The sequence below is a fragment of the Sulfolobus acidocaldarius SUSAZ genome (assembly GCA_000508305.1).
In the GTDB taxonomy this organism is placed as follows: domain Archaea; phylum Thermoproteota; class Thermoprotei_A; order Sulfolobales; family Sulfolobaceae; genus Sulfolobus; species Sulfolobus acidocaldarius_A.
In genome coordinates this window covers 860,502-975,844 of sequence record CP006977.1, presented here as the reverse complement: position 1 = coordinate 975,844, position 115,343 = coordinate 860,502, and the positions used below count along the sequence as shown (strand labels likewise).

The following is a 115,343-nucleotide window of genomic DNA, read 5'->3' as shown; positions in this document are numbered from 1 at the left end:
AGACACTTCATTATTGACTGTGACACTGCAGAGGATGATATAATGAGTTTATTCATGCTTTTAAAACACAGAATAAGTGTGGAAGGGGTAACGATTGTCGAGGGAAACATTTCTTACCAACAGGAGGTTAACAATGCGTTATGGGCTTTGGAGTATATAGGAGAGGAAAATGTGAGAGTTTATCCTGGCAGTGACAAGCCTTTAGTCAAGGACTTTAGGAGTGTAGAAGAAGTTCATGGTAAAGGAGGAATAGGGGATAAAATTGTAAAGCCACAAAAACTCAAACCTGAGAACAAAAAGGCATTAGACGCTATTGTTGATATTGCTGACAGATACCCTGGGGAACTGGAAATTTTGGCTATATCCCCACTCACAAATTTAGCGTTGGCATATTTGAAAGATAAGACGTTAACCGAAAAGATAAGTAAAGTTTGGGTAATGGGTGGAACAGCTTGGGGTAGAGGCAATATAACTCCAGTTGCTGAATACAATATTTGGGTTGATCCCGATGCTGCTAAGATAGTATTTAATGCAGGATTTGATATAACAATGGTGCCTTGGGACGTTATAGTGAACTATCCCGTGGAAAATAGGGAGTGGGAGGAGATTAGGAACATGAATACTAAAATGTCTAAGTTCTATATAGATATTTACACTCATTATAGAGAGTATTCAATGAAAAATGAAAAAATCGGAGGTACGCCTCATCCTGATTTAATTACTACAGCAGTAGCTTTAGACTACGAGAGTGTAGTTAAAAGATCAGACAAGCACTTTGTAGATGTAGAGAATTGTGATTGTTTGACAAGAGGTATGGTGGTCATAGATTATCTCTCTATCTGGAAGAAAGATCCTAACACAGAGGTAATTTATGAAATAAATAAGGGGGAATTTTTAAAGCTCTTATACGATTTACTCAAGTGGTTCTAACAGTCAAATTTAGTGCATAAGCTGTATTCCATTTCTTTAACCAAATCTCTCAATACAATATAATTCTTATATAATTCTTTTACACCCTCCTCAGTAATACCAATTATCATATCTCCATTTCCTATGAGAGCTTTAGTGAATATCAACCCCTTCTTCTCTAACTCTTTAAGTGATTTTGATAACCTGATATTCCTTACTCCTAGATAATTTCCAATTTCCCTTATACTTAGTTCCTCTTGGTCTGACAGCAATGTAAGTATAGCTAATTCTAAGATGTCCACATTACTATTATTTATCTAGGAATATTTTAAAGTTCCGCGTTTTCCAGGCTATGAATGCAAGAACTAAGGACGAGATAGCTGATATTAGTAGGGAGAATTTTACAGATAACGCAAGAAGGGAGGCAAAATATCCTATAAGCCAGAAGGTCTGTTGAATAGAGATCATTCTTGAATAAGCACTGACACTATTTCCATTTACTTCCTCTATAGCTAATGGGATGAGAACTTCCCATAGACCAAATGCTAGGGAAAATAGGGGGTTAAAAAACACTAGGTAAACAAGTGAAAACAATATAAGATAAATCGGAAGCAACTTATTCTTGCCCGCAGAAAAGAACACCACTATCATGCCTATGACTTCACTCATTGTAGCTAACACTCCTAATGTTATATAAGACAAATTGTACATGTCCTTAGTGACAAGGAATACGAAAGGAGATGCCAATGAGATAGGGATAATTACGAGACCAGGCAAAGGATTCAGTTTTTTAGTACTCTGGTAAAAAACAACACTCTGTTCTTCATATTTTAAGCCTAGAACAGGTAACCCTGAAAGAGTCATGAATAACCCTGCAGTTAAGAAAACATACCTAATTCCCAGTAACTGGGCAATGGTCCCTCCTATTACAGGCGTAAAGACTGCAGGTAAAATGGATATAGCCCACACTTTTGAAATGACACCTTTTCCCAAATTATTCATGTAATAGTAATAGTTAGGTAAGGCGATTAATAGGGAAGAGGAGGATATTGTAAACCCTAGAATTAATACTGGTAGAGTTGTGGCTATGGCAACAATCACAAGACCTATTCCAGATAGAGCCATGAATATTAAGATAGATCTTTTCATCCCTAGAAATCTAGATACTTTAGCGCTCAATAACGCTGAGGGAATCCCTATTAGTGTATATGCTATGTAGATTAATGGTATTAATCTCTCTCTAATGAATTCTGAAGCGTATATAGAAGTATAAGGATAATATAAGTAGTAAGCAATTCCCCATATGAACCAGCTTGCAGATAGTAGTGCTACTCTATTCATAGAGTTTACTGAATTTGCATCCTAATTTACTTTCTTGATTCCTGTTAAAATATAACGATAGAGTAAAAATTTTTTAATATAGTTTAAATTATTTATACTGAGTAGTATGACAGAGAAACCAACTGATGAACTTCAGCAATTGGAGGAGAAAGCTGATTATAATTTACGGGTATATAAGAATATTTATAAGCAAAGCATAGAAGAGCCAAGTAAGTTTTGGGATAGAATAGCAGAGAATCTAATATATTGGTTCGAACCCTGGAAAAAAACCTTTATTCAAGAGGAAGGCTTGCTCACAAAGTGGTTTGTTGACGGAAAGCTAAATGCCTCGTATAATGCTGTAGATAGACATGCTTTTTCTAATAGGAAATTTAAAGCTGCCATAATTTGGGAAAGCGGAAGGTATGAAAGGAAAGTTTTGACTTATCAAGACTTGTACTATGAAGTAAATAGATGGGCTAATGCACTAAGGGAAATAGGAGTACGAAAAGGCGACCGAGTAACGATATATATGCCATTAACTCCGGAAGGGGTGATCTCTATGCTGGCTGTAGCCAGATTAGGCGCAATTCACAACGTTGTATTCGCAGGTTTCGGAGTTCAAGCCCTTGCAGATAGGATAGCTGATGCAGGTTCCAAGGTCATTATTACTGCAGATGCGTATTATAGGAGGGGAAAGTTAGTAGAATTAAAAAAAGCTGTAGACGAGTCCATAAGGTTACTTGGTAAAAACAGCCCAGTAGAGAAAGTTATCATTTATAAGAGGACTGGTTCTGAAATTCCTTTTGACGACAAAAGGGATTTGTATTTTGAAGAAATATCTAAATATAAACCTATCGAGCCTGAGCCTGTCGAATCAACGCATCCTCTTTATATACTTTACACATCCGGAACTACAGGAAAACCAAAGGGTATAGTTCATAGTACTGCTGGATACTTAGTTGGAACTTCGATTATGCTACTTTGGTCCTATGGTATGAGTGAAGAGAATGACACATTGTTTAATACTTCTGATATAGGTTGGGTAGTGGGACATTCCTATATAACGTATGCACCTCTAGTGATGGGTAGGTCAGTTGTTATATATGAGGATGCGCCAGACTATCCTTATGTAGATAAGTGGGCGGAAATTATAGAGAAAAATAGAGTCACTGTTTTTGGCACTTCAGCGACTGCACTTAGATCTTTCATGAAATATGGAGACGAGGTAGTTAAAAGACACGACCTTTCCTCTCTCAGAGTAATAGTTACCGCGGGCGAACCATTAAATTATGCACCTTGGAAATGGGGTCTCGAGGTAATAGGTAATGGTAGAATTTACATGTCTCATCAATGGTGGCAGACCGAGACAGGATCTCCAAATTTAGGCTATATGCCTGGTCTAATTTACTTGCCAATGAAATCAGGTCCTACATGCGGATTTCCCTTACCAGGTAACAAAATACAAATACTTGATGAAAATGGCAACACCACTAAGCCTAGGGATAGGGGTTATTTAGTAATGTTACCACCATATCCCCCATCAATGATGATAGGAATGTGGAATGATCCTGGAAATGAGAGACTAAAAAAGTCATATTTCAGTAAATTCCCTGGGATATATTACAGTGGAGACTATGCCATGATTGACGAGGAGGGATATATCTGGGTAATGGGAAGAGCAGACGAAACTATTAAAGTTGCTGCGCACAGAATTGGAGCTGGAGAAGTTGAATCAATAACTACCTCACACCATGTCGTTGCTGAAGCCGCTGCTATAGGGTTACCTGACCCAGTAAAGGGCGAGAATATACATATTTTCATTGTATTAAAGACAGGATATAATCCTTCACCAGAACTAGCAACGGAAATACAAGGATATGTGAGAGGTCATATGGGCGTCATAGTTACTCCTGAAATACACTTCGTAGAGAAGTTACCCAAGACGAGGTCAGGTAAAGTTATGAGGAGAGTAATAAAAGCGGTAATGTTAGGTCAATCTACAGGAGATATTTCTACGATAGAAGATGAGACATCTATGGAGGAAATAAAGAGAGCAATTGAGGAGTTTAAACAATCCTTAAAAAAATGAAAATCTGATAGAAGTCCAGTTAACTCTGCATTAAAATCAGTGAGAGAAGCATGATATCTAATACTCCTTCTTGAGGTAGGAAGGAGATTTTTCAATAGTTTAAAAGCACTAAACATGGATTATTATAATAAAACTAAAAAGAATATAAAACATTGATTATTTTGAAAAAGGCTCACTTTTTCCTTCTAAATCTTGCTAAGACAACCACTATTATTATTACGATGATAATTATAGCTATTATGACGTAGATTAGCGGAGAGCTAAATAGTTGCGAGATGAACGGCTGGGATATTGTCACATAGAATGTGTCAGATTGCTCAAATGGAAATATAGCTCCTGTTTGGTTCCATGTTGCTGCAATTGCTAATGGATAAACACCTGGAGAAGCTCCTCCACTTATGTCAACAACAAATGTCACATTTACAGTCTGTTGTGGATTAATGTCCCCTACAAATACCTCTGATGCGGTAAGCGCTTGTAGTGGGTTAGAGGAACTAACATGAGGATATATTACATCTGACGTCCCTAGTCTGGCTATTACATTTTTGGCTGTTGCATTACCTGCGTTCTTTAATGTAATGGTTATGGGCACATTACTATCTCCTGGGTTTATTGTGGAGTACTTGACATTGGTGATTATGATATTAGCTTTGGGATATACATTTAATGCGTACTGGTAATTTGCCTTACCTCCGTCAAATGTTACGGTAAAGTTTACTGTATAAGTCTTTGGAATAGTGCTATTTGGAATGTTAATTAAGAAAGTAACATTTACAGGTGATCCTATAGGTAGTGCTCCAATCTTAATCTCAGGTGATGAGATCACTTGGAATGGCGATGACATACTTATACTGGCGTTTTCAGCTATTCCATTTCCGTAGTTCGTCAATATTGTTAGCAATCTCACATCATAATAACCTGGGAATACCTGTGGAGGAAGGGTAACTACATTTATGGAAACGTTTGGACTGTAAATGTCCACTGGCACCGTTATTTCGGTCTTATAATTATAATAGTTTAGTGTAGCTGGTATGTAATATACTCCAGGAGTTGCGTTTGGGTAAACACTGACTGTTACAGTAGCGTAGTTCTCTTGCCCTGCTGGTATAATGCCTACTTGTGCATTAGTTTGAGAGAATTTTAATGGGTACTCGTTGCTAGAGAAGGTTAATGTCGCATTAAGTACGTTTACATCTCCTGTGTTCTTAAGGAGAATAGTCAATGGCACCTGTGTCTCTCCAGGACTTACTGTTATGGGTGAATTTACACTACCCCATAAAGACTGAGCTTGTATTGACACGTAACCTAGTATTTCAACAGGAAGCATCACAGTCTCTTTGTACCCATTGTACATGTTTACTGTAACTGGTATGTAGTAAACTCCAGAGGACGCATTGGGATATATATCGGCTATTACTGTTGCGTAGTTGTATTGTCCTGCTGGTACGAAGCCTATTGTTGCGTTGTTTTGTAGGAATTGTATTGGGTAGTGTGATTTTAGTGTTAGTGTTACGTTTGATAGTAGGTTTTCTCCCAAATTCTCCACATAGATTGTGAGGGGTAAAAGTGAGGAACCAGGCGCAGCCAGTTGAGGATTTGATGGTGTTCCCCATACAGCTGTTAACGATACATTATTATTTCCGCCTATATCGATAGGGACCGTGACATACTGAACACTATTCTGGTAATAATTCACCTTAAGTTTTATGTAATATACTCCTTCTGTAGCGTTAGGATATACAGTTGCAAAGACTGTTGCCTCCCCATAATATCCCGGCTCTATGGCTGAAATTGTTGCGTTGTTTTGTAGGAATTTAACGGGGAACTGGGAGCTAAACTCTAAAGTAACGTTAGTAACTAATGCGTTTCCAAGATTTTGTAGTATTATTGTTAGTGGTGTGTTTGTTTGTCCTGGTCCTACTACTGTTGGGTTTGATGGTGTTCCCCATACTGATGATGCTGTGAAGTTAACATAACCCAAAACTGGAACTCCTACTGATACTTGAGTATATATGCTCTGGTTATTGGCTATTGCCTGGATATTTAATAACTCTTCATAAATTCCGTCCTTAACTCCATTTGCCACATTGAAGATATATGTGACATTTATCATTTGTCCTGGAGTCCATTCTGGTATAGTGACTGTTGGGTTAACATTATAGTAGTTGAATAAGTAGAAAGGATATGTATCTGTCGGTGAAATTTGTACATTATATAGGGCATAGGGGTTTGAATTTATCAGGTGAAATGTTATAGGTATCTCTTGTTCTCCTGGTGTTATAAGCTCAGGGGAAGACGAGTATCCTTGAATGTTTGGTGTAGCAGTCGATATAACGTAACTAAAGAAAGTAGAGATAAAAATTACTGATAGTATCAATAATATTAGGGAAACCCTTTTCTTCATACATATCTATACTATACCGATATATCGGGATATTTAAAATATTCGTATATAAGCAATAACCTAATTGAAGAGAACCCAATATGTGGTTCATAAGTAAGACCATTTTCAATTCTTAATTAGATATTAAAAAATAATAAAGCCCCTTCTAGGAAATTATCGATATCGATAATCTAATTTATATCTTATAATTCTTGCTTATTCACAATTTTCATGATAAAAGGTAAAACTTGATCTTTAGCCACGCAAAAATGTTAAAAGTTTTTAATAAAATAACTTAAGCAAACCACATATTAGTAAATTGGGTGACTTATAATAGTATATTCTATCGATACTATATATACCCTAATTGAATAATATTCAGTACTACAGATATATCGAAAACTTTATTTATACGAAAATTTTTAATAGTATCCATGGATCATAAGGGAGCAACAACCACTCTAGTTACCCTTTCTCTCATGTTAGTGCTGGTGAATTATGTAGAGACTATGGTTATACCGGCACTTCCAAAAATAGAGGACCAGTTTTCCACTTCAGCTACTACCGTTGCATGGATCACTTCAGCATATCTAATTGTCGGGGCGGTTGCGTCACCAGTTTTCGGAAAATTAGGAGATAAGTACGGTAAAAAGAAAATATATCTTTTAGCTATAGCCTTCTATTCCTTGGCGGTGTTAATTGCAGGATTTTCAACGAATATCTATATGCTTATATTTGCTAGAGCTATTCAGGGTCTAGGCTTTGCAGTTTTTCCAATTGCGATCGCAATAATCACTGATTTATTTCCAAGGGAAAGAGTAGCATGGGCTCAAAGTATACTAAGTGCAACCTTGGCATTAGGTCCAGCCCTAGGTCTATTAATTGGTGCATACATAGTTCAAGACTTAGGTTGGCAGTATGCCTTTCATACTGCATTCATACTCTCGCTAATCCTTATGTTTATATCCATAAGGTTTATCCAAGAGATACCATCAAAAACCAAGGAGAAGATTGACTATTTAGGGGCTGTATTCTTAATGTTGGCTGTAATATCACTATTAGTTTACTTAACAGAGGGACCATCTATCGGTTGGTTGTCAGCAACTCAATTCTCACTTCTTCTAACTTCAATTATAGGTTTTGGTGCGTTTATCTTTGTGGAGAGAAGAGTAGCAGAACCTCTCATGAAATTAGACCTGTTTAGAATAAGGAATATTATGGTAGCTAATATATCTGGTTTAATAGCAGGTACTGCGATGTTCCTCATGTTTATTGGCTTGACTTATTATGCCCAGTTACCCAAGCCTTACGGTCTTGGCTTAAGTATAATTGACTCTGGGTTACTAATGGCTCCTGTAGCACTCACAATGATGGTAGTAGGTCCCATTGTAGGAAGGCTAATCAATAGTACCGGTCCTAAGCCTTTGCTTATATTTGGCTCAATGGTGGGGATTCTAGGCTTTTTATTGTTAAATGCTTTCAACTCAACTAATATTCAAGTCCTACTAGATACTGTAGTAGCATCAGTTGGCATAATATCCCTGATGATACCGTTAGTGAATATGGTAGCAGTATCCTTACCAGAAGATCAAAGAGGAGTTGGGATTGGGATGAATACTTTAATAAGGTCAATAGGAAGTTCAGTAGGACCAGTTATATCTACCGTATTTATGGATACTTATACAGCATGGATAGGTTATTTATTTAATAATCAATATTTGCCTATAGCGTCAGTTCCGTCGTCTGAAGCATTCCATTATATATATGTTGTAGGAATTTGCTTAATGTTTGTTAACTTACTGGTTGCACTACTTACCAGGAATTATGTTTTAAAACAAAAGATTAGAACAACAGCTGAGAGTGCGGTTTGAAAACAAAACTTTTTCTCGTTTATGTCCTTTTCTACTCATTTATAGACCAATCAGTGATACTAACCTCCAATAGATTATACAAAGAAGTAAAAACGTCTAGGAAGATGAAAAGGTGGAAATAAATATATAAGTATTGAAACTAAATCCGTGAATAAGCTTGATGATTAATATAACCGTATAATATTGTTCTAGAGATTTTCACAAAAAACGTTGTTTGAAAAAATGATGTTTTAAGGTTAAATATCTCGTCACACTCAGGAAAATCTAAACTCTACTCTTAACATATACTAGGGGAAATATTGAAACGAGTTGTAAGAGAACTACTAGCGTCACTGCTATAAATAAGTCTTTATATATTAATAGGAAAATTAACCCAGCGAATCCATAACCTGAATCCCTCAACAACCTATAAATTCCTAATGACTTCCCTCTATTCATATTGCTACAGTGGTCATTTACATAAGCTATAAGAATAGGGTATACCATTGCCATTCCCAATCCAGATATAAAGGCGGAAATAATGTAATACTGAAAAGTGAAGATAGAAATTCCAATCCCCATGACAATGAATCCTAACACTAATAGTGAGAGTCTGCCCTTTAAGTCACTTATATATCCAAAAGGGATTTGTAATGATGCCCATGTTAATGTATATATCGTTACTATGATAGAAATCTCTAACGGACCTTTAACCGATAAATATAGTGGGACTAGAACCCAGAAGAACGCGTCTACGAACTTCTCCAACAGTCCAGCGATACCTATAAGTAAAGAGGATATGATACCTCCTTTACCTATACCTGTGGTAGGTTTAGTTTCTGATGATATATTTGAGAATCCTAAAGCAAATAGCCCTATCAGTAACATTAAGTAATAAGGTGAGAAGAAGAAGGAAGAAATTACTAAACCAGAGAGAAAACTCCCTATTGAGACACCTAGATATCCAAAAGTTTCATTTACCCCAGCTGCTAATCCTGCCCTTCTTTTGCCAGATATATCGATCTGAGAAGTCACTGTAGTGGTCCAGGTTAAAGCTTGATTTACTCCTAACCACAATGTAAATAATGTAACTAATATAGGAGATTTGATTATGATTGCTATTAATGGTAAGGGAATCGAGACTAACCAGCCCAATATTAACACTTTTTTCCTACCTATTACGTCAGATAAGTGCCCAGAGATATAATTCATTAAAGCTTTAGTAAAACCAAAAATAATAATCGAGTACAGTACGAAATTATACTCATTTATTTCTAATACGGGAAAGGCTAACCCTAAATATTCCTAAGTAAATTCCCGTGAAGAAGACTAACAAGGTGAAGAGATGAAAGTTTTTGTTTCCACTCATATCTATAAAGTCTTATTAACAATAAATTAGTATTATTCACTATGAGTGGTGAATTGGAGGAGAAATTAATTAAGATAGGTTTTTCAAGTTATGAGAGCAAAGTCTACTCCTCATTAACTAGGCTATGTAACGCCAAAATGAGGGAATTAGCAGAACTCTCTGGCGTTCCATATCAAAAGGTATATGATGTAGTTTCGAGACTTGAGAAGAAAGAGGTTTTGTTAAAGTAGTAAATGGGAGACCAAAGAGGGTTAAACTTGTTGATCCTCACATAAGTTTTGAAAATTATAAGCAAAGCATTGTAGAGCAGATAGATGAAATAATAACTGAAGTAAACACGATTACTAAGGATAAGAGTAAGGAAAGGTCTGCTGTGATTGAGGGAAAGAGAGAAGTGATGAACTTTATGAAAAATATGATCAGTGAGGCTAAGATCCTTAGGGTAGTTTACCCTAGAATACCAAGTTGGATGACAAAGTTATTAAGGGAATTCAACGGCGAATTATACTTAGTAGTAAGAAGTGAAGATATGGAAAAGGTTAAAGATTTGAAAGGAAAGATTAAATACAGCGATAAAGTCAATGCTAGGTTTATAATTTTTAATGACGAGGTAACTGCTATTTTTACCGATGAATCTTATATTACTGTGGAGTCTTGCCTAGGTTGCATGGTTCATTCAATGGAACACTTTAAGTTAATATTGGAAAGTGATAACTAATGATTTCTGTAGAAGAAATGTTAAAAAATAAAGGAATTAATTACCATTTTGTCAAAGTTAAAGACGCTAAGACAGTGAAAGATGCTTCTAACTCTTTAGGAGTTGATGGAAGGAGAATAGCGAAGACCTCAATTATTGTTGCAGATAATAAGCCAATAGCGGTGCTTATAAGAGGTGATAAAAAAGTAAAATTTAGATAAAGTTAAAGGAGTTTTAAGAGCTAGCGAGGTCAGGATAGAAAAGGTTAAGGAGGTAAGGGAATTGAGAGATTATCAGATTTACTGAGTTCCTTACCATTATAGAAGGAGTGAAAACTGTTGTAAGTTTGGATTTAGTTAGTGAAAGTGATTACGTCTATTGTGGTGGAAGAGATGATAAGACATTACTACGCATTTCACCTAAGGAGCTTGTTGAAAAATTTAATTTAAAGGGTTTAGACGTGGGCTAATGAATATTTAACTGGAAATAGTGAATAATTCTTATTTAGTATCTCAATAATATTAACATATGTTATTTAGGCAATTGATCTCAAGAAGTGGAGGGTGTTTAACTTATGTCATTGGATGTACTCAAGCTGGAGAACTAATAATTATTGACCCAAAAATAGATTTGATAGAAGAATTAATGAACTTATCAGAGTTATACGACATGAAGATATCTTATATTATAGACACTCATACTCACGCTGATCATTTATCTGGAGCTAAGAAGTTAAGTGAAATGACTAGAGCTAACGTTTATATGCATGAGAGCACGAAGGTTAAATTTGCGCAAAAAGTTAAGGATAATGAAGAAATTAAAGTGGGTAACGTTAAAATAAAGTTTCTTTATACCCCGGGGCATACTCCGGACAGCGTTTCTATAATTATAACTGACTTAAGGAGAGGAGAAGAACCTTGGGCGGTATTAACTGGAGACACGTTATTTGTAGGTGGAATTGGTAGAATAGATATAGTAGGTGAGAACTCCGCTGAACAACTCTTTTATAGTTTACAAAAAATTAAGGTATTACCGGATTACGTTGAAGTTTTCCCAGCTCACACTTCTGGTTCTGCTTGTGGATTTGGGATAAGTGGAAAACCTTCGTCCACAATAGGTTTTGAGAAAAAGTACAACAAGTTATTTAATATAAACAATAAAGAGGAATTTATCAATTCGCTAAATTCAATAAAACTTCCTAGACCTAAGGAGTTCGATGAGATAATCATGAAGAACATTGAAGGTGATTTCTAATAGTTCAAGTTTTAGGTTTCTTATAGTGCCCTATCTTAACTTAAACTTTGTTCAAATTACAAAATCAGGAAAACTTCACCCTTTAGGGCAGGAAGAAAGTCAGTTTATGGAGCGGTAGACAAGGTCTAGAAAAAGTAGTAGAAATCCTCCTCTTCTGACCATCACTATTTTCTCTCAACTTCCCATCAATCTACTCTCCTATTGCATATCTCCTCTGATATGCTGACTCAATAGTGTTAGTTAATGCCGGCTTAACGCCCTCACTCTCCATTACCATCAAACCTCTAATTATAGTAGCTGCAGGAGTAATAACCTGATCCCTGAGCATCATGGGAGTGATTCAAATTATTTTTCAGTATCTTTATAGTCCCTTCAATCATGTCAAGTATGGCATAATAAGTCACACCCCTAGGCATTCCACAAGCAACTGCACCTAAGGCAAAGGCATCAATAATTTCTGAGATAAAAGCGGGGGCCGCTTCCCACTAAAGCGGTCCAAGAGTCTAACATATCCTCTGTAACTCAATAAACACTACCTAGTGCCTTAAAAATGTTTTTAACATATTCCTTAGGTAGAAATTATTTGGGTAAGGATGAGGAAATCAAACTTGTTCACATTCTCGCCATCATAAAATAAACTCACCCTAAAAATACTTTTCCACATAAAGAAAATTCAATTTAAATCAAAATGACAAAATTGTTGTCCACACATGCTTATTCAGTAGGTGTTAGAAAACAGACTTAGAGAGTTGAGTGATGAAATAATTAAGGAGAGATTTAAGGGAGTAAAGGCAGAGAATGGAGGGAAAAGAAGGTGATAAGTGAGAAAGCTGAGAGGTACCTTGATGAAGTTTTAGTATCTACTGGCAGAATTCAAGAAACCAGTGGTATAGCGGGTTATAGTACCTTAAGGTAAGAAACGTGAGATAGAGGTTGATTATAGTATGGCTTCTAAGCTAGATAACATTTATGCCCCAGGAGACGCGAACGGTAGGCATACATTGTTCCACATTGCATCGCTAGAGGGTTGGATAACTGCACAAAAACATTGTAGAAGGTGGAAGACCAGATGCTGAAATCAGCTGTAGTTTCTAATATAAAACAGACTTCTCGATTGAAGGAGAAAAATTAAGATTTAATTTTTTACTAGTAAAACGTATCATCATAGAAATGTCAAATGAAACCTTACTACCTTTCTAATATGTTTACTATGTCGTAGCTGGTCAGTCTCCTCCTTGGATCTACCACTAATGTTCCTTGCAATATGTTAGCCAACTCCGGCAGGGTATTAGGAGGCAGTTTAGGTCTAAAATTCACCATACTCATTTTAGCCATATTTACATACTTCATCGCGATCTTAGGATCCCCGTCAATATATTCATCGAAAGCTTTATCCAAATAACTAACGTAATCTAGGTTCTTCATGGTAAGTAACCTATATAGTGTAGCACCCAATGCGTAATTGTCCATGGAGGGTTGTGCTCCTTTTCCTGTTATTACTGCCTCTATTTGCTCTGGGGGTGAATAGGCTGGTGTTGCTTGTGAGATCTTCTCTCCTACCCTCACTGAACTACCTAGGTCTCCCAACTTAATCATTCCCGACGAGGAGAAGAGGATTTTATAAACCACTTCTGGCTCACCGTTGATCTTCTGTTTAAGAAATATATTTTGTGGCTTTACGTCCAGATGAACATACCCTCTTTTATGCAAAAACATCAGTGCTGTGCCTATTTCTTTTATGATGAGTTTGACTATGTACTGCCAATATTTAGACTGTACAATATCAACTCTACTAATTAAATCCAATAATGTGCCACCATCCATAAACTCCATCACAATTGCTGGTGGGTACTTATAGTAGCTTGTATAATCCCCAGCTAACGCTGATTGAATGTTGTTTTTGTCTATGAATGATCCATATATACTAACGAACCTTGGATCCTTCGATAGTTTTTCCAAATTTTCAGATTCCTTTAGCAGATTATCAAGGTACTCTAGCGAATTGGTGAACTTATTTACTGAGAGAACTTTCATAGCGTATAATGAACCGTTCTTTTCCACTTTCATAACATATCCATTTCCACCTAATCCTATCACTTCAATTACCCTGTAACCATAAACCTCTTGACCCACCCAAATTCCGGGGTCCCAATTTTCTATAGACGGTATTTTAGCTGTTTTATATCTAATCACTTTCCTCCTGAAGTTTATTTTAACTGTCCCACCTCTAAAAGTTAAACCCTCTTTTATGTCAGGTTCATAAATTTCTTCTTCATCGTCTCTGGATATCCTTATCTCATTTACCTTCCAATATAAAGGCTCCAATGATAGTTTGGCAAACCTTCTATCCTTGACCTTCAATGACGTACCATTAATTTCAATTACAAAGCTGGTATCTGGAGGTAGTCCTTCAACCTCAAAAACCGTAAAGCAGTTTCTGAATTTCTCATATGGTATACCATCAACTGGAGAGTAATTAATCCTTATAACCTCTCCCTCAAAGGCTAAACCTGTCACTTTGTTAGGCACGTAATATTCATTGTCTACCAATACTGGGCAAAGTTCATATTTCGCTTCTGGTGTATTGTTTAATATGAGCTTTTCGTTTGACTTAATGAACTTCACCTCAGAATTAACAACAATATTCCAGCTAGCCTGTTTAGGAAGACCGTGTTGGGAGAAAATTATGGAATCTAACTTCACAATATCAGCATGTTTATTCAAATACATTTCATAACCTTTTATGCCTAAATTTAACAATGCTAGTGAGAAAAGGCTAGATATTATTGTGGTTGTTGGCGTCTTTAGTAGTTGATTTAACAGGTTTATTTCTCCTATAATAGGTACTATATTTATTAGGGACTGAACGAGTGAAAATCCCATGTTAAAATAAGCTGTTACACCTATTAAGTAGGTCGAAGATATATAAGATACTTTCGGAGAGAATAACGAGAGTAAAACTAAAACTACTCCCAAAACTATTAGGGCTATCTGTATATAGTTAAAAAAGGATGTGAGAATTATTGCCGATGATATCAATAATATAAACGACATTAACATAGCTTTTACTACTAGTAATGAAAAAATTCTCCTGTGAAGAGTCCTAATTTCCACTAGTTAACACCTCGTACCATTTTAATTTCATCTGGTGTAATTTATGCAAGTAATTATATGAAATTACTAGCTTTTAAACTATTCTATCTTTTATATTAGGTTAACATGTGTGGACAACAATTTTGTTATTTTGATTTAAATTGAATTTTCTCTATGTGGAAAAGTATTTTTAAGGCAAGTTCATTGGAATGAGATTGAATTTTACTAAGGTGAGTGAAATTGTCTTCCACAAAATGAGATTATTAAAAGGAGTCATCTGTTAAGGATCTGGGAAAATATACTTAGAAGTGCTAAGAATATTACTATACATAACCAAGGCAGTTCAAATAGATCTAACTCATTCCTAAAGTACATAAGTAATGGTACTGAGATTACTATAAATCCCATAACCTTAAGGTTAGCTGCTTCAAGAGTGTAGCTATTTGTTAGTCTTAAAATGATTTTAAGTGGAAGATTGGTTTTCATCTTCATAAATTCAGGTAGCTTAAATAATATTCTCCTTCCTTCACTCATCAACATACACTTATAGATAGTCTTCTTAAAGTAATTCTTTTTGCTTATAACTTTCAGTAGCTTCTTCTCCTCAAAAAGTTCAAGATAATACTTAAGTGTTTGCCTCGAAACTCCTAGTTCTTGAGCTACTTTATCTAGGTTTAACCCATCATGATTAGTTATAATCATCTTGAATAATGTAATTAGGTAGAAATACTGAGAGAAGTTCTCTGAAACTAAACTATTATCATTCATATTTTGACCATCATGAGTGTTATTATTCTTTATTTCTAGACCTAATATCGAATCGACTTTGTTTAGAAGTTCCTTGCCCTTATCCGTTAGCTCATAAATATCATGTTTTACTCTTGCCACTAGTTCTTTGTCAATTAGTTTTCTTATTGCGTCTATTATGGATTTTCTGCTTGTGTTTATTGTTTGTGAGATTTCTGTTGTTGATGAGGGTCCTTTGGTTGCTAATATAATTAATATATCCCACTGTAGTTTTGCCCTGGAGAAGTCAACGACAGAGTCTAATTCTCTTAGTATGTCAAAGACTCTCTTGTTCATGGAAGACATTCTTAATGATAAAACAGAGGTTTTTAAATACGTGAAAATAATAGTCTTTTTTAAACTAAATTGATATAAAAATACACTAACTATACAGGATGTTGACTGATAGCTACGTCTCCTGTGTTATTTCCTTCCTGCTATTTATACTGTAGAATAGTTTTAACGTTTGAAAAGCGTACAAAATCTTCTTCCCGTAATTTTACAAAACGCTAAATCTTCACCAATACTTATATAATAGTACACAATTGCAAGAAACTAGAAAATTTCCAACTATAAAAATCATTTTTACTTTAATTTTTAGAATATATAGATAAAAACTATTTGCTCTTGTCAGTCCCATTCCTTCCAGGAGTATTTTTTAAAAGTTTAAGTATAGAGTTTTTCAATTTGCATGTATTTAAATATTATTACATGAAAATAGTTGGTAGAAAATTGAGGCTTTTAATAGTCAACCCCTAATCTATTAGTAATCCAGGTCTACTTACCTACTCTATTATAATATTATATAATTTGTTACAATTAATTAAAAAACTGCTAAGACCTGAACCTACTAGACTATCATTTTGTAGTTTTTTCAACATCTAGATCTCCTTAAACCGGCGGTTTTAGTACAATTTTCAATCAATGAATATTTTTGAATTGCTATCCACTACTCTTATGTATATAAAAGCTTATACCCAGAATATTTTAATAGTTCAGTGTCGATAAATTAATAAATATGGTAAATGAGAGGAGTGTAAGATCAAAAGATTAAAATTTTTATCGAGATGTAGTTATAGTCTATTAAGGAATCTATTTATAAATATCGCATTTGTAATAATCCTTTCATTGAATTCTTATTGAAGCCTTATCTGGGAAGTTTTTCATAAATTTCTTCACTTTAGGGTCAATAACTAATTTGCAGTAAGGATAATTCCTGTGCTTGTCGTAAAAGTCATGATGATAATCCTCAGCCTCATAAAATGCTTCAAAAGGTACTAACTCAGTAACGATCTTTTTGCCTAACTTTTTCTCATAGATCCTTATCATCTCTTCAGCAGTCTTCTTCTGCTCTTCACTATGATAGAGTATTATTGATCTGTACTGAGAGCCTACATCATTACCTTGTCTATTGGGCGTAGTTGGATCATGAATTTCAAAAAATATCTCAAGTAATTCCCTATATGTGATAATTGAGGGATCGAAGGTTATCTGGATTACCTCAGCGTGTCCAGTCTCATCTGTGCATACTTCCTCATAAGTTGGATTTGGAACTTTTCCACCGGAATAACCTGGTTTTACACTTATCACTCCCTTGACTCTCTTAAAGACCGCTTCGGTACACCAGAAACAGCCTCCACCTAAAGTTGCTACTTCCATACTATGTGATATGTGTTTGAGGTAATAAAAAGACATGTTTAATTTTCTCTAATCACCAGAAAAATTGAGAGGCGGTCGGCAAAATTTTTGTACAACCTTGCTTTAGTATAAGTTAACTTTTTATTATATTTAGTTAAAAAGAAATATATGAACACCAACAAAGTGTATGATACAATAATAATTGGCGGTGGTATAGCTGGTTTAAGTGCAGCTTTATACTCAGCTAGACAAAAATTATCTACCTTAGTGTTGTCTAAAGATCTAGGAGGTCAACTCACCCTAACAGACCTTATTGAAAATTATCCTGGAATCGAAAGTATAAGTGGTTTAGGTTTATCTCAGAAGATATATACGCAAGCCAGGAGATTTAACACTGAGTTTGTCTTAGGAGAGGAGGTTAAAAAGATAAGTCAAGAAGGTGAAATTTTCATAGTCAATGGGATTCATGATGTTTATCAGTCTAAGACCATAATCTTAGCATTTGGTAAGACTCCGAGGGAGTTAAATGTCCCAGGAGAACAAGAGTTCAAAGGTAAGGGAGTCTCCTACTGTGCTATTTGCGACGCTGCTTTTTTTAAGGGAAAACCTGCTATGGTAATCGGTGAAGGAGAGCCAGGATTAGAGGCGATTGAGATACTTTCCAAACATGCTATTCCGGCATATTACGTTACCTCTTCAGGACAATTATCAGGAGACGGGGAATTGATAAAGAAAATTATATCTAACTCAAACATCAAGATCTTCACATCATCTAAAGTTCTTCAGATAAACGGTAACGGAAAAGTGGAAGAAGTGGTTATCAATAAAGGGGGAGAAACAACAAAGCTGAGGGTAGAAGGAGTTATAATTGAAATGGGGTATGTTTTAAATACTGATTTTCTGAAAGGATTTCTAGAATTAAATGATAAGGGAGAGGTGATTGTAGACGAATTTGGCAGGACAAGTAGGGAAGGAGTTTTTGCGGCTGGAGATGTCACACAAACTCCTTACAAGCAGGCAGTTATAGCAGCTGCTGAGGGTGTTAAGGCTGCATTGTCAGCTTATAACTATTTAAGAAGTAAACGTGGTTTAGGACCTATAACAGTTGACTGGAAGGCTGAGAAGAAAAAGATTAGCCTAAAGCTAAGTTAGGTCTGAAAGGTTTTGTTGTCCATAATAGTATTCATGAAAACTTATTATCATTAAATTTACTAATAGATTCTGTGATAGAGGTAAGGACGCACACTGCCCTTCATGTCCTTAAAGGAGCTGTAGTCAAGGTTCTAGGAGCAAAGTGGACAGCTAGTGTTTACACCCAAGATGATCACGGTAGGCTAACTGTTAAGTTTGAGAGAAAACCTTCCGATGAGGAGATCACTGAAATATTCAACTTGGCTAATAAGAAAGTCCAGGAAAATGTATTAATAAGGACTGAAGTTCTTGATAGGGTTCAGGCAGAAAGGAAATATGGTGACCAGATATATGATCTCTTTCCTGTACCTTCTGAGGTTTCACAATTAAACATTGTCATTATAGATGATTGGAACATAAATGCATGTAATAAATCTCACACAAACACTACTGGAGAAGTAGGTCAGATAATACGAGATTATTGGCGTTATAGGAATTCCAAGCAATTATTAGAGATTGTGTTTAACGTTAAATAACATTTGCTCGTTATGATTTTAAAATTTTCTAATTTAGTATGCATAATATATAGGAAGTTAACATGTAAACCAGGCGTTACACGAGGAACTGTTTAAGGGGAATGTAAAATTATAATTATGGTTATTTTATTATGTTTCAACATATTTTTAAAAAGTTAAAATGTAGTTTAAGGTATCTTTATTCAGAGATTACTTATTTATATTTTTAAATGATTTAAGCAAGTATATACTTATGCTATCAGAATTAAAAACGTATATAAGTAAGCCCGTCCTTGTGGTAAGAGAAAATGATAGTCTTTTGAGGGCAACTAGAGAAATGAGAAACCATAATATAGGAGCATTAGTAGTGGTAAATGCCAATGAGGAAGTAGTTGGAATAATAACAGAAAGAGATGTAGTTAAAGCATTTGCAGATGGTAATTTTGATGCAACAGTAGGAGATTATATGAGCAGAGAGGTCAAAGGAGTAAAAATAGGCACTGATATTTATACTGCTTTGAAAACAATGGTGGACAACGGATTTAGACACCTACCGGTAGTTGAGGGCGATAAGGTTCACGGTATTGTTTCAATAAGGGATTTAGTGAAAGCGTTAGTGGATTTGGATAATCTCTCGAACATGAGGATAGAAGCAAGTGATTTAAACTCATGTCCTGTATGTGGTCTGGAGATTGACGAGTTTGGGTACTGTGGTTGTGGAACAGGATCTGACTAAGGAATCAATTTTAGTAAATAAGTTAGCCTTTTTTAAACATTTTTTGATTTCTCTTCTTAAATGTCGTCGTATATTATGCATTAGGTACAGTTTCGTCCGATTCATCATGATGAATTACAAGAAGACTTAATAACTGAGAATAATTTGCTTTAGCTAAGAAATTAATAGATCTTATGACAATCTAAGTCTTATTCACATTTAACGTAATATTTACTGTTTAGCAGTAAAATTTGCTTTGAATAAGTGCAAAACAATTTTATGGAAGGTTAAAGGTTATTTTTTTACTAAGCATTTTTAGTTTAATACCTTACCATGGCTAATCATCACAAGATTCACTATGTTATTAACTCCCCTGTACTTTCATCGAAAAATAGAGCTTTATTCCCTGAAATGGCTAACTGTATAGTGTCGCCTTTAACGTAAGAGCTTGATGAATTTGTGACTACCCTTATTTCATCCTCACGTATTTTTACATGTATCACAGAGAAAAGACCTAGAGGCTCAGTTAATTCCACGCTTCCTTTAATTTTCCCTCCTATATCTATATCTTCTGGTCTTATACCCATGATAACTTCACTTCTACCCTTCAGTTTCTCCGAAATTTCCGAGGGAACTTCAATCTTATACTCATCTAATAAGACTGCACCTTCATCAACCTTTACTTTAAGTAAATTCATAGGTGGATTGCCTAGAAATGATGCTACCCATATATTATTAGGTCTCTTAAACAACTTCATGGGTTTATCATATGCCTGAAGTACACCCTTTCTAAGTAATGCTACTCTGTCGGCTAGGGCAAGGGCTTCAGTCTGATCGTGTGTCACATATACTACAGTGAATCCTAATTTTCTCTGAAGTTCTTTTAATTCCTCTCTTGCTATCATCCTTATCTGTGCATCAAGATTAGCTAAAGGTTCATCCATCAATAGTAGTTGCGCACCTTTGACTAGCGCACGTGCAATAGCTACTCTTTGCTTTTGTCCACCCGACAACTGGTAAGGTTTTCTATCAAGGAGCTTTTCTATCTGCAATAATTCGGCTACCTCCCTGACCTTTTTTGTTATCTCTTGCTTGGGTAGTTTTTTGAGTTTTAGAGGAAAGGCTATATTATCAAAGACTGACATAAATGGGTATATGGCGTAGTTTTGGAATACCATAGCTACGTTTCTGTCTTTAGGTGGAATATTATCGACCCTTTCTCCGTCAATGTAAACCTCACCTTTATCCTGTACCTCAAGCCCTGATATTATTCTGAGAAGTGTGGTTTTGCCTTCTCCTGACGGACCTAATATTACCACAAATTCCCCTTTATTCACATCTAAGGAGACCCCTTTGAGAACTTCAATAACCTGTTTTTTGATTCTAAATGATTTCCATATATCTGATAGTTGGAGAAATGCCGATGATTGCACGCTTATCTTTTTTACCCTACTCATTGTGGTTTAAAAATTTTACTGGAAACTAGAAATAAATTTAAGTAAATTAAATAAAGGCTAATTAATAATACTAATATCATTTCGTAATCTACATCTTATAATACTTAAGTTGACATGTTCAACGGAGGCGTCCTTAAGTTTAGACCCTAAATATTTTATATATATATTAAGTTTATAAATAATTACGTGTTTAAGTTAATCCGATGAACAAAAATTACAAGAGAAGGAAAAAAGGAGGAGTATCTAATACCCAAATAATAATAGTTGTTGTAGTGGTTTTAATAATCGTAATAGGAGTCGGCGTATATCTGCTGATGGGTAGATCATCATCCAGTAGTATTTCTTCAACTTCTAGCGCATCATCCAGTAGTATTTCTTCAACTTCTAGCGCATCCTCAAGTTCTTCGAGTAGTAGTGTATCTTCCACTTCGTCGCAAACGCCAGTAACTATAACTGTGTGGGATACATATAGCCCATCAGAGGATGGAGCATTCAATCAGACTTTAGCTGCTTTTGAGCAACAGTATCCGTGGATTCACGTTCAAGTCACTTATGGTGTAGGAATCGCCACCTCTAACTTCGCCTCCGCAGCAAAAGCAGGTCAAGCCCCAATAGTATATAGGGATTCCAGTGATGATGCTGGTAAATTATTTGCTGCCGGATTGTTACTAAATCTCTCTCAGTATCTCAATTCCAGCGTATTCAGTGAATATCTACCTATAGCGATCAATAACTTCAACCTAAGTGGCAAAATCTATGGGCTTCCTGACAACGTCAACTATATTGTCATGTTCTACAACAAGAAATATGTACCATATCCTCCAAATACAACTGCACAGTTAATGAATATTGCGTTAAACGTGAATAAGACTTACAACGTGTGGGGGATAGCCTATGGTATGGGTCAAGAATATGGTTATAGATTTGCTGCATGGTTTGCTGGTTTTGGCGGTCAGATATTTAATAGTCAAGGCATTCCTGAATTGAACTCCACTGCGATGGTTAATGCTCTACAGTTCTGGTACAACTTAACTTATGTGATGGGAGTTAATCCGCAAGGCATTTCAACGACATTAGAACAACAGTTATTTACCAGCGGTAAGGCTGCCATAATATTTGATGGACCATGGGATCTACAGAAGTACGTTAGTGCACTAGGCTCTAATTTAGGAGCAGCACCATTACCAATTGTAAGCCAAACAGGGTTAAGAGCAGCACCATTTATAGGATCTACGGGTTGGGTCATATCTAGTCCACAAGCTAGCGGTGCCACTCCACAGCAAATACAAGCTGCACTTCTGTTCATCCAGTTCGTCACTGGCTATAAGGCAGAAATGAACTTATGGAACATAGCAGGGGATATACCTGCATATCTCGCTAGTTATAATCAAGCTCTTGCTCAATTGAAAGCAGGAAACATAACACCCTCTTATCTCGGCAGTATAATGGCAGGGATATTTGAACAGGCTAACTATGGACAGAAGTTCCCCAATATTCCACAAATGAGTTTCTATTGGAACACCTTCCATGAATACGTCACTGAGTACTATGCAGGTCAAATAACGGCTCAGCAGGCTGCACAAGAAATGGAATCAACCATGATACAGCAGATGCAGACTAATGGATACTACCCAGACTTTATTTTAGCTATACCAGATGTCTTGTACTAGGTGATAATAAGTGGGTAAAAGACAAGGAATTTTTAACTATTTTTACCTTCTTCCCATAATCGCAATAGTTCTGTTCCTATTCTTGTATCCAGTTGCTTACGCTGTATATATTTCGTTCACGAATTTCAGCCTATTTCATTTCTTCCAGTATTCCTATATTGGTTTTAAAAATTATATTAATATCTTAACTAATCCTAACTTTTATTTTGTTGAACTACTCAAAAATACGGCAATTTGGACCATAGGGAGCCTAATACCAATGATGATATTAGGTTTCTTCCTAGCATTAATACTAAATCAAAGTGACCTGAAATTTAAGAATGTTTTCTTCTCGACTTTTCTAATACCATGGGCATTTCCAGCATATATATCCTTGCTTATTTGGTCAGGGATGTGGGACTACTCTTACGGTATAATAAATAAGATAATAGGTTTAATAGGAATAGCTCCAGTAAATTGGCTTAACAATACCACATATGCTTGGGTGGCACTCATTCTGACTAATGTATGGTTATCTTTTCCTTATTATACCTCTATTTTTCTGTCAGCATTGCAGAGCATCCCCAGAGAGCTGTATGAAATAGCTGAGGTTGACGGAGCAGGTATGTTGACAAGGTTCGGTAAAATAACATTACCAATGATGAAGAGTACATTAGTATTTGTTGGGGTAAGTGGTTTCATATTCACCTGGAATAACTTTTATCCCGTATTTATACTCACAGGAGGAGGTCCTGGAACGTCTACGGATATACTGATCGTTTATTCTTACCAGGAGGCGTTTGACTATAACCAGTACGCGCTTGCTTCAGCATACTCCATAATAAGTACGATCATACTTGCAATTATGGCCGTTATTATGTTCAGGTATTCGAGAATATTGGAGGGGAGGGGATAGTGCAGAGGGTCGGTAACAAGAGGACATTAGGTAAGATAATTAGATTGGCAATATCGTATTTAGTTTTAACTGTAATGGCAATAATTTCAATATTTCCAATTTACTATATAGTAATCACTTCATTAAACGATATCCCCTCATTGGCTTCTGTAAGTCTAGGCTCTCTCCTGCCTAGCAAAATAAGTTTGAATGCTTATTATGGTATTTTGTTCCAGGAGCCCTTCTTTGTCTGGTTAAGAAATAGTCTCATCATGGCTTTAGGTACAATAATTATATCTGTATTAGTAGCCTTTTTGACTGGGGCTGCTTTATCTAGATTGAACGTTCCAGGAAAGAAGGCTCTAATCGTTTTCCTCTACATACTAACTTTCTTACCGTCTGTGGCTACTGTGATACCGTTATATGTAATGTTTGCTTCTTTGCATTTGATAAACACGTATTATGGTCTGATCCTTGCTTATTCATCTGGTACATCTATTTTCGGTGCTTATCTAGTTAAAATATTCATAGATACTATACCTCCTGAGTATGAGGAGGCTGCAATGGTTGACGGTCTTTCAAGATTTAGAGCATATATAAGAGTACTTTTACCAATGACAAAACCAATAGTTGCCTTCATAATGTTACTTGCCTTTTTAGGTGCCTACACTGATTATGCACTGGCAAATGCTTTCATAACCTCAGGGAATATGTGGACCTTAACATTAGGGATGTACTATTTGGCAATAACAAATCACTCAACCTTGTACAATGTTTTTGCGGCGTTCTCTGTAATTATGGGTGTACCAATTATGGCTATATTCATAGCCTTTCAAAAGTACATTAGGAACGTATATTCCCTGTCAGGAGGTAAGTAAGGCTTTATTTTTGTTTTGTAATATTTTTTATATGATTAAAATAATTACGCCGAAAAATTTATAAACTTGAATATCTATTTTTATTTATGAAAGTAGTCCTAGTGCTAAGTATATTCGTAATATCCATCTTGTCTGTACTAGCTCTAGCGCAAACTGGAAATGTCAGTGTTAACTTTAATGTCACATCAAATGGATATGTCACAATATATCTATCTGGACTACCCAGCAGTGACGATGTTATATTACACTGGGGAATACAACCTGGACCCCAGTCATCGTGGACTCAAGTGTATGATACACCAATGACTTGGAACGGGAATAACTTCTCTGCAACAATAGGTCCTTTTCAGAATGGGACTTGGATTGGATGGGTTTTCCACGATAACACTACAAATACATGGATAAACTATGATAATCATCCGTTCTGGAACTGGAATTTAGAGGTAAATCCACCAGTGGTGGGGATTACTTATGCTACTGTTCTTGGTAATGGTTCAATATTAATTACGACTATAGGAAGAGCACCAGATAATATTGTGGTTCACTATGGAATTGCATCAGGACCACAAACAGGGTTGCCTTGGAGCAATATTACTGATGTTAGTATGGTATATAATCCTCTGTGGGGCAATTATACTGCAGTCATAGGCCCATTCCCTAACGGGACATGGGTTCAGTGGGTGTATCATGATCTCACTGAGAACAAATACTATAGTAATAATGGGCAGAACTTTGCTATTCAGGTTATTTATACCTTTTTAACGATTACTGGTGGGAACTACGATAAGTATGTATATACGGTTAACCAGAATGGTAAAATATTCTTGACTGTAGACAACAAGCTTAACAGTCCTGTAAATGTAAATATTGTAGTGAATATTCAGAACGATCAACTATCGTATAACGGAATAACCCTGAATCCGGGACAGAATAACATAACTCTTCCATTTACCGCCTCTTTCAGTCAAGGTGTCTATAATCCTGTTGTTAATCTATACTATTCCAACTCACTACAGGGAACTTTCAATTTGCCACAACTAATTGTTCTTAACACTACTGGTAAAAGACCCATTAGTCTAGTAATAGTATGGAACATGCATCAGCCGTTATATCTGTCCCCTCAAGGAGTCTGGGAACAGCCCTGGGTATGGATTCACACTGGTCAAGACTTTTATTGGAATTCCAGCCTAGTAGGAGCTTATGAATTACAAGCGTTATTAATTAATAAGTATAATGTAAGCGTCACAATAGATTTTACTCCAGTCCTGTTATATCAATGGTTGACTATTCTATCCCAGAGCAATCCAAAATTCGCAAGTGGAATTAATGTAAATGTTACACATGATATACAGGCTGTAAACTATACTCTAAATCTTTACAGGAGTTTAGCACATGAGGGTAAAGTAGAAGTGTTAACTGTACCCTTCTATCACCCATTACAGCCAATAATACTTGATAATGGTTGGTGGAGTGATGATTTGGCTCAAATACTTATGGGTATCCAAATGACTAAACAAGTATTTAATGTGAGCCCCTCAGGAACATGGACACCTGAACAGGCTTTCAACATGGGCTTAATAACGTTATATAATCAGACTGGTATTAAATATACCATACTGGATCAAGATGCTTATCTTCCTTATGTTACAGTAGTAAGTGGAAATACAAGTCCATATCAACCATTTGAAGTATTGAATAGCTTAGGACAAAGTGCAATAGTTCTATTTAGGGACACTGCATTGTCTAATCAGTTTAGTTTTCAGTTCTTTAGTCAGCCTCCTCAGCTTACTGCACAACAACTAATCCAAGAATTAGCCATGATATACATGAATAACCCAGGAGGTGTGGTTACTGTGGCTTTTGATGGCGAGAACCCACTCATATTTAATCCATCTACAGGACCTCAGGATTTGAATGCAATCTATCAAGCACTCTCTCAGTATCAGGGAAGTTGGTTAATTACACAAACAGCAAGTCAAGCTATAGCGACCCATAAGCCATACAGTGTAATAACTAATTTGCCCGAAACCTCATGGAATCTGAATCTGAACTATTGGAATAACGGAAATCTAGGTAAAATAGAGATCTGGAAGAGTGTCGCAACTGCAAGAGAATATCTAGTTGCGTTAACTAAAGCAATAGGCTTGAATTTGTCTCCAGTAGTTAATCTACCACCATCAATATCTCCAAACTCTACAAATCCAATAGCAACCTTATGGAACTACCTGTATGTAGCTGAAGGTAGTGATTGGACATGGCAAACAGGTCCTCCATCAAATGGTCCTTCGTGGTTTATGTATCAAGCACTAAACTACACTAACGCCATAATTAATACAGTGAACCAAATGTTTTCCAAAGTGACCTTAATGAATGGAAATATAGACGGTCATAAGCTTAAATTAAAATTCATGAACGGGCTCAACTACACCCTAAACCTAGTGTTAGTAGTATCCTCAGGGAATTATAACACAAGTTATAATATAGTACTAAGTCCAGGGAGAAATGATATAAGTGTTAATTTGCCCAAATCTACAAATAATGTGAACATTTACCTATACTCTCCTGTAACACCACAAGATGTAGGGGCTTCACCTATACCATTATCTAGTTATGGCTTCCTTATACATAGTTATAGTGTGGATAGCGATGGCAGTAACCCCTCCATGTTAACGTTGATTGTAATAGCAGGAGCTCTAATAGTTCCAGTATTAGGTCTTACTGTAAGAAGGTTCCTGAAATAGTATAATACATTTCTAAAAATATAAGGTAAAAAACCTTTTTTATTGAATATAAACTTCTATTTTTTCGGCTGAGACGTCTTCCACGAGTGCATTATCTCCTCCTATGAGGTAGCTTCTACCACTCCTTTCCTCTACTAATTCGAAATTAATCACTTCACTGCTGATATTTACGTTATTGGGATAACCAAATAACTCGACATTTTCTCCTGTCCTTGTTATTACACCATCCACCTTTACCTTCAATCTTAATCCCTGCTCCTTAGCCTTCATAATCTCCCATGTGGCAAATCTATGGGCACTAAATATCATAGGGAAATCACTTTGTGTCACAGCTTTCCTGTAAACAGTCCTAGATGTCCTCCATCCTTCAAAGTAGTAATGAATGAAGAAAAGACTCATTGTCGAGTCTCTAAAGACATAACTGTAAATGTTAGGATTCGTTGAGAGGCTCATGACTCTCGGCATAAACACACTTTCCTCAGCATCAGCAGATACCAAGAAAAAGTGTCCCAATGAATGTACCTTCACTTCCATCACTTTACTTTCCAATAACTTGTTTACTAGAAACTCATCCACATTAGGATAAATATTTAGATAAGTTTTCACTCCTGATTCTGCAACCTTAATAATGTAGCTGATTAACTTCTGAAGGTAGTTATTAGGAATTTCGACGTATAACTCATTTTTAGTGCCGGTAATCACAGAGATACAGTTGTTTAATACGTTTTCGGTGCTCTTTGTCATCCACATCATTCCCTGTGATTTCCTGTGATTAGTTTCAAGCTTTTTCATTTGTTCCAGAATAACATGTTTTCTCTTTGTCTGCTCTTGATCTATCTTTTCCAATACTATGTTTAACCTTGCTGGGATATAGAATTTCGGCTTACTGTTCTGAACATATATTAGACCTTTCCTCTCTAGGGACAAAAGTATATTGTAAAGCTGAGGCTGATGTATGTAAAGATCAGATATCATCTCTTTAGCAGTAGCTCCTCCTTTATAAGTTAGATAGGCAAAAACTAAAGCTTCTTTCTTCGAGATTCCCAATACTGTAAGGGCATCTATAAACTCATCATTGACTTCAAACATCTATATATAAAAGCTCTGTTAGAATTTTTAAATCTTTTTTTCTCTCCAAATCTTAATTAATAATGAATTGTAGTAAAAATTTTGATATAGTGATAACTATTTAAATTAGAGAATCAATTAGCATAATGTGGAGATTAAAGTAGAGAGAAAAGGAAAGGTAGTAAGGGTACTCATAAACAACCCTAATCCAGTTATGAAGTTTAATTTTAAGGCAGATCAATCAGAAATGATACCATCAGACATTGAAATAGCAAAAGATACTACAAGTCATTCCATAAGCGTCCTTCTGCCGTTGAATACAAAGACCCACGTTCTTGGACTCGGTGAAAAAGCGTTTGAGCTTGACAGAAGAAGAATTAGAGTTACCATGTGGAATACAGACTCTTATGGTTATACTTGGTATTCTGACCCACTGTACGTTAGCATACCGTTTTTTATCCTTGTGGATAGTTCAATACGAGGATATTTCTTTAATAGTCCCTCAAAACTAGTTTTCGACATAGGGTTAGAGAGATACGACAAAATTATAGTAAAAATTCCTGAGGAGAGTGTTGAATTTTTTGTCTTTGAGGGAGATTCCATACAAGAGGTAATTGAGCAGTATGTCGAATTAACGGGAAAACCATTTGAACTTCCTGAATGGGCTTTAGGTTACCAGATAAGTAGATACTCCTATTATCCGCAAGAGACAGTAGAGGAAGTGGTAAGGAGACACCTTGAAGAGGATATACCCTTGTCTGCAATCTATCTCGACATAGATTATATGGAAAAGTACAGACTGTTTACATGGGATAAAGCAAAATTTCCATCTCCTAAGGAATTGATTGAAAAACTTCACTCCTTAGGAGTTAAGGTTGTAACTATAGTTGACCCTTGTGTGAGGTTAGATCAGAACTATTATGTATTTAAGGATGGGTTAGGTAACTATGTGGAGAATGAGGACGGAACTATATACGCAGATATACTATGGCCAGGCTTGTCTGTATTTCCTGACTTTCTGAATTCTGAGACGAGAGAGTGGTGGAGAAACCTGGTTGAGAGATGGGTCAAAGAGAACAACATAGATGGAATTTGGTTGGACATGAATGAACCTTCTCCTCTTAATAAAAAGCCCTTCAATCCTAGAGCTATTCATAGACTAGATGATAATTCACAGGTGTACCATGAGAGTGTTCATAATCTATATTCTCTCTTTCAAGCAATGGCTACTAAGCCATCCGTAGATTTTGTTCTGAGTAGAGCTGGCTACTCAGGAATACAGAGGTATGCTGCTATATGGACAGGTGATAACACTACAAGTTGGAGTGATTTAACTCTTCAACTCGCATTAACTCTCGGTCTGTCAATTTCAGGTGTGCCATATGTGGGTTGTGATCTAGGAGGATTCATAGGTAGGACAACTGATTACCTCTTGTTATACAGGTATTTCCAGATTGCACTGTTCTTCCCCATTTTCAGAAATCATAAGGATAAAGGGGGGAGTGATCAAGAAATTTACTCAATACCAGATTACTGGAAGGAAAAAATTAAGAGAGTAATTAAGATGAGATATCAGTTCCTACCATACCTGAATGCATTAGCCAGAGAGTCCTCCAAAACAGGTCATCCGATTATAAGACCTTTGGCTTATCATTACTTCAGGGACGAAAATGCCTTTAAGATAAATGACCAGTATATGGTAGGAGAATATTTGCTTTATGCTCCGCAAATAACCAAGGAAGGCAAAAGGCTGATCTATCTACCTGAAGGGAAGTGGTTAAACTGGTGGACTGATGAAGAATATGAGGGGAAGAACTGGATAGAGAGTGACCATGATTTTCCATTATTTTTGAGGTACAACTCAGTTGTACCCTATGGAAATGGTTTAATTACACTAAATGTCTATGGGAATAACGGAAAGATAGAATTAGGTGACGGTACTCAAATTCTCCATGAAAATGGTAATCTGAAGATTTCATCAGGAGTAAATAAAAGTAAATTTGAGGTAATAAGGAGACCGAATAAGGGATAATGAGTTTAACAATTTATTTCAACATTTGAGTAAAAATATGCATTAAGCGGTTATTACAATTTGAACAGGATAACTCCTATTTTTCATTCCTTGTATTAAATCTGAATATTCAAATAGCTAAGAATTAGACGTAAAGTACTTATACAGGTCTGTCTTTTTAACTACTTTGTCTTTAAAGTAAACTCCTTCCTTTTTGATCTTGAAGTCACCAATCACAATTACAACTTCATTGTTATCCCTCTCTTCTTTTATTTCATATTTTTGTTTCATTATCTTGTCTATTAGTTCAGGATCTCTTATGTCAAACGACTTCAGCAAAGAGTATAAGTACATATCTTCATATTTCTTTATTTTACCTAAAGCTACGGGAGTCTTGATCCTGTCCATGATCAGGCTCAACGCCTCAGTTGCTTCCATGTCCAAAGAGTCTTCGAACGAGATTCCGTCTAGTGTTCTCACCTTTACTTTATCCCGATAAAAATGTACTACACATGAGGGTAGCTTAATACTTTGAAGTTTATTTATGATATTGTCATTAGTAGGCATATTGTGGAAGAATATTGAAAACCTGTTATCATTATCCTTTAAATTTACATCAGTTGACTCTTTGAGCAAGGATTCCGCTTCGGTGAGACTTAAGTTTTCTATAGAGAGTACAACAGCTCCTTTTACAACGTTTACAGTTAGTTTTCCACCTATAAACCTGACTTTATAATTGAAAGCTTTTACATTATACCTGTTCAGTATGTCTAACAGCTGTCCAATATTTTGTGTGTCGGTGGTTATGACATATTTTCCTACAACTAGTTTCATGGTTTAAATATCTTGGTTTATGGTTTTAAAATCAATAATAGTCCTCCAGCTTCATCACTTAACTCAGAATATATTGCCTTTCTGTTATTCACAAAATCTATCGTCGCATTACTAAACCTATAGTTATCCACCAATATTACTCCACCTTCACTCAACTTATTCCATACGGTTGAGAGTTCAAACATCATATTTTCATAAGTATGATCACTATCATGGAGGAAGAAGTTCACCTCATTGACTTCCTGGAGAATTTTAGGTAAAAAACGACGTGACTCGCCCAGGAAAAATTTCCACTTTTTCCTCAGTTTTTGTGGAATTATGTATCCAACTTCATTCTCATCTTCTAACCTATTTCTGACGTCAATAGAGTAAAGAACAGAGTCTTCAGGTAAGGCTGAGAGGATTATGGTTGATGATACTCCAGGACCTACTCCTGTCTCTATAGCAATCTTTGGTTTAGTCTCCTTTATTATCGCATATAATATAATTCTCTTGGTTTTGCTTAACGCATAAGGAAATTTCCCACCTAACGATTGCTCAATATATTTTTCAATTTCCGAATATTCCTTGATATAAGTGTCAGTTTTTATCTTTAGTAAATCCATATAATGATATTTTATCATGCTAGTTTATATATACATACAGGAAGTTAAAGTAAAATAGTCTAAATATGAATCTGTGAGTCTTTTTTCCCACTCCTCCTGAGGAAGTTGACTTAATGTAAAGTATGAAATTGTTTTCATTGATAGTTGAAATTATTTTAATCCTGTTCGTATAAAGATAAACTATTTTTATATCTTAAAAGATGTTCAAATAAAGCAACTTAATTACGCTAAGTTATTATTTTTCACCTTGGTAAAAGAGGAATTATTTAGTTTTAGTCCCTTTACTTCACAGGGAGTATTAACAAACTGTTTAAGACAATGAGTTTATAAAAAATCTTAATATAAAAAATCTGTTTTTGTTTAAAATTACTTAGACAATATTTCTCTCTAGTTTAGCAAGCAGTCTTGTAGTTCTTACCTTAAAGTATGTCGTGTAGTAATAACCTGCTATTACGTCTTCTATCTTCAACTTATCCAGCTCATCATTAACGTATCCCCCAAGCTCTATCTTCGCATCCCCTTTCCATATCTCACCAAGGACATTCTCATCCCTAACTCTGCTAACCAGTTCAAAGACATTGGTTTCTGATTCCCCCCTTGCAGGATATATCCTGATGTTTAAAGGAGCGCCAAAGTTCCTCAGAGGTACGTCGTCCACCTTTTCCCTCAGCTCAACCTGTAGTCTAAACAGGAAATTTCCTCCCCTAACAACATATCCCCCAAGCCTTAGTCCCTTTTCTGGTTTACTGTACTTAGGGAGAAGAGGATGTAGTTTGGTCATGGAGATTTTGGCTATCTTTTTAGGATAACCATCTAACCATCCTCTTACAAGAGCCCAGTCCTTGTCCACCCACATGAATGGGAAGTACAAGTAGCTTTTTCCTTCATAATATACTCGTAAACCTATGGCTCCCTCTAGATACTGGGTTAAATCTGGGTCCTGATACATAAGATCCCAAGTCTCCTCAGACGGGGAGATAAATTCAGCTACGTATATCCAGCCTTCTCCCTCACTATCGAGAAAGTTTGGTAAAAACTGGTACAAAGTGTCTTTTTGAAATTTTACATAAGCTGAGATATATGTCACGCCATAGTACCATGGTGGTGGAGGAACAATAGCTGATTTACCACTTCTCGTGAAAGGATATGTGAGCAGATTATCATTCATAAATTCAACTAATTAATACAATATATAAAGCTTTAATCTTACTAGTTATAGACTGTTGGTAGTATATGGAGAATAAAGAGGAGAGAGAATCTCTTTCCTAAGAACATGAGTCAATGTTATTTTAGGTTCAGTTCATACACTAGGATGTCCTTCGGAGTCAACTCTACAAACTTAACCAATATCTCACCAATTTATCCGCTATATTTTCAAAATTGTTTTCCTGTTCCCTTACTTCCTCTATCATCTTACTATCTCCTCCATAAACCCTTAACCAATCTCTCAGCATCTCCGAATCCACTTCTATATGGAATTGTATTCCTAGGGCTCTTCCGATATTGAATGCCTGATAATATTTTTCACTGTAAGCCAGTAGTGTAGCACCATGGGGTAGGGAAAAAGTATCACCGTGCCATTGAAATACAGCTAACTCATCTGATCCAAAATAATCCTTAAAATCATTCACTAGTTTTATTCTTGAAACACCTATTTCAGCTCCGAATTGTCCCTTTACTACTTTTCCTCCTAAAGCTTCCGCAATTAACTGCGATCCAAGACAAATACCTAAAACTCTTTTCTTTTCTAAGTAAGCTCTCATAATTAACTTCATTTCTAGATCTAAAAAACGGTATTTTTCTCTCTCATATACTCCCATGGGTCCTCCCATAATGATCAGATTATCAAATCTCTCTTCGCCTGTTATCTCCTCAGCATATATTTCGGTTACATTTCTCAGAAACCTACTGAGCATACCCAGCCTTTCCACAGGATGGTTATATATGGCTAAAGCGTTCATGCAATTATAAACTGCTGTCGTCATAATAAGTCTTATGGATGTAAGTGACTCTAAGGGTGGGATATAGGTGTAAACTATATACTTAGTGTGTACATGCGTCATAAGCTACAATACCAACTCCATTAGGCACTAAACTGTAACTTAGTGTTTATTAACTACCATCTGAAAAACTCGCTGACATTTCAGACATATAAATTATGAAAAAATCTACATAGACTGTAAAACCTGAAGAAAATACATTTTGTCAAAACTCTTCAATCTCTTTTCAAATTCTTTAAGTCGTCTCTCAGAATCCCAACTTCGTCTATAATACGATCTAATTCATCATAATCTATGTCCTTACCGCTATCTAATTCATCTATCATGTCATTTATTTTGTCTAAGATCCTTTCTAATTTATCTCTTATGTCTTCCAATTCTTCTTTTGTCTCTTCTCTCATATGTAAAATATTAAGTATGTCAATTAAAAAATCTAATTAGTTCGTGCTGGATCTTAAGTTCTTACGAAAAATATCCTCAACATTGACTTTTCAGCCAGCTCTTTAGGTATTATAGAAAGGAGTGTCCTCTCGTTACCTCCCCCACAAAATACCTCTTTATCATCATTTGCAAGTTCTTCATCCACTATGGTCTCAACTCCATTTATTAACGGTGGTAAACCACCAACTTCATATCCAGTTATCCTCTTGACTTCACTAGCTTTAGCTACTCTAATTTCTCTTACGTTAAGATATAGTTTTAATTTATCTAAGTCGACCCTTTTATTACCTCTCAGGAACACTGCATATGGTTTGTTATCTGCAATAACCAAAATTGTTTTAGCTATTCTATGTTCTGAGACTCCTAAAGATAGCGAGGCATCTTTTACTGTTCGTGCGTTAGGAACAGATATGAATTTATAAGATAGAGCCAATTTTTTAAGGATATCCTCCAGGTCGTTCATTGTTTAATTTAGAATGAGTATGTATTTAAATTTGTTTTAAGGATAGAAGCTAGAAAGCCGTGACGATCTTGAGTTCTAGAGAATATTGGGAGAGATACCCAAAGTTGTACCATTCTTATACACAAATGACAAACTATCAAACTTTTACTGAGGGAATTTTCACGTGTTGTCTTATTAATATTCTCTATTGCTGAAAATTATCTTACACATTTTGTATTTATTTCCTATTATTAGTAAACAAAATCTTTAAATAAATTATTAAGCTCAATATTAGATATGGTGAACGAATTAATTAAAAGTCTAGTAAGAGACTTCATAGATATACAAAAACTCAATCCTTTAGATAGACCAGAAAGAATTAGTGATTTGTTTACTAGATTAAATTTTCTTGGAAAGATAGAAGATTTTAACTGGGTAAGGGATATTTATGAGGAAATTCATGTGAAGGATAGAGGTGGGAAGACAGCCCTCATGTGGTACGATTTAGATACCAAAGTTGAGGAGATTTACACTTACCAAGATCTTCTGATCAGAGCTAATAAATTGATCAACTTTCTTAAATCTAATAATATAGGTAAGGGAGATCCAATTTACTTAATGACACCCGTGTTTCCTGAACAGTGGGTTACATTCTTAGCTACTATAAAGGCTGGTTTTGTGCTAGTCCCTACAGCAAATAATCTTACAGCATATGAATTAGGCTATAGATTTGCTGATCTTAAGCCAAAAGTTGTAATAGCTGATCCAAAAAGTGCAGAAAGAATAGATCAAGCTCTAGGGGATCTGAAACCCTTAAAAATAGTTGTAAGAGGAAGAGTTAATGGCTGGACAGACATTGAGCTTACTCAAAGTGAAAGTAAAAGCGCTGAGGCATACCCTACCTCATCAGACGACGATATTTTAAACTACTTTACGTCAGGTACTACAGGATTGCCTAAAAGGGTTATTCACACTGCTACTTCATATCCATTGGGGCACTTATCCACTGCCTCTATAATAGGGGTGTCAACTGAGGACATTCATCTGAATTTAAGTGCACCAGGTTGGGCTAAGTTTGCCTGGAGTTCATTCTTTTCTCCTTTGATAGTAGGAGCAACAGTAATGGCTGTCAACTACGAGGGTAGACTTAATGCCCAGGAATACTTGAGTGTTGTAGATTATTTCAATGTAACGTCATTTTGTGCGCCCCCTACAGCCTGGAGGCTATTTAATTTAGTGGATCTGTGGAAGTTTAAATTCCATAAGCTGACGAATGTTGTTTCCGCTGGCGAACCTCTGAACCCTGAGATAATAAAGGTATGGAAGGATAGGTTTGATTTAATGATAAGAGACTTCTATGGTCAGACCGAAACAACTGCAATTATAGGCAATCCACCATGGAGAGATATAACGCCAGGGTCATTTGGAATACCGTCGCCTCTATACGACGTTGTTCTACTTGATGATGAAGGTAAAGAGATAACTAGACCTTTTGAGGTTGGACATATAGCTATTAGATTAACTAAATGGCGTCCTATTCCATTGTTTAAAGGATATTCTAATGAAGAGAAAAACAAAGAGGCATTTAGAAACGGTTATTACTTCACTGGAGATAAGGGATATTTCGACGACAAGGGTAACTGGTACTTTGTTGGTAGGGCTGATGACGTGATAAAAACCTCCGACTACAGGGTGGGACCCTTTGAAGTGGAGAGCGCGTTAATTGAACACCCTGCAGTAGCTGAGGCTGCAGTAGTTGGTTCACCAGATCCTGTTAGGTGGCAACTCGTTAAAGCCTTTGTAGTACTTAAACCAGGATACTCACCCTCTTATGAATTAGCCAAAGAACTGGTCAATCATGTTAGTAAGAGTTTATCTCCATATAAGGTACCAAGGAAAATAGAGTTTGTAAATGAATTACCAAAGACTATTAGCGGTAAAATAAGGAGGAATGAATTAAGGAAGTTAGAAGAGGATAGATATAGGAAGGGTGAGAAAAACGAAAACGAGTACACTTTTTAAGCGTAACAAAAATCCAATCGAGCTTTACTATCACATTTTTTAAAAAATAAAAAAGAAGTGTTTATCTTTACTTTTATCAAATATACTCATAATTTATCTCGTATTTCACCAGATATCCCGCAGTGTTGTTAGTAGAGTTCTGCACACCTAATGCATAGAAGTTCTCTTCAAAACCCTTACCATTCACTAGGTAAATAGCGTTTAGCGACTTTTGGGTTTGGGCATAGTTACTTGTAATAGACACTAAAACTGCTCCCCCATACTTGTTTATTATCTCTAAGATGCCTGAAAACCCACCTATCGCATTACTATTCTCACTGATCTGGATGGTCAGGTTATAGTTATCGTATACGTAGCTGAATTTATAAAATAATCCTAAGCTCAGGGTTCCATTTTGTAAATAGCTAGCATTGTATGGAATTACATTTGGATTAGTTATGGGGACAACGAAGGAGGTAAACTGGAGATTTATTGGGAATGTTCCCTCCAAAATTAGCTCTGCATTGTGCAATCCCTTAATTAAACTAATTTCTTTAAATTGTTGATCAAGTATAGCCTGCTGATAAATAAAACTAGGATTGAAAGATTGGTAAGCTGTTACTTTTCCTTCTTCATACGCTGTAGCAAACTCTTGCCCATTCTCGAATTTCAGGATAGATGTATAGTTTATTGAATAATATTCTCCCTGTTGATAATATATGGAACCAGGTAAACCCGTAAATATAGGCTGAGAGTCAACATACTTTGCATTGGCAGATATAAGCTTCGAACTTATTAATGGGTTAGAGCTATTTACCCAAAGCATCAGGACACCCGAAATTGTCCATGACAGATCGGTAGAACCCAACTCTTGTGCAGAAGCCAATAGATTACTAACTGTTACTGTTATATTGGGCTTAGTCGAAGTTGCTAGAAGGGGTGTCAGCTCTATATATTGTGGTGTCTCAAAAGCTAATGTGTTTATAGAGGTTACCGGTCTCCACCAGAACAAGTTTATTCCACCCGTATATATTATAGGATATGGATTCACTACTCCTGCCAAAAGGCTGTCATAATATACTAGTATATTTCTAGGGGCTGGTATGTTAGTATACCAGAACTCATCAAGACCACCACCTTCATAATAGAGTAATAGAACTGACCTAAATGTTCCATTAGGCATTACTACACTTTGGGTCACCTGATCGTTTAATGGATTTAGGACTACCCTTGAGTAGTTAAAACTGTTCATAAACAGAGGTATAAAGTAATTCGGTATCCCGGCAGGCTTACTACCTGGGTAAAGTAATAATGTTACATTCATTGAGTAGAGGCCAACTATACCAACACTTTTTGCGTAATAAGTCGCTAGTACAAGTTGGAAAGTCACATTACCCTGTAGCAAGTTTTCAAACATAGTAACGTCAGTTTGAGCAGTACTATTTCTAATCTCCTGAGTTGATCCCCAGAATATTGGTACACCATTGGCAAATATGTAAACAGGTCTGTCAAACTGAGCTCCTCCGTACTCTCTGATAGATACGTTAAGGAGTATCATACTGTAGTTACCTGGAGGAATATATGATGTTACAACTTTTGGAATGATTCCCGTGTTATTGAACACTACATTTTGAGCTACGTTGACTATTATAGGTGTAACATTACTCTTTATGAAGAAGGGCTCTTCGGAATAGTATGCAGGATCAACTCCTTGTGGAAATCCAGTTATGTTGTAGATCGCCACATTATAGAACCCGTAGTGCGGAGAGGAGGATTGTGAAGTACTTGACCCCACAAGAGTAGTGGTGCTTATACCGAGAGCAACAACCAATATGAGTAGCAGTGCTTTCATTTATTTCTCACCTCCTTCTTAATAACAAGTATATGACGAGGAGCAGTGATACTATAGCAATTACCAGAGACGCTATTGTGACGTTTGTATAAAGCGCTACACTAGATGCGTTGCTTGATATTTTACTTGATAGTGAGCTTGTTGCGTTGGATAAGGAACTTGATAGCGATATTTGTGGATAGGCGTTATATATTGTTGTGCTGACATTATATGGTAATCCGTTATATGTCATAACTACTATAGTATATTGCCCAGATGGTAAAGTGGATGAGGAGAAGGGTATAGAGATGGTTGTAGAATTTTGAGATGAGCTTATGACTGAGTATGTAGTAGTTATTCCGTTTATCAACACGTGTAATATCCTAATGTTATAGCCTGAGATAGTTAGGTTTAGTGCACTTATTTTCTGTGTTATATTTACGAATTGAGGAGATATTGTGGGAGGCGATATTGTAGATATGTGTTGTACATTTGACAGGATTACTCCATTTAATTCCACATCGCTATTGACCTGATTAAATGCATAGGTTGAGTTTTCTATACTGACAGAAGTTAGTGTAAGGTTGGAGTTGTATAATTGTATCGCTACAGTATTAGGATCACCACCAATAGTGGATTGGGCTATCGATAATTTAGAGTTCATCGCGGTAAGTGAATTTAATGTAGAACTGCTTACTCCGACCTGTGAGTTAACCACTGTCAAGTTACCTACTACAACATTATTCAGGGAGATATTAACATTCATTAGTTCTAGACTACCTACATATACATTACTCAGAGAATTGGATGAGAGTAACGGCACACTTGTGTAGTTTTGACTAGTAATTATCACTTTACTACCTAAGTAGGTATATGGAAGAACGTTGAAGTAAGCTGGGCCTGAAGATATTGGGTTACCATTAGCAGAAACTCCCGATACGTATACTGTCCAAGGTCCAGATAAAGTATAGGGCGGAGATCCTTGATAGAACGAATTTGCCCCAAGGACTGAAGGTATCTGGAAAGTTCCCTCCCAGAGTCCCAGAGTGGAGTTGAATTGGAGCGGTACTGAATAAATCGTAGCTACCGAATAAGACTCAAATGCTATAGATGAAGGCAACGGAATTGCGTTAAATATCCCATATTCCACCTCAGTACCGTTAGTATACGTTATGTTGGCATATATTTTGATGTATTGCCCTTCATAAGCTATTCCTTTCACTTTTATATTGTAACTGAGTGATGCTGGAGAGACATAAAAAGAAGTGAAGAACTTGCCTGTGCTGACCCCGATTCCTGTTCTCGCCTGTGATTTAATGATTACACTATAAAATCCTGGAGTAAAGTTTGCAGGTATCGTGAAGTTGGCGTAATATAACCCAAATAAGTTGAATACTCCGAATAGAGTTATCTCAGGAGCTTGAGTTAAATTAACTGTTGATACTAGTTGCCCATTTTGGTTGTATATAAATGCTGACACATTTGAGGACAACTGACCTGTCCCTTCTGGAGTGAGGGTAAAAGCCAATAGTGTTATGTTCTGTCCAGGAGATACTCCAGGAAATCCAGTATTTATTGGGGTAAGTACTGCACCTTCTATGATGTTTCCAAAGTAAACATAAGTATATGCACTACCGTAAGACGTGTTAACAACTAGTATATAAGTGCCCTGTTCAGCAGGAGTAATAAGGGCTAATTGACCAACATATTCACCAGGTGTAGATGTTGGAGCTAATACAGCACTCTCCACAACCTTTCCATTCTTTAGTAGGTAGACATTAACTGATTGGTTAACAGCCGGAGTTCCATCTGGATTATATATTTGAGCTACTACGCTAAATGGTGTGTTAAGTGACAAAGGAGAAGCATACGGGAATGGAATTGGAGATAAGATGTTTATTGACTGTCCAACATCTATATCGTAACTCGAAGTTCCCGAAAAGCCTACTGATGAACCATTGACAATTATAGACCATATGTTTGGTGTCATTCCAACTTGTACATTAAAACTTCCAACCCAATCAGTACCATTAAATGATAAGGGTATAGTTGTTACTGTCCCACTGGTAGTCTGAATATATGCACTAAATGTTCCTTGACTCGCTATGGTGCCGTTTGGATAGGTTATGTATGCTATTACACTTACAGTACTATTATAGTTATACCATGGGATTGTCCCATTTGTGGTGACTGAAATTTCTAAATTATTTGTCTTTAAGTATTGCTGAATAGCATTTAATAGTTCTCCGACATTAGGAGTTCCTAAGCCGGTAACTAAATTATATCCTGGTTTAGCGTAAAATTCTCCGTTATAACCAAGGGTTATTTGATGGAATGACTCTTGGTAAAGCACAGGATTCTTGTATATCCAGTAGAGTATTGGATTAAGTAAACCTATTGGTTTACCTAACTGAGAAATAATGTCAGCTAACATACCAGCCCAGAGTGGTGAGGCTAAACTAGTTCCTCCAATTATTTCTTCAGAGCCCAAAACTGTAATATTATATCCAGTATATGGATTGGCATCTGCTGCTACATCAGGGATAGCTCTAAATGAAGAGTTTACAACTCCATCTTGGTACCATGGTCTCGGGAAAAATGTACTATATCCACCCCCAGAGGAAACTGTTCCAGCAAACTCAAAATATTGTGGTAATACACTCCAGGCTGTCTCATAGGCTTTTCCAGAGCTTAAATACAAAGTTGTACCGCCAACGGCTGTAACAAATGGAGAAGTAGCAGGGAATGATGCACCACCATATGTGGTCAGTGAATTGCCATAAGCACCAGTATCACCTGATGACGCAAAGAAAGTTATTCCCTCAGCAGTTCCTAGTGCGAAATAATAGTCTAGATATGGATAGTTGGGGAAAGGCTGACCGTTTATAAAGTAGTAAAAGCCTGAAGCAGCAAATAAGTTTTCAGATAAACCCCAGCTCATCGATACAACATCTCCTAGTTTTTGCGTAACAACGTAATCAACAGCTGCATAAAGTGTTGGACCATTATCGGAGGAGACCACTAAATTGATTTTAGCATAGGGAGCCATTGAATGAGCCGCTTCTACATCTAAAGCCGTCTCTATATCCCAAGACGTTGCTATTCCCTCCTCAGGGATGTAAGGACCTACAGCGTAAACACTTAAGTTTGCCGGTGGTAAGCCGTACCTCTGATCGAAACTCTTTACATCTTGATATATTAGGGGGTCTCCAAAAGCATCTATTATTGCAATTGTCACATTCTTGCCTGTCCCTGTAACATTATATGCAGTCCTTAACGCATTTGGACCATACCCTAGGTAAGAAAACTGAAAAGCTGGATAGGTCGTCTTGTTCAATAACATAAGATAAGGCTGGAAGGCAGTTTCGTTGTCAAGTCCACCTACTATAATTCCTGTTAGACTAAATGAAGGAGATGTAAGAGGCTTATAGTATACATGTCCATTATAACTGAATAAACCTAACTCGGTATTAAACACATTATCTATTTCTCCTGCAGTGGCAGTGGCAACAACTGCAAATGGGCTAGAATAATATATTGTAAATCCATTGCTTTCTAGGAAATTAATTAGAGAAGTTACTCTATTTGGTTGAGAAAATTCCTTAATAATCTGTTGTGTAGTTAAGGGAGTTATTTGATGGTTTGCAACTTTTTCTGCGGTATAATATAGCATGTTTAGGTTCTTAGGCGGGATGAAGAATGTTAGTGTCAGTAAGGTATTAGAGGGTAGGAGTTTTACATTAGTATCTGAATTAAAAAATGTGTTTTGATTAGAGGGGCTTGAGATCCCTAGACTTAATATTCCACTTATGGAGATTAAGAGTATAGCTATGGGTATTAAGAATTTGACTTGCATAAAATATTCTTATAAATCATATTAATAAGTTTTTTAATATGTCATCAATTTTTTTATTCCTTTCTAAATTCTTTTTAACTTTCAGATTAGAGATAGGAAAAAAGATTTTACTATTCTTTATGACGAGATAGACAAAACGTTGCTATAATACTCCTCGTTACGTTTATCTGTATAACCCACTGTATATCTTTAAATGCTCTGCATGGGCACTGTCCTTACTCATCTTCACATGTTTCTTCAAATCACTGAAGCACTTAGATCTTATCTCCTTCTTGCAAACTGGGCATTTATCAGCAGGACTTTTCTCAAGATGGATCTTCAAACTCCTTAGATCCTTCACTAATACTGAACATGAATCGTGGAAACAACAACTTAACATAGGTTTTTATAAAGAAAGAATGACCCATCCACTAACACTATCTGCTGAATACATTAATAAAGATTACTAATAGTTTAAGACCCTTCTTGAAGGTGTGATAAAAGAATACATTATTCAAACCAGGATTTAGACAATTTATTAATATTAGCAGAAACTTCTTTATCGTAATTAAGGAGGCTAAGAACCGAATTTAAGATATACTACAAGACGTTAATATTTTAGGTTTAGACCTACATATCCGATGCTATTAACTTTATCTAGTTAATGGAAATACGTTTAGGTGTAATGCCTGAGATCATAAGTAAGGGTTTGGAGTTATATACTAGATGCGATATTATGTCCACGCATAAAGTCACTGATATTCCATTAATTAGATCTGTCCTTTTATGCGTTTCTCGATGATGAAGGATTTGATACTTAGGGAATTATACTTATTTCCCAAGATCCAGATATAAGGTATTTTTCTCCTCTAATACTGAGTTAAATGTAAAAGTTCCAGACCAGTTAAAATCAATTTTACATGTTTTTCAATCTCTAAGCATTTTAAATTTAGCAATGAATTTGTCAAATTTTTAATAATGTTAGACCTGGACTAGTTTAAAACTATAACATCATGAAAAGTTAAATATAAGAATTAAATATTCGTATTTTCATATTAATATTCCGAACTACCCTAAAATAATAGGAAAGATTACTTAACTTTTTCCCCCTAATTGTGACATGAGCATCCAGTTATATCGTGGATCATCATTACTTCACATGACTATTAATCCTTATTACTAATCAGTCATAAACTTGCTTAAAGAGAACTTAAATTTAAATAAATGGAGGTTCTAAAATAGAAGTTAAGGGTTTTGAAAATAAATTTAACTTTTACTTAAAAGTTCCATTAAATACGTTGGTGTAACTGGTGTTCTCTGTAGCTTTACCTTCTTACCAACTTTATCCTTTATGGCTTTTTCAAGACCAATAAAGGTTGCAACTAGTCCTCCAATACTGCCAGCTTCTCCTACACCTCTTGCACCACTGAGTAGTCCAGACTTAAACTCAACCTCGTCAACAATAACTCTCCAAGTAAACTCCTCTGGAGAAGGCACTCCGGCATCAGCTATAGAAGAGAATGTTGGATTTCCCTCCTCATCATAAGTTGCCCACTCATAGAGCACTTGGGCTATACCCTGCATCACTCCGCCTATGACTTGCCCTTCAACCTCTTCTTTAACAACAACTCTTCCCACATCATCAACTGCAACATATTCCCTCACTCTCGGTGTCAAAGTTTCTAAATCAATGTCCACTACGGATATGTGAAATCCTGGTGCGAACACATCACTAGCCTTAACGTATACTTCTGACTCATAGATTTGTTCTCCATGAAGGGCTTTATTTACGTCAATTCCTTGTTCCGATAATTTTTTCTTCAAATTTCTACATGCTTCAACTACTGCAGATCCTCCTACTGCTAACGCTCTACTCCCGTAGCTACCTACACCTTCTTTTAAACCCTCTGTAGTACCTGTGCGAACCTCAATAACATTTTCTGGGACTCCAAGCTCCTCGATTACAAGTTTAGAGAAGGAAGATTGGTAAGCCTGACCGTGATGCCCTGAACCAGTAATAACTTCCACCTTACCCTTTCCGATTCTGACCTTTGCTCCCTCTCCTGGTGAAGTTCTAATTAGCTCATTGAAGAAAGCAATACCAACGCTTTTGTCCTTATACTTCTCTTTTAATTCCCTGTAGTATCTTACTCCTTTCTCGAAAACGTCCTTATAGCCTGCATCGTCAAATTTTAAACCTAAAGGAGTCTCATATGCTCCTGTTACCATATTTATTTTCCTTACCTCTAAAGGATCCATGCCTATTTCTTCAGCGAAGTCCTCAACTAGTGTTTCATGGAATAGGCTAGCCTCAGGTCTTCCTGCTCCTCTATATATTACGTAAGGAGGTAAATTAGTGTAAACACCTGTTGCATTGACTTTTGCAAACTTCATCCTATAAGGACCTGTGAGGTTGCTTGCTATAAACGAGGGAGTTGTTGCTGATATAGCATAAACATATGCACCAATATTTATCACTATTTCTCCTTCTATTCCAAGCATAGTGCCATCTTTTTTACCATACAGTTTAACGTCTCCATATACACCTCTACCTTGGGATAAACCTATCAGATGTTCTCTTCTAGTCTCTATCCATTTTACAGGTCGCTTCAGTTTCATTGCAACATAAGCCGCTATAACGTACTCAGCTGGTGCGTTTAGTTTACTTCCAAAGCCTCCTCCCACATTAGGCGGAGCGTAAACTGTGATGTTCTCGACAGGTAATCCCAAAGCCTCTTGTATGTTTGCTCTTATTCTAAAGGCTGACTGTGTAGATGCGAATACGACCATCTTATTGCCGTCATAGGTCACAAGACACCCTCTAGTCTCCATAGGGTTACCTATTATTCTCTCTTGATAGATTTTCCTTTCAACTACAACATCATAATCCTTTACCACCTCTCCACCTTTAAGCTCCTGCTGAACAGCAATATTACTGTTATCACCATGAATAATTACATCTCCTCTCAAAGCCTCTTCTATAGTAGTAACTGGCTTCAATGGTTCATAGTCTACCTCAACCTCGTCCACAAGATCTATTACGTCATATCTGTCTTCTGCCACTACTGCAGCAATAGCCTGACCAACAAAATTCACTCTTTCGTCTGCCAATAAAGGCATTTTCACTATATTTGCCTTAGGTACTGGGTTAGCCGGCAAGTACGATTTTAATTCCTTTCCTGTGACGAAAAGTAAGGCGTTTGAAGGTTGGCTTATGCCCCTTATTTTAGCCCTGGCATATGTGGACCTCACTATGCCTAAGTATACTGTATTAGGTAAGTCAATGTCGTCTATATATTTCGATTTTCCTGAGACAACAGGGAGGTGCTCCTTAAGGCTTATCTTTAATCCCCCTCTAACTTCTCCACATACTCTATTCCTAAAGATTTTATCACTTGTCTGAAGTTATAAATGTCCAGTGATAATTCCCCTTCTAATAGTCTTTTCCTTACATTGTCTTCACTCTCAACTCTTTTCCTGGCATTCTCTATCACCTTTGTTACGTTCTCTCTAGGAACGATTACTACGCCGTCATCATCTGCAACCACATAGTCTCCAGGCTTAACGTGAATTCCTCCTATTACAATCGGTACGTTAACCCATCCTGGTCTATTCTTAGAAGTTCCTAGCGCGGTAATGTATCTAGACCAGATGGGAAACTTCATTTCTCTAATTACATTTACATCTCTGACTCCTGCATCAGTAATTAGACCAACTACTCCCCTTACTTTACATGCAGTCGCAAGCAACTCACCAAACATTCCATGCATAGAGTTTCCAGAATAGGTAGTTAGGACTATTATGTCCCCCGGTCTAACCAGTTCTAATGCTGCATGTAACATCAAATTATCCCCGTCAAAACACTTCACTGTAACAGCAGTTCCAGCTATTTTAGCTCCACTTTGTATAGGTTTTATTGATGGATCTAATAGACCGGTCTTCTCTTGTGACTCAGCGATTGTTGCTACGCCTAGCTCTTTTAGCACTTCGGTTATTTTTGAGTCCTCTGGGGATCTAGGTATGTTTCTTACAATTACAGGCTTCATGGGAAGTCCTCACCTATAATTGGATAATACATGTAAAATGCCTCTGCATATTTGTAATAATTCTTCCAGCCAAATCTTCTTGTTTGAAGACCTCTTAGTGCATCTCTGGTTGAGTAGTAGTCAACCTCTCCCTTTTGCGATTCAAGGCAGTTCATGGCTTTGACCTTTGAATCATACACATCTGTTATGTTTATGTAAATGTGAGGATAAAATCCTGCCTGTTCTCCCACATGTGGGTCAAACCCGAATATTTTTGGTTCAGCAATTGTTGGAATGTCTATAGGTACTCCATCAGAGGCTGCTAATCTGACAGCAGCTAAAACGGCATCGGCAGTTACAACATGGTCTGGTCTTATCTTGTCATCAGGTCCATGGGTAACGATTATTTCAGGTCTATATTTTCGAATAACTTCAGCCAATTTTAACAATCTCTCGTCATTTATAATTAAGGGATGGTCTCCCCAATCCAAAACTTCCAATGGAACCCCTCCTAATGCTTTAGAAGCACATTCAGCTTCTTCTTTCCTAATCTTCTTCACCTCCTCAACACTCTTAGCTCCTCTTCTCCACGCCCCTGGAGACTCTCCTCTCTCTCCAAATGTCAATGAGACAACTTGGACAGGTTTACCACTCTTAATATATTTCGCTAAAACACCAGAAGTTCTCCAAACAAAATCTCCTATATGGGCACTTATAACTAGGAGTTTTACGTTCAATGATCTCCTCCCGATAAATATTATATTTAAATTGTTAATAAATATTGCTATACAGTAATGTGTAGCAGTGTTGTATTCTCTCAAAGGGGAAATACGTTAGTGAGGGGCTTGCCCTGTAGTAGGTTAAGAACTTGAGTTAAGGCTCCTATAAATCCTCTCTCGGCAGCCTCATGGGTTACTCCTGCAACATGCGGCGTTATTATAACGTTGTCTAGGCTAAATAATGGGTTGTTAGGGTTTGGCGGTTCCAGTGCAAGGACATCTAACCCAGCCCCTGCAATCCTCTTCTCTTTCAGCGCCTTTAAGAGCGCTTCTTCATCAATAATTCCTCCCCTGCTGGTGTTAATTATAATAGCATTGGGTTTCATCAACCTTATCTGCTCTTCTCCTATAAGGTTCTTTGTTTCCTGTGTTAACGGTACATGAATTGTTACTATATCTGATTCTTTTAATAGAGTTGATAAATCCGTTAATCTTATCCCTTCATCAGATTTCTTGATATAGAGGTCGTATCCTAGGACTTCCATCTCAAAAGCCTTTCCTATTCTAGCAACTCTTCTTCCGATATTACCTAAACCTATTATTCCTAGCGTTTTATTGAAAAGTTCATAGGTGAATATGTTTTGTCCCTTAGCCCACTCTCCCTCCTTAACTAGGTTAGTTATTTTAAATATCCTCTTGTACAAGGAGAGAATTAATGTAAAGGTGAACTCTGCAACTGAAGGTGAGTTCACTCCAGGGTTATAGGTAATTGCGATTCCTCTCCTTTTTGCCTCTGCTAGATCTACCCTAGTCTCGTCTACACCTACTCCTGTCCTAGCTATTAACTTTAGATCACTGCACGACGACATAATTTTCTTTGTTATTCTGGCTTTTCTGTCCACTATAGCTATTACTCCTTCGCATGACTCTGCCCATTTCTCCTCATTGTCATATGGGTCTAAAATTATTATATCTGCTAACTTTCTTATCTCACTCTCTAATTCTTTAACTTTAGGGCTATTGACGTTTAATATCCCGGTCTCCACTATAATCTTTGTCCTCATAAATTAAGGAAAGATATTCATGAATTTAAACTTTGAGAACCTATTCAGCATTATGAGAAACAGATTATTTTCATGAAAAATCTAGATCTAGAAACCTCTTATTTAGAATTATGGCCTCTCTCACTTTACTTACGTGTCTCTTTGCTTCCGTTTCAGCCTGGTCAGGCGAGTGAGACTTTAGTGCATTGTATATTGCTTCATGTTCCTTTATAGACTCATCGCCTCTAGCAGGTAGGAGTATGGTTCTATACTGGTACCTTAATATTCTCATTTTTATCTCTGAAAGTAGTTGTGAGGCTATCTTAGTCCTGGAGGCATTATATATGGTAATGTGGAACTCATCATTTAACCTAGTATAGCTATCATAATCCCTCTTTTCGAGGCTTTCTCGCATTTTATTTAGGATATCTTCCAATTTCTTCAATTCTTCCTCTGTAATTCTCTGGGCAGCAATTCTGGCTGTATAGCCCTCTAATAGTTCTCTTATATCTAAAATTTCCACAGTTTCCTCTAGAGTTAGCTTTCTTACCTTGAACTTTGAGTTCTCCACAATTATTAGTCCATCTTTCTCAAGGAATGACAGTGCAACTCTCAGGGTATTTCTACTTACTCCTAAATCCTTTGCTAATTGACTAGCTACAATCGTTTCTCCGGGCTTATACTTCCCGTTAAGAATATCCCTCTTCAATCTACTGTAAACCTCATACATCTTTACGTTTAGCTGTAGGTCTTCTTCTGTCACATATAAAAATACGTTTTGAAACTAATAAAATTTATCTTTAACCTAACTATATTTTCAGGATACAGTTGTAGAATTAACGTCGAGTAAAAGTTATCTCATTTCATAGAAACGGTTTTACACATGAAGCACTTCCTGAATAGCCTTAATTATCTTCATTTCATCAGGAATAGTATATTCTTCTAATGGTTTACTATATGCGACGCTTGTATCTAAAGAGCAGACCCTCTTTATAGGTGCTTTAAGTAAATGAAAAGCCTCTTCAGCTACTACTGCCGAAATCTCACTTGCCGCACTTCCAGTTTTTGGTGCTTGGTCTACTATTACAAGCCTCCCTGTCTTCTCTAGTGAGCTAAAAATTGTCTTCTTATCTAAGGGGATTAACGTTCTTGGGTCAATTACCTCTACACTGATACCCTCCTTAGCTAGTTTGTCCGCAACACCTAATGCTTTTTGGATCATCCAGCCAATAGCTATAACAGTAACATCGTTTCCCTCTCTTTTTATATCCGCTTTTCCTAATGGTATATAATACTCCTTAACAGGAATATCTTCTTCCATAGCGTACAAATTAAATGGTGTTAAATAGAAGACAGGATTTCCATCATGAATTGCTGACTTTATTAAACCTTTAGCGTCGTAGGGTGTTGAAGGGATAACTAACTTACTACCAAAAGCTCTCATAAATAGTTCGTACCATGTATTCGAGTGTGTAGTACTCCATCCATATATAAATCCGAAGCCAGCCTTAAACACTACATTTAACTTAACCTGACCACCTGTTGAAAATCTCATCCTTGGAGCTTGATTAAGTAACTGCTCCATTGCGACTAGCATGAAGTCAGTCATAACTAGATCAACAATTACTTTTAAGCCTGTCATTGATGCCCCTATCGCCATACCTGCTTCAGCTGTCTCAGATATTGGAGTAAATCTTACCCTGTCTTTACCAAACTTTTTAACAAATGGGTCGTCATCAGTTAGAGCCATGTTTTGGCCGTATAAAATTATGGAAGAATCTTTCTCCATTTCCTCCATAATACCGTCATTTATAGCCTGGACGAAATTTACCCTTTTATTTTCCATTCTTCTCACCTAAACATATATGTCTTTCAAAGCCTCTTCAGGCGGAGGATAAGGACTCTGTAATGCATATCTTATCGCTTCGGATAATTCCTCATTTATTTTTCTTTCTATACTGTCGAACGTTAAATTATCTGCAATTCCAAGATTCAAGAGTATTTTCTTGAGTCTGATTATTGGGTCTCGTTTCCTCCACTCCTCTAATTCACTAGCTCTTTTATATATTTCTATAGCCTCATGCTCAGGATACCAAGGTTGTATCGGCGGTGGTACTATCGAATTTCCGTGAGCAGTATAACGATAAGTTATAGCCTCAATTAAAGTGGGTCCTTCTCCTCTCCTTGCCTTCTCTATTGCTTTTTTTACTGTTTGATAAACCTCCAGCACATCCATTCCGTCGATCGTTACTCCACGCATCGAAAATGCCTTCGCCTTCATAGAGAGGGGTTCACCATTCATGGCATTAGCATCCTCCATATCAACCCTAGTGTATGCTTGATAAAGGTTGTTTTCCAATATGAAAACAATTGGTAATTTCCATATGGAAGCTATGTTTAAAGATTCGAAGAAAGCACCTTGCTTTGTGGCTCCGTCACCGAAAACAGACACAACAACTTTATCTTCTTTGTTGATTTGGCATTTAAGTGCAACACCAGTAGCCTGTGGAATTCCTTGAGCCACTATACCATTTGCTGGTAAGAAATTCCTGCTCATGTCACATATATGCATAGATCCACCCTTACCTTTACAAACACCTGTAGCCTTTCCCCAGATCTCAGCCAATAAATTCTTAAGAGGTATGCCTTTTGCTATCGCATAAGCATGACATCTATAAGTAGTCCCTAAGTAGTCCTCAGGTCTCATTGCCATAACAGAACCTACTGCTATGGCTTCTTGTCCTATTGAAGGATGTGTATGCCCTCTAATCAGCCCTGGGTATTCTTTAAAGCTCCTAACTATAAATTCGTCAAATTTTCTCGCCCTCACCATCAACTCATACATTTTAAGCATCTCATCTCTTGAAGGATAATCTACATTATTCTTCCAGGAGAATCCCTCCACAAATTTTATTCACTTGTTTTAGTATATAAAATTTTTTTATGTATGGATAAAAAATGTCATAGTAAAAACTCTTCCATACAATTTGGTTTATATTCCCATGAACGCCATAATAACCCGGCAATAGTAACCTCATATATTCCTCTGATGCAAAATGGGTCAACAAACTTTACCTTCATAACTACACTACATCCACACATCTAGCCCTAAAGGGCAAGGTTTTCATCAATTTGTAGAAGCTGATGTTGGGAAGACCTTTCTCGTTAGTTAAACGAGTAAAAGTTCGACATCACCACGCTCTAACAAGAAGAGGTTGTGTAAATCACGCTCTGTTGGGGCGGAGAGGAGATTCAAGGAGAGTATCTAGTATTTGTGAACCTCAGGTAATATGACGTATGCTTTGTACTCTTCCTCAAGCTTATTGTAAAACTTAACATCTGTAGTTATAAGCTTCTCATTTCTCGTTACAGCTAACTGTAAGAAGGCTGTATCGTAGATAGTGATCTTCTCTTTTAATGCCAATTCAAAAGTTTCACTAAAATTTCCCTCAATTTCACGACCTCACATAGATTATCCAAGAAATCTATTGCCAATTTCAAGCTATTCAACACGTAGTTCTCGCCAAAAATGACTACCTCTTCCAAGCTACATTAGCAACTTCAGCATAAGCAGAGTCTAATGTCCTGCAACCCTCATGAATCTTACTAGATATTAAATTCCTCACCCTCTCACTGAAGCTATCCTTAAAGAACACTGAGGCTATTGTTGAGGAATCGAGTATCATTAGCTCTCCTCTCTATCTTCTCTTATAAGCTCTGCATTTTCTATTACCTTCATCTTCTCTAAGTAAGGCTTAGACGTTTCAAGATAATACTTCATTAGTTCCTCCCTTAATCTCCTCTTTATGCACTCACGTATTTCAGTCTGCCAGTCTACATTTACTTTTTCCATAAGCTGTTTCAACTCTTTGGGTATATCCGTATACTGAATACCGTAGACATATAATAGTATATGAGTCAATATACTTAAACTTTTTCTTCAGCTCTAGGTGTGTGGGCAATAATTTGGTAGTTTTGATATAAATTAAATTTTCTTTATTGAAAAAGTATCTTTTAGGGTAAGCTCTTTATTGGGATGAGAACATCTGAGTACAACGCCTTCTTTTGGTTCAATGCAAGATACGGAGGTTAAAACGTTTAAGATAAGCTTAGTGTTCAGAAGCTTAAGCAAGCATGGACTCCCCATGAAACTCAACGAGGAACATGATGATAAGATGGTTGAAAAATATTCTTCATACAACACAATTTACTCGAAATCTATAAGTATAAGTTAAAATAAAATTGAATTTTATAGAGGCGGATGAAATTATTAACAACACATATTTATTAACTTGGTAAATTTTAAAATATATTACTCAGATAACGCAGAAAAGGTGAAATTAAATGAACAGGAAAATTGAATTTGGCATATTTACCCATGTGGAGATGACGGATGATCAGAAAATCTATGATATAGTAGATAACGAACTGGAAGCGATCAAATATGCTGAGAAACTGGGAAATTTTCAGGTGTACTTTATGGCAGAGCATTGGCTCACTCCACTGACGGTAAATCAACCTGTAAGTTTAATGTTAGCTCTTGCCTCTAAATATACTGATAGGATCAGATTTGGTCCTCTAGCATATATTGTTTCTCATAGAAACCCGATAGCTTTAGCAAATGAAATATGTCTACTGGACAACTTAAGTAAGGGTAGATTAGAGGTTGGATTTACAAGTGGTGTTTCTAACGCTGAACTGATGAATCTCGGCTTAGATCCTTCGAAGGCAAGAGAAGATAGCAGAGAAATAACATCGATCTTAATATCCTTTTTAAAATCAGCTAGCGAAGGGAAGCCCTTTTCCTTTAACGGGAAATACCTCACATATGATAAAGTTGAACCCCTGATAAAACCTTATCAAAAACCATATCCACCAATCTGGATTCCGACCACGAATCCATCAACTGTACCATGGGTTGCTGAGAATGGCTTCAATATGGCTACAGTCTTTCTTACAGACAGTGAGGCTAAAGCACTTTTTGATAGATATCGAGAGACATACTATAATATTATGAATGTTTCAACACTACCTGATAGTATAAAGCTGGGTATTTCGAGAAATGTTTTTATTTCAAGTTTAGGAGATAAAGATAAATTATCCAGAATGTTGGAGACATTCGTTAAACGTTTAATGTATGCTGCTGTTAAGAAATATTCAATAAGTATTGAGTCCCTATTTAGCTCAGGTCCGGCTTTCTCGGGTAGTGGATTTAGGGGAATTCCAGATTTAATGAATGCAGAAACTGCTATAAAACATGGATCTGTATTATTTGGTGATCCTGAAAACATAGCTAAAAAGATAGTAGAAGTCGTAAGGTATCTGAATATAAACTTTTTCATAGCACATCTGCATTTTGGTAATATGCCATATGAAGATTATCTGGAGGGGTTGAGAATTTTCTCGAGAGACGTGATACCGCTAGCGAATAAGCTGATTTCAGAGTCATAATAGGCTCAGTTATTAACTTTAAAATAGTAAGGAATTGCGTATTATTTCTATTTATTTTCGAATTTAGATATAGTACTGCAAGCGGAAACTTTACCGTTAAAAATCACTCTATAATCTGAGCCACAGGATATTTTCTGTTTCCCTTAACCATGAAAACTACTTTTACTCTATTGCCTGACTTAGGATCTTTTCCAATGACATTAGTGTAGAACTTAAATCCTTCCTCCATCTCAATTATTCCGAAAACCGGTGATTGCTCCATTTTAGGAAACTTAGTTACAGCGTAAATTCTGCCTAATCCTTTACTAATCAGTATTTCTAGATCGGTAGAAAGGCAGTTATGGCATACACTCCTAGGGTAATAGAATTTAGTATGGCATTTTTTGCAGTACATGTAAGGCAACTCGTCTCTTTCAAAGTGCTTATAGTATGTAGATTTCAACTCCAGGTAGCTATTTAGGTTCACTTCTTTTCACCTAAAACAATTGTTATTGCATCATTTCTTCCTGCCAAACCTCCTCCCACACCATTTATCAAGACTTTTGAAACGTCCTTTACCTGTCTTCCTTGCGCCATGTAATTTAACTGAAGTAATGCTTCTTCTAGCATTAGCGGTCCGCTCATATATGCGGGTTGTCCTTGAGATAAAGCCCCACCTCCAGTGTTCATTGGTATATTGCCCTGATAATATATGTCATTTTCCTCAATAAATTTTCCAGCCTTCCCTTTCTCGACAAGCCCCAAGTCCTCTATCTGTGTAAGAACACCGATGCTGGTAGCATCATACAGCTGGAACGCATCAATCTTATTTAGATCTACATTAGCAATCTTAACGCTCTGTATAGTGGGTGTATATGTTATATCCATATCCCATTCTGCAGGAACTGATGGCCAATGCATTTCGCCATAATTCAAAATCTCAACTGGTCTGAGCTCCTTGTTTTTTCTACTTACAATAAACGCATGGAATCCATCTATGGGATAAACCACCTCAAATAAGTGAAGTGGATCTGCTACCACTGGAGAGCTTATGACATCATCTACTGTTATCTGGTTTTTAAATAGAGCTCTTGGATTATTTAAGCCGTTTTTCCTTTGTTTGACTACCAGTAATGCCCTCTGTTCGTCTGTAGTCCCAAATAATCTCTTGTGCCTATCTGCTACTAAAGCGTAATGGGTTATTGGATCCATCTTATCGTACACTTCATAAAAGTCCTCAAATGTGTTGGAGGTTATGTATGGGTAGAGTTTGCTTATTACGTTATTGTATGGTCCTTTTTCTCTTATAAATGAGGCTATTCCTCCAGCTATACATAATACATTCTGTGCTTCCCCTGCCCTTATTGCCTTTTCAGCCCTATATATCATGGCTAGGATCGAGGGACCACCAAATTCTACAAGATCCATGTATCTTGCCTTGATTCCTAAGTAATGTGTTATTTGGTGCAATGGGAAGAATAAGTAGCCTTTACCGTCAAAGAGACCCGGGAAAAATGTCATTGCAAACCCATCCACGTCTCCTATCTCTAATTTAGCCATATCTAATGCCTCTCTCGTAGCTAATGATATCAAGTCAAATACGCTACCTTCATAGGTTTTAAAGAGCTTACTTGAAAAACCCGATATCATGCATTCTAATATAGAGGAACAGAAATAAATAAATCTTTAACACCTTATCATTATTGCTTTTACACTAGCAGATATTGAGTATTAGGAAAAAATATATCACACCTGTTCCTACAAATAACTAGAGAGTAAAAAACCAATTAAAAAAGCTCTTTCACTTTAATTCCACTTTTGATGTCTCCTTGGTAAATAAGCCTGCTATAACTGACGTAACAGAATATGCTATCATTATAGCCCCAATATATGGTACTGCTCCCAAGGGACCATAAATACTGGTAAATACAGCAGAAAGTGCCGGCGCTATTCCTCCTGAGAAGGGATTTGCTATGTGATAAACAAACCCTGTCCCTGATGCTCTATATCTAGTTGGAAACTGTTCAGCAAAGAATGCTGATAAGACAGCATATCCTGAGTGGATAATAAATGCCATGATTGCTTGACCAATGAATAATGAAACTATTGTACCTTGAGATAGGAGAAAAATATATGGATAGGAAAATAACGCCGCAGCACCTGCAGATGATACCAGTACTTTCTTTCTACCTAGAATGTCGCCTAGATATGCTCCTATAATAACACCTACAATTCCTACAGCCCCTACTATCACTCCGCTAAATGGTCCTATATATGCGGGAATACTACGGTTCACCAACGTAATGTATCCCTGAGCAAAACTGGTTAATGACCATATTAACGTATTTATATACCACCAGCTTATAGCTAAGATTATGATCGTTAGCCATTGTTTCTTAAACAACTCTACCAAAGGTACTCTCGATACTTGTTGACTTTTCAGGATCTGTTGAAACAACGGTGTCTCAAGAACATGTATCTCAATATCACACCTATAACTATTATTGCTGCCCCTATATAGAACAATATTCTCCACCCAGTGTCTAAGAACTGAGCTCTGGGCATTAGAAGAATAGCTAACGTAACTGCACCATTTCCTGCCAGTTGACCTACAGGTCCTCCTAGTTGTACCCAACTCGCCCAAAAAAAGCTCTAAACCTATTTTTCGCTGCGAATTCTGTCACAAATGTGGAGGCTGCGCCCCATTCTCCGCCTAATCCTAATCCCTGTAAAAGTCTAAACAAAGCTACCAGTACAGCTCCCAGTATTCCTATAGCCGCATAGGATGGTGTTAAACCTATTCCTAATGTTCCCGCACCCATGGTGAGGAGTGTTAAAATTAGAACACTTTTCCTTCCATATTTATCGGCAAAATGTCCAAATAATAGTGCACCTACAGGTCTTACGAAAAAGCCTATACTATATGTTATAAGTGAAGAGACCAATGCAGCAGCGGGGTTTTCCTCGGGGAAGAATACATATGGCCATACTACAGCAGCTGCTGAAGCAGCAACAACGAAGTCATACCACTCTATAGTTGTCCCTACTAATGCGGCACTCGATACTTTTAACAGGTCTCTCCTAGTTACAGCTTCCCCTTTTTCTTTACCTTTCTCTACCATACCTGATTAAAAATATTTTATAATTAGGGATTAATAAGCTTTAATGGATAATGTATTTAAAAATAAATTAAAATTAATAAAAACTATGGATATTGGTCTCTGTCCCCATCAGTGTGTTTCCTCCCATTGTACAGTACGTTTATCAAGGTTTCAAAATCCTTCTCATCTGCAATTGTCAAGGACTCTAGTTGTAATGGATCTAAGTATATTTTTGTGCCAAAGTTAGGTGAATAAATCTCAAGACGAATACCATTACCCGTAGACACCAACCTAATTAAAACAAATGCATATTCGTTTTTTATCTCGATATAGTCTGTCAAAGGTACATATTTGTTCGTAATATTCATTTCTCGTTCTCTCCTCTAATATATGTTAGAAAGGTTATCTGTGATGAATAAACTAAAATCGGGTATTATTTCTCTTTTAGCTAGTTTCCATCTTCCGTCTATTCTTCTGAGAACATCATGCCTTTCATAAGACATGAGTTCATAGTAGGGATTATCCTGTTTATGCCTAAAGAGTAGTACACTACTTAAAACTCTGATTTGGTTCTCCTTCTCTACTTCAGTTATCATTATGTTAGATATGTGGTGCCTGATGAATGACTTAGGAATTTCTGCCCATGCATATTCACTATAAAGTCTCTCTATTCTCTTCTCCAACAAGACTCTGTTATCCATAATTATAGGTGCTCCAAGTTGTGATGATGGAGAATCGGACTCAATATTTAGTCTGGAATAAAAGATATACTCTATGTCGTCGGTTACTAATTGGAGCCACTCTCTGTACTTCCAAAAATCTAATAATTCAGCTTCCCTGTAATAAAAATTAAGCACTTCGAGATAATCATCACAGTTAATCTTCATGGAATTCATGTTTCATCACCTGAGCATGAGATCAAAGTACTTCCTCCAAAACGCCTTTGATGACCAGTCGGAAGGCTCTCTATATACTTTCATTTCACTGTGAGGCAATGGAAAGTTATCGACTGTCCCTTCATTTTGTCTCTGCTTTAAAGCCATATTTAAGTCGAGAGAATTCTTGGAATTCTCGGTCTGAGACATCCAATTCATAACGTCATCGTTATCTAGTATTCCAGCAGGTCCCTGTAAAAATACACACTGCCTAAAGCTTTCCCTCTTATATTTCTCATCTGCAAATGATGGTATCATGCATAGTGTGAAAACCTCTGTTTTATCATAGTCTACAGGTCTCCATAACCTAGCCAGGTAATCCTGTGTATACTTCTGTTCAGAGTCGCCAGCATTAAGGGAGTGCAGTATAAAGGCAAAATTTGGAAACACTCTAATTCTGAACAATGCTAGGGTAAGCATTTCTAGTTTTAATACCCTAAGTTGCTCACTACTCAATTTTTCCGATAATACATCAAGTGTATTTTTAGGGTAGATCTCATATATCTTAGCAGGCACGTCCAACTTATCAATCTTATCTAAATTTTCAGGAGTTATATCGTAAAACGAGGTAATTCCACCACCATGTCCTTTCTCAGAGGCAAATTGGTAACCTGAAAATCCTACATTTTTTTGGACTCCCTCAGGAGGAGATAAACCAACATCCTCTAACCTAAGAGGATTGGCGCTTATTTGATAGGTAGACCTATGGGTAAATGCAATGTGATATGAATCACTACCAAAATTATCTACAGGAGCTTTCCAATTCATGTTTACGATCCACCTTATAGGGCTCTTATATACTTCTAGCTCTCCCCCTCTAATAGCTATATCAATGTACCACTTATATTCGCCTAAATAGTCCTCTAATTTTTCAGCCTTACGATCCATATTTCCAAACAGAAAGCCCCTGTAGCTCTCAACTCTAACAGGTATCAAGTTATATTCTCGTCTATTGATCTTGAATGTATTATCTTGTGGTACCCCTACAAGCTCTCCCTTATTAGAGTATGTCCAAAAATGATAAGGACATCTGAAATACGCCGCATTTCCCTTTTCCGTCTTACAGAAAGCTCTTCCCCTGTGTCTGCAGGCATTTAAAAAACCCCTTATTTCTCCGTCTTCTCCTCTAACCACTATTACCTGATTTCTGGGTCCAATATTTCTCAGTATATAATCTCCTGGATTAGGAATCTCTCCCTCGTGTCCTAGAAAATGCCAAACTCTTGGCCAAAATTTTATGTTTTCAAGTTCAAATACGTCTCGTCTAGCAAATATCCCTAAAGGTAGTTCGCCTGCATCCAGATCCTCTCTAGCCCTATCTAAGAATTCCAGAGTGTCTGAAAATTTATCTTTCTCCTGTAGATCTTCCAATGCTTACCCACCTTAATATTGAGTCAAAAACTAAGTATAAAAACCTTCCTTATTATTTTGATTAATATGTTAAGCATGTTTGGATTACATGTGGAATTGATTTTTGTGTAGATTCATACCTAGATATCGTTTAAACATTTAGTGTCAGTAAAGAATCTTAATATTCGTTTCAGATAAAAATTGAAAATTTTAACTTTAGGAAAGAAGTCAGAAAATAATTATTTAGTTCTTAGTTGGTGGCACCTTCTATAGTGTAATGTTCATCAGTATTAATCCTTAGTTAATTTTAGCAATAATGAAAATCTCTGTTGCTCAACAGAACGGTTTAGCAAAAACTTCAATATTTATCATGTAGTAAAAGATATATAAATAATGTTTTATTATAAAAAAGACTTATATATGCACTGAATATACACTAAAAGTAGATAAAAATGGCGAAGCCAGATAAGCCTATAGGTAAGGAGATAAGTCCAGAATCTCACCTTAGAAGAGTTGCAACCGCATCTGCTATAGGTACTTTTGTCGATTGGTATGATTTCTTCTTAGCTAGTGCCGCAGCATCCACAGTCTGGCCTACAGTGTATTTTTCAGGTCTACCTTCTAGTATAGCTGTATATGTTACTGCCTTATCATTCCTTGTGTCTTACTTAACAAGACCAATTGGTGCTTTTATCTTCGGACACATAGGAGATAAACGTGGAAGGAAGTATACACTTATATTAACACTGATTCTAATGGGTGGGTCACAATTCGCACTTTCAGCTACTCCAGGAACAGCTTCAATTGGTATAGCAGCAGCATATCTAGTCTTCCTTTGGAGAATAATATTCGGAATCGGAGTAGGTGGCGAATACGGTGGTGCACTTACATGGGTCTCAGAGTATGCTAAATCTGGGAATAGAGGCTTCTGGACCTCTTTGGTTCCTATGACTTTACCTCTAGGTCTAGGGGTCTCGTCATTAGCAGTATATGCTGCCTCAGTACTCACAGGACCTTCCTTCGTTACCATAGGTTGGAGGATTCCTTTTGTTATTGGAGGAGTCCTAGTAATTTTTGGTGTTATTATCAGATATATTACATATGAAAGTACCGTTTTCACCGAACTAGTTAACAAAAAGATGATTGAAAAGACCCCTGCGGTTACTGTATTTAGCAAGAACACTAGGCAAATAATAGGCTTGATATTAGTAGGATTACCATTTTTTGGAGGAGGATTAATAACAATAGCACCTTATGCAGTTCAATATTTAGGAAGTATCGGATTTAGTCCTATAACCGGAAACCTGGCATTAGGAGTTGCATCGGTCGTAATATCGCCATTGATTATACTTACAGGTTACTTAGCCGATCGGGTCGGAAGAAAAATTATGATGATTATATGGAATGCACTTATTGCAATATTTGCCTTTCCCTGCTTCCTCCTCTTAAGTACTAAAAGTCTCGGTCTGATTATTTTAGGTTTCGTATTGTACTGGGGATCAATACAAGCAGTAGCAGGTGCATACTCAGCCAGTCTAACAGAAAATTTCCCTGCAAGATATAGATACTCGGGGTCAGGACTAAGTTACCAACTAACTGGTCTAATAATTGGATTTATAGCAGGTTTCGGTGCTCCAGCTATAATAGATGCTGTAGGAGGATACAGTAAAGCATGGCCATATCTATCCACTATAATAGTTATATTCGCAATAATTTCGATAATATCAACAATAGCGTTAATTATAGAGACTAAAGACAGGCAATTAGAACTCTGATAAAGGAAGAAAAATTAAGTTCAGGATTTTTTATTGTCCTAAAATATCCTTTAAATTCCTGAGTTTCCTGTTATTTATCGGGATAATTTTGCAATGCGAGAATACTAAAATTAAATGCTAGAAAAAAGAAAAAGATCTTCGACTAAGATTATTTTTTCTCCTTATATACTACCTGTATTTCTGGTGGTCTATCTCCTATACCTAGAGCGACTAGCCGATAGTCATGGATTAGATAGGGATTTATACCGTAATCAAACATCTCTTTAGGATCTGCTCTTAAAATAATCTCCTTCTCATTTTCGCTCACATTATACATTTTAGCTACTTCGTTAGGCGATCTAAAAAACCTCTCCCTTATTTCTATATTATCTACTACGTCTCTTAGTAACTTGTGTAAATTATATAGTCTTGGGTCTGAAAAATCATATAATTTATTTGGCATTTCAAATTTAATACATCATTTAATGGTTTAAAAGCTTTGTTTACGTAGTTTTACTTTTATCTATCACAAAAAAGTAAAGTTTTTATTCATTACTAATCAATTTTATATGAACTATGGAATTCAGTCCTGTGTATAAAGATATTTTTGAAGCACCAAAGAGAAATATAATCATCTATTATTTTGATGAAGCAATACAGACCCTTTCAATTACAAGACATGCAAAAATTTTAGGAAACTATCTGGTGGAGAGGGGAATAAGTAGGGGAGATAGAGTGTGCATATACTTACAGAATATACCACAGTTTTTGATAACTGAATTGGCTACATGGGCTATAGGAGGTATAATAGTGCCATTGAATATCATGTACAAAAGCCATGAGCTAGAGTATTTTTTAAACGACTCAGAGTGTAAGGTTCTGATAGGTCTAGAGACAGAGGTTAAGAGCAACCTGCTACCCATACTTGACAGGACTAAGATTGAAATGGTGATTACCACAACTGGCTTAGAGTACCTTTCTCAAGTACCCCCATATCTCTCTAGTATCTCTAGGCAATATCCTCTTGGAGCAGACCATGATTATATGTATATTATAAAAGACAACAGGGAACTAAGAGATGTTCATGTCGCTACAGAAGAAGAGTTATCAACTATACTTTATACCTCAGGGACTACAGGTAAGCCTAAAGGTGCTATGTACACTCATTATAACCTCTTCTTTGGCGCTATGACAATAAAGCAGTCTTTTAAACTAGATGAAAAAGACACTATGGCTATTTTCTCCCCCATGTCTCACAACATAGGCATCGTGCTAACTGCAACTAGTCTCATTTCTCAATTACCATTTATGATAATGTATAGGTTTGAGCCTGGAGAGGCTTTGAGATTAATAGAGAAGTGGAAAGTATCCTTTACTTTATTACCTGCCACAGGCTACATCTCGCTGATGAACCATCCAGATTTTAAGAAGCGAGACCTTTCTTCCTTTAAAAAGTTATATTCTGGAGGAGCTCCCTTACCTAAACGGGTCGTTGATGAATGGGAAAAACTTACGGGAGTGCATATCAGAAATGGATATGGTATGACTGAGACGACGGGAACTATTTCTGTGGAACCCGTTGAGGAGAGGGCTCCCTATGATCCCGAGACTAATGCAATGTCGATAGGTAAACCTGTACCATTTACCGAAGTTAAAATAGTGGACTCAACAGGTAAGGAGTTGGAACCTGGTGAGGTAGGTGAAATAATTGTTAGGGGTCCGCACGTCATGAAGGGTTACTGGAAGAAACCTGAGGAGACAGCTAAAACCATAAGGGATGGATGGGTTTATACAGGAGATCTAGGCAAGGTCGATAAAGACGGTTGGTTGTATTATGTGGATAGGGTAAAGGATTTGATAATCGTGTCAGGCTTTAAGGTGTGGCCCAGAGAAGTGGAGGACATTATCTATCAACACCCAGCCGTAAAGGAAGTGGCTGTGGTAGGAAAAAGTGATTCGTACAGGGGAGAGATACCTAAGGCATATGTAGTTTTAAAAAACGATTATAAAGGCAGGGTGTCTGAGAACGACATCATTGAGTTTGTTAAGCAGAGGTTAGCTAACTTCAAGGTCCCAAGAGAAGTGGTATTTGTGGATGAGCTACCTAAGACAGCTTCAGGGAAAATAATGAGAAGAGCCTTAAAGGAGAGAGATTAACACTTATCAAAAAATATAAATAGTTAAACATATATTATTCTTATAGTTATAGATTACAATTCGTTATAGTTTTTAACCACAAAATTTTTATAATCATGAAATATTAATAAAAAATAATAACGAGGTAAAGGTTATGGACATAAAAAGTAAGTTAGCTAATTTTTCACCTGAAAAGGGTATTATACCTATCTCAATTTTTGTGGATGAAGATATTTACGAGAGGGAGTTAGAGACGGTTTTTAGGAAAACATGGTTATTCCTGGGATTTGAGTCAATGATCAAACAGAAGGGAGATTATTTTACAACAACTATGGGGGAAGTTCCAGTTATTGTAGTGAGAGATCAGGACAGTAGGGTAAGAGCATTTATTGATTATTGTCCGCATAAAGGTATGAAACTATGTAGAGCGACCTCAGGCAATTCAATGTTCTTCAGATGTCCATACCATGGATGGACATTTTCAACTGAGGGAAAATTAGTAGGTGTACCATATTACGAGCCAGCATACACGGACATATTGAATAAGGAAGAGTGGGGACTCAAAGAGATTAAAAATATCGCGTTTTATAAAGGAGGAATATGGGCTACATTTTCCAATAGTCCGGTTCCATTGGAAGAGTTTTTGGGGAACATGAAGTTATACCTGGATTTGATATTGGATATGTTTGACGGAGGAGAGAATCTTGAGGTGTATGGAGGTATACATAGGTGGCTAATACCAGTCAACTGGAAGTTGACTATCGAGAACTTTGCAGGAGACGCTTATCATGCGTCCTCTACCCATGCATCTGTAGTTAATATTGGATTAAGGCGACCGTATACCAATAATGTACGTGCAATATACCCAGGGAATGGACATGGTATAGTGTCAATACCTGGAGGTACAGCCAGGTCAGCAGTAGACATAGAGAGGATAATGCCCTTTAGGGATAAAGTATATAACGCAGGTCAAAAACTCGTGCAAAAATATGGTGAGTTTGTTAAAAATATGTTTCCCTTTGGTCCTTTCCATATATTCCCTAATCTTTCGTTCCACTTCACGTGGAATTACATAGTTTTCAGGGTTTGGCATCCAAGGGGTCCAACAAAGACTGAGTTAGCAGGTGGTGTATTGTTATTTAAAGATCTTCCCGTGGAAACGAAGAAGGAGATATTTAGAAGAGCTATGCACGAGTTCGGTCCAGGTGGGTTATTGGAGCAAGATGACGGTGAGGTCTGGCAAAGGTTAAATGAAAATCAGTATAAACTATTTAGAAACGGATTCAATTTCGGGCTAAATTATCAGAGGGGATTAGGCATGGATAAGGAAGCAGATCAGGTTCTAGGAAGCGGAGCTAAGGGGGTTGTTGGTGAGTATTATGGTGAAGTATCCCTTAGAGGATTCTACTCCACATGGTATCAATACCTTAATGAGTGGTGAGTGAGATGACTGAGTATAACTATGGCGAGTATCTGTCTATAGTCAATTTTCTGTATCAAGAGGCTGAGATGCTGGATGAAAGAAAATACAAGGACTGGTTTTCCCTCCTAACTGACGATGTAAACTATAAGGTTTATCTTGTGGATTTTACTTCTAATGCAGAGCTGATTCCTATTTTAGATGAGGATAAAGTAAGTTTAGAGAGAAGAGTGAATAGGTTATTTGTTGAGACTGCATGGGCTGAGAACCCACCATCTCACACAATGAGAACGGTCTCAAATATTATGATAATAGATAGAAAGGATAGGTCGTACATAGTTAAGAGCAACCTGATTTTCTATCGAGATAGAGGTGACCTAAGCCCTGAGATGATATTTGCAAGAAGGAAGGACGAGATTGTGAAAGATAATGAAAGATTCAAGATAAGGTATAGGGAAGTAATCATACAAGATACCATTTTAAAGGCTAGGAACTTGAGCTTTATCCTATAGCGGTGTTCCATGTGACCCAAGAGATTGAATTAATGAACGAATTCGCCTATGTCAGGGTCAGTATAGATAACAGCGCAAACGGTTCTAGATTGAAGATATCGTCTACAAAGTTTGACAGGGAGATCTACTTGGATCCCCTAGAGTTAGATTTCCTTACGCTTTTGGATGATAAGGAGATCTTAGAATTAGTTCAAAAAGTTATAAAGGAAAAGTATCAGAGATTAGAGCCCTTATAGTTTCGGTATTTTGAAGTAAAGTCTTTCTTTTTTCCAGGTGTCTTAGACCTTTCTCTAGATTCATAATTTGCTTTTTATATTAAATTGAGGTAACAAATATTAAGGTAAAATTTAAATTCAGTCTTTTTATAATATAATTAAAGTGGTTATGTTATGGGGAGGGTAGTTTCTGCAGCATGTAGTTCACATGCTCCACAACTGGGAAAGGAGGTAACATATTCCCAAGTTTATGCTGAACAGACAAAAAAGATACATGACGCTATATATGAGTTAGGGAAGAGGATAAGAAAGGCTGAACCTGACGCATTAATAATAATAGCACCTGATCATCTTGAATCATATTTCCTAGATAATTTTCCCATGCTTAGCGTAATAGTTGATAGAGAGGCTGAAGCCAGGGTTCCTAAAAAAGGTGTAGTAAAATATGAAATCCACTACGAGCTAGCAAAATCCATTTTATTCGGTTTAGTAGAGGAGGGATTTGACCCATCTTTCTCCCAGCACAAACCCCTTTCACATGCCTTCTTCATACCCTTATTGGACATATTCAGGGATTACTCAATTCCAATCGTACCTATCCACTTAAATGCTAACGTGGAACCTAAAATGCCTGTAAGAAGATGCTTCGAGTTGGGTAGGGCTATTGCCAGAATTGTAGCTAAGAAAAGACCAGAGAACGAAAAGGTTGCTATAATTGGTACAGGAGGTTTGTCCCATTTTCCAGGAACGCCCTATTATGGTAAAATTGACATTGATTTTGATAACTTTATCCTGGAGACATTGAAGAAAGGAAAAGGAGAGGAGTTAGCTAAGTTAAGCGATGATAAGCTTGAGGAGACTGGAAATATCGAGTTGAGAACATGGATCGTACCTGTAGGGGCAGTCGGAAATAAGCCAGCCGAAATATTGGAAAGACAGATAACGTACCATATTGACTATGCTGTTGTTAATTTGCTTTTGTAGAAAAGTTGAAATTAGGAGTAAAAATTACGGATATTAGAAGGGATAAATACTTAAATTAAAACCTTTTTATTCGTATTTTAGATACTTTTTTTATTTGATAAATGCTCCGATTTTCATTTTTTATCGAGTTTACTACGGGCGGTGAATCTCAAGTGAAACATAAAAATGGTACTTAAAATTCTAATAATTTTAGATAAAACTTCTTTTCAGATAGAACTGTTTCGTTAAAATGAAGAGTTTTATATAATGGTTATTTGAACAGCGGTAATAAAAAGTAAAATGACCCAAAAAGTGTCAAAGGTTTTTAAACCTAAATCAAATCTAATGAGACTAAATGTATTGTTTCAACCCTAAACTATGTATGTATTATCAAAACCTCTCTCCAAATACTACAGTATCTCTCATAGCGCGATTTACGTGTATAATACTGTAATACCGCTTTTTATTAGATAACATGTAAAAGGTATTCCGAGAATTTTATCTTTAATGGATCCTAGACTCTGTGTAGTATGCAGAAGTTCAAAGTACTTATGCGGACTGGCTTATTGCCCCATCGTAGTTAAAAGTATAACTAAGAAGATAGTGGTACCTAAAGAGATGATTGGTTCATCTCCCCCCTCAATCTTTGTGGGAAGATATGGATACCCAAAAGTGAGTGTTTATCCATCAGCTCCTCCAGTGGTAGATGATACATCAGTATACGAGGACCCTAAAACTTGGCTTAACATGGATCTTAACACCTTTTTATCTTTAAGGCTAAGTCTAGTGAGGGGAGGGGAGTCCTTCAAAGTTACCGATGCTAATAATCCCCCAAGGTTTTTACATGATGTTCAAACCCTCTCAATTTCGTCAGGACCATCTGAGATAGAAATGGAATTTACCAAGGAACCTAGAAAGATTGTCTTAGACGAAACATTACCACCTATAGGTCCTTCCGCACCAATAAGGGGGTTTAAATTGGGCAGATTATCAACACCTCAGAAGATAGTGGAAAGGGTTTATGAAGACAAGGACCTTAAGTCTAGAGACGCCGTAATGACTCTCTACAACAATAAGGTCGAGGTTAACATAATATCGCGTCTTTTAAGTGTGGGAGTGCTAGGGGTAAAGAGGAAATTGGTTCCGACAAGGTGGAGTATAACAGCTGTTGATAAAGTGGTCTCAGACAGTTTAATAGAGGAAATAAAACATTTTGAGACTGTTGACAAGATCGAAGTTTACGTAAGGAGGCATATGAAGAATCTCTTTGCAGGAATCCTGATACCGGGAAATTGGGCTTTTGAGTGGGGTGAAGCATGGTTTCCTGGAAGCACATGGAACCAATTTGGTCATGGGGAAGTAGCACTGGAGTTAGATTATGAGGGGTATAGGGGAAGGAGAACATATCCTAAAATCGGTGGCTGTTATTATGCTTCGAGGTTGGGGATAGCCGAAAGTCTTCGCTTAAGGAAAAGGCAAGCTATGGTGATATTATGGAGAGAGATTTATCCTGGATTTAATTTACCTGTAGGAGTGTGGTTTGTGAGGGAAAATATTAGGGAAATGTTTAAGCAGAGACCAGAAGTGTTCGATACACTTGACCAAGCATTAAGAAGAGTTAAAGGAGAGTTGAAAGTGGATCTTCAAGAGTGGTTAAATATATCATATGTAGTAAAGCTCTTTAGGTCGAGGTTATTTTAATGATAATTAGAGAAGTTGAGGTTAAAAGTGCACTTAGTAAGTCTGGTCTGAAAGAAATTGACTATTCCTTAAACCCATATAGTAACTGCAGATTTTCCTGTATCTATTGTTATGCCCAAAGGTATGTTAGTGATGAATGGGGAGAAGTTATAACGGTTAAGAGAAATATTGTTGATGTTCTGAGGAGGGAGGTCTACAAGTATAGGAAAGGAGTAGTGGGGATATCAACAATAGTAGACCCTTATCAACCGGTGGAGGGATTATATAGACTGACTAGGAAAAGCTTAGAGGTTCTCCTATCCCATGGCTTTAGAGTCTCTATCCAAACTAAGTCACCTATGGTTGTCAGGGATCTGGACTTGTTGTCAAGGTATGGTGATAAGGTGGATGTAGGTTTTACTATTACTACGTTTAATGAGGTTGTGAGTAGATATATTGAGCCTCTAGCTCCTCCCCCTAGGGCCAGAGCAGAATCCCTTAAGAAGTTGTCTAGAAGTGTTAGAACTTGGATTTTCCTAGGACCTATTATAAAAGGGGTTAATGACAGCGGTTTTGAGGAAATAATAAAGTTAGCCAGCGAAACTTCATCATTCATAGTATATGATAGATACAATAGTTATAGGGGTTTGCCTAACTTCGATTACACTCAGTCGTGGTGGGAAGAAAAGGAGAATGAAATAAAGGATTTATGTAAAAAATACGGAGTTCATTGCCATTCTGAGAGAGAGGACTGGATTTATGAGCGTCAGCGTAAATATAGGACACTATTTTAGTAATTAAATTTTTAGAAATCACAAGCTTTAATAGAGTAAATAAGATACTTAACAAGTTAACATGATATCGTCTTAGAACTTATCCTTTAGTTTATGTTGAATTTTTATATTTAGTTTCAATTATGTTCAATCATGAGGAGAATCGTTAATATAATCTCTATAATTATTGTGGCAACATTACTATCGGTAATAACTATATCTTCAGTTGAGCTACAGACACAGGCTACATATTCAGTTACAGGTATTGTAACTAATGTCCAAGGTTATAATAGCGGGATACTCTTAGCAGTTAACCAGTATTCTAATGTATTTCAAGGAATATCGTATACCTCTAGTGTGTATTATGTTAACTCATCTAATTTAGTTAAGATACTAACAGTGAGTCCTCCAATAAATTTCAGTGTAGAGTCAACCGTCATACCTCTCAATAGTTCATACTCAGTCGTTAACTCAATATATGTAAATGGGTCAGCCTTAAGTAGCTTATTCTCGGGCACTTTTAAGAACCTATTCTATAGTAATGTCTCTACAATATCGAAGCTTAAAGTGGTGGGCTCCCAGTTATTCAGGAACTATACCGTGGCTTATCCTACCCAACACGGTTTAATTTACATAACCTTACTTGGTAATCAAAGTGTATTATATATTCCGAACCAAGTAATATATAGATTTTATAATCAGACCGTATATAGTTTCATTAATTCTAGTTATGGCAATATGCTAATAATTTATTTAGCGCCACCATCCCAACTAATTTCTTCGTTTCTAGGTCCTGTAACCCCTTCAGCTTTACATTTCAAATCAGAGATAACTCTGTTGGGTAAATGGAATATAAGCTTAAGCGGTTTATCTGGGGCTGAATTGATAAAGGATTACTTAATAGTCTCGAATTCAACAACAACAATGATAATTAATACTAGCAATGGTAAAATATTAGAAGAAATTCCCAGCAGTGGGACAATCCCATCAGGAAGCTTAGTTGAAAATAATACAGCATTCTTTGTAGTAGGGACTAATTTGATTAAATTAAATTTAGAAAACCTCAATTATAATGTCACCCCCATTCCCGGTGTGAATTTACCGACTCAAGTTACGTTTGCACCCGGTTATATGGTAATTAATAATGTAATAGAGAATAGGGATAGTTACAATTACCTATTAGTGAACTACACTAACGGGAATATTATATATAATTCAACCTCTTCATATCTATACCCACTACAGGCTTTTTACTCTAATGGGTATCTATATCAGATTCAGCTGACTAAAACTAATAATGTATATATCTCGCTTATTAATGTGTCTACGCCAACGTTTTCATATTCTTCAAGTACTACGACAACAAGCACATCATCTACCACAACCTCTACATCATCTACATCAACTACTACTTCCACTACGTCTTCCACCACCACGTCAACCACAAGTTCAACTACTACTCAGACCACTAGCCAGACTACATCCACGTCATCAACAACCACAACTTCGACGTCCACCACTTCTTCATCAAGTGTTCCACCCTCTACCTTAACGAGTTCACAAAGTTCTACAACGACCACACAATCACTATCATCCACCACATCTCCATCAATCCCTGCTTCCTCCAGTTCAGGATTACCTTTAGGAATCATATCTACTGTGGTCGTAGTGGTGATCATTATCGTGGTTGTTGTAGTACTACTAATAAGGAGAAGATGATATAAACAAATTCTAAAATTTTGTATTAAGTTATGTTGAAGCTTTTTATACATGTTTATTTTCGCATATGTTATTTTTTACTTCCTGGAGAATTTCACTAACATCAGTCAGGATAAGAATAAAAAACTAATAGGTTATGACTCCTTATTATAAAATGAGGAAGTTAATGAGAGCCAGATTTTTGAAGATGTTTTACTACAGTCTCAAGGAGAGGTATAATGTAAGTGTTTTCATATTTCTGATTCTTGTTAACGTGATAGCCTTAATATCTCGAGTAATTATTGACAACCCCTACTCTTTTCAGGTGTTTCCTATTGATTATGGGCAAATAACTCTCCTCATAACGTCTTTTTTAGTGTTAACATTCTCTATTATCAGAGGTTTATTTCAAATGGAGATTAAAAGTAATATAGATTTTCTTTTAACTACTCAGGAGAGACCTCAATATCTTCTACTTCTAGCTGGAATTGCAGACTCAATATACATGATAATTCTTCTAATCTCATTCGTTGTTACATACTCCACGTCTCTTAACGTTATTAATATCATAAACCTTGTAATGTTTACCACTTCACTATCAATTCTTATTGTATCTCTAAAGTCCCTTACAACTCTTAGAAGACTGGTAATAGTTTTAGCAATATCAGCGTATATCATTATTACTGCATTATTATTTCCTACTTTTAACCCGATCATTTGGGTTATTCAAGGAAATGGGTTGGGTTCAATAGTTTTAGTTTTCCTGTCTTTGACTAGCATTATATTCTCTATCTATGCATCAAATGAAATTTATCAAAATGCGTATGGAAGTGATAGGTATGAGTTGTCAAAAGAAGAGGTGAAGTCGAATAAGGAATTACCGAAAAATATAGTAAAACTTATGTTTTATACTTCCGTTCACTCAATTATTGGTGCAAGGGCAGGATTTAGGAACATACTCTATGTAATTATACCTCCATCTGTCATTTTAGGTTTGTTGACGTGGTTTTTTGGTCATAACTTTATATGGTTGCTAATATTGGCTATCATGGGATACATAAATTACTCTGTATATGTGGGGTTTTCGATTGAATCTGAGAGGCTCTGGATAAACTTCATTAATTTGGATTTCGTGAGCTACATAAGGTACAGAATGCTGAGTAGAGTAATTATGTCATTTATAGCCCTATCACCCTTTATAGTCTCTTTAGTCTTATTACGCGATATATCATTGTTTTTTATAACTGTCTCCTATCCGTTCCTAATATGCCCGTTATCCTGGCTTTTATTTACCTATTCAGGTGTTCCTCAAACTAAGGATATTGGTGTAGACTATGCGAACCAGGAAGCCTTCCTCACTGTCTCTAGGATGTTGATAATGTTAATACTACCGGTTTTAGGTACAACGGAGGCTGTAATAGGCTCTTTAAATCTCTATCTAGGGAGTGAAGTGCTCTTCTTGGTAAATGTTATTACATATGTGATTCTGGTTTACGTAAAAACTGGTGTGTGGAGCAAGGTAGTGGAAAAGTTAACTGTAAATGGATACGTATGAGGTAGGTTAGTAGAGGAATAGAGGAAAAACCTCTTAGCTTAAAACTTGAGCCATATAATATTAACTCTATTTGTATCTACGTCATTTTAACAAGTGTGAGTTAGTTTGTATCTTTAGACGAGAGAGATTTACAAAATGATGAAAGCCTTGCCATTTATGGTGGGGAGGGAGTTAGTCTTCTAAAGTCTAGATACTTTTAATACAAAATATCCCATGACTAAGGCTATTATATGTGCGGTAGTACAGTATATGCAAATCGCATGAATTAATTCCACTTCAGAGTAAACTAGATATCCCACAAACATAACTCCTATTATCCAAGGGTAAATGGTAACTTCTTTCTTTATCATCCACAATCCTAGCATTAATGCGAACCAGGTTAGTCCTAGTATTGCCACGGGAATTCCAAAGAACCTAGAATAAGGACTTGAGGCTACAGTTCCGCAGTTTACATAGCTATTTATATTGCAATAGCCTGTATTGAAAGTTGCAGTCAAGGTCTCATAAGTCAAATAAGAGGATAAAATTATGCCTATTATGGATAACAGGACGAAAGCTATGTTAATTGACCTTGATAACATAGATTATTCTTAGGAAAAGGAATTATATAAGAATGTGTTAAATGAAATTAATACTGGTTGTAGCAGAATTACATTGAAAAATCTTCAAATAGTTACAGTAATAAGTCAAATTAACTCTATATATTGCATATCATGAGAATATATACGGCTTTCTGATGTTGGACTATCTTCAGGATTATTTATTGCACACTGGTATTACAAAATGATGAAAGCCTCGACCTTTAGGGCGGGGAGGAGGTCAGTGGCTTAATGCATGTTCAGAAACAATTATTTATCATATTTAACTAAAAACTATGCTGTTAAATGTTCTTAATTTCTTTTTTTGAATAAAATTACCACAATAGGTAATGAGGTTATACGTTAATTTATAAAGCTAAATGGAGTCAGAGTGTGTTGTAGCTGTTATTCTCTTAATTGCTAACAAAGATGTTGAATAAATAGGTTATACTGATTTAAGATATACAAAACTCAATCAATTATTTCTGTTGACTCAAAACCCGCATCCATACTAAATTTGATATACCTAAGTAGTTTTAAAAACTTTTACTACACCATAAATGACTAGTTTTTCGTTCTTCTAAATATATATCCCCGCCATAAATGGCGAGGCTCTCATTCTTTTGTAACTGATTATGTGCACTCCATTAATTCTATTTAGTTTTATAACGCTATATATTAAACCACATAAAAATTATTTCAGGATCTAAAAGTAAATTCATAAAAATACTTAATGTGTGGATTTAAAAACTTTTTAACCCATAAATTTACCATCCTTAATTTCCCTCCAATCAGGTACTGGAGGAATTACCTTATCTTCACTTTTTACTAGTACCTCGATAAACTTAGGAGAATCGTCAACTAATGCTTCTTTGGTCACGCTCTCTATTTCTTCACTCTTCTCTATACGTAGGTACTCTATTCCAAATGAAGACGCCAGTTTTGAGTAGTCAATTTCACTGATTTCAGTCCCAGAAAGTACTCTTCCATATTTACTTAGCATAGCAGCTCTTATCCATCCAAATGACTTATTATTGAATACGAAAACCTTAACGTTAACATTAAGCCTTTTAACAGTTTCAAGCTCTCCAAGATTGAAGAATAGGTTTCCATCGGTGGTAATTGAGAGTATCCTACCACCCGTCGCAAAGTAAGCACCTATTGAAGCAGGCAATGCATACCCTAACCCGCCCATGGAGTAATTATACATTATTCTCCTTCCAGCCATCTTCAACTTAAGGTATGCTGAACTAAAGATCGCTCCTGTCCCTGGATCCACTACCAGAAATGTTTTTTCATCAACGAACTCTGACAGTATCTTCATGAATTTTACAGGGTTTGTAAGCTCTGTTTTTTCATTAGCAAGGGACTCCACAAACTGTTCAAAACCTCTTTTCTCCTTTTCAATCTCACTACTGGACTGATTTCTCTTAACTTCCCTTATCATTCTAATCATTTCCTTCAACGTGAGTTTCGCATCGCCTAAAAGTGGGATAACCTTGTAATTATTACCCAGTTCTCTCTCACTAACATCCAGTTGTATAATTATTGATTTACTATTAGGTAACCTCCAGTCCCATGTGTTGGCTGAGTCAGTATTTGTTCCTATCAGGAATACTACATCAGCTTCAGCTAGAATTTTATTAGAAAATCTAGTACCTCCTCTGGCTCCTATTACGCCTATAGAGAGAGGATGTATTTCAGGAAAAGAGCCTTTCCCGGTTATGGTCGTCGCTACTGGTATTGACAAGGCCTCTGCTAATTTGACTACTTCTTCACTTGCATTCGATAATAGGACTCCCTGACCGCATACTATTACAGGATTTTTGGAGGAGTAGAGTATTTTTAACGCCTCAGTGATCCTTTCTGGGTCAGGCATGAATCTGAGGGAGGGATAGACCGAAAATTCAGGGTTGGAATATACTTCCTCATCACTCACTTCCCCATCATATATATTCATAGGTATTTTAACTACCACAGGTCCTGTCCTTCCGGTTGTGGCGATTCTAAATGCCCTTCTTATGACTCTAGGTAATTGGGAGGGATCGTTTACAGTAATGAATTCCTTTGATAACTTGTTGAGGTAAGAATTATCGTGTTCAGTTAACATGTTTCTTTTTTCGGCATAAGTTGGAATATCACTAACAAACATGATGATTGGGATTCCTGAAATGTTAGCCTCAGCCAATCCCGGAAGTGTATATGGTGCCCCTACATTTGGAACCTCGACAATTCCAGGTTTATAGGAGAATCTAGCATACGCATCAGCCATTATTACTGCATTTCTTTCATCTCTGGCAAACACGTGGGTGATATTTAGATAATCACTAAACGCATCGTAAAGAGGGAATGAGGTCTCTCCTACAAGACCAAATACGTGTTTAACATTATACTTATCTAGAAGTTCGAGCAAAGCTTTGGACGCTTTCATCAAATCCCCTTCCTATATTCGGTTTTAGGATAAAAAGAATTTTTACAAAAAATTTCCTTTTCTATGACGTTGTATCAGTCTGACTTCCTCTACGCCCTAAAGGGCGAGGCTTTCCTCATTATATAAAAATAGTTTTTCCAATTATTGGAGGACTAAAACAAAAAATAAAATGATTTTTTATGTCTTCTCCTGAAAAACTCAACTAATTTGTTTTAACTACCGGTTTTCGCACCTCTTTGCCTCATTGCTTCATTAACTTCCTCTAATCTTACTCCTACTGTCTTGGGGACTGTAAACCATAGTAGAGCAGCTGCAAAAGGAACCGGTAATGCCAATATGACCCAAGCATACAATGGTCCTACAATTGAGATCAATGGGAATAGAAGTAATGGTCCGAACACACCACCTAGATGACCTATTCCATCAGTTATGGCAAAACCTGTTGACCTAGAAGCAGTGGGAAATGACTCACTGGACATTAAATAACCAGCCAGATAAGGTGGATTCACAACGAACTCAAGAAGGAAATAAGCAATAAACCACGGTATTAGAGCCTTATTCAATATGAGAAATGTTGTGAGATAACTACTTACCAAAAAACCTATGGCGCCAACTTGCGTTAATATTCTTCTATCAGTTCTCTCAATGAATCCCAACATCGCAAAAGATATTATTGTAGCTCCTACGGCAACAAACCCTAATAATCTAATGTATTCAACATACTGCCCCGGTGTTAAACCAACAACTGCTTTGACAAATGTTGGACCTAATCCTGTTGAGGTGTATTGGATAAAGTATATGAAGAACCAGAATACTGTTAATCCTATTAACCTCTTCAGGAATTTAGATTCTCCTAATATTTTCAGAGGACTTACTTGTTCTTGCTCATATGAAACTATCTTAGGAGATGGTAATGTCGAAACTTTAGCTCTTATCATACTAACTCTTTCTATTCCCTCTACCAATTTTTCTGCTTGCTGATACTTACCCTTTTTAATTAAGACTCTTACACTTTCAGGAGCTTTGATGCTGACTATAACGGTCGATATTAGCCCTAGGGCTGCAGCTAGACCAAAGGCTATTCTCCATCCTAAAGCCTCGCTAGCCGTAACTATAAATGCAACTAATAAAGTCCCTAAACCCACAGCAATCCAGCCGGATATAAATATCCAGTTTCCGTACTTTCCTCGTTTAGAGCTTGGAGAGAACTCAGATATGTAAACCATAGCTAAGTTTAATGATGCCCCTGTACCAACTCCTTCAATAAACCTGAACACAAATAACATGGGGTAATTTATAGAAAGCGCCATTCCTAGGCTACCTATTGTTAGTAATACAAATGAGGCTATTAACGCTATTTTCCTTCCTATTACGTCAGCTGCAAGTCCTAATCCTATGGAGCCTATTATGTAAGCTGCTAATCCTATGGAGACGATTATAGAGGCTTGGATGGTATTGATAAACGGTATATAAGGTAAAGCTAATCCTAAATTCGACACAGCATCATATAATGTGGCAAAATATCCTATTCCTATAGCCCATAGTAAAGCATAAGATAAACCCCATACTGGTAGTCTATCTATTCTAGCTACATACTCATCTAATGCAGATGGTTTGCCTGAACTCATTATTTTACTTTTATTTTGACTTCATATAAATATAATTCTTAATATTCTGAAAATATTGGAGAATAATGATGAATTTTATTAAATATTTTTATAATAAAAGTTATTGATTTACTTTCTATAGCTCGAGATAAGAAGTCAGTGTGCTATGAAATATTGTATAAAAAAAAGTTAAAGATTAGCTTGTTAGTAATAGACAAACGTATTATCTGCACTCTTAAATGTTCCTTTACTTCTTTGACTTCACTGTAATATCTCAATAGAAAAATGATAATATCACCTTTTTATACTCCTTTAAACTGAGGCTTTCTCTTTTCCATAAATGCTCTCACTCCTTCTTTAGAGTCCTCGCTAGTCAAGAGAAGACCAAATAATGTTGATTCTAAGTTAAGTCCAGTGGATATTTCCCTCTCTTCAGTGGAATCTATAGCTAATTTCGCTGCAGCTAATGCTAAGGGTGATTTCTCAGCTATTTTAAGCGCTATTCTTTTAGCCTCTTCCTCTAACTTCTCCGGAGGCACTACAAATTCCACTAATCCTATTTCTCTAGCCAAGGACGCGGAGATTCTCTCCCCTGAATATACAATATATTTAGCCCAACCTCTCCCAACTAGTCTAGTTAGCCTCTGGGTTCCTCCTCCACCTGGAATTAACGCTAGGTTAATTTCAGGCTGTCCTAATTCAGCGTTAGAGGAAGCTATTCTGATATCGCACGCCATTGCCAGCTCAAGTCCTCCGCCTAGGGCAAATCCATTTATAGCAGCGATAACTGGTTTAGGGAACTTAGTTACGGTACTGAAGAGATCCTTTCTGAATATTGCCCGTGACGTAGGACTACCAGACTGTTGGAAACCTGTAACATCTGCACCTGCTGAAAACGCTTTACCACTCCCTGTAATAATGACTACTCTTATCCGTTGATCCTCAGCTAGGGTTGAAAGTGTACTGGTTATCTCCTCAGACATCTTTCCGTTGATTGCATTTAACCTCTCAGGTCTATTCAGAATAATTGTTGCTATAGGTTCTTCTATCCTCACGATTATAGTGTCTAACTTTTTCTCTTCTGCTTTCTTATGCTCATAAAATCCTTTACCCGTCTTTTTGCCCAGTTCGTTACTCTTCTGCATTTCCAGGAGAAGTGGATCAGGATCGTAGAAATCAGATGATGATATATCTTTTAGCGTTTTCATTCCGCTAAGTATCTCGTCTATGCCTATTTCATCAGCATATTCAAATATTCCTTTAGGGTAGTTTAATCCCAATTTAACTGCTAAGTCTATTTCCTCCTTGCTGACAATCCCTTCCCTATACATCCTTGAAGCCACGTTCACTGCTCCGCAAAGAATCAGAGCTGGATTTAATTTCTCCGCTAATTCTCTAGGTATTTCAGGCTTTTGATATTTGCCTGGTGCAGGGTACTGATAGTATCCCTTACCACTCTTTACACCTAATTCGCCTTTCTTAACTTTCTCTTCCACCATACTACAGGGAGGTCTATTGGACTTTAAACCCAATTTCTCTCTAGATCTTAATGCGTTATATCCTATGTCGAGCCCACTGTAGTCTGCAAGTATGAATACTCCCATTGGGAAACCTAACTTATACATGGTTACAGCATCTACTTCCTTAATGTCTGCTAGTCCTTTTTCCACTAGCAAACAAGCTGTACCTGAGACTGCACCTAGAATATTATTTACAACGTAACCTGGCACATCTTTCTTTATCAGTATTGGTTTCTTTCCTATCTTCTTGGCTAATTCATAAGTCGTTAGAGCTACTTCATCATTGGTTTTTTCCCCTTTCATTACTTCGACAAGTTCCATGAGAACTGGTGGATTGAAAAAGTGCATGGCTACAACTCTTTCAGGTTTCGATGTGACTTCAGCGATACTGGTAATTGGTAATGTACTTGTATTTGTGGCTAAAATTGTATCAGGTGAAAGTAGTTTATCTAGAGTGGAAAATATTTGTCTTTTCAGATCTATTATCTCAGGAGAAGCTTCAACTACAAAATCGGCATCTCTTATACTTTCATTTAACCCGACAACAGGTATAATCCTTGAAAGCACTTTATCAACACTTTCCTTGATCCTGTCTTTCTCCTTAAGTTTACTTAAACTCCATCTTATGTTGTTAAGGCTTTTACTTAGAATATCTTCTGATACATCGGAGAGGTACACATGGTATCCAGCTATGGCAAACACTTCGGCTATTCCATGACCCATGGTTCCTGCTCCGACTACGAGTATTTTCTTAATATCATCGACTTTCATAATCAAAATTATAAATTTGTAGGATTAATAAATATTATACTCACGTAATGGCAGTCCAACTTTTACAATTTATGGACTAATTTTGAATGTGTACTCATTCAACCAAACTGCTCAAAAATGATCTGACACTATAAGGAACCGGTGTCTTTATCATTAAAAACTCATGTTCCTTATTATCGTGGATTCTTTAAATAAGTGCAAAAGAGAGTCTAGGTGTCTATAATACTTATAAATTATCAAGTACAATTTAAAAATAATGAATTTTGATGAATATATTCTATCATTAAATAGAAAATGGGAGAAAATATGGCCGCATCCGTCATTGCCTAAACAGCCTATACTTCCTCTTGGAAAATTACCTATTCATGAATACCTAGAAAAGTACTCCATAATTAACCCGGAAAAACCTTACATAATCTACTATGGTAACAGATTCTCATATAAGGATATTGATACGTGGAGTAATCAGTTTTCTAATTTTCTGATTGAAAACGGATTAAAAAAAGGTGATAAAGTAGCACTTATTTTGCCAAATCTTCCTCAGTTCTACATTTCCTATTTTGGGACTCTTAAAGCAGGAGGAATAGTAGTATTTCTTAATCCTATGTTAAAAGGAGCAGAGTTAGAGTATTTTATAAGATCGTCTTCTCCAAGATTCATTATTACTTTAGATGCAGTCCATAATGAGATAAGAAAAATTCTAGGGGATAAAACCAGAGAAGTAATGGTCGTTACCACATCGTTTGATGAAGTGATTCCTAAAAATCCTGAAATTCCCGTCTACCCCTCAATTAAATCAGTTGAACCTACTGATTTTCTAAGGACTTTGTCTAATTATTCAGGGAAAAAACCTAGTATAGAAATCAATCTAAATGACTATGCCACAATGAACTTCACAGGAGGCACAACAGGTCTGCCTAAATCAGTTATGCACAAACATGAAGGCATACTTTACAAAATGGGAGTTATATACACTTACACAATTGCGCATTTATTAATTGAAAGATATCCAAATACCCATGTTGACTTTGAAGATTTCGCTCGACAGATATACAGTAATAGTGTGACCTTAGTTTTAGTCCCAATATTTTGGATAGCTGGGATTGACGTAGGAATTTTAGGACCTACAGTTTCAGAGGGTACAATTGTACTTCTAACGAGATGGGATACTACTGCAGGAATTCAAGCAATACATAAGTATCATGTATCCACGATTTATGGTCCTTTCGATATATATTGGGACATGATTTCCTATCCTAAAGTAAAGGATTATGATTTGAGATCATTAAACACTTGCATAGGTTCCAGTTTTATAAAGGGGTTAACTGTTGAGTTAAGGAAAAGATGGCAAGAGTTGACTGGCTGTATACTGAGAGAGGCTGCATACGGACTTACTGAAACTCATACTATGGATACTTTTACTGGAGGTTTTCATTTAAACAATCTGGATATAGAACTTGCCGAGAAGAATAATGCGGTCTTCTGTGGAATACCTGTACCAGGTACATTAGTTAAGATAGTTAAAGAGGATGGAGAATTGGCAAATTTTGGAGAAAAGGGAGAAATCGTTGTAAAATCTCCTTCTGTAGTGGAAGGTTATGCAAATAACCCAGAGGAGAGCCTAAAGAGCTTTAAGGAGGGATGGTTCTTCACTGGAGACGTGGGTATGTATGATGATAACGGGTTCTTATATTATATAGCTAGAAAGAAACAGATGATCAAGGTTAAGGGAATTAGTGTATATCCACCTCAAATAGAATTCTTATTATTAAAACATCCTTTGGTTGAGCAAGTCGGTGTTATAGGTGTTCCAGATAAGGAAAGTGGACAAGTTCCTATAGCATTTGTAAAATTGAAGGAAGGGCATGTGCTAACTGAAAACGAGTTGTTATCATGGTGTAAAGCAAATATGGCTTGGTATAATGTGCCCAAGGAGATAATTATACTGGATCAAATGCCTCTGACACCTTCAGGAAAAGTAAGAAGAGAAGAGTTAATTAAAATGTATAAAGGCGAGAAGAAATGAGTTATGAAACTATAAAAGTAGAGAGGCCAGAAAGAGGGATAGTAAAGGTTTTACTCCATAGACCTGAAGTATTAAATGCAATAAACGTGAAAATGAGGAAAGAATTAAGGGAGGTTTTTGAAAATTTGGCTAAAGATAATGAGATCAGAGTAATAATTTTGACAGGTCATGGAAATAAGGCCTTCTCAACAGGCGATGATTTAAAAGATTCAGGCGTCAATTTGAACGATCCTTATATCTTAAGGAATTATCATAACGTAGCTGATGAGATGATGAGATTATTTAACTTAATTGATGATTATCTAAAGCCTGTAATAGCTATGGTTAGAGGTTACTGTTTAGGTGGTGGATTAGAGCTAGCTTTAAGTTGTGATTTTATAGTAGCTGATGAAACTTCAACTTTTGGATTTCCTGAAGTTAACATAGGTTTCATACCGGGCTGGGGAGGTACACAAAGATTACCTAGAAAAATAGGTGAACAGAGAGCAAAATACTTAATTTATACGGGGGATTTCATTGATGCAACTAAAGCTTATCAGTGGGGGTTGATAGACTTTTATGTTAAATCTAATGAGCTTGAAGAGTTTACCATGCAATTAGCTAGGAAGATATCCTCCAAAAGCCCATTAGTTTTGAGGATGGCTAAATTCGCCATAGAAAAAGGGGCTGAATGTAGTTTAAACGCCGGCCTATACTATGAAATCTTATCTTTCATGGTTTCTTCTAAGACTGAGGATATCAAGGAAGCCCATGAAGCCTTTCTTCGGAAGAGAAAACCAGAATTTAAAGGAAAATAACTCATATATGCAAGGAAGGAATAAAGAAAAATGCTAATAATATAGAAATCTTAAAAGTAATATGCTTTTTACCTTTCTAATTGGATTACTTAATAACGGAGATAAAAGAGTTTTATAGGCTTATGATCTCAATTCCTACTGCATTATACAAATTCCATTTATTTTTTATAATCACGTTCTTTCATCATAATAACTAATTATTTGGATAGAGGAAGAATATTGATCAAATAAATCCATCGTAACAAACTCTTTTAAATACTATATCTACTAATGTGGTTTACAAAAGAATGAGAGCCTCGCCCTTTAGGGCGGGGATGTAGATTTAGAAGAACGAAAAACTAGTCATTTATGGTTAGTAAAAGTTTTTAAAACTACTTGTTCATTTATGCTCTTATGAGTAGTCAGGTTAAGGGGAGTAACTCTAAGCACCCTCATGAGGGAATCGAGATCCGATCTACAATCACGTTTAGGATCTCCCCCTCAGCCGGACTACTCTACCTCGTTTCTCAGTATGGTAAAGCACTCGATTTCGTAATGGATTGGTTAAAGAAGAATAAGCCGGCGAAGAATATTATAAAGCAAGTACATGATGCCCTTTATCAACAGTTAAGAGAGAAGTTTAATTTGCCCTCCAAAGTTACTGAAGATTGTTATAGGAACGCCATCGCGGTCTACAATAGCTGGAGGAAAAACCCTAAGCAAGGAAAGTTTCCAAAAATCAAACGCTTCTCAGTGTGGCTAACGCCCAAACTATCGTATAGACTTGATCTTGAGAAAATGAAAGTTAACATAACTTCTGTTGGCGATCTTTCCATTATTGGTTATCCTAGAAACTACACACTGTATAAGGATTGGGAAATTAGGGAAGCTAGACTGAAGATAGTAGACGACAAGGCATTCCTTAAAGTCACTTTTCTGAAGGAGATTCAGCCACCCGTAGCGTCTGGTGGTGTTGCTGTTGACGTTAACATGGAGAATCTCACTGTAGGTAATGATAAAGAACATGTTATTATACCTACACGTCTTGATGACGCTAAACACTACAAGTCGTTGGCTGAAGGACTTCAAAAAAAGTATGGTAATAAGGTAAACACAGTCAAGAGGATACATAATAGATATGTCACTTTTCATAGAAGAGCCACTCGGATACTAGAGGATTTTGCAAAGAAAACAGGAAAATGGGTAGTTGAGATAGCTAAAATGTATAACGTGTCTACCATTTTTATTGAGGATTTAAACAACATGATTAAGAACGTTGATAAGTTAGCCAAACCGTTTCGTGATAAATTGTATTTAATGCAGTATCGTCGTGTTCAATACTGGATTGAGTGGCAAGCGATAAAGCATGGCCTTAAAGTAGTTAAAGTTCCTGCGTTTTATACTTCTACTCGTTGTCCGAAATGTAAAGGTGAAATGAAGGAATATGCGTATAGGCAATTTAGGTGTGTTTCATGTGGTTATGAGAACGACCGCGATGTGGTCGCAGTTATGAATCTTTATGGGATTCTCTGAGCCTCTCGACTGCCGGGCAAGTGCGGGACTCGACAGAGTCCTAATGCCCGGAACCCTCGCCCTTTAGGGCGGGGAGGAAGTCAGCCACATGGTCGAAATCTATTTCTCTTAAGATAGGATCTGTTATCTGATATTCACCTTCCTTAATTTTATCTATGAAATTGTATTTAATCAAGGATTCAAGGGCGGAACTCAACTCCTTATCATCAATACTCCTCTTCAACTTCACAGAAGTAGCGAACTTTATGTCCTTCCATCTTTTGACAATTTTAAGGGAGGATAATATGGCTAAATATAACTCTCTATTCCTTCCTTCGAGGAAATGATCTAACTCCTCCAGCATTATTCTCTTACCCTCTTCTATGGTAGACTGTAATGAATACTCATAGTTTAACTTTCTTATGGCATAGTTATTACCAAATAAAGTCAACCAACCTACTATTCCATCAAGTTTATTGACCACTTCCTCAGCCTTATTATTCTCGAAATCGACATCTAGCTCCCTCATACCCTCTTTCAAGAAATTAATTGATGTAATTTTATCAAAAGGCCTTAATCTAACCTCGACTGGCGGTCTCCCAAGCAGAGGTGATCCTTCCTTAGGACTCAATAGTGCCTTGACTAAACCTACGTAGGATCCGGAAAAAATGAACCTAACTTTAGGATTACTCATAAAGACGTTTCCCAAGACATCTAGTAAAGGTTTACTAACAGGGGAGAGTTCCTGAACCTCATCAAGCCCTATAACCATATCTCTATTTATTGACAGGAGTAACTCCAGCAAACCTCTTTGGACTGTCAATCTGCCTCTCTTAAGTTCAACGCCTAAAGGACCAAAGTTTAGGTTAACGTTAATATTGAATATGTTGAAAAGTTTATTTCTATTTATTTCTGAAATGAGGAGAGATAATAATTCTCTCAGTGTCTTAACTCCTCTTAAGTTTAAGTATATTCCATCAGTAGAATTTCTCTTTTTTAACTCATTTATACTAACCTTCATAACACTAGTCTTTCCTATTCCCCTTTGTCCACTAATTATAATCCAATTTCTCGAAATAATCTGGTGTATAATATATTCTACTTCTGTCCCTCTGCCAAACAACTCTCTTAATTCTATCTTAGGATGTAAGTCAAATAACATGTACCCCCACCAGTTACTGGTGACCCACCAGTTAATATAATGCTGAGTCCTTTTAATATTTTATAAGCAAGTGCTAAGACATTTTAACAAATCTTACTCCCCTTTAAGTGCTTTAAAGCAACTCTCAAAAACATTCTTGAAGATTAAGGCTACGGAACACTTACATCACAATATTAGATTATTTCAAGTTTATACTTATATGCTGAAAGTCTATTTCCAGAAAGAAAAGTTAAAAATGTGAAACTGGGATTTAATAGTATGAGATTTCTTTTAGTAAGTGATGTTCATAAGTCTTTCAGAATTTATAGGAATTATAATGAATCCGTTGCAATAGAATGGTTACTAAGCGTGATTGATAAGGTTAGGCCAGATGTTCTCATATCAGCTGGTGATTGGGATGATGGGATGACACCTAATGACTTCTTAAATATTATGTCTAAAGTGAAAAAATTACTTACCGTTTATGGGAATCATGAGAATTTTCCGCTTATCGAAGGTTACGTTATGCATGACGGAAAGGTGTATGAGGTAGGAGGATTAAAAATTGCTGGAATTAATGGACTAATAGGGGAAGGAAGTAAAAAGGGAATTCCTAAGACCTCTCCGACACGATTTAGAAATGCAATCTACAGGATAAAAAAGGCAGTAGATAGATTAGATATACTAGTGATGCATCAACCCCCATATCTCCCAGAAGTATATCCAGAAATGAGCAAGGACGAGGGCAGTGCCTTAGTATATCAAGGGATAGAAGAGCTGAAACCAAGACTTTTCTTTAACGGACATATGACTCAAGGTTGTTACACCTTTCATAATTTCCAGTTCGAGACTAAATATTTGAGAGTAGATAGTTCCCAACTTCATAAGTGTTATGGAGTGTTAGAATCCAATAGCAGAGAGTTGACAGTCTATCAAGAGGAGAAGGAAGTATTTAAAATGGAATTTTAGTAAAGACAATATTCACGTACTGATAGTTGTTGAAACCAGGACGAAATCGAATGTGAAAGAAAACCTTAATTCAAGAAATACTTCAGTTACCTAGTAATACATACTTCCACTCATTATCAGTCACTCTGTTTTGTCACGGGATACTATTTAACCTCACATCCTTTTGGGATTATCAAGTTATTCACGTGATGAAAAGTTTCATTAAAGGTCACTTTACCTCATCTCCTTAAATACTTCTTATATATTTTGACAAATAAAATAGAACTGATCACAACACCTATGAAGGACGAGGCTAAATAATATTCACTGACAAATTGATATATTGGACTAGTAGTGTATACATAAGCTGAAATCCCCAGTAGAATTAGAAATATTATTAAAGACGGTTTCAGCAAAACTCTCTTAAACTTTACAGAGAGGATTAAAATCGCAAATGCTACTAAATTCAACGGCAATAGGAAGTTCAATATTGGCATATAGTAAACCTCTGCATATCCCTCATATTTAGGTACAGTTGCAATATAACCATAATGGACAGGGTATTGGAGAGGTATAGGATAGGTCCAATTATAGGGCTCTAATATTATAGGAGACCTAGGGGGAGAGTTGAAGTTGAAGCTGTGCAATAAACCTTGGACTCCCTGCTCTGCAAGTGTGGTGATGTAGGGCAAATTGAAGTTGTAGTCGATGAAACCTAGGAGGGTGTAGCCTGACATTGTGTAATTATTAACGTAACCCTCTTTCGCATAAGGAGAAATGATAAGTAATGGAATTCTTTGGCCAAGACCGTAATAATTAACAGAGGGAGGGGTTACCTGATCAAAGTATCCTCCGCCCTCATCAAATGTTATGAAGATAGCTGTGGAATTCCACTCTTTGCTCTCCATCACAGCATTAACGACATCAACTAAAAGTTTCTCTCCACTTGTAAGGTTTCCTGGTGGGTGCATATCATATTGGTCTGTGGAGCCACCTAGGAACATGACCCAAGATACAGAAGGTAAATTTCTGTTTTTTAAATCTTCATAAAACTGACTGATGTTAGCATAATGAGAGGTGTAACTATCAGAGCCTATGAAAATATTTAAAGGATAAGGTACTCCACCCTCATAGCCGTAAACGTAATATTTCCATGTCAAATTGTACTCAGAAAGTTGATAAAATATACTCTGCTGAATTGGAATCACTTGACCTGGTTCATCGGTGTAAAAAGAGGGAGGACTTCCTGTGAGATAAGCTATTCTGTTAGGTGCTGTAAGCCCCATAACTGGGGAGAAGTAATTATCTGCTAAGACGTATTCTTCAGCATAGTCCCACAAGGGAGCCAACTGTTCATATGAGAAGTATGCCATCGACTGAGGTCCTGAGTAAAAAACAAAACCGTTGAATGTGTCGAACCAATAATCACCATGATAATTAGTCCATCCCTCGTTTGGATCCTCAGTGGAATAGGAGTTAGCATAGTATGGATGAGAATAACCAAAGATAGGCAGCCAAGGTACATTAGGAACTGAGATGTAATCTAGTGTACCTTGTTTTAGTTCAGTGTAATTGGTGTATAGTCCCTGGGGGAACATTACTGATAGCGTTATGTTATTTACAATAGAAGGATATCCAAAAGGATAAGTGCCAAACAGGTTGTCGAAAGAGTGATTCTCCTGTATGATTATTATAATGTGTTTTATCGGAGTTTGAGTGTTATAAGAGAATGAAGTAAAAGAAGAATTTGTTATAAACAATGTGAGAAATAATGTGATTAAGAGAATCCTTTTCATGTACTAATGTACTCATGTAATACATTTAAAGTTTTATTCGCAAAAAGTATTTATATAATCTATAGAAACTATATATTGAATGAATTGATTATTCTGCTTTTTAAGTTTTTCCGGAAACGGATAAACAGTTAAATTAATACTCTAAAACCTGATTCTCCTCCTGTTATAAAGGAGAGGGAAAAATTAATTTTTAGATATATTAAACTTTAAAAAGATCTCTTTAAAGGTAAAATTTCATCATTAATAGAGCTAGTACGTTTTTAAGCTACAGATTTTATTTTATCCCTAATTCATTCAGGAGTTTCATCTCTTCATCAGTAAACTTAACTCCATCACCAGCTAAATTATATCTTAATTTTTTAGCAGTGCTCTTGATAACTTCTTCCTTATATTCTAACTTTATTTTTCCACATTCAGAAGAATTAATTGTTCCACCATTTTTAGCCTTAACGTAGTTAACATACTCTACTGAATCTCTGGTTGGCTCGAATCCTAAAAGATCTATTTCATTATTTCTTACAGACACAAGGAAGGCTATGGCGTGGGCTACCTCTTTAGGGTAGTTAAGTCTGAGGCAGTCAATTAAATGAGATGTACGAGAGCTCTCAAGTACCATCATAGTTAATTAATTATATAGTAATACCTTAAAGGCTGTATCTCAAAAATTTTCCTTCATAGAATAGAAGATTTCCAAAACAGGTAAACAAAATTATATTCTCTCCCCTAAACACCCAAGCGGATTAGAACTGTTTTAGAAACCTCTTTAAGGCTTTTTACATAATACTCTAAATGAAGAGTCACAGTCGCAGTTTTGAAGAGGCTGAGATGTGGTGAGGGAATTTAGGAGAACTCATGTAGCCACTTAACCTAGTTTGAAAAGACACTTTTGTCTCGTCATTCAGATACATTAATACTTAAGGTCTTACCTATTTCTAATGCCTCCAATTTAGCATCATGGAGGAAGGAGAGAATGTCATTCAACTTCTCAAAAGATAGGTAAAATAGCCCTCTAACCACCTCTTTTGCTCTCCTATCCACTTCATCTATCCATACAGGTAATGAAGAGTAGGAGACATTACCAAACACTACGGGAATTGAGTCCTTTAATACGTTCAAGTCAAATAACTCTATCCTGAAGAAGCTTCTGGTAAATCCATAGAGTTTAACTATAACATAGTACGCATATCTATCTTTCAATTCGTTTTCATTTAAAATGACGTTTTTATTATCTTCTCTTACAACGCTGACCTTAGTGGTCAACTTAAATGGACCGATTACACAGATTTCAGGATAACTGACCCACTCCCCGCCCTAAAGGGCGAGGTTTGTAATTCTTTTATCATGAGTGTATTCTTTAGATGAAGAATATCAGATGAATAGATAAACCTGAAACTGTAATGGAATTAATTATAGTTCGCTTTTTCCTGTTCGTCACTGCAATTATCTTCTAATAATTTTTACTCTGAAGGGAGCAGTAACTAGTCACTTATTTTATAATAGTTCAAGCTTAGGCAAATAACTAACGGATAATTTTTAACTTTAATATTTATTAATAATCAAGTTTAAAATATTCTATTATGATAAAGGGGATACCATCAACTGTAAATGATGAATGGCAACTGAACCTACATAAAATAATTCAGTATGCCGGAAAAGTTCACGGAGAAAGGGAAATAATTTCAGACAGAAGGTCTTTAGGTGGCAAAATCCACAATCTAGATTACGGAAAAATACTGGAAAGGATTTCCAGTTTTACCAACTCAATAGAGAGTGAACTGAAAATAAATCCAGGTGATATTATAGGTATATTGGGTTGGAACGATCACAGGTATTTTGAGTCATTCTTCACTATCCCATCACTTGGAGCAGTGTTATTGGAATTAAACATTAGACTTCACCCTGCAGACCTATTATACATTTTAAAGTTAACCAAACCAAAAGGTCTTCTGGTTGACGATTCATTACTTCCATTGGCCGAGGCTCTATCTAAGGAGTATAATTTCGACTACACTATTGTCATGAGTGACAGACCTTTAGAGGAAATCAAGACAAGTGTAAGGAATGCGTTTGGTTATGAAGAATTAGTGAAGTCCGGCTCACCCAACAGAAAATTTGAAGAGGTAGATGAGAAGAGCTCAGCCTTAGCTGCATTTACTACTGGGACTACAGGTCTACCAAAGGGTGTATTTTACTCCCATAGGTCAATAGTTCTTCACGCATTAAATGCCTCAAGACGGTTAAAAATTTCAGATGTACTACTTCCAGTTGTCCCATTTTTCCATGTCCATGGTTGGGGTACTCAGTTTGCTGGTGCAATTACTGGTTGTAAGCAGATATTTCCTGGTAGACCAACTGTTGACTCCATGGTTGAGCACATTTTAAATCATAAAGTCACGAGAACAGGGGGAGTTCCAACTGTATTCTTTGAACTACTCCGAAGAATTGAGAACATGAATCCAAAGCCTGATTTAAAAGGGCTGATAGTTGGAATAGGAGGAGCAGCTGCACCGCCTGCTTTAGTTTCTGCACTTGCTAAGTACGGCATAGAGGTAGCTGGTAATGGTTATGGTGCGACAGAGACTGGACCAGGTGTTGCAGGAGGAATCAAACCTGAGTTAGAGCAATTACCTCCGGAAGAGAGACGTATAAAGGCGGGTCAAGGTTATCCAACATTTGGTGTTGAGGTTAAGTTAGTCGATCCTGTGTCAGGTGAAGAATTACCTTGGGATGGTAAGAGTGTAGGCGAAATCTGGATTAGAGGACCGTGGATCGCTAAGTCATACTATAATGATCCGAGGAGTGCAGAGTCTTTTAATAGTGATGGGTGGTGGAAAAGTAAAGATTTAGCTGTGATTGACGAGTTAAGTCACATTAAGATTGTTGATAGGTTAAAAGACGTGGTTAAAAGCGGTGGTGAGTGGATTAGTAGTGTAGATTTGGAAAACTTTTTGATGGCTCATCCTTATGTTAGGGAGGCTAGTGTTGTTGGTGTTCCTCATCCTAAGTGGGGTGAGAGACCTTTGGCTATTGTAGTGCTTAAGTCAGACTATGAGAGTTTGCCTAAGGACGAGGTTAAAAGAGAATTAAGAGAGCATCTTTTGAAGAGGTTTGCAAAGTGGCAGTTACCAGATGATATTGTCTTTGTTGATGAAATACCTAAAACCAGTGTTGGTAAGTTCAGAAAGGAGGAATTGAGAAACAGGTATAAGGACTATTACATGAAACAATGAAAGGGTTTTATTAATTCAGAAATTAAATAAAGTAAACAGATAGACTTGTATAATAATGATTATATAAATCTAAAAGGAATTACCTAGTAATAACTAGAAGGTCTATAATATTGTCTTCTATTATTCCAGTTAAGATAAGGATATAATAATGTTTAGCACTTATATATTAAAAGCTTATATTCTAGCTTACGTATAGTTTCATATGCCTGAAGTAGGAGAAAAAGCACCCGAGATTGAATTAGTGGATACAGACCTAAAGAAATGGAAAATACCGACAGACTTTAAGGGGAAGGTAGTCGTTTTGGCATTCTACCCTGGTGCATTTACCAGTGTTTGTACGAGAGAAATGTGTACTTTCAGAGACTCTCTATCCAAGTTTAATGAACTTAATGCAGTTGTATTAGGAATAAGCGTGGATCCTCCATTTTCAAACAAGGCATTTAAGGAGCAGAATAAGATAAACTTCCCATTACTTAGTGACTTTAACAGAGTAGCCGTAAAGGCATATGGTATAGCTGGAGAATTGCCTGTCCTGAAGGACTATGTGATATCAAAGAGGTCAGTATTCATTATCGATAAAGACGGAGTTATTAGATATAAGTGGGTATCAGACAATCCTGGTATAGAGCCCAACTACGAAGAGATAAAGCAAGTAGTGGCAAAGCTTTCTGGGAAATAAGGTAGTACTTCATTTTATTTTTATTTTCCTATATGATTGTACCAGCAGTGTATATGTGGAAAAAGTCCGTTATGATTAAAACTCCTATCTGAAGTAGCCAATACACTGGAAGATTATTATGAGTTTAAGCTACGTCCATGTACTGATTTCAGGGTAAAATGTTAATAGGAGTCCTGAAAAAGCTTGTATAGTCTAACTCTTCAGGCTCTTTCATTGAGATGCACTATTAAATAACCTCCTTTATCAATGCTTTAATGCAGGCAATTATAATAATTATTAACCTTTTAATGATTATAGACAGCAGTCTCAGAATGTTAACCTAGGATCTCCACATCAATCCCTAGTTTTCTGACAATCTCTCCTAATCTCTTATTGGCAGTATACAATTTTTCGCATGATGAAAAGACGCAACTAACTATCTGTATTGCGTCTGCTACATAAACATGGTACTTAGTTATTATTCATAATGATTTTAAAACGGTCTCTGAGTCTGTAGGGATCAATCTCAGTGTCCTGAACCTCAAGAGATTAAGTGTCTCTTTAAAGAACTTATCTAAAAAATCTTTCTTAATATCAATGTTAACCTTCCTTGAACTCTTCAATCTACCAGCCACACGGATCAGTTCACCTAGTATATTGAAAATGAGATGGTTAGTGAACCTTTCCAAGCCTCTCTATACACTTCTTCCACTTTGTGGCTGTCGGGCTCATTAAACTATCTATTAACTATTGCGCTAATATCTAGATAAACGTTCATCTCTCATTACCCTGACTAAACCACTAGCGTTTAAGGTAATTCTACTCTTGGTAACTCTTTACAAAGGAAATGAGCCTAGGCAATAAATCTAATTCTCTCGTAATTTTATTGACAGTTGACAAACTATCAAGCTCCAATACTGCCTTCTCGAAAATCTAACTGGGAGTGACCTTTCTTTCAACGGCAAGTTCTTTAGCCTTCTTTAAAACTTCACTATCTATAGACAGTGTAACCTTAACCTTCATACCTTATGTATAGACGTACGTGCTTATATAAATCTTATCCGTAATCAACTTCACATTAAATGGATATGACGATAAGACATGTTTCCATCTCACTCCTAGCTGTCTATATTTTTACATCTCAAGTCACATTTATGTCTTCGTCATCATAGGACTGGTAATAAAGATCCAGAAATTTTAAACAATATGTTATATTTCATGTCCGAAAAGTATTCAAAAGTATAATTTACAACTTTCTAATATCACTATATTCACGCCTGGCCGACCCGACCTACTATGTTCAAACTTTTATGAAGTTGACATTATAATCAACTGATTATTTTAAAGGCAGTTCTAATTTTTCAAATAAACATAACACTAATCCTATAGATATAACTAATAACTTTGCAAAACTCCCCACAAGTAATCTAATCATGAGTGGAAACCCCCTATCCTTACCTTAAAAACCTAATAAAAAACTTTTAAACGAGGAAAGAGGCTTAGGAAAAAAGGAGATTTCCGCTCAGTCTTTCAAATTCACATCTTTTAATAAACGGTCTGGAAGAAAAGCTTAATAGGACTGAAAGGTAAAGTTAAGCATGGTTTTGCCTTTTAAAACATTGGAAGCATTCAATGTAGAAATATCAGAAAAACATGAACTTTTTAGAAGGGCAGTAAGGGAATTCATGGAAAGGGACGTAGCACCGTACGTAGAAAAAGGAGAAAAAGAGGGACAGATCCCTAAGGAAGTTTTAGAAAAAGCGAAAGAGTTAGGCTTATACGGTGTATCAGTCCCTGAAGAGTATGGAGGACAAGGCGGAGATTCACTGATGACAGTTATAGCACAAGAAGAGATGGCAAGAGTATGGGCTGCACTTTCGACAAGAGTGGCAGTAGGAGGTTTATTTATGACTCCAATATTGCTATTTGGTAGTGAGGAGCAGAGGAAGAAGTATGTTACACCTGTTGCCAAGGGAGATAAGGCTGCTGCGTTTGCAAATACTGAACCACAGGCAGGAAGTGATGTTGCAGGAATACAATCAACTGCCAAGAAAGTGAATGGAAAGTACATTCTAAACGCCAGGAAGATATTTATCACTAATGGTGGTATTGCTGATTATTATATTGTCACTGCAAGGACTTCACCACCAGAACCAAATGCAAGGTGGAAAGGAATATCAATGTTCATAGTGGAGAGGGAATGGAAAGGAGTAAAAGTATTAAACAGAATAGAGACAATGGGGCTAAAAGCCTCAAATACTGCTGAGCTGGCATTTGAGGATGTGGAAGTTCCTGCGGAGAACTTGGTGGGAGAGGAGGGTATGGGGTTCAAATACGCAATGTCTACATTTGATGCTTCTAGAGTTGGTGTTGCTGGACAAGCCCTAGGTGTTGCTCAAGCTGCATTAGAGAAAATGACCAACTACTCAGTGCAAAGGAGTGCTTTCGGCTCACCACTTCTAGGATTCCAGATGGTCCAGGAGAAAATAGCAGAAACACTAACAGAAGTAAACGCAGCAAGGCTATTAACCTACTGGGCTGCCTCACTCATAGACCAACGTAAGGTAGATGAAGGAATAGTCGCAGCATCAATGGCTAAATATTTTGCCACAGAGGTTGCTGAGAGGGCTGCCATAAGGGCTATAACTGTTCACGGCGGTTATGGTGTAGCCACTTCAACCGGTGTCGAGAGGTTGCTAAGAGATGTTGAAATAATGAAAATCTATGAAGGGGCAAACGATATACAAAAACTGGTTATATTAAAGGAAACTGCTAGAAGATTATTTGGCATAAAAATGTAACTAATTTTTTATACTGGATTTGTTTTATTTATTTCATGAGCAATGAGTATTACGAATACGAATTAACATTAGATAAAATTTTAGATACAGGTATTAGAACATTTCCTGATAAAGAGATCGTATACAGGGATATAAGAAGATATACTTTTTCTTCATTCAGTAATTCTGTAAAAAGATTAGTTACTGGGTTGAAGAAACTAGGAGTGAAAAAGGGGGAGAGGATAGGGGTTCTAGACTGGGATACTGATGTATACTTCCACACTTACTACGGAGTGCCCTTAAGTGGAGCTGTTTTGCATACGATCAACTTAAGGTACCCATTGGATTTGATTGTAAAGACTATACTTCACGCAGAGGACAAATACTTAGTTGTCAGGGACGAATTTGTACCTCTAATTGAAAAGGCAAAGAATATTATTCCTCCTGGTATGAAGGTAATCACGTATAGTGACAACAAGGAGAAAGTTAAATCCCCAATCTCCAACACAGATTTCTGGGAACTTATTGAGAGCAATGAGCCTACTGAGGAGTTTGATGTTAAGGAGAATGACATGTCCACTATATTTTATACCTCAGGTACAACAGGAGAACCTAAAGGAGTGTGGTTTACTCACAGAAAGTTGTTCATGCATGCTATGAGTGTAGCTTTAACTGGCACAAGGTCGCCATTTAATCTCTCACCAGAAGACGTGTATATGATCCTAGTGCCTATGTTCCATGTTCATCAATGGGGATTCCCATTTGTCACGTTTTTAGCTGGTACAAAATATGTCTTACCAGGTAGATACGACTACGGATTCATACTGAAATTAATGGAAAAAGAAGGGGTAACTTACTCAGCGATGGTTCCCACGATCCTTCATTTGCTCTTAACTCATCCTGATGCACCTAAGTATTCTCACGTATTTAAGAAATGGAAAGTAACTATAGGTGGTTCCGCTTTACCTGAAGGTTTAGCAAGAAAGGCAAGGGAGTTAGGAATCACAGTGACTACTGGCTATGGTCTATCTGAGACTTGCCCAGTATTAAGCATGGGATACTATAACAATGCAGCACAGAAGTTGGACGCTGAAAAGAAATTCTTACTTCAAATATCCACAGGAGTCCCAATACCTCTAGTTCAAATTAGAGTCGTTGATCCTGATACAGGTAAGGACAAGAAGCCTGGAGAGATAGGTGAAATAGTTGTAAGATCCCCATGGCTCACAAAAGAGTATTATAAGAATCCTGAGAAGACCGCCCAATTATGGAGAGGTGGTTGGTTACACACAGGCGATTTAGCTTATATTGATGAATATGGTTACCTACATATAGTTGATAGAGATAAAGACGCCATAAAGAGTGGAGGCGAGTTCATACCCTCATTACTATTGGAAGACGCCATATCACTACATCCAAAGGTGGCGCAAGTTGCTGTGGTCGGTGTTAAGGATCAGAAGTGGGGTGAAAGACCAGTTGCTTTTATTGTTGCTAAGGAGAAAGTCACTGAAGACGAGTTAAGACAGTTTATGCTTGGCTTAGCAGATCAGGGAAGGATACAGAAGTGGTGGATACCAGATAAGTTCATACTTCTCGACACATTGCCCTTAACTTCAACTAACAAGATAGATAAGAAAGTACTAAGAGAAATGGCAGAGAAGAACAAGTGAGATTCATGAGAAACGTGGCAATTGTTGGAACAGGACATTCAAAGTTTGGAGTAAGAAACGACGTAAGTATGCAAGAGTTAGCATGGGAAGCTGTAAAACAAGCCTTAGAGGAGGCTAATCTTGAACAGAAGGACATTCAATACTTTGTAGTAGGAAATGTTGGAATGTGGAGTGCAGAAGAACTACCAGCTGTAGTGGTCGGAGAATATTGTGATTTAACACCCAAGGGAACCATGAGGGTTGAAGCTGCATGTGCTACAGGGAGTGCTGCCATAAGGGATGCTTACCAAGCAATTAAAGCTGGAGAAATAGATGTTGCTCTGGTTGTAGGAGTAGAACAGATGAGCCAATCCCCTAACCCTCAAGTAATAGAACTTATAGGAAGGGCTGGGAACTACTTCTGGGAATTCGAAAACTTCGGCTTAACATTCCCAGGTTACTACGCATTATACGCAAGTGCTTACATGGCGAAGTATGGAATGAAGGAAGAGGATTTAGGTAGTGTCGCTGTGAAGAACCATTATTACGGTGCAAGGAATCCTTATGCTCAATTCCAGAAGGAAATAACAATGGAAGAGTACCTGAAGTCTAGACCTGTGGCACAGCCCTTAAAGCTACTGGACTCTTCACCAATTACTGATGGTGCGGCTGCACTTATATTAGCCTCTGAGGAAGTAGCCAGAAAGATAACAGACTCACCAGTATGGATAGTATCTCAGGGAGTAGCAAGTGGAACTGCTAATCTGAGCAGAAGGACTGATTTCACAGGTATAGAGGCATCCTATGTAGCAGCAAAAGAGGCTTATAGGAGGGCTAAGATCGATTTTAATGACGCTTGGAGGTATTTTGATGTTGCAGATGTTCATGACTGTTTCACAATTGCTGAAATAATGGCTTATGAGGACTTGGGTTTTGCAAAAAGGGGAGAAGGTCATTTGATGGCAAGAAATGGGGAGACATATATTGGGGGAAAGATACCAGTAAACGTTGACGGAGGATTAAAGGCTAAGGGACACCCAATAGGGGCAACAGGAGTAAGCATGGCAGTATCAATAACAAGACAACTACTATACAGGGCACACAAGGGAACACAGGCAGATATAAGAAACGGAATGGGAATAACACACAACGTAGGAGGAACAGGACACTACGCATACATAACAATATACTCAACCAGGAGGCCTTCAAGTTGAGTGTGAGCGAAACTAGAGATAAGATCCAAAAAGAAATTTCAGCGTATGTAAAGAATTTGGACAATGTGATTAAATCTACAGGTTTACCTGTTGTGAATGACCAGAAGACTGGTAATCCAATTTGGGTTGGAGTAAGGGAAATTACTTTACGCTATCAGTTTCCCGTGAAGAAGGTATCCAAGTTCTTTGAGGGATTAAAGGAAGGAAAATTGCTTGCCACAAAGTGTCAAAAGTGTGGTACCATATATTTCCCTCCGCAAGATGACTGTCCAAAATGCAGATTATCAAATCTCGAATGGATCGAGATGCCTAGGGAGGGCGAAGTTATAGCATTTACTGTGGTTAACGTTAAACCCACATCCTTTTCCCATTACAATGATTACGTTGTGGGAATTGTAAGGATTAATAATGGCGTAAATGTTTTGGGATGGATAAAGGGAAATAATGTGAATGTCGGGTCTAAGGTAAAACTGGAAGTAGCAAGAAGGGATCCTGAAGGATATTTAACATATGTCTTCAATGTAGTCTGATTTTTCCCTTGTCTTTTCTTGTTGGACAGTTAGGTTTCAAAATGGAAAAAGTCCTTCCTTCTTTTTTATTTATACTCTTGAAAGACAAGTGATTATACTTTTCACGTTAGACTCTGCAATCTGTATTATATTGGACTCGCCCAGTAGCTTGGTTAACATACCCATATCTAAGCTAGCTGTCCACTTTACTGCAGTTTTACCCTCTTCAGACCCTAAATCCAAAATTATATCCATCTTTATACTAACTCCTGCAGATCTACCACTACCTTTTATGTGTATCTGGTTGTTATTCTCGGTGGTAATTGTAGCATTAATGGATGCTGTAAGTGTCGTGATATGTGGGATTCTCATCTCACTTACATCGATTTTGAAGACAGCCTTAATTGATTCACCAGATATCTCGTAATTCTGAATTCCGGGTAAGCATTGGGAGAACATTTTTGGGTCTGTCAGTAACTCCTTTACCTTTTCCTCAGGTTTTTCTACAAGAAACTTTCCACTCATTTCCATACTTATTCTCCCTTCGCCAGTAATGACAAAAGGATATACATTGCTGTGGAGTACCTATCCTCGTCGAGAGACCCCTTCCTGTCACGTATCATCTTCACCAATACTTTAGGTATTCTCTTCTTTTCCAAGAGTTCCTCATCTAATTCAGATGTGAGTTTAATAGTAGCTGTCTTGCTTTTCTCCCTTATTCCTAGCTTTTCAGACACCATATCACTTACTCTCTCACCGGCTAGTCTAGAAGTGGTAAACTTACCTCCTATAACGGAGATTAAACCATCTAAGCCATCCACTTTTTCATGGTCAATGATCATGAAATCCCTTGTTGCCCCTCTTCCATCCTCAGCATTTTTAATTAAAGGTCTAACAGACGCATATGCCCTTTTAGGTTTTACCTCCCTTAACTTGGGAATCATATACGCCCCTTCCTCAATTAACATCTTTATATCCTCCTCAGATATTTCAAAATCATTAGGATCAGGAATAATGGTTGCTGTGGTTCCAATTATTGATGAATCTCCATAAGGGACAATAATGTCTCCGTCTGAAGGGGGTCTAAGCCTATTCATCACCATACTGTTCAATTTTTCCTTCATGACTACCATTATTCCAGCTGTGGGGAGTAATGGAATTTCGCCTAATCCAGCCATTTCAATTACTCTAAAAGCCCAAGGTCCTGCCGTGTTTACTATAATATCTCCTTTCAAGATTTTAGTCTCACCAGAAATGTTATCCTTAACCTCCACTCCCCTGACAGAGTTACCTTCTCTCAAGACCTTCCTCACTTCATTGTAAGTTAAAATTCTCGCGCCATTGAGAGACGCTGTTAGCGCCACAGTCGCCAGTAAATCATAACCATAGACCACCTTATCTGGAACCCAGATGGCTATCTTTGCCTTTTTATTTATGAAGGGTTCTCTTCTGATGAGCTCTTCGACATCCATTACTTTGTTAGTAATTCCAAGACTGTTAAGAGCTGATAAAAATCTCTGTGAGTAGTTTACATCATCTTCAGTTACACCCACGAAAACTCCTCCAGTATCTCTTACAAACTCAGGTGCTATCTTAGACAGGACCTCGTTTTCCTGTTTACACTCCTTAGCAGACTCAGGGTCATTGACCGCATATCTGGCTCCGCTGTGTAATAAACCATGGAATTTTCCTGATGTCCCTGACGCAATGTCTCCTCTTTCCACTAAAGTGACGTTTATTCCCCTCAAACTTAGGTCCAAAGCTGTGAATAACCCTGTGGCGCCTCCCCCAATTACTATGACTGACCTGTTTTGCTTCATTAAAGTATAGTATAAGTAATGATATAAAACTCTTTGGTTTTATACGTTATCATTAAATAAAAATTATATACCAAGTTTCTTAAAATAGTTTATGTGTCCAAATACATTTTAGCAGTGGACGAGGGGACTACAAGTGCAAGGGCTCTGGTTTTCGATAAAGACCTAAACGTCATAAGCATGGCACAGACTGAACTTACACAGTATTTCCCAAGACCAGGTTATGTGGAGCAAAATCCTGAGGAAATATTTGAAAAACAGGTAAGTGTGATAAAGAAAGCTATAGAGAAAGCCAAGATTGAGATTAGCCAGGTATCTGCTATTGGCATAACAAACCAGAGAGAGACCACCATAATGTGGGACAGTAAGAGTGGAAAACCGGTTTACAATGCTTTAGTATGGCAGGATAGGAGAACCTCAGATATAACAGATTGGTTAAAATCAAACTACCTTAACCTGTTTAAGAGCAAGACCGGTTTAATCCCTGACCCGTATTTTAGCGCTTCAAAGATTAAGTGGGTTCTTGATAACGTTCCAGGTGCAAGAGAAAAAGCAGAAAAGGGCGAAATAAAGTTTGGCACAGTGGACACATATCTAATTTGGAAACTCACTAATGGCAAAGTTCATGTTACAGACTACTCTAACGCATCTAGGACAATGCTGTTTAATATAAAAAATCTGAAATGGGATGGGGATATTCTGGAAATCCTAGAAATTCCTGAAGCAATACTGCCTGAAGTTAAGTCCTCCAGTGAAGTGTATGGATACGCTGAGTCTGTTGGAAACATACCGATCAGCGGAGATGCCGGAGATCAACAGGCTGCATTATTTGGTCAGCTGGGATTCAGTAAAGGAGATATGAAATGTACTTACGGCACAGGAAGTTTCATACTAATGAATTCTGGAGAGGAGATATATGATTCAAAAGATCTACTTACGACCATTGCGTGGAAAATCGGTAAAGACGTAAAGTATGCATTAGAAGGGAGCATATTTACAACCGGTGCTGCAGTTCAGTGGGTTAGAGATGGACTAGGTTTAGTAAGTAGTTCCGATGAAATCGAAAGTCTTGCGTCAAGTGTTTTAGATAACGGAGGAGTTTATTTTGTCCCTGCATTTTCTGGTTTAGGTTCTCCTTACTGGGATCCATATGCTAGGGGTCTGATGATAGGAATTTCAAGAGGGACAAGTAGGGGACATATAGCCAGGGCTGTCTTGGAATCAATCGCATATCAAGTTAGGGATGTGATAGAGGTAATTAAGAGAGACATTGGCAAAGGACTTGTGAATGTTCTGAAAGTAGATGGTGGAGTGTCGAAAAATAACTTGTTGATGCAATTTCAGGCTGATATATTGGGGATAAGGATCGTCAGACCTAAAGTGATAGAGACCACATCAATGGGTGCATCCATGCTTGCAGGTTTAGCGGTGGACTACTGGGATTCACTTAAGGAATTGAAGAGTAAATGGGCAATGGATAAGGAGTTCATTCCTTCGCTACAGGAAGATAAAAGGGAGAGATTGTATAAGGGGTGGAAGGAGGCTGTTAGGAGAACTATTGGTTGGGCGAAAGAAGTTGAAACTATGGAGTAGAGAAATACTAAAAGTTTACTATGAAACAAAATAAACTAAAGGAAGGTTTATTTATTTCTAATGTATAAATAGATTATGCCTTTAGATCCAACCATAAAGAAACTTTTAGAATCTGGTTTTGTAATACCAATAGGTAAGGTACCTGTAGATGAAGTGAGAAAGGTCTTCCGTCAAATATCCTCTGCAGCTCCAAAGATGGATGTGAGAAATGTGGAGGACATAAAGATACCTGGAACAGAAACCATGATTCCCGCTAGAGTCTATTATCCCAAGACTAAGGGACCTTATGGAATACTAGTGTATCTTCATGGTGGAGGTTTTGTTATAGGAGATATTGAATCATATGACCCACTTTGTAGAGCAATAACAAACGCGTGTAATTGCGTTGTAGCGTCTATAGATTACAGACTAGCACCTGAGAATAAATTCCCATCAGCTGTTGTTGACTCTGTGGATGCCACAAAGTGGATTTATGAAAATGCGGAAAGCCTAGAGGTTAAACAAGGTGTTGCAGTTGGCGGAGATAGCGCTGGAGGAAACTTATCTGCTGTAGTATCAATTCTGACAAAAGGTAAAATTAACCTGAAACATCAGGTGTTAATCTACCCAGCTACTGGTGCAGATTACACATCAAGGTCAATGGTAGAGTACTACGATGGGTACTTCCTTACAAGGGAACAAATTGAATGGTTCGGTTCTCAGTACCTAAGATCTTACATGGACTTACTTGACATTAAATTTTCGCCAATACTAAATCAGGATCTCTCTGGACTACCTCCAGCGTTGATAATAACTGCTGAATATGATCCTCTTAGAGATCAAGGAGAGGCTTATGCTAATAAGCTATTAATGTCAGGCATACCTGTTACCAGTGTCAGGTTTAATAACGTAATTCACGGCTTCGTCTCCTTCTTCCCCTTAATACCTCAGGGTATGGACGCAATAGGTCTAATAGGGGCAACACTGAGACGAGTATTCTACAACAGTTTTTGAATACAAAATTTTATTTATTTTTGTTTGTTTATATTTAATTGAACTATGAAAGCTGTAATTCTTCCAGGTTTTAAACAAGGTTATAAAATAGATAAGAACGTACAAGAACCAAAGGCAGGTAAATTAGAAGTGGTGGTAAAGTTAAGGAAAGCTGCACTATGTTATAGAGACCTTCTTCAGATCCAAGGATTTTATCCTCGCTCAAAATACCCTCTTATATTGGGGCATGAGATGGTAGGAGAAATTGAGGAAGTAGGTGAAGGTGTTGATGGATTCAAAAAGGAGGATCTTGTGACCTCACTACTTTACGTTCCAGATTGGACTTGTGATAACTGTAAGATGGGAGAAGAGATATATTGTAACAGCAGGCAACTCTATGCACAGGAGCTTGACGGATTTTTTACAGAGAGAATACTTCTGAAAGCAAACTCCCTTGTTAAAGTCCCTCCGGGAGTTTCAGATGAGGGAGCTGTAGTAGTTCCTTGTGTTGCTGCAATGATTTACAGGGGGCTTAAAAGAGCTAACGTAAAGCAGGGAGATATAGTTTTAGTGACTGGTGCAGGAGGTGGTGTTGGTATTCATGCCCTTCAGGTTGCTAAAGCTTTAGGAGCAAAAGTAGTAGGAGTAACAAGTGAAGAGAGTAAGGCTAAGATCGTTGGAAAATTTTCAGATTACGTGGTAGTGGGGAACAAATTCGCTGAAGAGGTTAGAAAAGGATTTGGAGAACCTTCAATAGTAGTGGACAACGTAGGAGGTCCTACTCTTGATGAGAGTATGAGGTCACTGAAAATAGGTGGTAAGATAGTACAAGTAGGAAATATTGATCCTTCCGTCAATTTCAGTCTAAGATTAGGTTACTTAGTTCTAAAGAATGTTGAGTTAATCGGACATGCTGGGGCTACAAAGAAGGACATAGTGGACACACTGGAGATGGTTAGGCAAAATAAGATTACCCCTGTTATAGGTGGTGAGGTATCAATAGAGGATTTTGATAAGGCTTTAGAGATGTTGAAGGACAGAAAAAGACATGGTAAAATTCTGATAAAGCCTTAAAAATAGTGAGAAAAATAGAAACTTTTTATACTCTTTCTACTACAATTGCTCCTCCTTGTCCTCCCCCTACACAGAGCGTAGCAACACCGTAGTCTTTTCCTTCAATCAATAATTGCCTAGCTAAAGTCCCAACTATCCTAGCTCCTGTTGCACCTAATGGATGACCTATGGCTATAGCTCCACCTCTCTTATTAACAGTACTTTCATCTAATCCTAATTCCTTGATAGCGTTTAGTACTACTACAGCGAAAGCTTCATTTATTTCCCAAAGGGATATGTCCTTTACATTCAAGTTAGCCTTTTCTAAAGCCTTTTTAGAAGAAGGAACTGGACCTTTACCCATTACCGCTGGAGGAACTCCTGCAAATCCGAAACTTCTAATTTTAGCCATTGGTGTTAATCCATACCTCTTTAATGCGTTTTTAGACATGAGTAGTACATATGCTGAACCCGAGTTCAGAGGAGCTGAATTGCCTGCTGTAATTGTACCATTTGGTCTAAATGCTGGAGGTAATTGAGATAACTTCTCTAAACTTGTGTCTGGTCTCACAGACTGGTCAGTGGTCAGTGTAATTTTCTTTCCTTCTACTTCAGTTTCGAAGGGTATTATCTCGTCCTTGAAATAGCCCTCTTGGATGGCTTTAGTAGCCATCTGATGACTTCTCAGTGACCATCTGTCCATCTCTTCCCTGGATATCTTTGCCTCCTCAGCTAGTCTCTCTGCTGTCAAACCCATAACGTAACCAGTTGTGAGATCATACTCAGCGTATTTCGGGTCAGTTAGAAAAACCATGTTAGGCTCTATGTGTGGGTTATCAAACATGGGAGTTTTTGACATTTTCTCTACTCCTCCAGCTAATACGATGTCAGCCATACCTGTAGCTACTTCCATTGCTCCTATTGCAACAGTTGTTATTGAGGAAGCACACTGCCTATCTACTGCCATTGATGGTACGGTATATGGTAATCTCGATGCAAACACTTCATGTCTTCCTCCGAAGCTCCACTGTTCACCGACTTGCAGAGCACAGCCTGTAACTATCTCCTCTATTTCTCTAGGGTTTATCCCGTTCTTTTCTATTAACCTGTTTATAACTATACCTGCTAACTCCTCTGGTCTTAAATTATAAAAAGGATCTTTTTGGGGTTCCTTTCTAGTAAACCTTGTGAATGGAGTTCTAGCGAAATCTACCAAATATACTTCTTGTAGCATTGTTTTAACCTCTTATAATAATTTAAACCAGGAGATTATAAAGATTGCAGAAACTCTGAAATGTCCACTTTTCCGTTATAAATTTTGCTAAGGGTAAGGCTCCTCTTCAAATGTAAGTGTATGTCCATATCGTCAGTAAAGCCAATCCCACCATGTACTTGAATACCACTTAAAATCACTTTTGGTATCTTTTTATTAGCTAACTCCTTTGCTAACCATACATACTTAATGTTATCAGACGCTTCTAATATTATCGACCTAACTAGCTCTACATCAACAGCGTCATTTACAACTCTGTGTTTAATAGCTTGATAAGAGCCAATAGGCTTACCGAAAGCTATCCTCTCTTTGCTGTACTTTACACCCATGTTTAACACTTCCTGTCCGTGTCCTAACATTTGCGATGCAAAAAGTATAGACATCTCAGCGTTATTAACTTGCACATTTTCACCAGCATTGTGCTTAACTTCACTTATTTTCATCGAATTATCTAGGGAGTTGAAACTTTTCAATTCCGCATCTTTTCTCTTCACTATTGTGTTATCAACGAGGATTAGATCTGCTTGATCTGCAGCTGGAACATAGTTAGAGTCAGATAGTGCTATCTTAACTTCGCCTGAGAAGAGCTTATCAAGTATATCCTTGTTCTTTATTCCTCTAGAGGCAACTATACTACTAGCTATTATACCTGGCAGAAGTCTACTACCAATTAACTCATTTATTATTACGGCATCTCTTAAGGGCGAATTGGAGATATATGGTAGAATCTCCAACTTTATTATGTCCTTCCATAACTGCTCAGTGAGTTCTCTATTTCCCTCTAAAACACTCCTAAACTTCTTTGTGTCCCACTTAGAGTCCAACAGTTCCTTAATACTTCCTAAAATCAGTTTTACGTCATCGCTCATTTCGAATGTGGGATCCAGTAACATGGCATTCACCATTATAAAGTCTCAACTACATCTAAATCTTTTGGTGTAAGCATCTCTAACTTCAATTCCTTAGCTCTCTGGATAGCCTGAATTCTCACATTCAATAGTTTTTTAGCGTACTCAACGGTGACTTCTGGGTTGAGTTTCAGAGGTATCTCCACCCCTTGTGGTACATTAGGCTCTGAAAATATTCCCACAGCGTATGGTCCCAAGTAGTTAATGTGTTCCATTGCAGCCTTGTATACACTCTCTCCTCCTTCTTTTATGAGCCTTGCAATGAGATATGTCCCAAAGGCTATATGCCTTGACTCATCGGTAGCTATATAATTCACCATTTTTGCTAGTCCTGGAAATATATTAAATGTCCTTGTTATGTACTTGAAAATATTGTATCCACCTTCAGCAGCAACCCCCTCTACCACAAGATTATATGTTACTGCTGCTCTAACTTGGTTCTCAGGGGACGGGTCTCTATTCAAATTCCACATTGCCTTTGGGAGCTCCTCATAAAATATCTTTGCGTAGTTTGGTGAAACATCCTTAGTTAGTTCCACCAAGTCTTCCTTAACATCAACTGCGTCCAAGAACCTCCTAAAAGCCTCTACATGTTTCGCTTCCTCAAAAATAAACTGCTCTAAATACATAACCTCCTCTACTCTGCCTTCTTTAACAAATGTGACAATCAAGGGATGTAGATCAAGGGCTACTGCCTCTTCGCCTGCACCGAACTTAGATGTTACATTAACCATAAGAAACTTATCTATATCCCTTAGCTTATCCCAGTCAACTCTGTCCTGGGTAAGATTAATTGTTGATGGATCCCAAAATAGTTTTTTGCCTAGCTGGTACAACTTCATGGGAAATAGAGACCAATCAATCCCTCCTTTCTTTATTGACTTAAAATACGTATGTTTGTATTCTTCGAAATTTAATACCATATCTTTATATAGTAACTCTTATGTTAAAAACTTTGCTTAAAGAATTAAAAATAAACTTATGCTAAAAATAAACTAATAAATTGGATTACAAAACTGCCAAAAAGTAGAAAAACCAACACGACTTAATACTTAATAAAAGAGATATATCTTCAAACATTACAGTAGTGCCTGTTATTGAAAATCATAAATAAATTGAATACAAAGTAAAAAATTCTTTAGATCGACTATTGTTTCATGTAATAGTCCTTATACCTGTTTCTCAATTCCTCCTTCCTGAACTTACCAACACTGGTTTTAGGTATTTCGTCAACAAAGACAATATCATCTGGTAACTGCCACTTTGCAAACCTCTTCAAAAGATGTTCCTTCAACTCTTTCTTTACCTCTTCCTTATCCTTACTTTGATACTCAGGTTTAAGTGAGACCACAGCTAATGGTCTCTCACCCCACTTAGGATGAGGAACACCAACAACACTAGCCTCCCTAACATAAGGATGAGCCATCAAAAAGTTCTCCAAATCAATACTACTAATCCACTCACCACCGCTTTTAACCACGTCTTTTAACCTGTCAACTAGTTTAACATAGCCCAAAGGATCAACAACACCTAAATCTTTACTTTTCCACCATCCATCACTAGTAAAAGACTCTGCACTCCTCGGATCATTATGGTATGACTTAGCGATCCACGGTCCCCTAAACCAGATTTCACCCACACTCTTACCATCCCATGGGAGCTCCTCTCCTGATACAGGATCAACTACTTTTACCTCGACACCAAACAGTATCAATCCTTGTTTCAGCCTCTTGAACTTCTCCTCAACAGGTAATTGCTCGAATTCAGGCTTAGCTACCGCTGCTACAACTACCGGTCCTGTCTCAGTAGCACCATATCCTTGTCCCGTCTCAATACCGTGTTTCGCCAAGGCAGAAACTAAAGCTGATGGAGGCTCCGCTCCCCCAATACCTAGTCTTAAGCCGGCTAAATTTGGTTTAGGATCCATCGTCTCTATTCGTCTTAATAATTCTAGAACTACAGTAGGTACTGCTGCAGTTCTCGTGACTTTATGATTTAAAATGTGCTCAACCATGGAGTCAACAGTTGGTCTACCAGGAAATATCTGCTTACAACCAGTAATTGCACCAGCAAACTGAGTACCCCAACCATGGACATGGAAGAACGGAACTGCTTGTAATATCACATCTGATGGTTTAAGATCTCTAGATATGTTTAACGCATGGAGTACCACTGACCTATGGGAGTAAAATACACCCTTTGGTAGACCTGTAGTCCCAGTAGTAAATGCAGCAAATGCCGTAGACTTTTCATCTACCTCTTCAAATTTTCTGTTGGGTGAGCCGGACTTCACTAATTCTTCATAACCAAACGCATTCCTTACACTTGTCTTGATTTCCTCTAAAGGTCTGTCACTCATGACAATAGTGTAGTCGAAATTATACTCCTTAGATAGAGCCTCGGCCAATGGAAGTAATGAATCGTCAACCAGAAGACCCTTTGCCTTAGTGTGTTTTAAAATGTATAATAGGTCTGCAGGGTGAAGTCTAATGTTTAATTCCAATAACACTGCTCCAAGTGATGGGATAGTGAAGAATGACTCAAAATACCTGTGATCGTTCCAACCCAATATACCTATAATATCACCGGCTTTTGCATTAAGTTCCTTTTCAAGAGAGTTTGTGAAGCTTGATATTCTATGGAAAATTTTTCTATAATTTAAGTTGTGGAGTAGTCCACCTTGAAATCTTCTGTCAGAGATTATTTCTCTTTCTCCGTGGACTTTAGAGGCATATTCGATTATTTTATGTAAGTTCAGTTGCCATTCATCATTTACTGTGGAGGGAATTCCTTTTATCATTATATCTATTATAAGTTGCTAATTTATAAATATTAAATTGAATAAAAATTAACGCGTCTGCCCTAGTGTCCAATATCTGTGCTTTTTTCTGTGGTTTTCTAATATGCTTATATAACTCAAAATCAAATTCTTGAACTATGATAACAACACTAAGCCTGCCAATGCCTGGTCCCCTAAAACACATTAATTCTTACGTTATAAGGGACGGAGATGATACATTGCTTATCGACACGGGTCTTCCCATAGAGGATGATGCGGTAATCTTGAAGGAATTTATTGAAAAGAGTGGTTATCCTGACTATGTACTTATAACCCACTATCATCCAGATCATATAGGGCAGGCTAGGCTATTTAAAAAAAGCAGAATTTTACTTAACCAGGAAGAACTACAATTTATTACTGATGTCATAGAGGGAGTACATGAAAGAGAAATGAAGGATTACCTATTACGGAATGGTTTCCCAGAAAATTTTCTGCAGAGAATTTTCAGTCAAAGGGCTTTCTTTAAAGAACTTCTAACTGACATAGAATTTGAGGGTGTAAAAGACGGAGATAAGATAGTAATAGGAAGTAATGAGGCTGAAGTTATTTGGACTCCAGGACATACAGTAGGTCACTCATGTGTGAAATACGGGGAAAACCTATTTTGTGGAGACCATATCCTACCGAATGTCACACCCAATGTTTCGCTTCACGCTCCATATGACGATCCCTTAGGTAGGTATTTGAATAGTCTTGATAAGATAGAGAAGTTGGAGATAAAAACAATTTACCCTGCCCACGGAGAACCATTTACTAACGTTAAAGAGAGAATAGAAGAGATTAAGAAGCATCACTTCCATAGACTTCAAGAAATAATTGATATCTTGGAAAAGAAGGGTAGAGTTAGTGCCTTTGAGATAGCAATGAATATTTCCTGGTACAGGAAGTGGGATGAGTTATCAAACTTTGATAAGCAGTTGGCAATGGGCGAAACTATGGCTCATATAAAGTACCTCCTATACAGGGATAAAATTAAGGAGATAAATGACGGAACTTCTATAATTTATACACTTTAATCGAAATGGATATCATTTATTAACCCTTTAATTTTATACTACTCTATGAAAGTAGAAGACATTAAGAAAATACTCGTCATCGGAGCAGGAACTATGGGTCATGGGATAGCGGAACTAGCAGCCATAGCAGGTTATCAAGTATATCTAAGTGATGTCTCTCAAGACATATTAAATAATGCAATGGACAAAGTCAAATGGAGTCTTACAAAGTTAAAGGAAAGAGGGGCAATAAAGGAGGACGTAGAGACAGTACTCCAGAGGATAAAGCCTGTAGTTGGATTGGATAAGACAGTCAGTGATGCCGATTTTTCCATTGAAGCAATAACAGAGAAAATAGATGTAAAGAGACAGACATTTGCAAAATTAGACGAGTTATTACCACCTCATGCAATACTGGCAACTAATACCAGTAGTCTACCAGTTTCCAAAATAGCTGAGGCTACAAAGAGACCTGATAAGGTAGTTGGAATGCACTACTTTAATCCCCCTGCACTTATGCCTCTAGTTGAAGTGATGAAGGGCGACAAGACCAGTGATGAGACTGCAAAGGTAACATATGAGTTAGCAAAGAAATTAGGAAAACAGCCTATAATGATAAACAAAGATATTCCTGGATACGTTGTAAACAGGATTTTAGGAGGAATAAATATCGCATCGTGCATAGTAGTTGAGAAGAAGCTAGCTGACATAAAGGAAGTCGATGCTGTTGCAAGATATAAACTAGGTTTCCCAATGGGAGTATTTGAACTCCTAGATTACACTGGTATAGATGTTGCGTACTACATTTCAAAATCAAGGGAAGAACTAGGAGTGAAAGACGATATACCAATCTGCTCACTGATAGTTGAAAAGTTCAAGAACAATGAGTTGGGTGTTAAAAGTGGTAAGGGATTTTATACCTATCCAGGTCCAGGTAAGTACGTTAAGCCTGAATTGCCTAAAGAGCTGGCAGAGAAGTTAAACCCAGCTTTAATTATTGCGCCAGCAGTAAATGAAGCTGCTAGATTAGTGAGAGAGAATATAGCCAGTAAAGAGGATGTAGACTTAGGTACAGTTCTTGGTCTAGGATTCCAGAAAGGTATACTGAAATTAGCTGATGAGGTGGGAATAGATAACGTTGTGAATTCACTGTTAGAGTTAAAGAAATTAACAGAAATAAGTTCATTTAATCCAGATCCACTGTTGACAGAAATGGTCTCTCAAGGCAAAGTCGGAATGAAGTCAGGCTCAGGATTCTTTGAGTACGGGAAGATTCAACAAAAGACACTGAAAACCTTAATACTTAGAGTTGAACCTCCCTTAGCCTGGATAGTCTTAAATAGACCAGAGAGACTTAACGCATTAAGCCAAGAATTAATGAGTGAACTGGACAAGGTTTTGGACGAGTTGGAGTTCAATAATGATGTCCGAGTGGTCATTATCACTGGTAATGGTAGAGCATTTTCTGCAGGTGCTGATGTAACGTCATTTACTACACTGAGACCAATTGATGTTGTGAGATACAGGTATATGAAAAACGTCATCTACAAGATTCAACTTTATACCAAGCCAGTTATCGCTGCTATAAATGGATTTGCCCTAGGCGGAGGACTTGAACTGGCAATGGCGTGCGATATCAGAATAGCATCTAATTTAGCCCAATTAGGTCAGCCTGAGATCAATATCGGAATAATTCCCGGGGCTGGTGGGACACAAAGACTTCCAAGATTAATAGGTAAAGGAAGAGCGAAGTTACTTATTTACACTGGTGATATGATCCCTGCAGAAGAAGCGTATAAAATGGGTCTAGTTGATCAGGTCGTTCAGGCAAACAAATTTGAGGAGGAAGTTAGGAGAGTAGCATTAAAGATTGCAGAGAAGTCTCCGTTATCACTATTAGCTGCCAAATTAGCTGTGGAGTTAGGTTATGAGGCTAATATATGGACTGGACAGGAATTAGAGTCTGCCTTATTTGGACTGTTATTCACAACAGAGGATGTAAAAGAAGGAGTAAGGGCTTTCTTAGAGAGGAGAAAGCCACAGTTTAAAGGAGAATAAATAATCATTTTTTATCTCTCTTCTTAAGTACGCAGAAAATGTAAAGGAATAAAAACATATTTTTTAGTTATCTAGTTCCTTATGTACCTCATTATCCTTTAGGTAATCCTAGCACGACCTCTCCGAGCAGGTTTCTTAATATTTCCGACGTTCCTCCTGCAATAGTAATTGACCTTGAAGCTAATAGTCCGTAAACTATTTCAGGTCTGAAACCAGGTTTACGTTCTACCACCAGAGCCTCTGGACCCATGGTATTGAATGCACTCTCATAGACTTTTTGCATTGACTCAGAAGCTACTAACTTAATCATGGCAGCCTCTGGACCAGCTATATATCCCTTTTTCATTCTCTCCAATATTCTCTTGTAAAAGGCTTTCAGGGCAATTATATCTTCAGCTGTATTGATTAAGGATTCTCCCTTATAGCCAGTGTTCACAAGATCTCTGATTATCCTCTCGACTGCGAATAGAATTGTACCTATATTTAGTCTTTCGTAATTCAGTGTTGACATAGCCACTCTCCATCCTTCTCCTACCCTACCTACAACATTTTCCTTAGGCACCTTTACTTGATTGAAATATACCGTGTTAAACTCTGATCTTCCAGTTATCTGCTTGATAGGGCTAACTTTTATCCCCTCGCTTCTCATATCTACTATGAGCATTGTTAGCCCTTTGTGCCTTTCAGAGGGGTCTCCTGTCCTTCCTAGCAGAAGACAGTAATTAGCCAGATGAGCATAGCTACTCCATATCTTCTGCCCATTTACTTCATAATGATCGCCCTTATCCTCTATCTTAGTTCTGATTGCAGCTAAATCTGATCCCGCGTGGGGCTCAGAAAACCCTTGACACCATATATCTTCCGCTGTAAGGATTCTCCTTATGTGTTTTTTCTTCTGCTCTTCATTTCCGTTGTTCAAAATTGCAGGACCTGTGACCGATACTCCTAAACCTATTGTAGCATAAGGAACTCCTGCTTTAGCAAATTCCTCTCTAACAATAATCTCCTTTATGGGACTGTCTCCCCAACCACCATATTCCTTGGGCCATGAGACACCAAGATAGCCTGCCTCATATATTTTCCTCTGCCAGCTCTTTAAGACCTCAACTGGCGCCATATCTCCCTTTTCCTTTATCTCTTCAGGTACGTTCTTGCGAATCCACTCTCTGACCTTATTCCTATACTCCTCTAACTCTTTATCTTCTTCGCCCATATACTGAATTACTTTAGATCTAATATATAATCTTTTTTGAAAACCAACATCACTAATTAATGAAAAATATGAAACCTAAAAACTTCTCCATTCCCTTTCATGTCAAGTGAACAGTAGTGAGGATATGGAGTAAAAGGAAAAGCTATCAAAAAAAGATAGTTACTATCATGTGTACGAAATATATAAAAACAATGACAATTACCTTGGTGTCAACATATTTTCTATAATTAAGTCCAGATCCCTCTGCTGTTTTAATGTGAGCCCAGAGTTACTCCACAAGACGTACCTTTTACCAAGCATATGGGCTATACCGATTAGAACGTAAGACAGTAACTCAGGGTCTACATTTATTATCTCACCCCTCCTCATTGCCTCTGTAAGACCTGTAGTGTATCTCTCGGCTAGCTTCATGAAGTGCCACTTATATATGTCAGGTCTATGGACTTGTGTCTCAATAAATATCTTATAATACTTCTTGTTCTCGTTCATCCACTCTAAGAATTTCTTCATCCCAACTTTTTCCACATCAATCCTACTATCTAGGTTCTGTGTATATGTTTTCAAATAATATCTCATATTTCTGTTGAACTGCCTTATTATCTCATCTAAGATGTCATGCTTACTCTTAAAGTAAAAATAGAAAAGACCGTAAGCAACTCCAGCCTTGCTTGTAATATCGTTTATACTAGTGCTTAGAAAACCCTTGTCAGCAATTAGCTCAACAGATGCGTCTAATATTTTATTTAACGATTCCTTCCCTTTTTCAGTTTTAGGAGCCCTATACATTACACCACCTTTACTACTTGATTTTTGAGTCGACTATCATTGTAGTTAAAAGGTATACTCGATAATAAACTTCTCCGCTAATTTTATTGATTAGAGTAAAGAAGATTATTTGCAAAAATACATTAAGATATAATGAATAAAACAAATAGTTTAATTTTGATGAAGAGATATAAAAAAGCTCAAGTGAAGATAGCTATGTTGGTAATTTGATGTGAAAGGCTTATGAAGAGGCTTTCTTCTAACCTATCTTCAAAAGGAGAAAGTCTGGAAGAACATAATAGCATCAGTCACTTGGAGCGGAAAGTCTATATTGAATGTAGTGAATTACTCTAGGAAAATTGTTATATGTTTGAAGTCTGTCAGATCAAGATATACCCTAGCATTTAAAGTTCTTATTTGAGAGCCCATATACCGGTTGCATGATGAGGAAAGCCTCCCCTTCAGGGCGGATAGGAAGTCAGACGATACTTGATTTTTGAGTCGACTATCATTGTAGTTAAAAGGTCAGCTCAGTGTTAGCTCTTGTGGTGAGATTATAGTAAAGAAGATTATTTACACAAATACATTTAATAAATGAAGTAGTTTAATTTTAATCAAGAAATATAAACAACCCGAAGAATAATTTAATTATGACATGGAGTTTGAGGCAAGAGTACAAGTGTAAGGATTATCCCAATTTAAAACACTATTATTGGACGAAGGAGTCAAAAACGCCACCCTTAGGGACTATCGGTGTTCATAGACTTGTCAAAGAGGAGTGCAAACCCATAGCATCTCTCCTGATACTTCCGGGAACATGGAGTAACGGTGAGCAGTTATCTGCCAATACGGTGGATGATGATTGGAAGAGGAATGAAGACATTGATGAGCCTTTCTTCTGGGCTAATAGGTGTATTGATGTTTATTTAATGGATTACAGGACTCACTTCCTGACTCCTGAGAAAGACCCCAGTGAGTTCGACTTCATGCTTGATTGGGGATGGGAACAATGGATAAATGACATTAAAGAGGTTGTAGAGTTTATCAAGGAGATATCTTCATTTAAAAGGGTCTTCTTAGCTGGTGAAAGCTTCGGAGGTTTAGCCACAGTAAATTTTGCAACTCTATTCCCTGAGGACTTGGAGAGTCTAATTTTACTTGATGGGGGACCTATTCTAAGACAACCTACTAATTCCCTCGATTTTGATGGTCTCTTAGAGAAAATCAAGAGTACCAAGAGTTGGGCAATTGAAGTTGGAGGTATAAAGGGGGCTCTCTTCCTCTTTAAGTATATCGATAAGAATCCTAATGCACCACCATTAAACCCTACTACAGGCGAACCTCTCGAGCCAAGAATCAATCCAATAACCGGCGAAAAATGGAATAACATATTGGAATGGGCAACTTTTACCCTTTATTCTGGTTGGGGTCCGGGATTACTAACAAACGTATATGCAGGATATAATGATCCGAGAGTGTTAGTGCACACAATGTCCACCTTTGACAGATATTGGCCAATAAGGATATACCTCGAAACTCAGACTATGTTAGACTGGAAAGAATGTCCATACCTAAAATATGATTTTGACAACATGTACGGCAAAATATCCTTACCTATCTTAGATATAATAAGTGGGTTTGGATTATCGGCTGGTAGGTTGAGCAATAATCCCTTCCCTGGAAATCGTCCTTACAGTATGATACTTTTAGAGAAATATGGTCATCTGGACGTCTACAATGGTTCCCACTGTAAGGTAGATGTATCAATTCCTGTGGTATCAGCAATATACTCTAGGGTTTATAAAACACAAATTAGTAGGTAAGTTAATTATTTGGATTAATTTTTTATGCTATCAACTAAAATTAGACGTTATGCCATTGGACCCAGAAGTGAGGAATTTTCTTCAAGTTTATTATAAGGCTAATATAATAGATTTCACCAAATATCAGTTCCAGGAAATAAGATATAAAGTAAATGAGTTGTTGGCAAAGGCTGTGCCAAAGGATCCGGTGGGAGAAACTAGAGACATGAAAATAAAGTTAGAGGATTATGAGTTACCAATTAGAATATATTCTCCCCTAAAAAGAACCAACAGCGGACTGGTAATGCACTTTCATGGAGGGGCATGGATATTAGGGAGTATAGAGACTGAAGATGCTATCTCAAGAATTCTTTCAAACTCATGTGAGTGTACAGTAATATCAGTAGACTATAGACTTGCACCTGAATATAAATTTCCGACTGCAGTCTATGACTGTTTCAACGCTATAATATGGGCAAGAGATAATGCGGGAGAGCTTGGTATTGATAAGGATAAGATTGCAACATTTGGAATAAGTGCTGGAGGTAATCTGGTGGCTGCTACTTCATTGTTGGCTAGAGACAATAAGTTAAAATTGACAGCACAGATACCTGTGGTTCCTTTCGTATACCTTGATCTCGCGTCAAAATCTATGAACAGGTATAGGAAAGGGTACTTTCTTGACATCAATTTACCGGTAGATTATGGCGTTAAAATGTACATAAGAGATGAGAAGGACCTATACAATCCATTATTTTCACCATTAATTGCAGAGGACCTATCTAACTTACCCCAGGCTATAGTTGTTACTGCAGAATATGATCCTTTAAGGGATCAGGGAGAAGCCTATGCCTATAGACTAATGGAATCTGGTGTCCCAACATTAAGTTTTAGAGTAAATGGCAATGTTCATGCATTTTTGGGTTCACCAAGAACATCACGTCAAGTAACAGTGATGATTGGAGCATTACTTAAAGACATGTTTAAGTGAGAGAAAAACTACGGTACATTTTTAAGTATCTTTTTGATTAATAAAATTTATTTATGAAGACTCATAATGTAATTTATGTACTCGCTTAAAGACAAAGTAGTAGTTGTGACGGGTTCTGGTAGAGGTATAGGTAGAGCCATAGCATTAAGGTTAGCCCAGGAGGGTA

At 37.0% G+C, this 115,343-nt stretch carries 98 protein-coding genes and 3 pseudogenes (2 of these 101 cut by a window edge); 47 read left to right on the top strand and 54 right to left on the bottom strand.

The features are described 5' to 3' along the window. Nucleotides 1-930, top strand: the 3' portion of a protein-coding gene (locus tag SUSAZ_05650) for a nucleoside hydrolase (protein AHC51477.1). Its footprint begins 6 nt before the window's first position; the window shows 930 of its 936 coding nt (coding positions 7-936); the start codon falls outside the window, past its left edge; it ends in the stop codon at nucleotides 928-930. Here SUSAZ_05650 and SUSAZ_05645 read toward each other — a convergent pair. After that, nucleotides 927-1,211, bottom strand: coding sequence for a MarR family transcriptional regulator (locus SUSAZ_05645; protein ID AHC51476.1), 285 nt, complete (start codon nucleotides 1,209-1,211; stop codon nucleotides 927-929). The genes SUSAZ_05650 and SUSAZ_05645 overlap by 4 nt on opposite strands. Before the next feature lie 7 nt (nucleotides 1,212-1,218). Then, nucleotides 1,219-2,250, bottom strand: a complete 1,032-nt coding sequence (locus tag SUSAZ_05640) for a hypothetical protein (protein AHC52514.1) — start codon at nucleotides 2,248-2,250, stop codon at nucleotides 1,219-1,221. 106 nt (nucleotides 2,251-2,356) lie between these two features. Between SUSAZ_05640 and SUSAZ_05635 the strand changes: the two genes are divergently transcribed. After that, a complete protein-coding gene (locus SUSAZ_05635) occupies nucleotides 2,357-4,321 on the top strand; it encodes a 3-hydroxypropionyl-CoA synthetase (protein ID AHC51475.1) in 1,965 nt (654 codons plus the stop codon). A gap of 172 nt (nucleotides 4,322-4,493) precedes the next feature. Here the strand turns inward: SUSAZ_05635 and SUSAZ_05630 are convergent, their stop codons facing one another. Next, nucleotides 4,494-6,725: a hypothetical protein gene (locus tag SUSAZ_05630; protein ID AHC51474.1), complete on the bottom strand. Its 2,232-nt coding sequence runs from the start codon at nucleotides 6,723-6,725 to the stop codon at nucleotides 4,494-4,496. A 413-nt stretch (nucleotides 6,726-7,138) separates the two neighbouring features. Here SUSAZ_05630 and SUSAZ_05625 point away from each other — a divergent pair, with 413 nt between their 5' ends. Continuing rightward, the gene (locus SUSAZ_05625) at nucleotides 7,139-8,575 is read left to right on the top strand and encodes an MFS transporter (GenBank protein AHC51473.1); all 1,437 of its coding nucleotides are present in this window, start codon (nucleotides 7,139-7,141) and stop codon (nucleotides 8,573-8,575) included. 264 nt (nucleotides 8,576-8,839) lie between these two features. On the opposite strand, the gene SUSAZ_05620 is transcribed toward SUSAZ_05625, so the two are convergent. Further along, nucleotides 8,840-9,766, bottom strand: a complete 927-nt coding sequence (locus tag SUSAZ_05620; protein ID AHC52513.1) for a hypothetical protein — start codon at nucleotides 9,764-9,766, stop codon at nucleotides 8,840-8,842. Between the two features lie 198 nt (nucleotides 9,767-9,964). Here SUSAZ_05620 and SUSAZ_05615 point away from each other — a divergent pair. The 4 genes and pseudogenes from SUSAZ_05615 (at nucleotide 9,965) to SUSAZ_05600 (ending at nucleotide 11,874) form a co-directional block, all read left to right on the top strand. Beyond that, nucleotides 9,965-10,641: pseudogene (locus tag SUSAZ_05615) on the top strand (TrmB family transcriptional regulator). Next, on the top strand, nucleotides 10,641-10,841 hold the full coding sequence (locus SUSAZ_05610; GenBank protein AHC52512.1) for a hypothetical protein: 201 nt from the start codon (nucleotides 10,641-10,643) through the stop codon (nucleotides 10,839-10,841). Before SUSAZ_05615 ends, SUSAZ_05610 begins: the two are co-directional and overlap by 1 nt. Nucleotides 10,842-10,948: 107 nt before the next feature. After that, nucleotides 10,949-11,089 carry a hypothetical protein gene (locus SUSAZ_05605; protein ID AHC52511.1) on the top strand — a complete coding sequence of 47 codons (141 nt, stop codon included), beginning with the start codon at nucleotides 10,949-10,951 and terminating at the stop codon, nucleotides 11,087-11,089. Between the two features lie 59 nt (nucleotides 11,090-11,148). Beyond that, nucleotides 11,149-11,874 (top strand): beta-lactamase, encoded by a 726-nt coding sequence (locus SUSAZ_05600; GenBank protein AHC51472.1) that lies wholly within the window; start codon nucleotides 11,149-11,151, stop codon nucleotides 11,872-11,874. A gap of 190 nt (nucleotides 11,875-12,064) precedes the next feature. Here the strand turns inward: SUSAZ_05600 and SUSAZ_05595 are convergent, their stop codons facing one another. Further along, the gene (locus SUSAZ_05595; protein AHC52510.1) at nucleotides 12,065-12,202 is read right to left on the bottom strand and encodes a hypothetical protein; all 138 of its coding nucleotides are present in this window, start codon (nucleotides 12,200-12,202) and stop codon (nucleotides 12,065-12,067) included. Nucleotides 12,203-12,599: 397 nt separating this feature from the next. On the opposite strand from SUSAZ_05595, the gene SUSAZ_05590 reads away from it, so the two are divergent. Together SUSAZ_05590 and SUSAZ_05585 are read left to right on the top strand one after the other, a co-directional pair. Beyond that, a complete protein-coding gene (locus tag SUSAZ_05590) occupies nucleotides 12,600-12,692 on the top strand; it encodes a hypothetical protein (GenBank protein AHC52509.1) in 93 nt (30 codons plus the stop codon). Continuing rightward, nucleotides 12,689-12,790, top strand: a complete 102-nt coding sequence (locus SUSAZ_05585; protein ID AHC52508.1) for a hypothetical protein — start codon at nucleotides 12,689-12,691, stop codon at nucleotides 12,788-12,790. Before SUSAZ_05590 ends, SUSAZ_05585 begins: the two co-directional genes overlap by 4 nt. 272 nt (nucleotides 12,791-13,062) lie before the next feature. Here SUSAZ_05585 and SUSAZ_05580 read toward each other — a convergent pair whose 3' ends face one another. From SUSAZ_05580 to SUSAZ_05570, 3 genes are all read right to left on the bottom strand, one after another. Further along, complete coding sequence (locus tag SUSAZ_05580) at nucleotides 13,063-14,013, bottom strand: serine/threonine protein kinase (GenBank protein ID AHC51471.1); 951 nt, start codon at nucleotides 14,011-14,013, stop codon at nucleotides 13,063-13,065. Between the two features lie 1,227 nt (nucleotides 14,014-15,240). Next, a complete protein-coding gene (locus tag SUSAZ_05575; GenBank protein ID AHC51470.1) occupies nucleotides 15,241-16,050 on the bottom strand; it encodes a MarR family transcriptional regulator in 810 nt (269 codons plus the stop codon). A gap of 828 nt (nucleotides 16,051-16,878) precedes the next feature. Beyond that, the gene (locus SUSAZ_05570) at nucleotides 16,879-17,412 is read right to left on the bottom strand and encodes a methionine sulfoxide reductase A (GenBank protein AHC51469.1); all 534 of its coding nucleotides are present in this window, start codon (nucleotides 17,410-17,412) and stop codon (nucleotides 16,879-16,881) included. A 147-nt stretch (nucleotides 17,413-17,559) separates the two neighbouring features. On the opposite strand from SUSAZ_05570, the gene SUSAZ_05565 reads away from it, so the two are divergent. The 3 genes from SUSAZ_05565 (at nucleotide 17,560) to SUSAZ_05555 (ending at nucleotide 19,773) form a co-directional block, all read left to right on the top strand. Then, on the top strand, nucleotides 17,560-18,543 hold the full coding sequence (locus tag SUSAZ_05565; GenBank protein AHC51468.1) for a thioredoxin reductase: 984 nt from the start codon (nucleotides 17,560-17,562) through the stop codon (nucleotides 18,541-18,543). Nucleotides 18,544-18,614: 71 nt separating this feature from the next. Continuing rightward, the gene (locus SUSAZ_05560; protein ID AHC51467.1) at nucleotides 18,615-19,058 is read left to right on the top strand and encodes an alanyl-tRNA editing protein AlaX; all 444 of its coding nucleotides are present in this window, start codon (nucleotides 18,615-18,617) and stop codon (nucleotides 19,056-19,058) included. Between the two features lie 232 nt (nucleotides 19,059-19,290). Then, nucleotides 19,291-19,773, top strand: coding sequence for a hypothetical protein (locus SUSAZ_05555; GenBank protein ID AHC51466.1), 483 nt, complete (start codon nucleotides 19,291-19,293; stop codon nucleotides 19,771-19,773). Nucleotides 19,774-20,108: 335 nt separating this feature from the next. Here the strand turns inward: SUSAZ_05555 and SUSAZ_05550 are convergent, their stop codons facing one another. Further along, nucleotides 20,109-21,209, bottom strand: a complete 1,101-nt coding sequence (locus SUSAZ_05550; protein ID AHC51465.1) for an ABC transporter — start codon at nucleotides 21,207-21,209, stop codon at nucleotides 20,109-20,111. A 203-nt stretch (nucleotides 21,210-21,412) separates the two neighbouring features. On the opposite strand from SUSAZ_05550, the gene SUSAZ_05545 reads away from it, so the two are divergent. The 4 genes from SUSAZ_05545 (at nucleotide 21,413) to SUSAZ_05530 (ending at nucleotide 27,372) form a co-directional block, all read left to right on the top strand. After that, nucleotides 21,413-22,879 (top strand): sugar ABC transporter substrate-binding protein, encoded by a 1,467-nt coding sequence (locus SUSAZ_05545; protein AHC51464.1) that lies wholly within the window; start codon nucleotides 21,413-21,415, stop codon nucleotides 22,877-22,879. 10 nt (nucleotides 22,880-22,889) lie between these two features. Further along, on the top strand, nucleotides 22,890-23,774 hold the full coding sequence (locus SUSAZ_05540; protein ID AHC51463.1) for a sugar ABC transporter permease: 885 nt from the start codon (nucleotides 22,890-22,892) through the stop codon (nucleotides 23,772-23,774). After that, nucleotides 23,774-24,631, top strand: a complete 858-nt coding sequence (locus tag SUSAZ_05535) for a sugar ABC transporter permease (GenBank protein ID AHC51462.1) — start codon at nucleotides 23,774-23,776, stop codon at nucleotides 24,629-24,631. The genes SUSAZ_05540 and SUSAZ_05535 overlap by 1 nt, the downstream gene beginning before the upstream one ends. 86 nt (nucleotides 24,632-24,717) lie before the next feature. Further along, nucleotides 24,718-27,372, top strand: a complete 2,655-nt coding sequence (locus SUSAZ_05530) for a glycoside hydrolase (GenBank protein AHC51461.1) — start codon at nucleotides 24,718-24,720, stop codon at nucleotides 27,370-27,372. Nucleotides 27,373-27,411: 39 nt separating this feature from the next. Here the strand turns inward: SUSAZ_05530 and SUSAZ_05525 are convergent, their stop codons facing one another. Then, a complete protein-coding gene (locus SUSAZ_05525; GenBank protein ID AHC52507.1) occupies nucleotides 27,412-28,461 on the bottom strand; it encodes a hypothetical protein in 1,050 nt (349 codons plus the stop codon). A gap of 127 nt (nucleotides 28,462-28,588) precedes the next feature. Here SUSAZ_05525 and SUSAZ_05520 point away from each other — a divergent pair, with 127 nt between their 5' ends. Further along, nucleotides 28,589-30,472: an alpha-glucosidase gene (locus tag SUSAZ_05520; GenBank protein ID AHC51460.1), complete on the top strand. Its 1,884-nt coding sequence runs from the start codon at nucleotides 28,589-28,591 to the stop codon at nucleotides 30,470-30,472. 117 nt (nucleotides 30,473-30,589) lie between these two features. Here SUSAZ_05520 and SUSAZ_05515 read toward each other — a convergent pair whose 3' ends face one another. The 6 genes from SUSAZ_05515 to SUSAZ_05490 all read right to left on the bottom strand — a co-directional run bounded on the left by SUSAZ_05515 (nucleotide 30,590) and on the right by SUSAZ_05490 (nucleotide 34,794). After that, the gene (locus SUSAZ_05515; protein AHC51459.1) at nucleotides 30,590-31,285 is read right to left on the bottom strand and encodes a hypothetical protein; all 696 of its coding nucleotides are present in this window, start codon (nucleotides 31,283-31,285) and stop codon (nucleotides 30,590-30,592) included. 17 nt (nucleotides 31,286-31,302) lie between these two features. Beyond that, nucleotides 31,303-31,890: a hypothetical protein gene (locus tag SUSAZ_05510; GenBank protein ID AHC51458.1), complete on the bottom strand. Its 588-nt coding sequence runs from the start codon at nucleotides 31,888-31,890 to the stop codon at nucleotides 31,303-31,305. A gap of 370 nt (nucleotides 31,891-32,260) precedes the next feature. After that, complete coding sequence (locus SUSAZ_05505; GenBank protein AHC51457.1) at nucleotides 32,261-33,058, bottom strand: acetoacetate decarboxylase; 798 nt, start codon at nucleotides 33,056-33,058, stop codon at nucleotides 32,261-32,263. Between the two features lie 163 nt (nucleotides 33,059-33,221). Next, a complete protein-coding gene (locus tag SUSAZ_05500; GenBank protein AHC51456.1) occupies nucleotides 33,222-33,851 on the bottom strand; it encodes a glutamine amidotransferase in 630 nt (209 codons plus the stop codon). Between the two features lie 254 nt (nucleotides 33,852-34,105). Then, nucleotides 34,106-34,291: a hypothetical protein gene (locus SUSAZ_05495; protein AHC52506.1), complete on the bottom strand. Its 186-nt coding sequence runs from the start codon at nucleotides 34,289-34,291 to the stop codon at nucleotides 34,106-34,108. 53 nt (nucleotides 34,292-34,344) lie between these two features. Continuing rightward, a complete protein-coding gene (locus SUSAZ_05490; protein AHC51455.1) occupies nucleotides 34,345-34,794 on the bottom strand; it encodes a prolyl-tRNA synthetase in 450 nt (149 codons plus the stop codon). Nucleotides 34,795-35,085: 291 nt separating this feature from the next. Between SUSAZ_05490 and SUSAZ_05485 the strand changes: the two genes are divergently transcribed. Continuing rightward, nucleotides 35,086-36,795: an acetyl-CoA synthetase gene (locus tag SUSAZ_05485; GenBank protein AHC51454.1), complete on the top strand. Its 1,710-nt coding sequence runs from the start codon at nucleotides 35,086-35,088 to the stop codon at nucleotides 36,793-36,795. A 76-nt stretch (nucleotides 36,796-36,871) separates the two neighbouring features. Here SUSAZ_05485 and SUSAZ_05480 read toward each other — a convergent pair whose 3' ends face one another. The 12 genes and pseudogenes from SUSAZ_05480 to SUSAZ_05425 all read right to left on the bottom strand — a co-directional run bounded on the left by SUSAZ_05480 (nucleotide 36,872) and on the right by SUSAZ_05425 (nucleotide 52,130). Then, nucleotides 36,872-38,626 (bottom strand): Peptide N-acetyl-beta-D-glucosaminyl asparaginase amidase A, encoded by a 1,755-nt coding sequence (locus tag SUSAZ_05480; GenBank protein AHC51453.1) that lies wholly within the window; start codon nucleotides 38,624-38,626, stop codon nucleotides 36,872-36,874. 7 nt (nucleotides 38,627-38,633) lie between these two features. Then, nucleotides 38,634-42,461, bottom strand: a complete 3,828-nt coding sequence (locus tag SUSAZ_05475; GenBank protein ID AHC51452.1) for a peptidase S53 — start codon at nucleotides 42,459-42,461, stop codon at nucleotides 38,634-38,636. A gap of 1,245 nt (nucleotides 42,462-43,706) precedes the next feature. Continuing rightward, the gene (locus SUSAZ_05470) at nucleotides 43,707-45,782 is read right to left on the bottom strand and encodes an aldehyde oxidase (protein AHC51451.1); all 2,076 of its coding nucleotides are present in this window, start codon (nucleotides 45,780-45,782) and stop codon (nucleotides 43,707-43,709) included. Nucleotides 45,783-45,784: 2 nt separating this feature from the next. Then, entirely contained in the window at nucleotides 45,785-46,486 is a 702-nt protein-coding gene (locus tag SUSAZ_05465; protein AHC51450.1) for a hypothetical protein, read from the bottom strand. Then, on the bottom strand, nucleotides 46,483-47,202 hold the full coding sequence (locus SUSAZ_05460) for a GlcNAc-PI de-N-acetylase (GenBank protein ID AHC51449.1): 720 nt from the start codon (nucleotides 47,200-47,202) through the stop codon (nucleotides 46,483-46,485). The genes SUSAZ_05465 and SUSAZ_05460 overlap by 4 nt, the downstream gene beginning before the upstream one ends. An 80-nt stretch (nucleotides 47,203-47,282) precedes the next feature. Continuing rightward, on the bottom strand, nucleotides 47,283-48,218 hold the full coding sequence (locus SUSAZ_05455) for a 2-hydroxyacid dehydrogenase (GenBank protein AHC51448.1): 936 nt from the start codon (nucleotides 48,216-48,218) through the stop codon (nucleotides 47,283-47,285). 100 nt (nucleotides 48,219-48,318) lie between these two features. Then, entirely contained in the window at nucleotides 48,319-48,936 is a 618-nt protein-coding gene (locus tag SUSAZ_05450) for a transcriptional regulator (protein ID AHC51447.1), read from the bottom strand. 168 nt (nucleotides 48,937-49,104) lie between these two features. Next, a complete protein-coding gene (locus tag SUSAZ_05445) occupies nucleotides 49,105-50,082 on the bottom strand; it encodes a TPP-dependent acetoin dehydrogenase complex, E1 protein subunit beta (GenBank protein ID AHC51446.1) in 978 nt (325 codons plus the stop codon). After that, a complete protein-coding gene (locus SUSAZ_05440) occupies nucleotides 50,083-51,132 on the bottom strand; it encodes an acetoin:2,6-dichlorophenolindophenol oxidoreductase subunit alpha (GenBank protein ID AHC51445.1) in 1,050 nt (349 codons plus the stop codon). It lies immediately after the preceding gene. 360 nt (nucleotides 51,133-51,492) lie between these two features. Then, the gene (locus SUSAZ_05435; protein ID AHC52505.1) at nucleotides 51,493-51,651 is read right to left on the bottom strand and encodes a hypothetical protein; all 159 of its coding nucleotides are present in this window, start codon (nucleotides 51,649-51,651) and stop codon (nucleotides 51,493-51,495) included. Between the two features lie 109 nt (nucleotides 51,652-51,760). Continuing rightward, nucleotides 51,761-51,913 carry a hypothetical protein gene (locus tag SUSAZ_05430; protein AHC52504.1) on the bottom strand — a complete coding sequence of 51 codons (153 nt, stop codon included), beginning with the start codon at nucleotides 51,911-51,913 and terminating at the stop codon, nucleotides 51,761-51,763. Next, a pseudogene (locus SUSAZ_05425) lies at nucleotides 51,913-52,130 on the bottom strand (VapB-type antitoxin). The gene SUSAZ_05430 and the pseudogene SUSAZ_05425 overlap by 1 nt, the downstream one beginning before the upstream one ends. A 441-nt stretch (nucleotides 52,131-52,571) precedes the next feature. On the opposite strand from SUSAZ_05425, the gene SUSAZ_05420 reads away from it, so the two are divergent. Further along, a complete protein-coding gene (locus tag SUSAZ_05420; protein ID AHC52503.1) occupies nucleotides 52,572-53,678 on the top strand; it encodes a hypothetical protein in 1,107 nt (368 codons plus the stop codon). Between the two features lie 103 nt (nucleotides 53,679-53,781). Here the strand turns inward: SUSAZ_05420 and SUSAZ_05415 are convergent, their stop codons facing one another. The 7 genes from SUSAZ_05415 to SUSAZ_05385 form a co-directional block, all read right to left on the bottom strand. Then, nucleotides 53,782-54,144: a DNA-binding protein gene (locus tag SUSAZ_05415; GenBank protein AHC51444.1), complete on the bottom strand. Its 363-nt coding sequence runs from the start codon at nucleotides 54,142-54,144 to the stop codon at nucleotides 53,782-53,784. Continuing rightward, nucleotides 54,141-55,307 carry an acetyl-CoA acetyltransferase gene (locus SUSAZ_05410; protein ID AHC51443.1) on the bottom strand — a complete coding sequence of 389 codons (1,167 nt, stop codon included), beginning with the start codon at nucleotides 55,305-55,307 and terminating at the stop codon, nucleotides 54,141-54,143. Before SUSAZ_05410 ends, SUSAZ_05415 begins: the two co-directional genes overlap by 4 nt. 151 nt (nucleotides 55,308-55,458) lie before the next feature. Further along, entirely contained in the window at nucleotides 55,459-56,193 is a 735-nt protein-coding gene (locus SUSAZ_05405; GenBank protein AHC52502.1) for a hypothetical protein, read from the bottom strand. Nucleotides 56,194-56,278: 85 nt separating this feature from the next. Next, complete coding sequence (locus tag SUSAZ_05400) at nucleotides 56,279-56,779, bottom strand: hypothetical protein (GenBank protein AHC52501.1); 501 nt, start codon at nucleotides 56,777-56,779, stop codon at nucleotides 56,279-56,281. 83 nt (nucleotides 56,780-56,862) lie between these two features. Beyond that, nucleotides 56,863-57,087 carry a dihydrodiol dehydrogenase gene (locus tag SUSAZ_05395; protein AHC51442.1) on the bottom strand — a complete coding sequence of 75 codons (225 nt, stop codon included), beginning with the start codon at nucleotides 57,085-57,087 and terminating at the stop codon, nucleotides 56,863-56,865. A 54-nt stretch (nucleotides 57,088-57,141) separates the two neighbouring features. After that, entirely contained in the window at nucleotides 57,142-57,654 is a 513-nt protein-coding gene (locus SUSAZ_05390; protein AHC51441.1) for an aromatic-ring-hydroxylating dioxygenase subunit beta, read from the bottom strand. 6 nt (nucleotides 57,655-57,660) lie between these two features. After that, nucleotides 57,661-59,025, bottom strand: coding sequence for a ribosomal subunit interface protein (locus tag SUSAZ_05385; GenBank protein AHC51440.1), 1,365 nt, complete (start codon nucleotides 59,023-59,025; stop codon nucleotides 57,661-57,663). 470 nt (nucleotides 59,026-59,495) lie between these two features. Between SUSAZ_05385 and SUSAZ_05380 the strand changes: the two genes are divergently transcribed. Beyond that, nucleotides 59,496-60,818, top strand: a complete 1,323-nt coding sequence (locus SUSAZ_05380; GenBank protein AHC52500.1) for a hypothetical protein — start codon at nucleotides 59,496-59,498, stop codon at nucleotides 60,816-60,818. 148 nt (nucleotides 60,819-60,966) lie between these two features. On the opposite strand, the gene SUSAZ_05375 is transcribed toward SUSAZ_05380, so the two are convergent. Continuing rightward, nucleotides 60,967-61,260 carry a hypothetical protein gene (locus tag SUSAZ_05375; protein AHC52499.1) on the bottom strand — a complete coding sequence of 98 codons (294 nt, stop codon included), beginning with the start codon at nucleotides 61,258-61,260 and terminating at the stop codon, nucleotides 60,967-60,969. A gap of 113 nt (nucleotides 61,261-61,373) precedes the next feature. Here SUSAZ_05375 and SUSAZ_05370 point away from each other — a divergent pair, with 113 nt between their 5' ends. The 9 genes from SUSAZ_05370 to SUSAZ_05330 all read left to right on the top strand — a co-directional run bounded on the left by SUSAZ_05370 (nucleotide 61,374) and on the right by SUSAZ_05330 (nucleotide 71,749). Continuing rightward, nucleotides 61,374-62,954 carry an acyl-CoA synthetase gene (locus SUSAZ_05370; protein ID AHC51439.1) on the top strand — a complete coding sequence of 527 codons (1,581 nt, stop codon included), beginning with the start codon at nucleotides 61,374-61,376 and terminating at the stop codon, nucleotides 62,952-62,954. 133 nt (nucleotides 62,955-63,087) lie between these two features. After that, on the top strand, nucleotides 63,088-64,374 hold the full coding sequence (locus tag SUSAZ_05365; GenBank protein AHC52498.1) for a hypothetical protein: 1,287 nt from the start codon (nucleotides 63,088-63,090) through the stop codon (nucleotides 64,372-64,374). A 38-nt stretch (nucleotides 64,375-64,412) separates the two neighbouring features. Next, entirely contained in the window at nucleotides 64,413-64,865 is a 453-nt protein-coding gene (locus SUSAZ_05360; protein AHC51438.1) for an aromatic-ring-hydroxylating dioxygenase subunit beta, read from the top strand. Further along, entirely contained in the window at nucleotides 64,862-65,101 is a 240-nt protein-coding gene (locus SUSAZ_05355; GenBank protein AHC51437.1) for a hypothetical protein, read from the top strand. Before SUSAZ_05360 ends, SUSAZ_05355 begins: the two co-directional genes overlap by 4 nt. 153 nt (nucleotides 65,102-65,254) lie before the next feature. Next, entirely contained in the window at nucleotides 65,255-66,064 is an 810-nt protein-coding gene (locus SUSAZ_05350; GenBank protein ID AHC52497.1) for a hypothetical protein, read from the top strand. A 486-nt stretch (nucleotides 66,065-66,550) separates the two neighbouring features. Continuing rightward, entirely contained in the window at nucleotides 66,551-67,744 is a 1,194-nt protein-coding gene (locus SUSAZ_05345) for a hypothetical protein (protein AHC51436.1), read from the top strand. After that, the gene (locus SUSAZ_05340; protein AHC51435.1) at nucleotides 67,744-68,517 is read left to right on the top strand and encodes a radical SAM protein; all 774 of its coding nucleotides are present in this window, start codon (nucleotides 67,744-67,746) and stop codon (nucleotides 68,515-68,517) included. The genes SUSAZ_05345 and SUSAZ_05340 overlap by 1 nt, the downstream gene beginning before the upstream one ends. A gap of 132 nt (nucleotides 68,518-68,649) precedes the next feature. Next, the gene (locus tag SUSAZ_05335; protein AHC52496.1) at nucleotides 68,650-70,215 is read left to right on the top strand and encodes a hypothetical protein; all 1,566 of its coding nucleotides are present in this window, start codon (nucleotides 68,650-68,652) and stop codon (nucleotides 70,213-70,215) included. A gap of 154 nt (nucleotides 70,216-70,369) precedes the next feature. Then, entirely contained in the window at nucleotides 70,370-71,749 is a 1,380-nt protein-coding gene (locus SUSAZ_05330; protein ID AHC52495.1) for a hypothetical protein, read from the top strand. Between the two features lie 179 nt (nucleotides 71,750-71,928). On the opposite strand, the gene SUSAZ_05325 is transcribed toward SUSAZ_05330, so the two are convergent. The 4 genes from SUSAZ_05325 to SUSAZ_05310 form a co-directional block, all read right to left on the bottom strand. Continuing rightward, nucleotides 71,929-72,330 carry a vitamin K epoxide reductase gene (locus SUSAZ_05325; GenBank protein ID AHC51434.1) on the bottom strand — a complete coding sequence of 134 codons (402 nt, stop codon included), beginning with the start codon at nucleotides 72,328-72,330 and terminating at the stop codon, nucleotides 71,929-71,931. A 751-nt stretch (nucleotides 72,331-73,081) separates the two neighbouring features. Further along, the gene (locus SUSAZ_05320; protein AHC51433.1) at nucleotides 73,082-74,758 is read right to left on the bottom strand and encodes an acetolactate synthase; all 1,677 of its coding nucleotides are present in this window, start codon (nucleotides 74,756-74,758) and stop codon (nucleotides 73,082-73,084) included. Between the two features lie 212 nt (nucleotides 74,759-74,970). Next, nucleotides 74,971-76,386: an MFS transporter gene (locus SUSAZ_05315; GenBank protein ID AHC51432.1), complete on the bottom strand. Its 1,416-nt coding sequence runs from the start codon at nucleotides 76,384-76,386 to the stop codon at nucleotides 74,971-74,973. Nucleotides 76,387-76,667: 281 nt separating this feature from the next. After that, nucleotides 76,668-78,656 (bottom strand): 3-hydroxyacyl-CoA dehydrogenase, encoded by a 1,989-nt coding sequence (locus tag SUSAZ_05310; protein AHC51431.1) that lies wholly within the window; start codon nucleotides 78,654-78,656, stop codon nucleotides 76,668-76,670. Between the two features lie 256 nt (nucleotides 78,657-78,912). Between SUSAZ_05310 and SUSAZ_05305 the strand changes: the two genes are divergently transcribed. The 3 genes and pseudogenes from SUSAZ_05305 to SUSAZ_05295 all read left to right on the top strand — a co-directional run bounded on the left by SUSAZ_05305 (nucleotide 78,913) and on the right by SUSAZ_05295 (nucleotide 83,035). Next, nucleotides 78,913-80,682 (top strand): hypothetical protein, encoded by a 1,770-nt coding sequence (locus tag SUSAZ_05305; GenBank protein ID AHC52494.1) that lies wholly within the window; start codon nucleotides 78,913-78,915, stop codon nucleotides 80,680-80,682. After that, a complete protein-coding gene (locus SUSAZ_05300; GenBank protein ID AHC51430.1) occupies nucleotides 80,679-81,479 on the top strand; it encodes a crotonase in 801 nt (266 codons plus the stop codon). The genes SUSAZ_05305 and SUSAZ_05300 overlap by 4 nt, the downstream gene beginning before the upstream one ends. Before the next feature lie 447 nt (nucleotides 81,480-81,926). Next, a pseudogene (locus SUSAZ_05295) lies at nucleotides 81,927-83,035 on the top strand (transposase). Here the strand turns inward: SUSAZ_05295 and SUSAZ_05290 are convergent. After that, nucleotides 83,032-84,132 (bottom strand): ATPase, encoded by a 1,101-nt coding sequence (locus tag SUSAZ_05290; protein ID AHC51429.1) that lies wholly within the window; start codon nucleotides 84,130-84,132, stop codon nucleotides 83,032-83,034. The pseudogene SUSAZ_05295 and the gene SUSAZ_05290 sit on opposite strands and share 4 nt — an antisense overlap. Nucleotides 84,133-84,390: 258 nt before the next feature. On the opposite strand from SUSAZ_05290, the gene SUSAZ_05285 reads away from it, so the two are divergent. Beyond that, nucleotides 84,391-85,080 carry a metallophosphoesterase gene (locus tag SUSAZ_05285; protein AHC51428.1) on the top strand — a complete coding sequence of 230 codons (690 nt, stop codon included), beginning with the start codon at nucleotides 84,391-84,393 and terminating at the stop codon, nucleotides 85,078-85,080. A 218-nt stretch (nucleotides 85,081-85,298) separates the two neighbouring features. Here SUSAZ_05285 and SUSAZ_05280 read toward each other — a convergent pair whose 3' ends face one another. From SUSAZ_05280 to SUSAZ_05270, 3 genes are all read right to left on the bottom strand, one after another. Beyond that, nucleotides 85,299-86,855, bottom strand: coding sequence for an acid phosphatase (locus SUSAZ_05280; GenBank protein ID AHC51427.1), 1,557 nt, complete (start codon nucleotides 86,853-86,855; stop codon nucleotides 85,299-85,301). 274 nt (nucleotides 86,856-87,129) lie between these two features. Further along, complete coding sequence (locus tag SUSAZ_05275; GenBank protein AHC52493.1) at nucleotides 87,130-87,474, bottom strand: hypothetical protein; 345 nt, start codon at nucleotides 87,472-87,474, stop codon at nucleotides 87,130-87,132. A gap of 275 nt (nucleotides 87,475-87,749) precedes the next feature. After that, on the bottom strand, nucleotides 87,750-88,115 hold the full coding sequence (locus tag SUSAZ_05270; GenBank protein AHC52492.1) for a hypothetical protein: 366 nt from the start codon (nucleotides 88,113-88,115) through the stop codon (nucleotides 87,750-87,752). A 317-nt stretch (nucleotides 88,116-88,432) separates the two neighbouring features. Here SUSAZ_05270 and SUSAZ_05265 point away from each other — a divergent pair, with 317 nt between their 5' ends. Together SUSAZ_05265 and SUSAZ_05260 are read left to right on the top strand one after the other, a co-directional pair. Then, nucleotides 88,433-90,085 carry a fatty-acid-CoA ligase gene (locus SUSAZ_05265; GenBank protein ID AHC51426.1) on the top strand — a complete coding sequence of 551 codons (1,653 nt, stop codon included), beginning with the start codon at nucleotides 88,433-88,435 and terminating at the stop codon, nucleotides 90,083-90,085. 202 nt (nucleotides 90,086-90,287) lie between these two features. Beyond that, nucleotides 90,288-90,764, top strand: a complete 477-nt coding sequence (locus SUSAZ_05260; GenBank protein ID AHC51425.1) for an alkyl hydroperoxide reductase — start codon at nucleotides 90,288-90,290, stop codon at nucleotides 90,762-90,764. Nucleotides 90,765-91,225: 461 nt separating this feature from the next. On the opposite strand, the gene SUSAZ_05255 is transcribed toward SUSAZ_05260, so the two are convergent. Both SUSAZ_05255 and SUSAZ_05250 read right to left on the bottom strand, forming a co-directional pair. Next, on the bottom strand, nucleotides 91,226-91,378 hold the full coding sequence (locus SUSAZ_05255; protein AHC52491.1) for a hypothetical protein: 153 nt from the start codon (nucleotides 91,376-91,378) through the stop codon (nucleotides 91,226-91,228). Between the two features lie 298 nt (nucleotides 91,379-91,676). Then, nucleotides 91,677-91,766 carry a hypothetical protein gene (locus tag SUSAZ_05250; GenBank protein ID AHC52490.1) on the bottom strand — a complete coding sequence of 30 codons (90 nt, stop codon included), beginning with the start codon at nucleotides 91,764-91,766 and terminating at the stop codon, nucleotides 91,677-91,679. Nucleotides 91,767-92,341: 575 nt separating this feature from the next. Here SUSAZ_05250 and SUSAZ_05245 point away from each other — a divergent pair. The 4 genes from SUSAZ_05245 to SUSAZ_05230 are packed head-to-tail and all read left to right on the top strand — an operon-like array spanning nucleotide 92,342 to nucleotide 96,916. Further along, the gene (locus SUSAZ_05245) at nucleotides 92,342-93,544 is read left to right on the top strand and encodes an acyl-CoA dehydrogenase (protein AHC51424.1); all 1,203 of its coding nucleotides are present in this window, start codon (nucleotides 92,342-92,344) and stop codon (nucleotides 93,542-93,544) included. Nucleotides 93,545-93,579: 35 nt separating this feature from the next. Continuing rightward, nucleotides 93,580-95,193, top strand: a complete 1,614-nt coding sequence (locus SUSAZ_05240; protein ID AHC51423.1) for a long-chain fatty acid--CoA ligase — start codon at nucleotides 93,580-93,582, stop codon at nucleotides 95,191-95,193. Between the two features lie 5 nt (nucleotides 95,194-95,198). Continuing rightward, complete coding sequence (locus SUSAZ_05235; protein ID AHC51422.1) at nucleotides 95,199-96,386, top strand: acetyl-CoA acetyltransferase; 1,188 nt, start codon at nucleotides 95,199-95,201, stop codon at nucleotides 96,384-96,386. 2 nt (nucleotides 96,387-96,388) lie between these two features. Next, the gene (locus SUSAZ_05230) at nucleotides 96,389-96,916 is read left to right on the top strand and encodes a 3-hydroxybutyryl-CoA epimerase (protein AHC51421.1); all 528 of its coding nucleotides are present in this window, start codon (nucleotides 96,389-96,391) and stop codon (nucleotides 96,914-96,916) included. Nucleotides 96,917-96,985: 69 nt separating this feature from the next. Here the strand turns inward: SUSAZ_05230 and SUSAZ_05225 are convergent, their stop codons facing one another. Together SUSAZ_05225 and SUSAZ_05220 are read right to left on the bottom strand one after the other, a co-directional pair. Further along, nucleotides 96,986-97,426 (bottom strand): carbon monoxide dehydrogenase, encoded by a 441-nt coding sequence (locus SUSAZ_05225; protein ID AHC51420.1) that lies wholly within the window; start codon nucleotides 97,424-97,426, stop codon nucleotides 96,986-96,988. A gap of 2 nt (nucleotides 97,427-97,428) precedes the next feature. Continuing rightward, nucleotides 97,429-98,715 carry an FAD-dependent oxidoreductase gene (locus SUSAZ_05220; GenBank protein AHC51419.1) on the bottom strand — a complete coding sequence of 429 codons (1,287 nt, stop codon included), beginning with the start codon at nucleotides 98,713-98,715 and terminating at the stop codon, nucleotides 97,429-97,431. Nucleotides 98,716-98,808: 93 nt separating this feature from the next. Here SUSAZ_05220 and glpK point away from each other — a divergent pair, with 93 nt between their 5' ends. The 3 genes from glpK to SUSAZ_05205 all read left to right on the top strand — a co-directional run bounded on the left by glpK (nucleotide 98,809) and on the right by SUSAZ_05205 (nucleotide 102,351). Further along, a complete protein-coding gene (gene glpK / locus SUSAZ_05215) occupies nucleotides 98,809-100,305 on the top strand; it encodes a glycerol kinase (protein AHC51418.1) in 1,497 nt (498 codons plus the stop codon). A gap of 75 nt (nucleotides 100,306-100,380) precedes the next feature. Next, on the top strand, nucleotides 100,381-101,298 hold the full coding sequence (locus SUSAZ_05210) for an alpha/beta hydrolase (protein ID AHC51417.1): 918 nt from the start codon (nucleotides 100,381-100,383) through the stop codon (nucleotides 101,296-101,298). A 45-nt stretch (nucleotides 101,299-101,343) separates the two neighbouring features. Then, nucleotides 101,344-102,351, top strand: a complete 1,008-nt coding sequence (locus tag SUSAZ_05205; protein AHC51416.1) for an alcohol dehydrogenase — start codon at nucleotides 101,344-101,346, stop codon at nucleotides 102,349-102,351. Nucleotides 102,352-102,376: 25 nt separating this feature from the next. Here SUSAZ_05205 and SUSAZ_05200 read toward each other — a convergent pair whose 3' ends face one another. From SUSAZ_05200 to SUSAZ_05185, 4 genes are all read right to left on the bottom strand, one after another. Beyond that, nucleotides 102,377-103,564, bottom strand: a complete 1,188-nt coding sequence (locus tag SUSAZ_05200) for an acetyl-CoA acetyltransferase (GenBank protein AHC51415.1) — start codon at nucleotides 103,562-103,564, stop codon at nucleotides 102,377-102,379. A gap of 35 nt (nucleotides 103,565-103,599) precedes the next feature. Next, nucleotides 103,600-104,496 (bottom strand): acyl-CoA dehydrogenase, encoded by an 897-nt coding sequence (locus SUSAZ_05195; protein ID AHC51414.1) that lies wholly within the window; start codon nucleotides 104,494-104,496, stop codon nucleotides 103,600-103,602. Nucleotides 104,497-104,507: 11 nt separating this feature from the next. After that, nucleotides 104,508-105,434 (bottom strand): ribonucleotide-diphosphate reductase subunit beta, encoded by a 927-nt coding sequence (locus SUSAZ_05190; GenBank protein ID AHC51413.1) that lies wholly within the window; start codon nucleotides 105,432-105,434, stop codon nucleotides 104,508-104,510. Between the two features lie 224 nt (nucleotides 105,435-105,658). After that, the gene (locus tag SUSAZ_05185) at nucleotides 105,659-107,311 is read right to left on the bottom strand and encodes a fatty-acid-CoA ligase (protein ID AHC51412.1); all 1,653 of its coding nucleotides are present in this window, start codon (nucleotides 107,309-107,311) and stop codon (nucleotides 105,659-105,661) included. 137 nt (nucleotides 107,312-107,448) lie between these two features. Here SUSAZ_05185 and SUSAZ_05180 point away from each other — a divergent pair, with 137 nt between their 5' ends. Further along, nucleotides 107,449-108,369 carry a beta-lactamase gene (locus tag SUSAZ_05180; GenBank protein AHC51411.1) on the top strand — a complete coding sequence of 307 codons (921 nt, stop codon included), beginning with the start codon at nucleotides 107,449-107,451 and terminating at the stop codon, nucleotides 108,367-108,369. Nucleotides 108,370-108,414: 45 nt separating this feature from the next. After that, the gene (locus tag SUSAZ_05175) at nucleotides 108,415-110,406 is read left to right on the top strand and encodes a 3-hydroxyacyl-CoA dehydrogenase (GenBank protein AHC51410.1); all 1,992 of its coding nucleotides are present in this window, start codon (nucleotides 108,415-108,417) and stop codon (nucleotides 110,404-110,406) included. A 91-nt stretch (nucleotides 110,407-110,497) separates the two neighbouring features. On the opposite strand, the gene SUSAZ_05170 is transcribed toward SUSAZ_05175, so the two are convergent. Then, complete coding sequence (locus SUSAZ_05170) at nucleotides 110,498-111,619, bottom strand: acyl-CoA dehydrogenase (GenBank protein AHC51409.1); 1,122 nt, start codon at nucleotides 111,617-111,619, stop codon at nucleotides 110,498-110,500. Nucleotides 111,620-111,817: 198 nt separating this feature from the next. Further along, a complete protein-coding gene (locus tag SUSAZ_05165) occupies nucleotides 111,818-112,405 on the bottom strand; it encodes a TetR family transcriptional regulator (GenBank protein ID AHC51408.1) in 588 nt (195 codons plus the stop codon). 629 nt (nucleotides 112,406-113,034) lie between these two features. On the opposite strand from SUSAZ_05165, the gene SUSAZ_05160 reads away from it, so the two are divergent. The 3 genes from SUSAZ_05160 to fabG form a co-directional block, all read left to right on the top strand. After that, nucleotides 113,035-114,207 carry a hypothetical protein gene (locus SUSAZ_05160; GenBank protein ID AHC52489.1) on the top strand — a complete coding sequence of 391 codons (1,173 nt, stop codon included), beginning with the start codon at nucleotides 113,035-113,037 and terminating at the stop codon, nucleotides 114,205-114,207. A 49-nt stretch (nucleotides 114,208-114,256) separates the two neighbouring features. Beyond that, the gene (locus SUSAZ_05155; GenBank protein ID AHC51407.1) at nucleotides 114,257-115,177 is read left to right on the top strand and encodes a carboxylesterase; all 921 of its coding nucleotides are present in this window, start codon (nucleotides 114,257-114,259) and stop codon (nucleotides 115,175-115,177) included. A gap of 75 nt (nucleotides 115,178-115,252) precedes the next feature. Then, nucleotides 115,253-115,343, top strand: the beginning of a protein-coding gene (gene fabG, locus SUSAZ_05150) for a 3-ketoacyl-ACP reductase (GenBank protein ID AHC51406.1). Its footprint extends 668 nt past the window's final position; the window shows 91 of its 759 coding nt (coding positions 1-91); its start codon is at nucleotides 115,253-115,255; its stop codon lies beyond the right edge, outside the window.

Bases quoted from the DNA above. Each gene is read 5' to 3' on its own strand.
- SUSAZ_05640 (AHC52514.1), bottom strand. From the start codon at position 2,250: ATGAATAGAGTAGCACTACTATCTGCAAGCTGGTTCATATGGGGAATT.
- SUSAZ_05635 (AHC51475.1), top strand. From the start codon at position 2,357: ATGACAGAGAAACCAACTGATGAACTTCAGCAATTGGAGGAGAAAGCT.
- SUSAZ_05630 (AHC51474.1), bottom strand. From the start codon at position 6,725: ATGAAGAAAAGGGTTTCCCTAATATTATTGATACTATCAGTAATTTTT.
- SUSAZ_05625 (AHC51473.1), top strand. From the start codon at position 7,139: ATGGATCATAAGGGAGCAACAACCACTCTAGTTACCCTTTCTCTCATG.
- SUSAZ_05620 (AHC52513.1), bottom strand. From the start codon at position 9,766: ATGAATTATATCTCTGGGCACTTATCTGACGTAATAGGTAGGAAAAAA.
- SUSAZ_05610 (AHC52512.1), top strand. From the start codon at position 10,641: ATGATTTCTGTAGAAGAAATGTTAAAAAATAAAGGAATTAATTACCAT.
- SUSAZ_05600 (AHC51472.1), top strand. From the start codon at position 11,149: ATGTTATTTAGGCAATTGATCTCAAGAAGTGGAGGGTGTTTAACTTAT.
- SUSAZ_05595 (AHC52510.1), bottom strand. From the start codon at position 12,202: ATGCTCAGGGATCAGGTTATTACTCCTGCAGCTACTATAATTAGAGGT.
- SUSAZ_05575 (AHC51470.1), bottom strand. From the start codon at position 16,050: ATGAACAAGAGAGTCTTTGACATACTAAGAGAATTAGACTCTGTCGTT.
- SUSAZ_05570 (AHC51469.1), bottom strand. From the start codon at position 17,412: ATGGAAGTAGCAACTTTAGGTGGAGGCTGTTTCTGGTGTACCGAAGCG.
- SUSAZ_05565 (AHC51468.1), top strand. From the start codon at position 17,560: ATGAACACCAACAAAGTGTATGATACAATAATAATTGGCGGTGGTATA.
- SUSAZ_05555 (AHC51466.1), top strand. From the start codon at position 19,291: ATGCTATCAGAATTAAAAACGTATATAAGTAAGCCCGTCCTTGTGGTA.
- SUSAZ_05550 (AHC51465.1), bottom strand. From the start codon at position 21,209: ATGAGTAGGGTAAAAAAGATAAGCGTGCAATCATCGGCATTTCTCCAA.
- SUSAZ_05545 (AHC51464.1), top strand. From the start codon at position 21,413: ATGAACAAAAATTACAAGAGAAGGAAAAAAGGAGGAGTATCTAATACC.
- SUSAZ_05530 (AHC51461.1), top strand. From the start codon at position 24,718: ATGAAAGTAGTCCTAGTGCTAAGTATATTCGTAATATCCATCTTGTCT.
- SUSAZ_05525 (AHC52507.1), bottom strand. From the start codon at position 28,461: ATGTTTGAAGTCAATGATGAGTTTATAGATGCCCTTACAGTATTGGGA.
- SUSAZ_05515 (AHC51459.1), bottom strand. From the start codon at position 31,285: ATGAAACTAGTTGTAGGAAAATATGTCATAACCACCGACACACAAAAT.
- SUSAZ_05510 (AHC51458.1), bottom strand. From the start codon at position 31,890: ATGGATTTACTAAAGATAAAAACTGACACTTATATCAAGGAATATTCG.
- SUSAZ_05505 (AHC51457.1), bottom strand. From the start codon at position 33,058: ATGAATGATAATCTGCTCACATATCCTTTCACGAGAAGTGGTAAATCA.
- SUSAZ_05500 (AHC51456.1), bottom strand. From the start codon at position 33,851: ATGAACGCTTTAGCCATATATAACCATCCTGTGGAAAGGCTGGGTATG.
- SUSAZ_05495 (AHC52506.1), bottom strand. From the start codon at position 34,291: ATGAGAGAAGAGACAAAAGAAGAATTGGAAGACATAAGAGATAAATTA.
- SUSAZ_05490 (AHC51455.1), bottom strand. From the start codon at position 34,794: ATGAACGACCTGGAGGATATCCTTAAAAAATTGGCTCTATCTTATAAA.
- SUSAZ_05480 (AHC51453.1), bottom strand. From the start codon at position 38,626: ATGAAAGCACTGCTACTCATATTGGTTGTTGCTCTCGGTATAAGCACC.
- SUSAZ_05475 (AHC51452.1), bottom strand. From the start codon at position 42,461: ATGCAAGTCAAATTCTTAATACCCATAGCTATACTCTTAATCTCCATA.
- SUSAZ_05465 (AHC51450.1), bottom strand. From the start codon at position 46,486: ATGAAGCCTGTAATTGTAAGAAACATACCTAGATCCCCAGAGGACTCA.
- SUSAZ_05430 (AHC52504.1), bottom strand. From the start codon at position 51,913: ATGATACTCGATTCCTCAACAATAGCCTCAGTGTTCTTTAAGGATAGC.
- SUSAZ_05420 (AHC52503.1), top strand. From the start codon at position 52,572: ATGAACAGGAAAATTGAATTTGGCATATTTACCCATGTGGAGATGACG.
- SUSAZ_05410 (AHC51443.1), bottom strand. From the start codon at position 55,307: ATGATATCGGGTTTTTCAAGTAAGCTCTTTAAAACCTATGAAGGTAGC.
- SUSAZ_05400 (AHC52501.1), bottom strand. From the start codon at position 56,779: ATGGTAGAGAAAGGTAAAGAAAAAGGGGAAGCTGTAACTAGGAGAGAC.
- SUSAZ_05390 (AHC51441.1), bottom strand. From the start codon at position 57,654: ATGAATTCCATGAAGATTAACTGTGATGATTATCTCGAAGTGCTTAAT.
- SUSAZ_05380 (AHC52500.1), top strand. From the start codon at position 59,496: ATGGCGAAGCCAGATAAGCCTATAGGTAAGGAGATAAGTCCAGAATCT.
- SUSAZ_05375 (AHC52499.1), bottom strand. From the start codon at position 61,260: ATGCCAAATAAATTATATGATTTTTCAGACCCAAGACTATATAATTTA.
- SUSAZ_05370 (AHC51439.1), top strand. From the start codon at position 61,374: ATGGAATTCAGTCCTGTGTATAAAGATATTTTTGAAGCACCAAAGAGA.
- SUSAZ_05365 (AHC52498.1), top strand. From the start codon at position 63,088: ATGGACATAAAAAGTAAGTTAGCTAATTTTTCACCTGAAAAGGGTATT.
- SUSAZ_05350 (AHC52497.1), top strand. From the start codon at position 65,255: ATGGGGAGGGTAGTTTCTGCAGCATGTAGTTCACATGCTCCACAACTG.
- SUSAZ_05345 (AHC51436.1), top strand. From the start codon at position 66,551: ATGGATCCTAGACTCTGTGTAGTATGCAGAAGTTCAAAGTACTTATGC.
- SUSAZ_05340 (AHC51435.1), top strand. From the start codon at position 67,744: ATGATAATTAGAGAAGTTGAGGTTAAAAGTGCACTTAGTAAGTCTGGT.
- SUSAZ_05335 (AHC52496.1), top strand. From the start codon at position 68,650: ATGAGGAGAATCGTTAATATAATCTCTATAATTATTGTGGCAACATTA.
- SUSAZ_05330 (AHC52495.1), top strand. From the start codon at position 70,370: ATGAGGAAGTTAATGAGAGCCAGATTTTTGAAGATGTTTTACTACAGT.
- SUSAZ_05325 (AHC51434.1), bottom strand. From the start codon at position 72,330: ATGTTATCAAGGTCAATTAACATAGCTTTCGTCCTGTTATCCATAATA.
- SUSAZ_05320 (AHC51433.1), bottom strand. From the start codon at position 74,758: ATGAAAGCGTCCAAAGCTTTGCTCGAACTTCTAGATAAGTATAATGTT.
- SUSAZ_05315 (AHC51432.1), bottom strand. From the start codon at position 76,386: ATGAGTTCAGGCAAACCATCTGCATTAGATGAGTATGTAGCTAGAATA.
- SUSAZ_05310 (AHC51431.1), bottom strand. From the start codon at position 78,656: ATGAAAGTCGATGATATTAAGAAAATACTCGTAGTCGGAGCAGGAACC.
- SUSAZ_05305 (AHC52494.1), top strand. From the start codon at position 78,913: ATGAATTTTGATGAATATATTCTATCATTAAATAGAAAATGGGAGAAA.
- SUSAZ_05300 (AHC51430.1), top strand. From the start codon at position 80,679: ATGAGTTATGAAACTATAAAAGTAGAGAGGCCAGAAAGAGGGATAGTA.
- SUSAZ_05290 (AHC51429.1), bottom strand. From the start codon at position 84,132: ATGTTATTTGACTTACATCCTAAGATAGAATTAAGAGAGTTGTTTGGC.
- SUSAZ_05285 (AHC51428.1), top strand. From the start codon at position 84,391: ATGAGATTTCTTTTAGTAAGTGATGTTCATAAGTCTTTCAGAATTTAT.
- SUSAZ_05280 (AHC51427.1), bottom strand. From the start codon at position 86,855: ATGAAAAGGATTCTCTTAATCACATTATTTCTCACATTGTTTATAACA.
- SUSAZ_05275 (AHC52493.1), bottom strand. From the start codon at position 87,474: ATGATGGTACTTGAGAGCTCTCGTACATCTCATTTAATTGACTGCCTC.
- SUSAZ_05265 (AHC51426.1), top strand. From the start codon at position 88,433: ATGATAAAGGGGATACCATCAACTGTAAATGATGAATGGCAACTGAAC.
- SUSAZ_05260 (AHC51425.1), top strand. From the start codon at position 90,288: ATGCCTGAAGTAGGAGAAAAAGCACCCGAGATTGAATTAGTGGATACA.
- SUSAZ_05250 (AHC52490.1), bottom strand. From the start codon at position 91,766: ATGAAGGTTAAGGTTACACTGTCTATAGATAGTGAAGTTTTAAAGAAG.
- SUSAZ_05245 (AHC51424.1), top strand. From the start codon at position 92,342: ATGGTTTTGCCTTTTAAAACATTGGAAGCATTCAATGTAGAAATATCA.
- SUSAZ_05240 (AHC51423.1), top strand. From the start codon at position 93,580: ATGAGCAATGAGTATTACGAATACGAATTAACATTAGATAAAATTTTA.
- SUSAZ_05235 (AHC51422.1), top strand. From the start codon at position 95,199: ATGAGAAACGTGGCAATTGTTGGAACAGGACATTCAAAGTTTGGAGTA.
- SUSAZ_05225 (AHC51420.1), bottom strand. From the start codon at position 97,426: ATGGAAATGAGTGGAAAGTTTCTTGTAGAAAAACCTGAGGAAAAGGTA.
- SUSAZ_05220 (AHC51419.1), bottom strand. From the start codon at position 98,715: ATGAAGCAAAACAGGTCAGTCATAGTAATTGGGGGAGGCGCCACAGGG.
- SUSAZ_05210 (AHC51417.1), top strand. From the start codon at position 100,381: ATGCCTTTAGATCCAACCATAAAGAAACTTTTAGAATCTGGTTTTGTA.
- SUSAZ_05205 (AHC51416.1), top strand. From the start codon at position 101,344: ATGAAAGCTGTAATTCTTCCAGGTTTTAAACAAGGTTATAAAATAGAT.
- SUSAZ_05200 (AHC51415.1), bottom strand. From the start codon at position 103,564: ATGCTACAAGAAGTATATTTGGTAGATTTCGCTAGAACTCCATTCACA.
- SUSAZ_05195 (AHC51414.1), bottom strand. From the start codon at position 104,496: ATGTTACTGGATCCCACATTCGAAATGAGCGATGACGTAAAACTGATT.
- SUSAZ_05190 (AHC51413.1), bottom strand. From the start codon at position 105,434: ATGGTATTAAATTTCGAAGAATACAAACATACGTATTTTAAGTCAATA.
- SUSAZ_05185 (AHC51412.1), bottom strand. From the start codon at position 107,311: ATGATAAAAGGAATTCCCTCCACAGTAAATGATGAATGGCAACTGAAC.
- SUSAZ_05180 (AHC51411.1), top strand. From the start codon at position 107,449: ATGATAACAACACTAAGCCTGCCAATGCCTGGTCCCCTAAAACACATT.
- SUSAZ_05175 (AHC51410.1), top strand. From the start codon at position 108,415: ATGAAAGTAGAAGACATTAAGAAAATACTCGTCATCGGAGCAGGAACT.
- SUSAZ_05170 (AHC51409.1), bottom strand. From the start codon at position 111,619: ATGGGCGAAGAAGATAAAGAGTTAGAGGAGTATAGGAATAAGGTCAGA.
- SUSAZ_05165 (AHC51408.1), bottom strand. From the start codon at position 112,405: ATGTATAGGGCTCCTAAAACTGAAAAAGGGAAGGAATCGTTAAATAAA.
- SUSAZ_05160 (AHC52489.1), top strand. From the start codon at position 113,035: ATGACATGGAGTTTGAGGCAAGAGTACAAGTGTAAGGATTATCCCAAT.
- SUSAZ_05155 (AHC51407.1), top strand. From the start codon at position 114,257: ATGCCATTGGACCCAGAAGTGAGGAATTTTCTTCAAGTTTATTATAAG.